The sequence below is a fragment of the Pseudomonas sp. ICMP 10191 genome (genome assembly GCF_001467335.1).
GTDB lineage: Bacteria > Pseudomonadota > Gammaproteobacteria > Pseudomonadales > Pseudomonadaceae > Aquipseudomonas > Aquipseudomonas cerasi.
This window is the reverse complement of sequence record NZ_LKGW01000135.1, coordinates 55,230-170,572: the sequence shown is the minus strand read 5'-3', so window position 1 is coordinate 170,572 and position 115,343 is coordinate 55,230. Positions and strand designations below refer to the sequence as shown.

Here is a 115,343-nt window from a genome sequence, read left to right as displayed (position 1 = left end):
CTGGCTGGAGCTGGTGATCAAGGAAGGGCGCAATCGGCAGGTGCGGCGTATGACCGCTGCCGTCGGCTTGCCGACCCTGCGGCTGGTGCGGGTCAGGATTGGCGACTGGACGCTGGAGGGCCTGGATCAGGGCCAGTACAGGGAAGTCGCCGCAAAACTGTGATACCGGTGCTGGCTCAGTTGCGCAGGTGAGTCAGCGGCATTTCGGTGCTGGCCAGCACTTGATTGAGGACAAAGCTCGACTTGACGCTGGTCACGCCTTCGATGCGGGTCAGATGGCCCAACAGCAGCTTCTGATAGTGATCCATGTCCGGCACCACCACCTTCAGTTGATAGTCCGCGTCCATGCCGGTCACCAGGCTGCATTCCAGTACCTGAGGCAGGTTGCGGATCTGCTGCTCGAAGTTCTCGAAGCGCTCGGGTGTGTGCCGGTCCATGCCGATCAGCACGTAGGCGGTCAGGTTCAGGCCCAGTTTCTTGCGGTCCAGCAGGGCAACCTGGCGCACGATGTAACCGTCGTCTTCCAGTTGCTTGACCCGGCGCGAGCAGGGCGACGGCGACAGACCAATGCGTTCGGCCAATTCCTGGTTGGATATCCGTGCGTCCCGTTGCAATTCAGCCAAAATGCTCAGGTCGTATCTGTCGAGCTTGCTCACGATGCACCCCATTATCAATTCAATTGCGCTGGATTATTCATCTGAAGTCAAAAATTGCGCAAGTAATGTTTTAATCCGCAATATTAGCAATCTTCTGCCTCAGCCTCAGGCCTATTCTTTTAAACAGAATCACTGCCCGGACATAGCGTCCAGCGCGACCCGCCGAATCAGGCCAGTCGCGGCCTCCCACCCAACAGGGTGTGTCAGGCCCCCGGGCTACATACTGTCCAGAAGACGGCATGAGGTGAGCCAGCGTCAAAAGCGCTGCGCCAGGACGAAGTATCTCAAGGGGGCCATTTGGTCCCCTTTTCTTTGTCTGCTGATAAAGTGCGCAGAACGGCGCTACGCTTAAACAGTCTTAATGACGTCAACCCGCGCTCTAGTGAGGAAAGCATGAAATCTGGCATCTGGCAGTTTGCGGGTGTAAGTCTGTTGTGTCTGAGCATTGGTGCTCAGGCGCTGGCCGACGAACGTGATGAACCGCCGCGCAATCCGCTTTACGGCAGCCCCGGTGAAAACGCGCAGCAGCGTCAGCAGCAGCAACAGCGTGCTCAAGAGCAGAACAATCAGCAGCGGCAGATCCAACAGCAGCAAAACCAGCAGCGCCAGGTCGAGCGTCAGCAGCAACAACTGATCAACCAGCAGCAGACCAATCAGCAACGCCAGATTCAGGAGCAGCAGAACCAGCAGCGTCAGGTCGAGCGTCAGCAACAGCAGCAGATCCAGCAACAGCAGCTTCAGCAGCGCAACGTCGAGCGCCAGCAGCAACAGCAGATCGAGCAGCAACAGCGCGATCAGCAGCGCCAGATTCAGCAGCAGCAAAACCAGCAGCGTCAGCAGTTGCGCCAGGCTCAGGACAACCTGCCGATTCAGAGCGGCCCGAAAGAGGCGTGGCAAACCCAGCCGCCGCGTCAGGGCTATTACCAGGACATTCCACGCGGCAACAACCGCAACTGGCAGGCCGGTAACGGTCGCCCTAATGATCACTGGGAAGGACGCCCCGATGGGCGTGGCAACGGCTGGGGCCCCGGCCCGCAATACCGGCCTGGCTATGCGATAGATCGCGTACCGGGCGGCTACTCGCGTATTCCCTATCGTGGGCAGGACTATTACTACTCGGGTGGCTACTGGTATCGCCCGCAAGGCCCGCGTTATGTCGTGGTGACACCGCCCTACGGCGTGCGTGTCAGCAGACTACCGTCCTACTCTCAGGAAGTATGGATCGGCAGCAGCCTGCTGTTTCTGGCTGCCGGCACCTATTACGCCTACCAGCCGGACAGTCAGGACTATGTGGTGGTCAATCCGCCGCAGAACGAAGCCGTGTATCAGGCTCCGCCGGCCGAACAACAGGGCAATGGCTATGATCCGGTGGCCTACCCTGCCAACGGGCAGAGCCCGCAGCAGGTCGAGCTGGATAAATACCAGTGCTACCGCTGGGCTGCGGAGCAAAGCGGTTTCGACCCGGCCAATGTCACCGGCCAGCCATCGCCTGACTTGGTCGATCTGTATCGTCGCTCGATGGGCGCGTGCCTGGCGGGGCGAGGTTACAGCGTCAACTGATGCCGGTCAGGCACTGGCCTGCTTGACGACTTCCTGAGGGTCGGCGTGCACCAGCACTTCGGCCTTCGGGAATTGCTTGTGAATGGCGTCGGCCACCTGATCACAAATGGCGTGGGCGACCGACAGCGTCAGGGTGCCCGGTAGCTCAAGGTGCAATTGCACAAACCAGTGATTACCGGAGATTCGTGTACGCAGATCATGCGCCCCGAGCACGCCCGGCACATCGCACGCCAGTGCCAGCATTTGAGTGCTGACATCGGCCGGCAACTCCGCATCCATCAACACCGATATCGTTTCGCGGGCGATTTGAAAGGCGCTCCACAAGATATACAGCGCGATGCCCAGCCCAAAATACGCGTCCAGCTGTTGCCAGCCGAAATACGCCAACGTCAGCGCCACCAAAATGCTGGCGTTAAGCAGCAGGTCTGAACGGTAGTGCAGCGAATCGGCGCGGATCGCTGCCGAGCCGGTCGCCTTGATCACCCGGTATTGCAGGGTGAGCAGTGCGATCGTCAGCGCGATGGAAACCACCATCACGACCATGCCCAGCAGCGGCGCGCCCAGCGGTTCGGGATTCTGGAGGCGCTCGACCGCCTGAACGGCAATCAGCACACCACTGACGGTGATGAACAACGCCTGCGCCATGCCCGACAGCGCTTCCGCCTTGCCGTGGCCATAGCGATGATCGTCATCTGCAGGCCTAAGTGCGTAATGCACCGCCAGCAGGTTGAGGAACGAGGCGGCGCCATCGAGCAGCGAGTCGGTAAGACCGGCCAGCAGACTCACCGAACCGCTCAGCCACCAGGCAACGCCCTTGGCCAGGATCAGCGTCGTGGCAACTGCCAGCGAAGCCCGTGTCGCGAGACGCAGCAGTCGGGAATGTTCGGCAGTGGTGCTCATGACGCTTCCTTGAACGGAATTGATATCAGGCAGCCGGGACCAGACCCAGTGCTGCCAGTTGTTCGACACTGCCTTTGTGCTGGATCAGGCGTGGATCGTTCAACGGCAGGGAACGGCCCAGCTCGGTTTCAATGATGGCTTGCAGCTTGGTGTTGTCGACACTGCCGTCAGCCTTGAGCGCTTTTTGCAGCTTTTGCGGATCGATCTGCGCATGCTCGCCAGGCCCGTAATAGATCGCACCAGTGGCGAAGTCCACCGCAAACGCAATCACCCCTGGAATGATATAGAACAGCAGCGCGAAAGCATCCAGTGCCGCAATGGCCGGGTCAACCTTGCCATCGATCTGACCACGACGATCAGGATAGAAAATACTGCCGCAGGCCGAAATCTGAGTCAGCAACGTGGCGACCAGAACGCCACCGATCAAGCGAGAAGGAATGCGCATGGAAAGCTCCTGAGATGAAGAGGGCAACTATACAAGGCAATGACTGCAAGGCTAAGACTATTGAGTGATGGCGTGGTTCTGCGGCCATTAAGTTAAACCACATGGGATGCGGAGCCATCGCAGTGGTGGGAGTGAGCTTGCTCACGAAGGCCCTGAGCAGGCGCTGAAGATTTGTCGAATATGAGATTGACCAGAGAAACAGCTCCCGCGCCGATGCCCCTTACCGACCACGATTAACATCTGGTTTACTGTGCCGCACGATAACTACAAAAACTCAGGAGTCATGTATGCAACCGATTCGTCTCGGTCTGGTGGGCTACGGCAAGATTGCGCAGGATCAACACGTCCCGGCGATCCACGCCAACCCCGCGTTTAAGCTGGTGGCCGTGGCCACGCAAGGCCAGCCGTGCGCCGGGGTAGAGAATTTCAAATCCTTGGGCGAACTGCTTGCGAGCGGGCTGCAGGTTGACGCGATTGCGTTCTGTACGCCCCCGCAAGGTCGCTTTGCCCTGGTGCAGGAAGCGTTGGCGGCCGGCAAACATGTGTTGGTCGAGAAACCGCCGTGCGCGACCCTGGGTGAGGCGATGGCGTTGGTGGCCCAGGTGCAAGAGCAGGGCGTCAGCGGTCTGTTTGCCTGGCATTCGCGTTACGCGCAGGGTATCGAAGCGGCGCGTGAGTGGTTGTCCACCCGCACCCTGCACAGCGTGCAGATCGACTGGAAAGAAGACGTGCGCAAATGGCACCCCGGTCAGGCGTGGATCTGGCAGCCCGGTGGCCTGGGCGTGTTCGATCCGGGCATCAATGCCCTATCGATCGTGACCCACCTGCTGCCACTGTCATTGTTCGTCGAGTCTGCCGAACTGCGCGTGCCGAGCAATTGCCAGTCGCCTATCGCTGCGTCCATCAAAATGTCCGACACGCGCCATCTCGATATCCGCGCCGAGTTCGATTTCGATCATGGTCACGACGAGCTTTGGAGCATCGAGGTTCGCTGCGCTGAGGGGACGTTGCGCCTGGACAACGGCGGTGCAGTGTTGAGTATCGATGGCGTGCGTCAGGCTGTTTCGGAAGAGGGCGAGTACGCAGCGGTGTATCGCCACTTCCAACAGTTGATCGGTGATAAAGCCAGTGATTTGGACCTGCAACCGTTGCGGCTGGTCGCGGACAGTTTTTTCGTGGGCAGTCGGGCATCCGTTGAACCGTTCTACGACTAAAAGCCTCTCAGGTACAGGTGGGGGCAAACCGCGTTGCGCGCCCCTGCATACGTCAGCCTGACAAGAGAGCAGAAAGTGGACACAAAACAGCCTTGGCCTTCCAGTGAGCAGGAATTGGTAGAAGTACGACGGTTTAATAAAACCCTCGCGCGGATGCCGCGTTTCCAGATTCGCAATCGCGTCACGCCCCGGCTGATTCAGGCGCTGTTGCGTGCAGCTCAGATCGGCAGCGCCCTGAAACCGGGAGGCCATGACCTGCGCATTGAGAAAAGAACGGTCAGTTCGGATAACGTACCGGTGCCCGTGCGCATCATCCGCCCCAAAGGTAAACCCAAGGGCGTGGTGTTCGACATCCACGGCGGCGGATGGGTGATCGGTAATGCCCAGATGAACGATGATCTCAACGTCGGCATGGTCAACGCCTGCGACGTAGCCATTGTTTCGGTTGATTACCGACTTGCTGTAACAACCCCCATCGAGGGCCTGATGGAGGATTGTTTTTCTGCCGCCTGCTGGCTGTTGGGCAAAGACTGCGAGGAGTTTGCCGGCCTGCCGGTTATCGTGGTCGGCGAATCCGCTGGCGGACATCTTGCCGCAGCCACGCTTCTGAAATTGAAAAGCCGACCTGATCTGCTCGAGCGGATAGTGGGGACGGTGCTGTACTACGGCGTTTACGACCTGACGGGCACCAAGAGCGTGCGTACCGCAGGGCCGGAGACGCTGGTGCTGGACGGTCCGGGCATGGTCGGCGCCATGCGCGCGCTTACCCCCGACCGAAGCGACGATAAACGCCGCGAGCCGCCACTGTCACCGCTGTATGGCGATTTGACCGGCCTTCCGCCCGCACTGATGTTCGTCGGAGAGATCGACCCGCTGCTGGATGACACACTGCAAATGGCCGAGCGCTGGGCCAACTCGGCAGACGTCGAAATGCACCTCATGCCCGAGTCGCCGCACGGCTTCATCCATTTCCCGACCACGTTGGCGCGCAAGGCGCTGGCGCGCAGCCGTGAATGGATCAATGAGCGGATCGGTGCGCTGGGTTGAGCCCGCCGCTCAACCCAATTCTGCGACCCACTTCGACACGGGGTCGCCACTGCTCAAGCCCGGCTGCACAAGACCGTCGATCATGAAGGTCGGCGAAACATGTATGCCGTTCTGGCGAGCGTATTTGGCGTGCCATTTCACGGCCTGTTCAAGCTCGGGATTGGCGAATGCCTCCGCCAGCGCCAAGCTGCTGTAACGCTCGATGCGCGCGATGATGTCGTTGGGCGTCGCGTCCATGTTCGGGCCGGTGGCGTGGTGTTCGAACTCGAATTCTTCACGGTGCGACGCAACCGCCGTCATGACCGCCTTGGCGCTTTGCTTGCCGCCTTCAAGGGTCGCAGCCGCCAGAATGCAGCGCACGATGACACCCGAAAACATGTGCCAGGGCTGCGATTGCAGGCGGATTTTGACCGTGATCCTGTCTTCTCCGGCCTGAGCCAGCAGCTCATCGAGCTTGAAGAAGGCCTTCACTGAAAAAGGGCAGGTTGGCTCAAGAAAGACTTCGAACAGACGAGGTCCGTGGCCCCAGGAAAGTACGTCTGAATACATGGTCGTGTTGCTCCCGTCGAGGGTTGTACAGAAAACGCGCCGGGCTGGTTGCCCGCGCCGGGCATGGTCACGAGAAGCATTCTCCCGGACACCTCTCGCTCCTCACGCAGAGCATTGGCGCGAGACAAACAGGCGCGCTGGGCTGATTGCCCTGCGCCGCGCATGGTCACGAGAAGTAATCTCCCGCACACCTCTCGTTCCTCACGCTCCGCGTGGGAATGCAGTTCGTGACGCTCCGCGTCACACATTGCAACTTTGACACCACCAGCTTGAGGCGCCATAAAAGCCTGAACTGCGGATCATGCGGGTTTGAGAGCAGGTTCGGGCATGAGTTCGATTTTCAGGCCAGCAATGCGCTAATCCAGCGAATCTGCTGCGCAACCTCCTGCCCTTTTTCTTCGCTCACGCCTTTCTGTGCTCTTTCGAAGTTGTTCAGCGTTTTCTGTTTTTTGCCCAATAAACGCTGCCACTTGAGCAGAAACGCCGGGCTGCGCGCCTGCATCTGCAGCGGGCCGAAATACAGTTCCTCAGCCGTGTACTTAACGGGGCCTGTGCGTTCGGCGACGATGATTTCGTAGTCGAAACGGTTTTCCCGCAGCACCTCTTCGCTGACGATGCGGTAGTCATGCTCCATCAGCCAGACACGCAACGGTTGCTCGCCGCCGTTGGGTTGCAGGATCAAGCGTTCCTGACCGCTCAGGCGCGCCTTGCCCGCTTCAAGGATGTCGCGAATCGTCTCGCCGCCCATGCCGCAGAGACTGATCGCCGTGATCGCGTCCTGCGCTTCGATCGCCGCCAGACCATCGGCCAGGCGCACGCTGACCTGATCCTCCAGATCGTTCTCACGCACGGTGCGCTCGGCTGCGCAGAACGGCGTCAATGCCACCTCGCCAGCCACCGCCGCCGAGATGGCGCCACGGTTCAGCAGCGCGACCGGCAGATAACCGTGATCCGAGCCGATATCAGCCAGCCGTGCACCGGCGGGTACGTGCGTCGCCACACGCTCAAGGCGCATGGACAATCTCTGTTCGTTCAACGGCAACCCCTTTCACCCCAAACGTCCGACAGCATGGCCGGGTCCGGGCGCGATTCTGTAGAGCAACGCGGCGCATTTCAACTTTCCGCGACAAAGCCCACGGCTCGACCCCCACCTGTCGCTCGCGTAGGCTTAGCGTTTTCCATCCTTTGCAAAGCAGAGATCCCATGGCAAACGCAGACATCACCTTTACCCCCGATCCAGATCCGGAGTCCATCTCGTCGGACGTCGCCGACTTCAACGGCGTGCTGGTCAGCACCCAGATCCCTACTCATCCCGACGGTAGCCTGGAACTGGGCGGCATCACCGAGCAAAGCGAATGCACCCTGCGTGCCCTGAAAGACGCCCTCGAACGCGCCGGCAGCTCGATGGACCGGGTCATGCACCTGACCATCTACCTGACCGACATGGCCGATCGCGCCGCCTTCAACGAAGTGTACAAACGCTTCTTCAAAAAACCGTGGCCCGTGCGCGCGGCAGTGGGTGTGGCTGCGTTGGCGGTTGAGGGCATGCGGGTTGAAGTGACGGCGATGGCGGCCAAAGCGGGCTGACCGTAACGCACACACCTGACTGATGCTCGCGTCAGTGTTCTGCGCCTGTGCAGAGTTGGACATCCCGTGGAACCGGATCTCGTTGCTTGCCACCAAGGCGGTATGAGTTTCCGGAGAAGCCGATGATCAACCTCACCAGCATTGCATCTTCGTTGGCGCGTGTGGCGCTCAGCGATTCGACAAAGCCAACGATAGACCGCGCGATGAACGTCGTTAGCCATATCGCTGGCAAAGTGGCGTTGCAGGTCAACAGCTCATTGTTGGAGCAGACAGGTCGGCTCAACGAGCGTCAGCAGAAAGGCCTCGCGGTGATCCTCGACGCATTGCGCGGCAAGGAACCGGTGACTCATATCGAGACCCACGAAGGGGGAGGCCGATTCAATCTGGCGCGAGCTGCCTTCGACGTGGCCAGCGTTGTCTGGGAGCGCGACAAGTCGATGCGCAACGTGATGAGCTTTTTGGGCGTCAGCGATAGCAAGGGCAACCTGCTGTTCTCTCTGGGCAAGACGCTGGCCGAGGCGATGGTCAAGCCCGAACCTGAGTATGGCAAGCACAACAGTGAGGCGAACTATGCGTTCTTCTCCAGCAACCTGAAGCTGAACAAACTGATGAACGACATCGCTGATCAACTGATCAACGAGATTCGTCAGTCGAACACCGATCGCGTGCGACGACCCACGCCGGGCCCGTCCTGGAGACCTGAAAGCACTCAACAGCAAGCACGCCCACAAACGCCTCCAAGCGCTCGCCCCCAGGCCAACAGCGCGCCGCCACCACCGCCGAAAGCCCAGCCCAATTCAGGCGCTCAGCGGCCGTCAACAGAGCGGCCCCACAAAACACCCGCTGCTGGCGCGTCCGCGAAGGTGGACAATTCCGCCCCCGCCAAGCCACCCGTCAAGCAGTTGTACGAGCACTTGGGCCTCTCGGACATGACGGCGGACCTCTCCGCAGTCAAAAAGGCTTACAAGAAAGCCTCGCTGAAGAATCATCCTGATAAGAACGTCGGTAACGAGGCTGAGGCGACTGAGCGTTTCAAAGTGATTTCAAATGCGTTCAGGATTTTGTCCGATCCAGAATTGCGCAAGAAATACGACAATGGCCTTATTGATGAGAACGGTAACGAGTTCAAGACCTGACTTTTCGGCGTGAGGCGTGCTGGCGGCAGTGTTTCTGGCGACTGCCGTTCAGCTAAAATACGCCGCCTGATTCCCCAACCCCACCCCGGTATGCTCCCTGCATCTCTCCGGGAGCCCCCATGATTTCGTTACCCATCGATGCCGTCCTGCCAGCCCTGCGCCAGGCCCTGACCACGCGCCATGAAGCCATACTCGAAGCCCCTCCCGGCGCGGGCAAGACCACGCGCGTGACGCTTGCGCTGCTTGAGGAAACCTGGCTGGCCGGGCAGACCATTCTGATGCTGGAACCTCGGCGCCTGGCCGCGAGATCGGCTGCCGAGCGGTTGGCCAGTGAACTGGGCGAGAAGGTCGGCGAAACGGTGGGGTAGGCGCCTATGCGCTGAACCTTCTGTTGGTGAACGAACTCAATCAGTCTAGGTAGTCGGAGGATGATTCCGTTTGCTTCCGAAGCAGTTGTCCAAAAAGGTAAGGCTATGATCGCTCGATGGCATTGGATGCTGGTGCAACTTACAAAGAAGCTTTGGCTCAGAGCTACCTTGTTTTCACTGCTGGGCGTAGCGACCGCCTTGATATCAATCTTGCTCAAGGACTCGATTCCATTTTCTCTGTCGGCACCGTATAGGTGCAGATGCCGTTGACAAGATTCTGAGCATCATTGCCTCCAGCATGCTTGCAGTGACCACCTTTTCGCTAAGCACTATGGTGACAGCGTACGGCGCGGCCAGCAGTGGCGTAACACCGCGTGCGACGACGTTGGTAATGGAGGACACGACAACACAAAACGCGCTCGCGACGTTCATCGGCTCATTTCTATTTAGCCTGGTAGGCATCATCGCCTTGAGCACTGGAGTCTATGGCGCCCAAGGACGCGTACTCCTGTTCGCAGCGACCATAGTGGTGGTCATCCTCATCGTTTACACGCTTCTGCGCTGGATTGATCATCTTTCAAAGTTGGGGCGAATGGGCGAGACGATTGATCTGGTGGAGAAAGCGGCCATTGATGCAATCGATCATAGAGTACGGTGGCCATACCTGGGCGGAGTCGCTTTCCCAAAGGGGTGGACTGTGCCTATCGGCTCTCAGATCGTTACCAGTGAATCGACTGGATATGTACAGCATATCGGTGTTCAGGCACTGAGCGAGGTAGCGGAGGCCGGAAACCTCAAAATATTCGTGGATATTCTCCCCGGTAGTTTCGTCCACCTGGGGAGGCCGCTGGCCTATCTCGTACCGCTGGCCAAAGAGTCTGTCGAGATCACTGGCGAGCCGTCGGAGAAGGTGCTCGCTACGCTGACAATAGGCACCCGGAGAACCTTCGAACACGATCCCCGCTTTGGACTTTCAGTGCTGTCGGAAATAGCATCCCGCGCGCTGTCTCCCGCAGTGAATGACCCCGGCACGGCCATTGATGTCATCGGGCGAGGCGTACGTAGCTTGACTACGTGGTGTAAGCCACAGCCAGTTGCCCCTGAGCATGAAAAAAGCTGCGGCCAGGTTTTTCTGCATGGTTTGACTGTGGACGACTTATTCGATGACTTCTTTGCGCCGATAGCCAGAGATGGCGCAGCAATCATCGAAGTGGATCTACGCCTGATGAAAGCCCTGATCAGCCTGGCTCAGATCGATCCCGCTTTGTTCAAAGCCGTTTGCGTGAGGCACGCGAATATCCTTTTGAGAAGATCAGACAGCGCCTTGGCTTTGAACGAGGAAAAGTGCCAACTAAGGGCACTGGCAGACAAGTTGCTGTTTAACTAACCAGCCTCACTACTAAGGTACGAAAGCTGCATAGAGCGCTCAAAAGCCAATTTGATGACGCCCTCTATGAAGCCTTTTTACCTTACCTCCACCAGACTCGCGCCTTCCATGCTCACCAAAGCACTGCTTGGCTTCATTGCTCTAGTGTGTCTCTCGTTGATTTTGGCTACAGCCTGGCAGATGAATCAGTCCAAGCGTGAGCGCGTAGCTACAGCCAAAATTGCGGTTTCAAACATCGTTCTTGCCGCCGAGCAGCAAGCTCGGGATACGGTACGACAAGCTGATAATACGCTGCGTGATCTCGTGGAGCGCGTGGAGCGCGACGGTTTAGAGGGGGCTCAGCAAGCTCGACTGGCGAAACTGATGGCCCAGGATGTGGTGAATGTGGACGGCATCCAGGGGCTTTTCATCTACGATGCCCAAGGCAACTGGGTCGCCAACTCCTTTTCCCAAGGTATACAGGTGAAAAACAACAGCGACCGCGCGTACTTCGCGTATCACCGCGATAACGCCGATGAGTCCATCCACGTCGGTTCCATTGTCGAGAGTCGCATTACGGGGGAGATGGTTATCCCTATCAGTCGACGCATCAATGCTGCCGACGGTACGTTTGCAGGTGTGGCATTAGCGACTGTGCCCGTTGCCTATTTCCAATCATTCTTCAAGCGCATGGATGTGGACGACAAGGGCGTTATTTTTCTCGCGCTGAACAATGGCGACTTGCTGGCTCGGCGACCGACAATGACGGCACTTATGACAACCAATGTGGCCAAAGGGGATCTTTTCACCAGTTACCTGCCATACAGTGATAGCGGTACCGCTATGATCAAGTCTGTAGTGGATGGCGTGGAAAGGATTTATGCCTATCGGCGGGTTTCCGGGTTGCCCATCGTCGCTGCTGCTGGCGTTTCCTGCCAGCATGTATTCGCCCCCTGGTGGGCCTATGCGTATCGATCCATGGCTCTGGTGGCTATGATCACTTTATCTTTGGCTTCGCTAGGTCTCTTGTTGTACAGGCAAATTCAGCACTTGATCACTGCGGAAAGTGAGCTGAGCAGCGCCCGAACCGAGCTTGAGGTCATCGCTCAGACCGACAGTCTGACGCATTTGGCCAATCGACGTTGCTTCGACGCTACGTTGCAAAAAGAGTGGGGACGAGCGTCTCGAAATAACTCGGTCATCGCGATCATTTTGTTGGATATCGACTGGTTCAAACAATACAACGACTGCTACGGCCATCTGCGGGGGGACGACTGCCTGCGCCAGGTAGCCGGGATCATCGGAAGCTGCATCAACCGGGCTGGCGATCTAGCGGCACGGTATGGCGGTGAGGAGTTCGTGATCCTGCTAGCTGAAACAGATTTAGCGGGTGCTTTGAGCGTTGCCGAAAAAGTCAGGTTATCCATTGAAAACTCATTTATAGAGCACTCCGGCAGTCCAGTGGGGAATGTAACAATCAGTTCAGGTGTGGTGGCGATCAACGCACCGGAGAAGGAGGGCTATATAGCCGCCCTGAGGGAAGCAGATCTACTTCTTTACTCTGCTAAAACCAAAGGTCGCAACTGCGTCGAGGGACGAGCAATGGCCGACACCACCAGAAAGCAGTTCATATGCCAGCCCGTTCTAGGCACAGGCCAATACTGATTATGGCCGACTTGCTGCCCGTCTCGCCTTCTGAACCCCATTGCCATGCACCCCAATTGCGATGGGTGTAGGCCTTTGGTGCCGCTGGCCTGATCATTCAACCTGCTTCGTTGCCTTTGAATATGCATGCCAGGTTTTGACAGCCGTCCAGCAGCCACATCGCCTCTTGACGAAAGGCTTAAAGTTTCCAATTTTGGGTCGATAGCCTGTTGAATATGTCAACCATCATTGGAGAGCAGGAATCTAACATGCGCCTTAGAAATCTCAATTTAGCGCCACGAGCTGCCCTGTTTTTCACTTCAATCATCATTCTAGTTTTTGTGCTGGGTATATTCGCAGTCCTCCAAATGGGCAAGCTACGGGATGCCGAAAAAGACGTCGAACTCAATTGGATGGCCAGCATCCGACAAACTGCGTTGATGGACAAAGCGACACTTCGCCTGAGGCTCGAGACCCAGCGAGGCCTCGCTGACCCTCAATCCATTCAAAAGAACATTGAAAACTTCGCTGGCTATCGCAAGGCTTTCGCCGATGCGGTGGCGGGCTATGAGCCACTGATAGCGAGCGATAAAGAGCGCTCGTTTTACACGCCAGTAAAAAACAGCGCCGATGCCTATTCCAAACAACTGGATATTCTCGAACCGTTGATGAGACAAGGTGACATAGCCTCAGCGGTCAACCTGGTGAGTACAGGTATCCGCCCGCTCACGAATGCGATGGAGCAGCAGATTAAAGACTTGACCAATTTTAACAACGAGGGTGCAGCTCGGGCTGGGCAAACCGCAACCGATCTCTATAACAACGGCCTGTGGCTTGTCGTTGGCCTCATAGCGGGTGTAGTCATTTTGACGATTGGCTTGGCATTACTGCTGACGAAAAGTATTACCTCTCCGATTAACGATGCGTTGTCCGTCGCGGAGCGTATCGCGGTCAGTGACCTCTCCAAGGAGGTATTGGTCAGCGGGACTGATGAAGCAGGGCGATTGTTGAAAGCACTTGCGCAGATGCAGACAAACCTGCGCAACACGATTATGCAGATATCCGACTCGTCCACCCAACTGGCCTCTGCGTCAGAAGAGATGACAGCGGTCACTGAGGAGTCGAGTCGTGGTCTTGTCGCCCAAAATGACGAGGTCAATCAAGCAGCCACAGCGGTCACAGAAATGAGCGCGGCAGTTGATGAGGTCGCACGTAACGCGGAGTCAGCTTCTGAAGAGTCTAAGCGTACCCAAGGGTATACAGAGGTCGGTTTGGCGCGGGTGGCTCAGACGTTAAAGTCAATTCAAACGCTGAACGGTAACGTTGAAAACACCAGCGAGCAGATTCAAGGGTTGTCAGATCGTGCCCAGAGCATCACTAAAGTGGTCGAGGTGATTCGGGCAATTGCCGAACAAACCAACCTGTTGGCTTTGAACGCAGCCATTGAGGCAGCACGCGCAGGCGAGCAAGGTCGTGGGTTTGCGGTGGTTGCGGACGAAGTAAGAGCTTTGGCCCATCGCACTCAAGTGTCGACCCAGGAAATCGAGCAGATGATCGCTGCCATCCAGAACGATTCTGATCTGGCCGTGAAGGCAATGAACACGAGCCGAGACCTGGCGACCGAATCGCTTGGCGTCGCCCAGGAAGCCAGTACCTCGCTGGATCAGATAGCCACGGCCATTGTTCAGATCAATGAACGTAACCTCATGATCGCGACGGCCTCTGAAGAACAATCGCATGTAGCCCGCGAGGTTGATCGCAATCTGGTCAGTATCCGCGAGTTAGCAGCGCAAAACGCTGCGGGTGCCAGCCAGACAGCAAGTGCATGCGGTGAAATGTCAAAACTGGCTGTTAACCTGAATCAGTTGGTTAACCGATTTGTGGTATGACAAAGGCTTCAGGGAAGCTGAGGGCTAACCTCGGACTAGCCAGGCACTGAAAGCAACGTGCCCGAAATGCTCAGGTTTTCTGATTACGCGGCAATTCCGATAAATCGGGATTGCCTCAAGCGTAATGGTTGTTCCCGGCATTAAACGTCCCAAATGACTGAATTGGCAAAGCGCACACGATTAGTCTCAATATTCAGCCTGACTCAGTGTGTTCAGAAAAGGGGGGGATGCCCGTACGCTTACAGCTCGAACACATCCTCAAGGGCACAATCCATCGTATGCCAACTTATCGATGGACCCTCCTGTAGGTTCCACTTGGAATTACTTGGCCAACCACCGATAACCCGTTCACGAGGCTCGGCGTTGGAGCGAACGGCAAACTGAGCCTTGAAGGTGGCAGGGGTGTGCCAGACACAAAACTTTTCCTTCCTTTGAGCCCCAGGCATCTTCTATTCGCTTGTGTTGGCTATCGACTCCCTCAACGAGGCACCACGCTGAGTCTTACCGAAGCAGCATTTATTTGGACGATGATCCTCAATGGTGCCAACCGCTACGTATTTGCAACGGATATACAGGATATCGATGAGATCAAGTCTCGCACTGTCTCTCGTGACCTATTTGATGCAGATGCGAAGCTTTGGGCGGGGCGGACTCTGTGCGAACATCTCACGGGGTTTTCATGGCACCGACAAGTTATGCGTTAGCGCGCTTGGAGTGAAAGGCGTCAGGCGAAGTTGGGATGGTTACCCGTTACAATAGCCAGCTTACCTGGGAGCCCCCATGACCTCGTTACCCATCGATGCCGTCCTGCCAGCCCTGCGCCAGGCCCTGATCACGCGCCATGAAGCCGTACTCGAAGCCCCTCCCGGTGCGGGTAAGACCACGCGCGTGCCGCTCGCGCTGCTTGAGGAAACCTGGCTGGCCGGGCAGACCATTCTGATGCTGGAGCCTCGGCGCCTGGCTGCGAGAGCGGCTGCCGAGCGGTTGGCCAGTGAGCTGGGCGAGAAGGTCGGCGAGACGGTGGGCTATCGGATTCGTCTGGAAAGCCGGGTCGGCCCGAAGACGCGTATCGAAGTGGTCACCGAGGGGATCCTCACGCGTCGTTTGCAGGACGATCCGGCGCTGGAAGGTGTGGGGCTGCTGATTTTCGATGAGTTTCACGAACGCAGTCTGGATGCCGATCTGGCCTTGGCCCTGAGCCTCAATGGTCGGGAACTGTTTCGGGACGATCAACCGCTGAAGATTCTGCTCATGTCGGCCACGCTGGAAGGCGAGCGGTTGGCGGCGTTGCTGGACGACGCGCCGGTGGTGCGCAGCGATGGGCGCATGTTTCCGGTGAGCCTGCAGTGGGGGCGTCCTTTTCAGCCCGGTGAGTTTGTCGAGCCGCGTGTCGTGCAGACGGTGCTGGATGCGCTGGGCAGCGAGTCCGGCAGCCTGCTTGTGTTTCTGCCGGGGCAGGCCGAGATTCGTCGGGTCAACCAGCAACTGGCGGAAGCACTGGGTGAGCGCGCCGACATTCTGCTGTGCCCTTTGCATGGCGAGCTTGATCTGAATGCGCAACGCGCGGCTATCGAACCGGCTCCCAAGGGCACGCGCAAGGTGGTGCTGGCGACCAACATTGCGGAAACCAGTCTGACCATCGACGGCGTGCGCGTGGTGATCGATGCCGGCTTGGCGCGGGTGCCGCGTTTCGATCCGGGCAGCGGTATGACGCGTCTGGAAACACAGCGTATCTCCCGTGCCAGCGCCACCCAGCGCGCTGGCCGGGCAGGGCGGCTGGAGCCGGGCGTGTGTTATCGGCTGTGGTCCGAAGCGCAGCACGATCAACTGGCCGCCTACGGGGCGGCAGAAATTCTTCAGGCGGACCTCGCCGGGCTCGCGCTGCAACTGGCTCGCTGGGGCGTCACGCCTGCGCAACTGGTCTGGCTGGATATACCGCCAGCCGCGGCTTATGCACAGGCGCAGGATTTGTTGGTGCGTCTGGAGGCGTTGAACAATCAGCCGGGTCAGCCGCCAGCCCTGACCCCACACGGTCAGGCGATGGCTGAGCTGCCTGCTCATCCGCGCATCGCGCATCTGCTGCTGCGCGGTCATGCATTGGGCTTGGGCGAACTGGCGTGTGACGTGGCCGCACTGTTGGGTGAGCGCGATATTCTGCGCGGCGGTGGGGCCGATCTGCACAGCCGTCTGACCTTGCTGGCGGGCACCGAGCGTGCTGCGCGTGGTGCACAGGGCGGTGTGCAGCGAGCTAAACAGCTGGCACGGCAATATCGCGGATACCTGCGCGGCACTGCGAAAAGCCCCGTCATCGATCCCGATCATTCACGCTGGCTGGGCGCTCTGCTGGCACTGGCCTACCCGGATCGCGTGGCACAACAACGTCGCCCCGGCGGTGCTGAATATCGATTGGCCAATGGTCGCGCGGCACTTTTTGCCGAGGCCGACGCACTGATGAAACAGCCTTGGCTGGTCATCGCAGATTTAGGCAGCCGTCAGGGGCAGCGTGAGGAACGCATCTACCTCGCTGCCGAATTCGATCCAGCGCTGTTCGACTCTGTGCTGGCCGAGCAAGTCATCACCGTGGACCAGATTGACTGGGATGAGCGCGAAGGCGTGTTCCGCGCAGAACGGCAGCGCAAGGCGGGCGAGCTTATTATCAGCCGCGAACCGCTGACCGGCCTCGATGACGCAGCCCGCAGCCAGGCATTGCTGGCGCTGGTGCGTCGCAAAGGCCTGGAACTGCTGCCGTGGACACCCGAACTGCGCCAGTGGCAGGCGCGTGTCGCGCTGCTACGCAACCTGGACATCGACAAAAGTGCAGCAAGCGAATGGCCCGACCTGAGTGACGCGCAACTGCTGGCGACACTCGAAAACTGGCTGATGCCCTACCTGGGCAAAGTCACCCGGCTCAGCCATTTCAGCCAGCTCGACCTGTCCTCCATCCTGCGCAACCTCCTGCCATGGCCACTGCCGCAACAGTTGGAGGCGCAGGCCCCGCAGACCATCCAAGTGCCGTCTGGCTCGAATATCCGTATCGACTACAGCGAACATCCGCCGATTCTGTCGGTGCGGCTGCAAGAGCTGTTTGGCTTGTCCGATACGCCGCGTATCGCCAATGGGCGGCAGGTGCTGAAACTGCACTTGCTGTCCCCGGCACGCCGCCCGGTGCAGGTGACGCAGGACCTGGCTAACTTTTGGCGGTCGACCTATATAGATGTGAAGAAGGACTTGAAGGGGCGTTATCCCAAGCATTACTGGCCAGATGATCCATTGGTGGCGGAGGCTACGGCTCGGGTCAAGCCTAGGGGCACTTGAGGTCTGTAAACCAATGCACTGATTTTGAGACCAATATGAGCATTCTGCGCTATAGCTGCGCAAACTTGCTGTGCAATGTATCTGGCTTGGAACACCTGATCAGATGTTGGATATCCAAAGAACCACAGAACACCAGGGCGCAAAGCCCTGGCAGGCAGCAGATGTCACTTTTTCTTTTTAGCCGGCTTTTCAGCCTTTTCTGATTTCTTGGCCTTTTCTGGCTTGCTATCCGCTTTTTTGGCAGCTTTCTTTGGCTCGGCGTCTTTTTTCTTGTCTTTCTTTTCGGAAGACTTGGAAAGCGTCGAGGCCGCTTCAGATTTCTTTGCCGGTGATGCTTTCTTGTCTTTCAGATCCTTGCTGGCTTTCGAGGCTTCGCCTTTGCTTTTCTTGTCGTCTTTAGCCACTTTGATCACCCTTTGGTGTATGCCGGTATTGGCACGACGTCCATGGAAGTATCCATGGGCTAATCATTAGGCGAACGCGCTGAGAAACGGTTCAAACTGTTTTGACACTGTCGGCTGTGAGGGCGCTATTCGAAAGTTTGGTGGCCAGCCAGAGTATTGAAACCTGAATGCTGCTCGCTCCCTCAAGGCAAAACCGGCAACAAAAACCGCCCGATCACCGGCAAGTGATCAGAGATCAACAACGTGTCATCCCTGCGCACCCTCGCACTCACTCGCTTCAAACTCGGGCTGTAAAACAGGTAATCCACCGTCCGGTCCGGCCCGTTGATGCGGCTGTCGTTGGGGAAGCGCGTCAGCCATTTGCTGCGGTCGATGCCGCTGGATTCGGCGTTGTCGGGGATCATCGGGTATTTTTCCCACAGCTCGTGCAGCTCGCTGTCGGCGGCGTAGCCGAGGCGTTGCTGCTCGGGGAGGCGCTGGTATTGGCCCAGCGGCAGCAGGTTGAAGTCGCCGCCGATCAGCCAGGGCGTGCCGCCGCTTTCCAGCTTGTCCAGCTGCGTTTCAGTGGCCGCGACCTGTTTTTGTGCGGTGTCGCCGGCGTGTCTGGCGGTGGTCAGGCTGGTGTTGATGACGGCCAGTTTGCCGCCGTCACGCAAGGGCAGGTAGCTGACCAGCAAGGCATCCTTTGGCTGGAACTGACGGCTGATGATGTTGGCGTCGGGCACCGGCAGTTGTATACGTTCGGCGCTGTCGATGTGGAAGCGGCTGAGGGTCGCGAGTTTTCTGCCGACGCTGCCCCAGATATGCGGGTTGGGTACGAACTCTGCCTTCCAGTAGAAGGCCTGCGTGCTGCACGGGTAGAGGTCCGCCACACGTTCCTTGATCAGCGCCAGCTGATCCTGATAGTCGGAGTTCTTGGCGCCATCGTCGACGCCTTGCAGCAGCACGATGTCGGGCTGTTCGTCACGGATGACCCGCGCCACTTCATCCAGATTGTAGGCAAGGTCTTCATGGGTCGGGCGTTCGTCCGGGCCGCTGCCGTCGGCCATGTCGTACCAGAACACATAGCGTTTACCCGCCAGGTACTGGATGTTCCAGGTCATGACTTTCAGCGCTTGCCCCGGCACCAGTTTCGGTGCTTCGACCGCTGGGTTGCAGCTCGCCGTGAGTAATTCACGGGCTGGAGGGCGCCAGGTCAGTTGGAAAACCAGTAACAGCAATACGGCGACCAGCAGCAAGCCGTACAGGGTCAGACGTAGCAGTAAACGGGGCATCGGCTCGACTTGGAGCGCCTGGCGCTCAGTGAGGGATTCGGCATTGAGCATACCGAATCGACGCACCTGACGTCAGCCTTTGCTTCAGGCGCGGTGTGCGGGTTCGCTGATCAGCATGAACAGGCGGAACGTCACGATGGTGGTGAACAGTTGCAGGAAGCTGCCGATGCTGTCGGTGATCACGGAAACCGCTGCGCTTTGCGGTTCCGGAAACAGGTACAGGCTGGCGCCCTCGAGCAGCCACAGGGGAATGTAGACGCTCAGTACGCACACCAGAATGCGCGTGAAGTGTCCGGTGGTCATCTGCATGCTTTCGCGCATGGCCATGAACGGCGTGAGTTTGCGCAGAACCAGCAGGTATTCGCTGAACGCCAGTTTGATCATTACCCAGATGCCGGGTACCACAAACAGTGAGAGGCCGAACATGATCAGCAGGGTGCTCATGGCCGACAGCACGGCGAAGGTCGGCCACAGGCGCACGGCCATGGCCAGTACATCGCGGGTGTGTACGTCCTCGCCACGGCTGCGTGCGTCGAGAAACAGGATCAGCGCGGCTGTATAGACAGGGTAGAAGAACAGCCCGATCACCAATGCATAGGCAGGCGAAGTGTCGGCGGACATGGCGCTGCCCAGCGCTTGTTTGGCCAGCACTTCAAGGATCACGACAGGCAGGCACAGCAGCGCGATGCTGCCCAGATTACGCCGAAAGAAATAAAGCGAATCCTGGATGATGTTCAACGGGTTCATGGAGATAGATCGCAGGCTAAAAGCAGGCGCACACTTTAGCCCATGCCCCCTGTCTAACCAAGCGCAGTGGTTTTCGGCGCACGGCTTGTTATCTTTTTCTTCATGTCATTGAAGCGCGTCGATGAGGCCCCATTTTCTGCACATGGTCCTGCTATTGCGGCAGGGAAGAATTCCAGTGGCAACTCAGTGAGGTGGTCATGAACAGCGAAGAGCAAACCCTGATTGATGGTCTTTTCTCGAAACTGAAAGACGCTGAAACGGCATCCGCCCCGCGAGATGCTGCGGCCGAGGCGCGTATCAAGGAGCATTTGACCCGCCAGCCCGCTGCGCCGTACTACATGACGCAGGCGATTCTGGTTCAGGAAGCAGCCGTCAATCAGCTCAATCAGCAGGTAAAACAGCGTGATGAGCAGATTCAGCAGTTGCAGGCCGAGCTTCAGCAGGCCAAGGGGCAGTCCTCGTCCGCGCCAGCGAGTGGCGGGTTTTTGTCGAGTATCTTTGGCAGCAGCGCACCGCGCGCCTCGCAGCCGCAACCGAGCCAGCCTTCCAGTGGCGGCTGGCGTGATGGTGGTGGTTTCAATCCTGCACCTGCGCCCGCAGCGCCACAGGGCGGTTATGCCGCGCCTGCTCCGGCTGCCGGCAGCGGCTTTCTTGGCGGGGCGCTGAAGACCGCGGCCGGTGTAGCGGGCGGTGTGCTGCTGGCAGAGGGCATCAGCAGCATGTTCAGCCACCACAGCCAGCCGCAGGAGATCGTCGAGGTCATTCACGACGCGCCACAGGCTCAGGACACCGGCTCGTTCAATGATCAGGGCGGTTGGGGACAGCCGGATCAGCAGTACACGGCTGACGACAGTTTCGACGATGGTGGTGACATGTTCTCGGACGATGATTCGTTCGTTTGAGGACGTGACGGTCGTTCGTCACGTTCCAGCGCGCATCGTTATGCACAAATCTCCAAGAGCCCGAAAAGCGTGACTTTCGGGCTTCTGCCCGCAGGTCGGGGGCGGCGATCCGCGTTGCTCACGAATACGATGGTACAGATGGTCCATTTTCAGGGGTTACCGGCCTCTTCGCGAGCAAGCTCGCTCCCACGGCCTGCGGCCAGAATCAAGAGCAGACTTGTGTATAACGATGAGCGCTGGAGCGTGGGAACGATAATCTGTGCCATGCCGCTCGGGCCTCGCAGCGGCCGATACTGATCCATCCCTCAATTCCTTCCTCAAACTGGCATACTGGGCGCCGATTCACGTTCCGGATCGCTGTAACCCGTGGGCATGTTGCCCGCCATGAGGAATTGCGGTGAAGAAGATCGCGGTGTTCGCCGACGTGCAGAACCTGTATTACACCGTGCGCCAGGCGCATGGCTGTCATTTCAATTACGCCGCCTTGTGGGCGGATATCAGCAAGCGCGGCGAGATCGTTCACGCGTTTGCGTATGCCATTGATCGTGGCGACAGCAAGCAACAGCAGTTCCAGCAGATCCTGCGCAATCTGGGGTTCACCGTCAGGCTCAAGCCGTACATCCAGCGCAGCGACGGTTCGGCCAAAGGGGACTGGGATGTCGGCATCACCATCGATATTATGGATTTCGCGCCGCAAGTGGACGAAATCGTGCTGGCGTCGGGTGATGGCGATTTCGACATGTTGCTCGAACGCGTGATCAGCAAGCATGGGGTCGAGGCGGTCGCCTACGGCGTACCGGGGCTGACCGCGAATTCGTTGATACGCGCCGCCAGCCGTTACGTGCCGATCGAAGGCGCGTTGTTGTTGAAATGAATTTACAGGGCCAGGCCAGTGTTGGAACGTATTGCAGTCATCGACTTTGAAACCACCGGTATCTCCCCAGGCCATAGCTGCCGGGCGACCGAGATTGCGGTGGTGATCATGGAGCAGGGGCGTATCGTCGAGCGTTTTCAGAGCTTGATGAATGCGGGCGTGCGTATTCCTGCGTTCATCGAAGGGTTGACCGGCATCAGCAACAACATGATTCGTACCGCCCCCAGCGCCGAGCGGGTGATGGGCGATGTGGCGGATTTCGTCGGCTCGACACCGCTGGTGGCGCACAACGCCTCGTTCGACCAGAAGTTCTGGGATTACGAGCTGTCACGTATCCAGCGCACGCGCGAACAGAGCTTTGCCTGTTCACTGCTGCTGGCCCGACGTCTGATGCCGGGCGCACCGAACCACAAGCTCGGCACGTTGACCCGCTATGCGCGCCTGCCCGACACCGGCAAGGCTCACCGGGCGATGGCCGATGCGGAAATGGCGGCCAACCTGACGGCGTACCTGACCAACGAATTGCGCCAGACCCACGGTATCTCAGCCATCTCCCACCAGATGCTGTGCTCCCTGCAGAAAGTCCCCGCCGCGAAGATCAACGAAACGCTGAAGCGTCAGCGCGGCGTCTGACCGGTCAGTGCTCTTGCTTGCCATTGCTGATCAAGTAATCGGCCGGCAGGCTGCGTTCCACTGCCGTTGACAGCACGATTGATGTCTTGCTGAAGCCAAACTTGGCGATCCGGTTGATCAGGTCTTCCAGGTGCGGCATCGAATCGACCGCCGCGCGCATGATCACACATGGGTCGCCCGTCACCCGGTAGCACTGGATCAGTTCGGGGACTTTCCACAGTTCCTTGTACGCCTGCTGATTGCCGTGACTGCCCATGCGCAACTCGATCAGGCACTGAATCGGCAAGCCGACTTTCGACAGGTCAACCTTCGCTTCGTAGCCGGTAATCACACCACTGGCCTCCAGCTTGGCGACCCGCTCGGCCACGGCGGGCGCGGACAGATTGACCAGCTTCGCCAACTGCGCAAAAGACGCCCGGCCATTTTTCAGCAGCTCATCAAGCAGAATCCGATCGTATTTATCCAGGGTCATGGCGTGCCTCGTACCGTGCGGTAGGCAATTTTAAAATAAAAGGAAAGCAGGTCTTACAAGCATTGAATCGTAAGTTTCAGCGCGGTTTAAACAGGTTTGTCTGCTTAATATCTGCCTTGGGCCTTCATACAATAGGTCAACCATAACAATGATCCCAGGGCCTTGCCATGCCTCAGTCCGTTCGTGTTTCACCTTTGCTCATCGGTGCCTTTCTGGCCTTGTACCTGATCTGGGGTTCTACCTATCTGGTGATCCGCATTGGTGTGGAGTCATGGCCACCGTTGATGATGGCGGGTGTGCGCTTTCTGATTGCCGGCTGCCTGATGTATGGCTTTCTGCGGTTTCGCGGCGTGCCTGCGCCGACCTGGCGCGAGTGGAAAGCCGCGTTCGTGATCGGCTTCCTGCTGCTGGCCTGCGGTAACGGCGGTGTGACCCTGGCTGAACACGCAGGCGTTGCATCTGGCGTTGCAGCACTGGCGGTGGCGACCATGCCGCTGTTTACCCTGCTGTTCGGCCTGTTCTGGGGCAATCGCACCACTAACCTTGAGTGGGCGGGCATCGTGCTGGGCCTGATCGGCATCGGCCTGCTGAACCTCGGCTCCAATTTGCAGGCCAGCCCTTATGGCGCCGCCGTGGTGATCTTTGCCGCCGCAGCCTGGGCGTTCGGTTCGGTGCTGAGCAAGCACTTGCCGTTGCCGAAAGGCCCGATGGCCAGTGCGGCGGAAATGATCACGGCGGGAGCGACGCTGCTGATCGGCAGTGCCTTGAGTGGCGAGCGTCTGGCGCATATGCCGACGGCGGCGGGCTGGGGTGCGCTGCTGTATCTGGTGGTGTTCGGCTCTATCGTCGCGTTCAGCGCTTATATGTACTTGCTCAAGAACGTGCGTCCGGCTGCGGCGACCAGCTACGCCTACGTCAACCCGGCCGTGGCAGTGATGCTCGGCGTGGTGTTCGCTGGCGAAACGATCGGTGTCGAAGAGTGCATGGCCATGGTGGTGATCATCAGCGCCGTCGTGCTGATTGGCCTGCCGCAATGGCGCAGGTCGCCGCCGCAAGAGGTTGTATCGACACGCACAAGCTAACCGAGGCGCGCCGGACAGGTTAAACTGCGCGCCTTGCGTTGAATCTTTCCTACGGTATTACCATGACATTCGCCTCTCTCGGCCTGATCGAACCCTTGCTGCGCGCCCTCGAAGCGCTCGGTTACCAGACTCCGACGCCTGTACAGACCCAGGCAATTCCTCCGGTACTGGCGGGCCGCGATCTGATGGCAGCTGCGCAGACCGGCACCGGCAAGACCGCAGGTTTTGCCCTGCCGCTGCTGCAACGGCTGACCATGGAAGGCCCGAAAGTCGCTCCCAACTCAATTCGCGCGCTGGTGCTGGCGCCGACCCGTGAGCTGGCCGATCAGGTTCACGAAAGTATTCGTCAGTACGCCGAGCACCTGCCGCTGACCACCTACGCGGCTTACGGCGGCGTGAGCATCAACCCGCAGATGATGAAGCTGCGCAGGGGCGTGGACGTGCTGGTCGCGACCCCCGGTCGCTTGCTCGATCTGCATCGTCAGAACGCGGTCAAGTTCTCCCAGTTGCAGACGCTGATCCTCGATGAAGCCGACCGTATGCTCGACCTGGGCTTTGCCGAGGAATTGCGCGGTATCTATGCCGTGCTGCCCAAGCAGCGCCAGACACTGCTGTTCTCTGCGACGTTCTCCGACGAGATTCGTCTGCTGGCCGCGCAGATGCTCAATGACCCGCTGACCATCGAAGTCAGCCCGCGCAACGTCGCGGCGTCTTCGGTCAAGCAATGGGTCGTGACCGTCGACAAGAAACGCAAGGCGGATCTGTTCATCCATCTGATGAAGAAACATCGCTGGGGTCAGGTGCTGGTGTTCGCCAAGACCCGGGTTGGCGTCGATCAACTGGTGGATCGCTTGCAGGCGCTGGGCATGAACGCCGACGGTATTCACGGCGACAAGCCGCAGGCCACCCGCCAGCGTGCGCTGGACCGCTTCAAGAGCAACGAAGTGAAGATTCTGGTGGCCACCGACGTGGCGGCGCGCGGTCTGGACATCGATGACCTGCAGACTGTGGTCAACCTGGACCTGCCGATCGTGGCCGAGGATTACATTCACCGTATTGGCCGCACCGGCCGTGCGGGGCTGACGGGCGAGGCGATTTCGCTGGTGTGTGCCGATGAGGTCGAGTTGCTGTCAGCCATCGAAGTGCTGACCCGCCAGACCCTGGAGCGCAAGGAAGAGCAGGACTTCGAACCGGAGCATCGCGTGCCGAGTACGGATGCCAGCGGCCAGATCCTGAAAAAGCCCAAGAAACCGAAAAAACCCAAAGTGTCGGGCAGCAAGCGCAACCTGGGCAAATGGGTCGACAGCGGCGAGTCCGAGCCTGCGCCGGTGGTCAAACCGGTACGCAAGGTCCCGGTTTTCAACACCGGCCCGCGCAAGAAGAAGCCTTGATATACACATCTCAGAGCGAGCCGGGCGACGCTTCGCTTGCTCCCTAAGAGGCCATGACAGACTTTGGAAGTAGGGCGGCAGGACCATTGTCTTCGTGAGCAAGCTCACTCCCACAGAAGGATTTATGTATAACGCTGAGCGCAGAGCATACGCACAGGAATCACTGTGAGTTCAGCCACTCCACCATCCCCAGCCCGGCAGCGCGGCCGCTGGCGAAGCAGGCGGTCAGCAGGTAGCCGCCGGTTGGCGCTTCCCAGTCGAGCATTTCACCGGCGCAGAATACGCCTGGCAATTGCCTGAGCATCAGACGTTCGTCCATGGCCTCGAAGGTGACGCCCCCTGCGGTGCTGATGGCCTCATCGATGGGGCGTGGTTTGATCAGGGGCAGTGGCAACGCCTTGATCGCCTCGCTCAGCAACAGCGGATCGGCAAACGCTTCACGAGGCGCAAGCTCGCGCAGCAGCGCTGCCTTCGCGCCGTCCAGCCCCAATTGGCTGTGCAAATGCTTGGACATCGAGCGCGAGCCGCGCGGTTTGCTCAGGGCTTTGTGAATGTCCGACAGCGTTTTGCCGGGCAGCAGATCGATATCCACAACCGCTGAGCCGTGCAGGTTGATTTGTTCACGAATCTGCGCCGACAGCGCATACACCAGGCTGCCTTCGACACCCGTCGCAGTCAGCACGCATTCGCCCAGGCGCAGAGCGTGGCCATGCAGGCCCATCGCAATATTCTTCAGCGGCGCACCGGCAAACTTGTCGCGCAGCAGGTCGCTCCAGGCGCTCACCTCGAAACCACAGTTGGCGGCCTGCAAAGGCGCAACCTCGACCTGCTGTGCTTGCAGCCATGGCAGCCAGGCCCCGTCAGACCCCAGCCGCGCCCAACTGGCACCGCCCAGCGCCAGCAACGTGGCTGCAGGTTTGATTGCCAGTTCATCGTCAGCATGAGTGATGCGCAGGCTGCCATCAGCCTTCCAGCCTAACCAGCGATGCCGCGTGTGAATCGTGACACCCGCATCACGCAACCGCTTGAGCCAGGCGCGTAGCAGGGGGGCGGCTTTCATGTCTGTGGGAAACACGCGCCCCGAGCTGCCGACAAAGGTCTCGATACCCAGCGCATGAATCCACTCGCACAGGGCATCAGCGTCAAAGCCGCGCAACAGCGGTGCGATCATTGGCGAACGTTCGGCATAGCGCGCCAGAAATGCCGGGTAGGGCTCGGAGTGGGTGATATTCATGCCGCCCACCCCGGCGAGCAGAAACTTGCGCCCAACCGACGGCATGGCGTCGTACAGATCGACCTTCAGCCCGGCCTGGCTCAATACTTCTGCTGCCATCAACCCTGCAGGGCCGCCTCCGATGATGGCGACGGTTCGGGCAGCGGAGGGGGCGAGGTCGGTCATGGTCAGCGAAATATCGATAGCAGAGGGGTGGGGCATTCTACCCGAGCGCTCTTTCAAGGTGTGGCGCACGTCATGGCCTGCGACTCAAGCGAAGTACCGAGCGGGGTCACAAGCCCATGTCGTTCCAGACCCGTTGTGCACTGTGGTGGAGAATCCCGTGGCGTCTTGCCAGTGCCCGGCGGTCCTTGCTGTAGCCACCGCCAATCACGCCCATGACCGGAATGTCGCGGCCCAGACAATGACGCAGCACCGCTTCGTCGCGATTGGCCAGCCCCTGGTCGGTGAGCTGCAGATAACCCAGCGCATCATCCTTGTGGACATCGACCCCTGCGTCATACAGCACCAGGTCCGGCTTGTAGAACGGCAGCAGGTAGTTGAGCAGGTCGTCGACCACGTTGAGGTAATCGGCGTCGCCCATGCCCATCGGCAGCGGGATGTCCCAGTCGCTCTGCGCCTTGCGTGCCGGAAAGTTCTTTTCGCAGTGCAGCGAGACGGTAATGGCGTCCTCGGTATCAGCCAGAATGCGCGCCGTGCCGTCACCCTGATGCACATCGCAGTCGAAGATCAGCACCTTGTCCACGCGGCCGCTTTGCAGCAGGAACTGACTGATCACCGCCAGGTCATTGAAAATGCAGAAACCCGCCGGGTAGTCATAGTGCGCATGGTGGGTGCCGCCCGCCAGATGGCAGGCCAGACCATGCTTGAGAGCCTGCTCGGCAGTCAGCAGTGAGCCGCCCACCGCACGGATGGTTCGGCGTGCCAGAGCCTCGCTCCACGGCAGCCCGAGACGTCGCTGGTCTTCGCGCGACAGATCGCCGTCAAGGTAGCGGTTAATGTAGGAAGGATCGTGAGCCAGCGCCAGAATGTCCGCCGGGCACAACTCGGGACGCATTAATTGAACGTCACTGGTCAGGCCGCTGTCGATCAAGTAATCGCGCAACAAACGAAACTTGTCCATCGGGAAGCGATGATCCGCCGGGAAATCCGGGCTGTAGTCTTCGTGGTAGATAAGCGGTAGGGACATTTTGCGTCCGTTGAAGGGCCGAAACCCGATAGTGCCAGTAAAGTATCCGCACGCCCAGTTGTGTGGCGCACTGGATACCCGCACTGACGCCCACTCATGTCTCGTTACACGGGGGAATCGATGGAACCGATACTCAAGCTTGATAGCGCCCGACTGCTGATGCGGCAGTGGCGTGACGATGACTTGCCAGCGTTCGCCGACATGTGTGCGGACCTTCGTGTCATGCGCTATTTTCCGCAACCCCTTAGCCGTCTTGAAAGTGCTGCCATGATCGGACGGTTGCGTGGTCATTTTGCCGAGCTGGGCTTCGGGTTCTGGGCGCTGGAGCGCAAGGATACCGGCGAATTCATCGGTTTTACCGGGCTGCATGTCGTGGGTTTCAAGGCACCTTTTACGCCCGCTGTGGAAATCGGTTGGCGGCTGGCTTATGACCACTGGGGCCTGGGCTTTGCCAGCGAGGCGGCCTGGACCGCGCTGGGCTGTGGTTTCGAACGCCTGGAGCTGAAGGAGATCGTGTCGTTTACCGCGGTCAATAATCAGCCGTCGCAAAAGGTCATGCAGGCAATCGGCATGCAGCAGGATGAGTCCGGCAACTTCGATCACCCCAATCTGGAGGACGGCCACCCGCTCAAGCCGCACGTGCTGTACCGGATCAGTCATGAGCAGTGGCTCAAGACGCTGAAGCCTTGATCAGGGTGTAGATTGAATTAAGCCAACCATTTTAAATCTGTATCATTCCATTCCAGTGGGATGGGCTTGAGGCCTGTCGGAAAATGCAGCGACTGCCGTTGCCGTACCAGTGCAAAGTCGATGTATGAGAGGAATGAGAATGAGCCAAGTGCTGGATGATCTGGTTGAGCTGCTGACGCTGGAAGCCATTGAAGAAAACCTGTTCCGCGGGCATAGCCAGGATCTGGGCTTTCGCCAGTTGTTTGGTGGTCAGGTGCTGGGTCAGTCGCTGTCTGCCGCCAGTCAGACGGTTGAAGAGGACCGTCATGTTCACTCGCTGCACGGCTACTTTCTGCGTCCCGGCGATGCCGGTTTGCCGGTGGTCTATCAGGTGGATCGCGTACGTGACGGCGGCAGTTTCAGCACGCGCCGCGTCACTGCCATCCAGAAGGGCAAGCCGATCTTCACTTGCAGCGCGTCGTTTCAGTACGATGAAGAGGGCTTCGAGCATCAGGCACCGATGCCGCAGATTGTCGGTCCGGAAAACCTGCCGTCCGAGCTCGAGTTGCTGACCCGCCGCGCACACCTGATCCCTGAAGCGATGCACGACAAGTTTCTGCGTCCCAAACCGATCCAGTTCCGTCCGGTGACCTCCGAGGATCCGTACGATCCCAAGCCCGGCGAGCCCGTGAAGTACGTGTGGTTCCGCGCCGATGGCAGCCTCCCGGACGTGCAGGCACTGCATCGTTACATGCTCGCCTATGCCTCCGACTTCAACTTGCTGACCACGTCGCTGTTGCCACATGGCAAGACGGTCTGGCAGCGCGATATGCAGGTTGCCAGCCTTGACCATTCGCTGTGGTTTCACAACGACCTGCGCACCGATGACTGGCTGCTCTACGCGATGGACAGCCCCTGGGCAGGCAACTCGCGCGGCTTCTCGCGCGGCAGTATCTTCAACCGCGCCGGGCAACTGGTCGCATCGGTCAGTCAGGAAGGGCTGATCCGCCATCGTAAGGATTGGGCATGACACTCGAAGGTATACGGCACTGGGTGTTCGACATGGACGGTACCTTGACCGTCCCTATCCACGACTTCCCGGCCATCAAACGTGAATTGGGCATCCCTCAGGACGATGACATTCTCGGGCATCTTGCTGCGTTGCCTGCTGAGGAATCGGCGGCCAAGCACGCTTGGCTGCTGGAGCATGAACGCGAGCTGGCGCTGGCTTCGCAGCCTGCCGAGGGCGCGGTCGAGCTGGTTCGCGAGTTATCGGCGCGCGGTTATCGACTGGGCATACTCACCCGTAACGCTCAGGAGCTGGCGTATATCACCTTGAAGGCTATCGGCCTGGATGACTGCTTTGCGGTCGAGGATGTCCTGGGCCGCGACGAGGCGACCCCCAAACCGGACCCTGCAGGTTTGCTGAAACTGGCCACTCGCTGGAGTGTCGAGCCGAAGCAGATGGTCATGATCGGCGACTACATGCATGACCTGAACTGCGGCCGTGCGGCGGGCGCCAAGACTGTTCTGGTCAACCTGAAGGACAACCCCTGGCCGGATCTGACTGACTGGCATGCGGAGGATTGCACAGTGCTGCGCGGGATGCTGAGGTGATCTGAGCTGCCTACCTTGCCAGTGCGGAGCGCTCACCGTTATCCACAAGTCTTTGTGGGAGCGACCGGGGCGGCGATCCGCATTGCTCGCGAAGAAGGTATTTCAGTCGATGCATTTTCGACGACTATGTTGACCCTTTCGCGAACAAGTTCGCTCCCACGGCCTCCGGCCAGAATCAAAAGCGGACTTGTATGTGGCGTTGAACGCGGAGCGTGGGGACGATAGTTATATCCCTATCACTCAAAACGGCTTGAACAGCACCGCCTGACCTTCCGGTGAAGTGAAGATCCCGTCGCCGTTGTGGCCGACTTTCGGCACGATCACCAGACGCTGGTTCAGCCCTTCCGGGTGACGCTTCTGCAGATAGTTGAAGTAGTTCTGTCCGCGAATCAGGCGGTAGGGACCTTGCGCTTCGGCGGCACAGGTCTTGTCCAGCGCCGGGTGGTTGCGGTCGGTGTCCAGCTCGCCCATCAGGTAAGTGATGTCGCGCTTCACGTAATTCTTCTCGATGTCAGCCGGCTTTTCCTTGCCCGAGTAGAACGGCATCTTGTTGAGACCGTATTTCCAGTCGTTGAAGTTCGGGCAGCTCTGCGCGGTTACCGGCTCAGGTCGTTCCGCGTCGAAATAAGCGTAGGACGACGGATTGGCGATCACGTAGCGCAGCTTCACGCCTTCGCGTTGCAGCAAGGCGTCTTCCTTGCCGCCGATCATCGCGTAGCGCTGCACCACCTGGGCACCACCGGAGTGCCCGGCAATGACGATTTCCTTCAGGTTGGGAAACAGCTTGCTGTCGCTCAGGCGCTTGAGGATGTGGTCCAGCACCAGAAACGAGCTGACCGGCTTGGGATCGGTGGAGGTTGCACCTTCCATCCAGCTGTTCTGGCGCCAGCGCAGGATAGAGTCCGGCAGGTGGTGCGCGACGATATCCTTTTCATCCAGAAATTGCGGGGCGATCAGCAGGGTCTTGCTGCGCTCTCTGGACTGGTTGGCCGCACGTTCGATGCTGCGCAGGTAGGTTTGCGCATTGCGCAGGCGACCGTGCAGGACGATCACTACGCGCTCGATCTTCGGTTTGGGGTGTACCCACTCCTGGCTCAACCCCAGAGTCGCCTCAGCGCCATTGATGGCGAGGCGATCCGGGCTGATGGAATTGACCGCTTGATCCTCGGCATGCGCCCCGAGGCTCACGAAGGCAGTGCTCAACAACAGGACCAGAAGCGGTTTAATCATGTGCTCAGAGACTCTTGGCGGCGAACGTATCGCATTGATTGATTTGACCTTGGGCAAAGCCTGCCTTGAACCAGCGTACACGCTGTGCAGACGTGCCGTGAGTGAAGGAGTCCGGAGCGACTCGACCACTGCTTTGCTGTTGCAAGCGATCATCGCCGATAGCGTTGGCCGCGTTCAATGCTTCTTCAATATCACCCGGCTCGAGCCAGTTCAAACGATTTTGTGCGTTGTACGCCCAAACACCGGCAAAGCAGTCCGCCTGCAGCTCTTGGCGGACCAGTAAACCGTTGGCACCTTCCATTTTCTGCCCGGCCTGGCGAGCCTTGTCGACCTTGGCGGAAATGCCCAGCAGCGTCTGCACATGGTGCCCGACTTCGTGAGCGATCACGTAAGCCTGAGCGAAGTCGCCAGCGGCGGAAAAGCGCTGGGCCATTTCACGGAAGAAGTCCATGTCCAGATAGACCTGCTGGTCTGCCGGGCAATAGAACGGACCGGTTGCCGAGGTCGCGCGACCGCAGGCCGAGTTCACCTGGCCGCTGAACAGCACCAGCGTAGGGTCCTTGTATTCGCGACCATTCTGGGCGAACACGGCACGCCAGGTGTCCTCGGTATCGCCAAGGATGCTGCGCACGAATTCGGCCTGCTGGTCGTTGGCCGGCGGCGCTTCACGCGTCTGCGCGCTGGGTGGAGCGCTTTGCTCGGTTACTTGCCCGGTCAGTTGCCCGAGAATCTGCATCGGGTCCTGACCGGTGAGCAGGCCGATGGCGACGATGATGACGATGCCGCCCAGCCCCAGGCCCTTGCCGCCGATGCGCATGCCACCGCCGCCGCCACCACTGCTGCCGCCATCGCGCGCATCGACTACGTTGTCGCTGCGTCGGCCTTTTTTCCAGAGCATGTCGGATCCCTCTTCTTTTCGTGCAATGAGTGTCGCTGCTGATACGCGAATACGCCAGTCCGGCGTGTTCCGGCCAGCGTCGTGTGCAGAATGCGAGGGTATAGAGGTGCGCCGGGGCTGATTGGTTCGCGCAAGCTGTACCGTGGCTGTGTTTTGCTGAAATCCGCCGCTGTCAGGCTTGTTTGACGGTCTGCGCGTTGAGCATGTCCGGCGGCGAGGCGTCGGCAAAACGGTCGACCTGGCGCAACGATTTGAAGCCCGTCATCCAGGCACCGACCACGCCCAGCGTGCAGACGCCACCCATGATTGCGGCAGGGATGGCGCCGACCAGCGAGGCACTGGTGCCTGCGCGGAACTCGCCCAGCTCGTTGGAGGAGCCAATAAACAGCATGTTCACGGCATTGACCCGGCCGCGCATGTTGTCCGGCGTCGAGAACTGCACCAGCGCCGAACGAATGAACACGCTGACCATGTCCGCCGCGCCCGCGATCAGCAGGGCCAGGCATGACAGCCAGAACAGCGTCGACAGTGCAAACACCAGATTCGCTACGCCGAACAGGCCGACGGCGAGAAACATGGTCATGCCGACGTTGCGCTGCAGCGGGCGCATGCTCAGGTAAATGCCCACGCCCAGTTCTCCCAGGCTCATCGACGCCCGCAGCATGCCCAGCCCTTGCGGTCCGAGGTGCAGCACTTCATGGGCGTAGATCGGCAGCAGCGCCACCACGCCGCCGAGCAGCACGGCGAACAGGTCCAGCGAAATGGTGCCAAGGATGATTGGCCGCGAGCGAATGAAGGCGATACCTGCGGTGAACCGGCCCCAGGCGCTGGAGCCCAGTTCCACCGGTTTACCGGCAAAGGGCGTTGCCACGGGGGACAGAAACAGGATGCCGGCAATGAAGGCTGCGACGCAGACCGAATACGTCAGCTCTGCGCCGCCCAGCCAGTACAGATAGCCACCGATCAGCGGGCCACCGACGGTCGAGCAGCGCATGATCACGCTGTTGGTGGCAATGGCCGAGGGCAGCTGGTCGCGCGGGACAATCTGCGGCAACAGGCTTTGCAGCGCCGGACCGGTAAAGGCGCGGGCGCAGCCATACAGCATCAGCGCGCCGTAGATCAGCCGCAGGTCTTGCAGCTTCAGCGCCGAGAACACCAGCAGAATGACGCCACAAATCGCCTGCACCCCCCAGCTGAGCATCAGGATGATCTTGCGGTTGTAGCGGTCGATCAGATCCCCGGCAGGCATCAACAGCAGCAACATGGGAATGAACTGAGCAAGGCCCACATACGCCAGCGCCATCGGCTCGCGGGTCATGTCATACACCTGCCAGGCAACGACCACCGCCTGAATCTGCATGGCAAACACCGCCATCAGACGCGAGAGGATAAAACTGACGAAACCGGGCTGGCTGGACAACTTGACCGGGGCAGAAGGCGCGGAAGACTCGGAGCTCAAGAAAAAGGATCCCATCGAAGCAGCTGATTCAGGTTTTTGGTTTATACCCCAGCGTATCGATAGGAAGCTAATAAATATTCTGACAGTTTCGCCGTGACGGGTATGAAAGAATCTGCGCCGCGCCGCCTGTTCAGGATAGGACGCGGAGCGTCCGGAACGGCATGCGACGCAGAGCGCCGCACGATAGTCGAGATTATCGTTCCTCACGCTACAGCGTGGGAATGCCGTGGGTGACGCTCTGCGTCACAGATCTACGCCGCGCCGCCTGTTCAGGATAGGACGCAGAGCGTCCAGAACGGCATGCGACGCGGAGCGTCGCACGATAGTGGCGTCCGGGGAGCTTCAACGGCGAACCAGCAGCACGCCCGATTCCATGTGGTGGGTGTACGGAAACTGATCGAACAGCGCGCAGCGCTCGACCCGGTGGGTGTCGTGCAGTTGGGCGATGTTGGCGGCCAGGGTTTCCGGGTTGCAGGAAATGTACAGAATGCGTTCGAAGCGCCGGGTCAGTTCGCAGGTGTCCGGGTCCATGCCGGCGCGGGGCGGGTCGACGAACACGCTGCCGAAATCGTAGCTCTTCAAGTCCACGCCGTGCAGACGACGGAACGGGCGCACTTCATTCAGGGCTTCGGTCAGTTCTTCGGCTGACAGGCGCACCAGCGTGACGTTGTCCACGCCGTTGTCATCCAGGTTGCTCAGCGCCGCGTTGACCGAGGTCTTGCTGATTTCGGTCGCCAGCACCTTGCGCACGCGGGTGGCCAGCGGCAGGGTGAAGTTGCCATTGCCGCAATACAGCTCCAGCAGGTCGTCCTGCCGCTCGCCCAGCGCGTCGAAGGCCCAGTTGAGCATCTTGCCGTTCACCGTGCCGTTGGGCTGAGTGAAAGCGCCTTCCGGTTGCCGGTAGCTGAACGTACGGCCAGCCACGTCGAGCTTCTCGGTCACGTAATCATGACCGATGACCAGCTTCTGACCTTTGGAGCGGCCAATCAGGCTGACGTCCAGTTCGGCAGCCAATTGCTCGGCTGCGGCCTGCCATTCGGCGTCCAGCGGGCGGTGATAACACAGGGTAATCATCGCGTCGCCTGCCAGCGTGGTCAGAAAGTCCACCTGAAACAGCTTGTGGTTCAACGTCGGGCTGGCTTCCCAGCGTTCGCGCAGCACCGGCATCAGCGCGTTGATGCGCTCGCTGGCGATCGGCAGGCCTTCGAGCAGGATCGGTGTCCTGTTGTCGCCCGGCGCGAACATCGCGTAGTAGCGCTTCTGGTCTTCGCGCCACAGGCGGAACTCGGCGCGCAGCCGATAGTGTTCGCGTGGCGAGTCGAACACCTGCGGCTCGGGTGCATCGAACGGCGCCAGCAACTCGCGCAGGCGGACGGTTTTTTCTTCGAGCTGACGGTCGTAGCTCGCAGGGTCGAAGGGAACACTCATGCGTTGAACCAGCCCAGCTTGATCACGAACAGGATCGACAGGATCACCAGCGCGGAATTCAGCTCGCGCCAGCGTCCCGACAGCAGTTTGATCGCGGTCCAGGAAATGAAGCCAAAGGCGATGCCGTTGGCAATGGAGTAGGTGAATGGCATGGCCAGGGCAGTGATGACTACTGGCGCTGCGACTGTGATGTCATCCCAGTCGATTTCCGCCATGCCGGACGCCATCAATACGGCGACGAACAGCAGCGCGGGTGCGGTCGCGAAGGCCGGCACGCTGCCGGCCAGCGGGGCGAAGAACAGCGCCAGCAGGAACAGCACGGCGACCACTACGGCGGTCAGACCTGTGCGGCCACCCGCACTTACGCCTGCAGCCGACTCGATGTAGCTGGTGGTGGTCGAGGTGCCCAGCAGGGAGCCGGCCATTGCGGCAGTACTGTCGGCGATCAGCGCACGGCCCATCTTCGGCATGTGCCCGTCCTTGCCCATCAGCCCGGCGCGTTTGGCCACGCCGATGAGGGTGCCGGAGTTGTCGAAGATATCGACGAACAGGAAGGCGAAGATGATGCTGACCAGACCGACGTCCAGCGCACCCATGATGTCCAGTTGCATGAACGTGGGTGCCAGCGAAGGCGGCATCGACACCACACCGCCAAACGGCGAGAAGCCCAGGGCGATGGACACCAGGGTGACCGCGAGGATGCCGATCAGCACGGCGCCGCGCACTTTGAGGTAATCCAGGGCCACGATCAAAAAGAAGCCCAGCGTCGCCAGTACCGGGGCTGGCTGTTTGAGATCGCCCATGCCGACCATGGTCGCCGGGTTGCTGACCACGATACCGGCGTTATGCAGGGCGATCAGCGCCAGAAACAGGCCGATACCGGCTGCAATCGCCGAGCGCAGGGGCAGGGGAATGCTGTTGATGATCCATTCACGGATCCGGAAGATCGACAGGATGAAGAACATCACCGCTGAAATGAACACCGCGCCCAGCGCCACCTGCCAGCTGTGACCCATGTGCAGGACCACGGTGTAGGTAAAGAATGCGTTCAAACCCATGCCCGGTGCCAGGGCGATCGGGTAGTTGGCGATCAGGCCCATGACCGTCGAGCCGATGGCCGCTGCCAGGCAGGTGGCGACGAACACGGCGCCCTTGTCCATGCCGGTTTCGCCGAGGATGCTCGGGTTGACGAACAGGATGTAAGCCATCGCCAGGAAAGTCGTGACGCCCGCAAGAATCTCGGTCCGCACGTTGGTGTTGTGTGCCTTGAGTTGAAACAGCCTTTCCAGCATGTCTGGCTCTCCGTGACGCGGCGCGCGTCGTGAATGATCGACTCCAGCAGCAAAGCACAGACTGCAGGGCAGCCCGTTTGATTTTTGCGGCTCGGAAAAAGCCGCGCATCATACCAGCAGCTTGGCGGGATGGCTGCCTGTGGATGACGGCCTTTCGATGACAAGTACGCTCATCAAGAAAGCCTGAACGTTGCAAACCTCGCGAAGTCCCACCCCTTAAGACGCATAAAAAGTGCGCTAAGCGACCGCCTACCGTGAGGTTTCCATGAGTGCAACGACCCCGAACCCCCAGGACTTCGCCACCCACGCGATTTCTCTGACCCTGAACGGACAGCTCCGCCAACTGGATGTGCTGCCCTGGACCACCTTGCTTGACCTGCTGCGCGATCAGCTCGATCTGGTCGGCACCAAGAAAGGCTGCGACCACGGCCAGTGCGGTGCATGTACCGTACTGCGCGACGGCACGCGCATCAATGCCTGCCTGACGCTGGCGATCATGTGTGACGGCGCCGAGCTGACCACCATTGAAGGCCTGGCCGATGGCGACCAGTTGCACCCCATGCAGCAGGCGTTCATCAAGAACGATGCGTTCCAGTGCGGCTACTGCACGCCCGGGCAGATCTGCTCGGCTGTCGGGCTGGCCAATGAAGGTCGCGCCAGCACGCGTGCCGAGATTCAGGAACTGATGAGCGGTAACCTGTGCCGCTGCGGTGCCTACAGCAATATTCTCGCCGCCGTCGAAGAGGCGTTGCCACAGTTCCACAATGCGGCGCCGAAGCCTGAGGTGAACGCATGAATCCGTTTACCTACAGCAAGCCGACCGACATCACCGCAGCGGTCAACCTGAGCGGCCCGGCCACGCGCTTCATTGCGGGCGGCACCAACCTGCTCGACTTGATGAAAGAAAACGTCGCCACGCCCGAGCACCTGATCGACATCACCGGCCTGCCTTTAAGGGATGTCACTGAAACCGCCTCGGGCGGTCTGATGATCGGTGCGTTGGTCAGCAACGCCGACCTGGCCTATCACCCGTTGATCGAAGCGCGTTACCCGCTGCTGAGCAAAGCGGTGCTGGCCGGCGCTTCGCCGCAGTTGCGCAACATGGCCAGCACTGGCGGCAACCTGCTGCAACGCACCCGCTGCTATTACTTCTATGACACCGGCGTGCCGTGCAACAAGCGCGAACCGGGCAGCGGCTGTCCTGCGCGCAGCGGCGTGAATCGCATTCACGCGATTCTCGGTGCCAGCGAAGATTGCGTTGCGACTCACCCTTCCGACATGTGCGTGGCCCTGGCTGCGCTGGAAGCGGTGGTGCATGTCCAGGGACGTGCTGGTCGTCGCACCATCGAGTTCGCGGATTTCCACCGCCTGCCGGGTGATGCGCCGCAGCGTGACAATCAGTTGGCCGACGATGAGTTGATCATCGCCGTCGAGCTGCCTGCAAACGGCTTTGTCAGCCACAACGCTTATCTGAAAATCCGCGACCGTGCGTCCTACGCGTTTGCCCTGATATCGGTGGCTGCCGCCATCGATCTGGACGGCGAGGTGATTCGCGACGTGCGTCTGGCATTGGGCGGTGTCGCGCACAAGCCATGGCGCGACAAGGCGGTCGAAGCGCTGCTGATCGGCAAGCCGGTCACCCGCGAGAACTTCGCCGCTGCCGCAGACGCCATGCTTGAAGATGCCCAGCCTCTGGAGCACAACGGTTTCAAGGTCAGACTGGCCCGCCGCGCGATCATTCGTGCCTTGAGCGATGCCGCAACAGGAGGGAGCGCCCAATGAACCAGCCATTTTCGCCAATGGGCAAGCCTGTGGACCGCGTCGACGGCCGATTGAAAGTGACCGGTGGCGCACGTTACGCCGGTGAATACCCTGAAGAAGGGTTGCTTTACGGCAGCGTGGTCTCCAGCACCATCGCCAACGGGCGCGTCGCCAGCATCGATACGAGCGAGGCAATGAAGGTGCCGGGTGTGGTCGCGGTCATCGACCACACCAATCGTCCTTCGCTGGCCAGCTACGACGAAAACTATGAAGACGCCGATTCGGCTGACGGGTCGCCGTTTCGTCCTTTCTACAACGACAACGTGATGTACAGCGGTCAACCGCTTGCGCTGGTCGTTGCCGATACGCTGGAGCTGGCGCGGCATGCTGGCTCGCTGGTGCGTATCGAGTACGAGCAGCAGGAGCACCAGACCGATCTGCAGGCCATGCTCGACACCGCTTATGACGCGCCTGCCGAATTGCCGCCGCCGCGTGGCAACTTTGAGGGTGAACTGGCCAGCTCTGCGCTGAGTGTGGACGTGACGTACAGCACGCCCAGCGAATACCACAACCCAATGGAGCCGCACGCGTCGACCGTCCTGTATCAGGCCGATGGCAGCTTGCAGATTCACGACAAGACGCAGGGTACGCAAAACTGTCAGGACTACCTGCACAAGGTCTTTGGCCTGGAAAAGGACAAGATCCGTGTGCTGGCCGCCTTTGTCGGTGGTGCCTTCGGCTCCGGCCTGCGCCCGCAATATCAGTTGCCGCTGGCGGTGATGGCTGCATTGCACCTCAAGCGCTCCGTGCGCCTGACGCTGACCCGGCAGCAAATGTTCACCTTCGGTTATCGCCCGCGCACCATTCAGCGTCTGCGTCTGGGTGCGGCTGCCAACGGCCGTTTGCTGGCCGTCGGTCATGAGGCCATCGGGCAGACTTCGCGCTTCGAAGATTTCAGCGAACACGTGGTGGAATGGAGCGGCATGCTCTATCACTGCGACAACGTGAAGTTGACCTATAAGCTGGTGCCGCTGGATGTGTTCACGCCGCTCGACATGCGTGCGCCAGGTGCTGCTCTGGGCATGATCGGCCTGGAATGCGCCATGGACGAGCTGGCTTACGCCTTGGCCATCGACCCGGTGCGCCTGCGTCTGACCAACTACGCCGAGCGCAACGGTAACGAAGACAAGCCGTATTCGAGCAAGGAATTGCGCGAATGCTACGCCCAGGGTGCCGAACGCTTTGGCTGGTCCAGCCGTAACCCTGAGCCACGCAGCATGCGCCAAGGCCGTCAACTGGTCGGCTGGGGCATGGCCGGCGGTGTCTGGGAGGCCATGCAGATGAAGGCCAGCGCCAAGGCGCGTCTGCAAGGTGACGGCAAGCTGGTGGTCAGTAGTGCTACCACCGACATCGGCACCGGCACTTATACCGTCATGACGCAGATCGCTGCAGAATCGTCGGGTATCGAAGTGGATAACGTCAGCTTCCTGCTGGGTGATTCTTCATTGCCGACTGCGCCGTTGCAGGGTGGCTCGTTCACGGTTTCTTCAGTCGGTACTGCGGTGCAACAGGCCTGTCAGGCTTTGCAGCGTCAGGTACTGGAAGTTGCCAAGGGGCAGCATCCACAATTCGCTTCCGTGACGCCGGATCAGGTTCGCTTCGAAGCGGGCAAGCTGCACATAGGCGATCAGGCGCTATCGATGGCTGAACTGGCAGCGTCTCAGGCTCACGGTGTCATTGAGGTGCAAGTCGACGCCGAACCGGACAAGAAGCGCGAAGCCTATGCGGCAGCGACGCACTCAGCGGTGTTCGTTGAGGTGCTGGTTGACGAGGATCTGGGCACTATCAAGGTCAATCGTGTGGTCAGTGCCGTCGCAGCGGGCAGGGTCGTGAACCCGAAAATGGCGCGCAGTCAGATTCTGGGTGGCGTTGTCTGGGGTATGGGCATGGCGCTTCAGGAAGAGGCGATGCTTGACCACGACCTGGGCCGTCCGATGAACCACAGCCTGGCCGAGTACCACATCCCGGTGAACGCTGACATCGGCGACATCGACGTGCTGTTTGTCGAAGAACACGACGATATCGTCAACGCGCTGGGCTCCAAGGGCGTCGGTGAAATCGGCATCGTGGGCGTCCCGGCAGCGATCGCCAACGCGATCTATCACGCCACCGGCAAGCGGATCCGCGAGTTTCCGATCACGCTGGATAAGCTGTTGTAACAGCGACCGCAAATCCAACGGCCTATCATGCCAATGCTCTGCATTGGCATGCGGTGCGTGACGCTCTACATCCTCCTGCGCAGGCAGTGCGGCGCAGGTGTGACGCGGAGTGTCACGAACGGCATTCCTACGCGGAGCGTGAGGAACGATAGGTGCCCGGAAGGACTCCGCATCTGCAAGCGCCGTGCAGGTGAGACAACCCGCCACGCGACAATAGACCACACGACTTTAATGGCTGAACAGGACTACTCTTTGATGGTCGATTGATCTGCATCATTGCGTTCAGGCAATGATCGGTGCATCGACCAGCGTTTCCGCCATTGGAAACGCCAGAATAAAGAAACATAAGCACTCATTACCGTGGGGGCAATCGCTGTTGGCTTGCGGCCGGCAGCAGGTTTCATCTGAGAGAGGAACATCCTATGTTCGGTTTAGAGGCTATAGATCTCGCCCGGATCCAGTTCGCATTCACGATTTCGTTTCACATCCTGTTTCCTGCCATCACTATTGGTCTGGCAAGTTACCTGGCTGTGCTCGAAGGCCTGTGGCTGAAGACCCGCGATGACGTCTACCGTGACCTGTACCACTTCTGGTCGAAGATTTTTGCTGTCAACTTCGGCATGGGCGTGGTTTCCGGGCTCGTCATGGCCTACCAGTTCGGCACCAACTGGAGCCGCTTCTCCGACTTCGCAGGTGCTGTGACCGGGCCGTTGCTGACCTACGAAGTGCTGACCGCGTTCTTCCTCGAGGCGGGCTTCCTCGGTGTCATGCTGTTCGGCTGGAATCGTGTCGGCCGCAACCTGCACTTCTTCTCCACGGTAATGGTCGCCATCGGCACGCTGATCTCCACCTTCTGGATTCTGTCGTCCAACAGCTGGATGCAGACGCCGCAAGGGTTCGAGATCATTGACGGTCGGGTCATTCCCACTGACTGGTTCGCCGTGGTCTTCAACCCGTCGTTCCCTTATCGCCTGACGCACATGGCGATTGCCGCATTCGTGGCGACGGCGTTCTTCGTCGGTTCGTCGGCTGCCTGGCACCTGTTGCGGGGCCGTGACACTCCTGCGGTACGCAAGATGCTCTCGATGGCCATGTGGATGGCCCTGCTGGTGGCGCCTGTCCAGGCTGTCGTCGGTGACTTCCACGGTCTGAATACGCTCAAGCATCAGCCTGCGAAGATCGCGGCCATCGAAGGTCACTGGGAGAACGTCGGTGACGAACCGACCCCGCTGATCCTGTTCGGCATTCCCGACATGAAGGAAGAGCGGACCAAGTTCGCGGTGGAAATTCCGTACCTGGGCAGCCTGATCCTGACTCACAGTCTCGACAAGCAGGTGCCGGCGCTCAAAGAGTTCAAGCCTGAGGATCGCCCTAACTCGACAATCGTGTTCTGGTCGTTCCGGGTCATGGTCGCCCTCGGCATGCTGATGATCTTCACCGGCCTGTGGAGCCTGTGGCTGCGCAAGCGCGGCACGCTGTATAACTCGCGTCCTTTCCTGTACCTGGCATTGTGGATGGGGCCGTCTGGCCTGATCGCGATTCTCGCAGGCTGGTTCACCACCGAAATTGGTCGTCAGCCTTGGGTCGTGTACGGCCTGATGCGTACCGCGGATGCGTCGTCCGGGCACAGCGTGGCGCAGATGAGCATCACCCTGGTGTTGTTCGTGGTCGTCTACTTCGTGCTCTTCGGTACAGGTCTTGGCTACATGATGCGTCTGGTTCGCAAAGGGCCGAAAGCCTACGTCGAACATGTGCCTCACGGTGGTCCCGGCCAGCAACGCACACCGGCCCGTCCGCTCTCCGCCGCTGTTGAAGGCGAAGAAGATGGCGGCAATCTTGACCCGCTCGGCAAGGGGATTTAAGCCATGGGTATCGATCTTCCGCTGATCTGGGCCGTCATCATCGTCTTCGGCATCATGATGTACGTGGTGATGGACGGCTTCGATCTGGGTATCGGGATTCTCTTCCCGTTCATGAAGGACAGCTCCGACCGCGACGTGATGATGAACACCGTCGCGCCGGTCTGGGACGGCAACGAAACCTGGCTGGTGCTGGGCGGTGCGGCATTGTTCGGTGCTTTCCCGCTGGCCTACTCGGTGGTCCTGTCTGCGCTGTACCTGCCGCTGATGTTCATGCTCATGGGCCTGATCTTCCGTGGCGTGGCATTCGAGTTCCGCTTCAAGGCGACCGAGCTGAAGCGCCACTGGTGGGACAAGGCGTTCATTGGCGGCTCGCTGGCTGCGACCTTCTTCCAAGGCGTGGCACTGGGCGCCTACATTGAAGGCATTCCGGTGGTCGATCGCCAGTTTGCCGGAGGCTCGCTGGACTGGCTCTCGCCGTTCCCGATGTTCTGCGGGCTGGCCTTGATCGTTGCCTATGCGCTGCTGGGCTGCACCTGGCTGATCATGAAAACCGAAGGCTCGCTGCAGAAGGCGATGCATGATCTGGCACGTCCGCTGGCCCTTGCAGTGCTCGCGGTCATGGCCGTGGTCAGCCTGTGGACGCCGCTGGCTCATGCTGATATCGCGCATCGCTGGTTCAGCACGCCCAACCTGTTCTGGTTCATGCCAGTACCGATTCTGGTGCTGGTGACCATGTACGGTCTGTTCAAGGCGGTGGCCCGCAATGCTCACTACACGCCGTTTCTGCTGACCCTGTTGCTGATTTTTCTGGGCTACAGCGGTCTGGGGATCAGCCTGTGGCCGAACATCATTCCGCCTTCGGTATCGATCTGGGCAGCCGCCGCACCGCCGCAGAGCCAAGGCTTCATGCTGGTGGGCACACTGTTCATCATTCCGTTCATCCTGGGCTACACCTTCTGGAGCTACTACGTGTTCCGCGGCAAGGTGACGGCTGCAGACGGTTATCACTAGTCCGAACCGAGGAGAATGACGATGTCTGGTAAGAATTCCATGCACGATCCTGATCCGGCGCTGAGCAAGCCGCTCTGGCAACGACTGGCCTGGCTGGTCGGAATCTGGGCGGGCAGCGTATTTGCGCTGTTCATCGTGGCCAGCCTGATGCGCATGTTCATGAGCGCAGCGGGCCTGACGACACACTGATACTGAATTCCCGTTCGTGTCCTCCGGACACGTTTTGCGACCCTCTTGCCACTCGCGTGGCAAGGGGGTCTTTTTTTTGTGCCGTGGGCCTGGGTTACTTGCGGGCTTTCAGAATCACGAATTTCGGCGTGGCGGCGACTTGCTCGACGCCGCGGAACAGGCGCGACAGCTTGGTGTGATAACCCAGGTGGCGATTGCCGACGATGTACAGCGCCCCGCCGGTCACCAGAGCGGCCCGGGCCTGAAGAAACATCCGCCAGGCAAGAAAGTCGCCAACCACTTGCTGCTGGTGGAAGGGCGGGTTGCACAGCACCACATCCAGCGAGTCAGGCTCCTGCATCTCCAGACCGTCGCCTGCGCGAAGCTGTACGTCGCGATCCCCCAGCGTCGCTTGCCAGTTCTCGGCTGCCGATTGCACGGCCATGAACGACTCGTCGACCAGCGTGTAGTGCGCCTGCGGGTTGTCCAGCGCGCTGGCAATGGCCAGCACGCCGTTACCGCAACCCAGGTCTGCGACCCTTGCCGTACCAAGGTTTTTCGGCAGATGCGGCAGGAAGGCGCGGGTGCCGATGTCCAGCCCGTCGCGGCAGAACACATTGGCATGGTTGAGCAGTTCGATGGCCGGATCATCCAGCCGGTAGCGCGTCGGGTAGGGCGAGGTGCGCACTTCCATGGGCTGTGGCGTGGCGAACAGCAATCTGGCTTTTTTTACTGCCAGCGAGGCCTGTACCGGTCCGACATATTCCTCCAGCAAGTCGCCCGCCGAGCGCGGCAAATGCTTGACCATTGCCGCAGCGATGACCCGAGCGCCGGGGGCCAGTTGACCTTGCAGGCGTATCAGTTGCTCTTCGAGAAGCGCCAGGGTCTTGGGCACCCGGATCAGCACCCAGTCGAATGGCCCCTGCAACGCTTCGCTGGCCGGTATGTGCGGTACTGCGTCGTAGCTCATGCCGTTGCGTGCCAGATTTTTTTCCAGCCCCTGCGCCGCCAGAAACGAGTCGGTGCTGCTGATCACCGTGGCATGTGGCGCGAGACTTGCCGCCAACGCGCCGAAACTGTCATTGAGCACCAGAACCCGGCTTTGCAGGCTCAGCCCTGCTTCTGCAACATGATTGAGCAGGTATTCGTCAGCGGCATCGAAGGCCTGCAGGGGCTCATCCTGTTGCTCGGGTTGGCGAATGAGATCAAGTTCAGCGAAGGGACTGATGAGCAGGGGCATTGGCGGGAGAACTCTGTGCAATCGAAGGTATGTCAGTGAGCCCGATGACAGGTGGGCTCGCTGAGACAGACGATTTTACGTATTTTTTCGTTCCGATACCTGTCTGATTGCGCGGTGATTGCCCGTTTTGTCAGAACATCCCGCTGAGCGCGGCTTGTACGGCGGCAGCCGTCTTGTTGCAAACGCCCATTTTTTGAATGGCGCTGGCAATGTGGAAGTGAATGGTGCGCTCCTTCAGGCAGAGGATCATTGCGATGTCGCCAGCTGTTTTGCCTTCAGCGGACCATTTGAGGACTTCGATTTCTCTCTGAGTCAGGTTTTTTGCTGGCGAGGGCTGTGAGAAATTTATGTCCATCGTGTTCATGTAGCCTCCTTGCAGTACGTGTACAGACCTTGCTGGGTGTTTATCCAGTTTAGGGACAAATACGTGGCAGTCCGTGGTGGCGCGGATCAGCCGGACGGATGGGCTGATGGCACTTGGCAGCGTGCTCTGGGGCTGTCGGCTGAAACCCCCGCGCGAGAAGGGTCGGGGTAATCGGCTCTGTGGATGTTCGACCCTGCAAGGGCTGATGCAAGAACCAAATACTCTAAGCTGCAGAGCCCGTTGCCGGTAATCCATCACAAACAGCCGGTGTTTATCGAGCCTGCTTTGCGGGACACTGGGCGCTGCTTTCCATATTCAGGAGTTCAAAGCGCACCATGACCGTCAGTGACGACAAATTCACCCGACAGACACTGCAGCGTGTCACGCCGCTGACCGCGAACCTGTTCACCCTGAGTACCACGCGTGATCCCGGTTTTCGCTTTCGTGCCGGACAGTTTGCGCGTCTCGGGGTGACCAAGGCCGACGGCACGGTGGTATGGCGTGCCTATTCGATGGTTTCTTCTCCGCACGATGAGTTTCTGGAGTTTTTTTCCATCGTGGTGCCGGATGGCGAATTCACCAGCGAGTTGAGCCGCTTGCGTGAGGGCGACAGTCTGTTGGTGGAAAAGCAGGCGTTTGGTTATCTGACTCTGGATCGTTTCATTGACGGTCGCGATCTCTGGCTGTTATCCACAGGCACTGGGGTCGCACCGTTTCTGTCGATCCTTCAGGATTTCGAGGTCTGGGAGAAGTTCGAGCGGGTGATTCTGGTGTACAGCGTGCGTGAGTCGCGCGAGCTGGCCTATCAGCAATTGATTGCCGAATTGATGCAGCGTGAGTACCTGGCTGAATACGCGGACAAGTTTCTGTTTTTGCCTACGGTGACCCGCGAGCAGCATCCGGGTGCATTGAATGGGCGTATCACGCAGTTGATCGAAAACGGAGAGCTGGAGCGCGCTGCCGGTATTGCCCTCACGCCGGAGCATTCGCGGGTGATGTTGTGTGGCAATCCGCAGATGATCGATGACACTCGGGCGATTCTCAAGCAGCGCGAGATGCGCTTGAGCCTGTCACGCAAGCCGGGGCAAGTGGCGGTGGAAACGTATTGGTGATGGCTGGCGGCTGGCTACGGCTATCGTGCCGAGCATTGGCACGATAGTCACATAACTATCGTTCCTCACGCTCCGCGTGGGAATGCAGTTCATGACGCTCCGCGTCACACCGCGGCTTTTCTTTGTCAGGCGGATCAGCGCCAGGACGCAGCCGTCACTTACGTCGCAATTTGCGTCATCAGTGACATCGCGGTTGAAAGGCGCTGCGTGGGGGCGATGGCCTGCAGGTGCAGGCCTTACTCAATCAAGGCGTACGCGCAGGATCCACGGTAATGGGCGCTGCCGGTTTGCTCTGCTCCTTGAGCAGGTCGCGGATTTCGCTCAGCAGGATTTCCTGCTTGGTGGGCGTTGGCGGCAGGGTAGGCGCTTTGGCTTCTTCGCGTTTCAGGCGGTTGATGGCCTTGACGCCCATGAAGATCGCGAACGCGACGATAATGAAGTCGATAACGGTCTGGATGAACTTGCCGTAAGCCAGCAGTACCGCAGGTGCGGTCCCTTGCGCGGGGCGCAGGGTGACCGCCAGGTCACTGAAGTCGACGCCGCCAATCAACAGGCCCAGCGGCGGCATGATGACATCGCCGACGAACGAAGAAACGATCTTGCCGAATGCCGCGCCGATGATAATACCGACGGCCATATCAACTACGTTGCCTTTGACCGCGAATGCCTTGAATTCCTTAAGCACGCTCATGGGGTAATTCCTTGTAGCAGATAAATTTGATCCGGATGAGTGTAGCCCAGACGTACTGCTGCCGCCCGTGCCACGTTCAATCGACCGGAGTCGTCCGCGTAAGTTTTATCCGGTTTTCAAAAGCAGTCGTCGCCCTGCGACTGGCAGGTGTTGCAACCTGCGTTATCATGGGCGTTTTCTAACGACTGGGGTTGTCATGGCCAAGGCCAAACGCTTGTACGGCTGCACCGAGTGCGGCGCGACATTTCCCAAGTGGGCGGGCCAGTGCAGCGAATGCGGTGCCTGGAACACACTGGTCGAAACCATGATTGAAAGCGGTGCCGCCGCGCCGCCTACCGGGCGTACCGGCTGGACCGGTTCCCAGGCGCAGATCAGGACCCTGGCGGAGGTCAGTGTCGAAGAGATTCCGCGCTTCTCCACCAACTCCACCGAGCTGGACAGGGTGCTCGGCGGCGGTCTGGTTGATGGTTCGGTGGTGCTGATCGGCGGTGACCCCGGCATCGGCAAGTCCACGATCCTCTTGCAGACGCTGTGCAACATTGCCCAGCGCATGCCCGCGTTGTACGTCACGGGTGAGGAATCCCAGCAGCAGGTCGCCATGCGTGCCCGTCGTCTGGGACTGCCGCAGGACAAGCTGCGGGTCATGACCGAAACCTGCATCGAGACCATCATTGCCACCGCCAAGGTCGAGAAGCCCAAGGTGATGGTGATCGATTCGATCCAGACGATTTTCACCGAACAGTTGCAGTCGGCCCCCGGCGGCGTGTCGCAGGTTCGCGAAAGCGCTGCCTTGCTGGTGCGTTACGCCAAGCAGAGCGGCACGGCGATCTTCCTGGTCGGTCACGTCACCAAGGAAGGCGCCTTGGCCGGTCCGCGCGTGCTTGAGCACATGGTCGACACCGTGTTGTATTTCGAGGGCGAGTCGGACGGGCGCCTGCGCCTGCTGCGGGCGGTGAAGAACCGCTTTGGCGCGGTCAACGAGCTGGGCGTGTTCGGCATGACCGACAAGGGCCTGAAAGAAGTCTCCAATCCGTCTGCGATCTTTCTTACCCGCGCGCAGGAAGAAGTGCCGGGCAGTGTGGTCATGGCGACCTGGGAAGGCACGCGGCCGATGCTGGTGGAGGTGCAGGCGCTGGTGGACGACAGTCACATGTCCAACCCGCGCCGCGTGACGCTGGGTCTGGATCAGAATCGTCTGGCCATGCTGCTGGCTGTTCTGCACCGCCACGGCGGCATTCCCACTCACGACCAGGACGTGTTTCTCAACGTGGTAGGTGGGGTGAAGGTGCTGGAAACCGCATCCGACCTGGCCTTGATGGCAGCCGTAATGTCCAGCCTGCGCAATCGTCCGCTGCCGCATGACTTGCTGGTGTTCGGTGAGGTGGGGCTGTCGGGTGAAGTCAGGCCGGTGCCCAGTGGACAGGAGCGCCTCAAGGAGGCCGCCAAGCACGGCTTCAAACGCGCCATCGTGCCCAAGGGCAATGCGCCTAAGGAGGCGCCGCCCGGTTTGCAGATCATTGCCGTTACGCGACTGGAACAGGCCCTGGATGCGCTGTTCGAGTAACCTCGCCCTGAGGATTATTCCTGCAGTTCGATCAAGGCTGCCAGTTCCCGATCCAGTTCCTCGGGATCTCCGAGGTTCAATTCGACCAGCCGCCTCAGGTGGCTGATCGAGTCCAGCCCTATGTGCCGGCAAACGCATCCCAGTTGCCGTTTGTTGTCATGAGTGATTTCGACATCCATTTTCACATGGGCATCGTTGCTTAGAATGATGTCAACTTCAAAGGGCTGCGTCTGATCACCGTTCCACGGATCAGGCCGTTCGATCAGCAGCCCTTTGAGGGACAGGTCGACCAGTTGCACTTTCCAGCTTTTGTCGCCTTGCTTCAGATCGGTCTTGGCATCAAAGGCAATGCGTTTGAAACGACGGCGATCTGCAGGTGAGTCGGTCATCGAATGAACTCTCTTGTTGACCGCCGCCGGAGTCAGCGTGCAGGTCGTTATCTGATCGATTCTGTTGTCCATGCACGATAGACCGTAAAGCAATTGCAGAACAGTTCCGCATCACGGTTTTGTGATCGGGACGCCATCTGTCGAGGCCATTCCAGCCCTCTATGCCGGGTATCTGCCGCAATTGATCAAATTTCGACCTAGACCTTGGTTGGGGGTGGTCTTTCGCTGATCCGGCGCTAAACTCGCATGGCTTGCCTTCTAGTCAACTCTGCTGGAATAAAAAAAATGAAAAATAATAATAGTCTGATGCGCCATGTTCCCTGGCTCATCATCGCCATTGTCGGGGCATGTGCCCTTGGGGTCGTGGCCTTGCGTCGCGGAGAGGCGATCAACGCCTTGTGGATAGTGGTCGCTGCGGTAGCTATCTACCTGGTTGCCTATCGTTACTACAGTCTTTTCATCGCCACTCACGTCATGCAGCTCGATCCGCTGCGTGCGACACCGGCAGTGGTCAACAACGACGGTCTGGACTATGTGCCGACCAACAAACACATCCTCTTCGGTCACCACTTTGCAGCCATCGCCGGCGCAGGCCCGCTGGTCGGCCCGGTACTGGCAGCGCAAATGGGCTATCTGCCCGGCACGCTCTGGCTGATTGCCGGCGTGGTGCTGGCCGGTGCGGTGCAGGACTTCATGATCCTGTTCCTTTCCACGCGCCGTAACGGTCGCTCGCTGGGCGACATGGTGCGCGAGGAAATGGGCCGTATTCCCGGCACCATCGCGCTGTTCGGCTGTTTCCTGATCATGATCATCATCCTTGCGGTGCTGGCGCTGATCGTGGTCAAGGCCCTGGCCGAGAGCCCGTGGGGCATGTTCACGGTAATGGCGACGATCCCGATCGCGATGTTCATGGGCATTTATATGCGCTACATCCGTCCGGGGCGCATTGGTGAGATCTCCATTGTCGGCGTCATTCTGTTGCTCGGTTCGATCTGGGTCGGCGGCATGGTCGCGGCGGATCCGACCTGGGGTCCGATGTTCACGTTCACCGGTGTGCAGATCACCTGGATGCTGGTCGGCTACGGTTTTGTCGCGGCCATGCTGCCGGTCTGGCTGCTGCTTGCGCCACGTGACTACCTGTCGACCTTCCTGAAAATCGGCACCATTCTGGCACTGGCAATCGGCATCCTGATTCTGGCGCCCGAGCTGAAAATGCCGGCCCTGACCCAGTTCACCAACGGCACAGGCCCGGTCTGGAAGGGCGCATTGTTCCCGTTCCTGTTCATCACCATTGCCTGCGGTGCGGTATCGGGTTTCCACGCACTGATCTCGTCGGGCACGACGCCCAAGCTGCTGGATAACGAAAAGAACGCCCGCTACATCGGTTACGGCGGCATGCTGATGGAATCCTTCGTGGCCATCATGGCAATGGTTGCCGCTTCGGTGATCGAGCCGGGTGTGTACTTCGCCATGAACAGCCCTGCTGCGGTGGTCGGCAGTGACGTGGTAACAGTGGCGCAGACCGTGTCCAGCTGGGGCTTTGCCATCACGCCGGAGCAACTGACCGCTGTGGCGAAAGACATCGGTGAAAACACCGTGCTGGCCCGTGCCGGCGGTGCTCCTACGCTGGCCGTCGGTATCGCGCAGATCCTCCATCAGGTGCTGCCGGGTGAAAACACCATGGCGTTCTGGTATCACTTTGCGATTCTGTTCGAGGCGCTGTTCATTCTGACCGCAGTCGACGCCGGTACACGTGCCGGACGCTTCATGCTGCAGGACCTGCTGGGCAGCTTCGTCCCGGCCTTGAAGCGCACCGAGTCGTGGACGGCCAACGCCATCGGCACCGGCGGTTGCGTGGCGCTGTGGGGCTATCTGCTGTATCAGGGTGTAATCGATCCGCTGGGTGGCATCAATACCTTGTGGCCACTGTTCGGTATCTCCAACCAGATGCTCGCCGGTATCGCCCTGATGCTCGCCAGCGTGGTGCTGATCAAGATGAAGCGCCAGCGCTATATCTGGGTGACCATGCTGCCTGCCACCTGGCTGCTGATCTGCACCGTGACGGCTGGCTTGATCAAGCTGTTCGATGCCAACCCTGCGGTAGGTTTTCTGGCCTTGGCCAAGAAATACAGCGCGGCGGCCGATGCCGGTCAGATTCTGGCCCCGGCCAAGACCATGGATCAGATGCAGCATGTGATCTTCAACGCTTACACCAACGCCGGGCTGACCGTGCTTTTCCTGTTCGTGGTGTTCAGCATCCTGTTCTACGCCATTAAAGTCGGCCGAGCGGCCTGGAGCACCAAGGAGCGCACCGACAAGGAAGCTCCGTTCCAGGCCATGCCGCCAGCGTCGCAGGTGTGACCATGCTTACCCATAGAGGATTTGCCCATGTTCAATGACCTGAGTCGCCTCGGCAAATACCTCGGTCAGGCCGCGCGCCTGATGGTGGGCATGCCGGACTACGACACTTACGTAGAGCACATGCAGAACACCCACCCGGACAAGCCGGTGATGACCTATGAGCAGTTCTTTCGGGAGCGGCAAGAGGCCCGTTACGGCGGCAAGGCCGGTCCGAAATGCTGTTGATCCGCTGATCTGCGTTATTGTTTGATCCGACGCGCCGCAGGCCATCACCTGTGGCGCGTTTTCATTTCAGCTGAATGCCTCACGCCAGGAGCCTTATGACTGAGTTGCAACCCATCCCCGTGACCGTGCTGACCGGCTTTCTGGGCGCCGGCAAGACCACCTTGCTGCGCCACCTGCTCAAGGCCGAACACGGCCTGAAAATCGCTGTGATCGAAAACGAATTCAGCGATGCAGGTATCGACAGCCAGTTGCTCGGCACGGACCCTGTGCAGATCATGACCCTGTCCAACGGTTGCGTGTGCTGCACCATCCACACTGACCTGACCAAGGCGCTCTACCTGCTGCTGGAGCGTCTGGACAGCGGCGAGATCGTGTTCGACCGGCTGGTGATCGAATGCACCGGGCTGGCCGATCCCGCGCCGGTCGCGCAGACCTTTTTCATCGATGAAGAGCTGCGCGAGCGTTACATCCTCGACGGCATCATCACCCTGGTCGACGCCGCGCACGCCGATACTCACCTGGCGCAAACCATCGCCCAGGCGCAGATCGGCTTTGCCGACCGGTTGCTGGTCAGCAAGCGCGATCTGGTCGACGATGCAGCCTTCGATGCCCTGAGCGCGCGCCTGACCCGCATCAACCGCCGCGCGCCGATCCGTATCGTCGAGCACGGCAGGATCGACCTCGCCGAACTGCTCGACGTACGCGGCTTCAACCTCAACGCCGACCTCGGCGGCGGCATGATCCTGCGCCCACTGGCCCCGACCGGTAATTCCGCTGACCGCATCAGCAGCCTGGTCCTGCGCAGTGAAAAACCGCTGAACCTGGACCGCCTCAGCGAGTTCATGAACGAACTGCTGGAAGACCATGGCAAGCAACTGCTGCGTTACAAGGGCGTGCTCAACATCGAAGACGAACCGCGCAAGATGGTGTTTCAGGGCGTGCTCAAGCTGTACGGCTTTGACTGGGACACCGAGTGGGCCGAAGGCGAAAAACGCGAGAGCGTGATCGTGTTCATTGCCGATGAATTGCCGGAGGAGAAGATCCGGGCGGGGTTCGAGAGGGTATGCGGCTGAGAGGTCAGGCAGCGGGTGAGCTTCTGCCCATAGCGTGATCTNGGCTCTCACGAGCCGGGGCTTTTTGTTACTGCGTTTAAACCAGGCTTATCAAGCGCCGTAAACCGGCAGTTTCGCGCAGATGGCCTTGACCTTCTCGCGAACGGCGTCGATCACGGCGTCGTTGTTCAGGTCAGCCAGGATGTCGCAGATCCAGCCCGCCAGTTCCTTGCACTCAGCTTCCTTGAAGCCGCGAGTGGTCACTGCCGGGGTGCCGAAGCGCAGGCCGGAGGTGACGAACGGCGAGCGTGGGTCGTTTGGAACGGAGTTCTTGTTGACGGTGATGAAGGCGCGACCCAGAGCGGCGTCGGCGTCTTTACCGGAGATGTCCTGCTTGATCAGCGACAGCAGGAACAGGTGGTTTTCGGTACCGCCGGAAACCACGTCGAAGCCACGCTCGATGAACACACCGGCCATGGCCTTGGCGTTCTTGACCACTTGCTGCTGGTAGGTCTTGAACTCAGGCTGCAGCGCTTCCTTGAAGCACACGGCCTTGGCTGCGATGACGTGCTCCAGCGGGCCGCCCTGGGAGCCAGGGAATACTGCGGAGTTCAGCTTCTTCTCGATTTCGGCGTTGGCGCGCGCCAGGATCAGGCCGCCACGTGGACCGCGCAGGGTCTTGTGCGTGGTGGTGGTCACGACGTCAGCGAATGGCACCGGGTTCGGGTAGACGCCTGCGGCGACCAGACCGGCTACGTGAGCCATGTCGACGAACAGGTAGGCACCGACCTTGTCAGCGATTGCACGGAAGCGCGGGAAGTCGAGGATCTGCGAGTAGGCAGAGAAACCGGCGACGATCATTTTTGGCTTGTGCTCGACAGCCAGGCGCTCGACTTCGTCGTAGTCGATCATGCCGTTGGCATCGATACCGTACTGAACGGCGTTGTACAGCTTGCCCGAGGACGAAACGCTGGCGCCGTGGGTCAGGTGACCACCGTGAGCCAGGCTCATGCCCAGAATGGTGTCGCCGCCTTGCAGCAGGGCCAGGTAGACCGCCGAGTTGGCTTGCGAACCCGCGTGTGGCTGGACGTTGGCATAATCAGCGCCGAACAGCTCCTTGGCGCGGTCGATGGCCAGTTGTTCGATAACGTCGACGTACTCGCAACCACCGTAGTAGCGCTTGCCTGGATAGCCTTCGGCGTACTTATTGGTCAGGGCCGAGCCCTGAGCTTCCATGACGGCCGGACTGGTGTAGTTTTCCGAGGCAATCAGCTCGATGTGTTCTTCCTGACGCAGAGCTTCTTGCTCCATGGCGGCAAACAGATCGGCGTCGTACTTGGCGATAGTCAAATCACGGCTGAACATGGCAGTCCTCAAGGGGGCATGGCGGAAAAGGCGGCTATTCTACCCCATCGGGTTTTATCTGGCATATGAAAGGCAGTCATCTTGACCAGTGACGCCGTTCACGCGGGTTTCGACAAGGCCTGAAATCATGGACGTGCCGCAGGCGCAAGGCTCGTTCTGTAGGGGGCTCGCCCACATGAGAGGGTCGAGATCGATTTAGTCATCGGCGGCGTGACCGGGCACATCCACTCGAATTTTCAGCGATCACGCATCTATTTACCTTCAACTGCCGGAACCGTTCCGGGCCGGACGACACTCAGTCGGTCTGTTGCCCATACCCACCGACAGTAGGTAAAAACGCCATGATGCCCTCTCAGATCACGCGCTCCTCTCATTCCTCATTGCCGGAGGTTGCTCCTGCGTCCGGCGATGCAACCGGCGTTAGTGAGCAAACTCCGCAGCAGGCTCGTACCGTAGCGTTTTTTGCCTCCGGCGAGCTGGCCGTGGCATTTGGTCGCACCTCTGCTGCGCCAGCGCAGGACTCTGTGCGTCTGTTGTCTGCTCTTCAGCGTGAGCTGGATAAACAGCATCCGTCCTGGCACACCGTTGCTCAACTCTGTCAGAGCCTCGCCGAGGTCGGCACGACGGAGCAGGGCTGGCATCAACTGGCAAGCGAGGATCAGGTGCCGGCGCTGAGAGAACTGCTTGACCGTTGTACTCACCGGCTGGCCGATATGCCGGCCTCTCACGCATCTCACGACTCGCTGTCGCTGGCCTGTGAAGGGCTCAGGACGGCACGGCTGCACCAATCCGTCGCTCGTTTGACCGCCCGACCGTCCGCCCTGGCCCGTGCGGTTCCGGATCTGCTGACGTTGACTCATCTGGATCCCGAGACGCTTGGCGCAGAGCCCCCCGTTGTTTCGTCTTACACGCTCTTCAGTCATTTCGTTCGCACGGCCAAGCAGCGTACGGCGGATTTGAATGACAGCCTCCAGCGTCAACCCGACGCGGTCGTCAGTCTGCTGCGCTCACATGCCGACACGCTCAATGATCTGGAGATGTTGCCGGGCGCATTGCAGGCATTGACCGAAAATTGCCAGGACGCGCCAGCCTGCAATGAATTGCGCGAGCTGGCGGAAGTGGCGGGGGCGCTGCTGCAGCTATTGCGCGAACACGATCTTTTGCCGAGGCTGGAAGAAATCTCCATTGAGCCAGGCGAGGCACCTGCACCTGGCCACGAGCCTGCCGAGCCCAGGCTGACCACACGCCAGGCATTGCTCAAGGCCGGCGGCAATCTGGTGCGCAAGTTTGATGCCTACGGGGCGCTCGCGCCGATGGATGACAAGGCGTTGCTGGCTTTGATGCGCACCCCGGCGCCACACCTGTCGCCCGATCAGATGCATGCCTTCCTGAACAAGCATGTGCTGCATCTCACGCAAGAACAACGCGATATCGTCAGCAATACCCCGCTGCCCTTCGCCCCTGAAGAAGACATCGAGGCCAGGTGCGGCATGGGTTTCGATGAAAAACTGCGGTTGGCGCTGGCCAACGGTTCGCTGGTGTTGAGCGAGGAACAACTGGCCCGTCTTGGTGATTTGCCAAGTGCCGCTACCACGACGTCCGACGTTGCGAAGACGCTGCTGGAAAAGCCATCGTCTGCGCTGAGCGAAGCCGAGCGTGACATGTTGGGCGCAATCGTTCAGGCCAATGCTCAGGGGCAACTCGACGCTTGGCGCGCTCACAACGAACAGTTGCCAGCAGTGTTGAGCCGCTCGGGGCTGCCCTCTGATGTGAAAGACGAGTTGCTCAGCCTCAACAAAAGCATGAATGCCGAACTGGGCACGCTCAAGAACGGCGCCTCGCTCAAGAGTCGCGTCCTTGCAAGCCCGGCGATGCTGCTCGCGCTGGCACCCTTGCCACTGGCCGTGGCGTTCGTCAGCAAGGACAACTCCTACAGCTCATCGCTGGTTGCCCACTTCACCAAGAACGCGGTGTTCATGGCTGGTCTGATGATGAACGAGCTGACCAACGCGCGGACCAATGTCGATCATGGCCTGAACCGCTACTTCGTCACCGTGCTGGCCAACGCCATCGTGGCGCAGCCCACCTTTGCCAGGAACGAACACCTGCTGGAGCAGGTCGGCTTCGGTATCGCAACGGCCGTGGCATCGGGCGCAGCCACGCTGGGCGTATTCAACCGTGAATCGATCGTCGCTGCCTTCAAGCTCGCCAAGAGCAAGCTTTCCAGGCAAGACACCGGGAACGCCCGCATCCCGGAGGAAGACCATCTGGCCGTGGTCAAGCATTTCGACGTCAGCGAGCATTTTGCCCAGCAGATGAAAGTGGCGACCGAATTGTACAAGCAAGACAAAAGCATCACCGACATCATGAACTCGAGCCTGACATACCTGGGCACCAAAAGCAGCGAGTTCCAGGCCAGGTTCGAAGTCGCCGATGCCCTGCGCGCAGGGCAGCAACTGGCCGAGGTGGAGCGCAAGGCGGACCCTGACTTCTACACCAAGCTGGGCCTGGTGGCCTTGACGGCGAGTATCGGTGCGGCGCTGGTGATGTTGATGAAAAGCATGGTCGGCAAAGCCGATTACGCGGCGGATGGCGTCTGGTGCGTATCGGAGATGCTCAAACTGGCCATGAACCCTGAAGTCGATATGCAAAAGGCGGTTCAGGTCTTCAAGGAAATCGTCGGTCTGAATCTGGTGATGACGGGGTTTCTGGGCGTCAACAAAGTCTGGAATTTTCTCGACAAGGGGATCAAAGGCTACGCCTCCGGTGCTGCGGTCCTGACCGCAGCCAACCTCACGCTTCCCGGTATGGTTGGAGAAGTGGCTGGCGCAGCAGCCGGCAAGGGGTTGAGCTACCTGACTGACAAAGGCAAGGCGGCGCATCAGGCCGGCAGGGCGGCAGCGTCCTGGGCCGGAGATTACGTCAGCACCTCGCGTTTGGGGAGCGCGGTCGGCACCCTGCAAACGGCAATTCCGGGCAGGATTGCAGGCGGGCAGGTCGTGGCGGGTCTCTACGACCGCTTCCGGTACCTGACCTGGTCGCACCCGGCGCCTGCACCGCAGGCGGCTGGCGAGCCATAAGCCTGTAGCCGGTAGACCGCCGCCAGCAACGCAGGCGGTGGTCTTGCCTGGCTTACCACCATCACCGCCAATAATCCCTTCGCATCAACCCGCGCAAGCGTTTAACGGCGGCCTGCGTGCGGCCCACGGCTGGGCGCGCTCCAGTTGCCCGGCAAGGCTCAGCAAGGTCAGTTCGTCGCCAAACCGCGCGGCAAAGTGAGAACCCAGCGGCAGCGAATCGGCTGTCCAATAGAGGGGCACGGACATGGCTGGCTGGCCAGTCGCGTTGAAGATCGCCGTGTAGGGCGAGTAGCTGTGCGAAAGCGCGATGAAGTCCTGCAGGGACCGGCTGTCGTCATCGAAGGCCAGTTCTCCCAGGCGGGGTGGCGCGCGGTTGAGCGTCGGGGTGAGAACAATATCGTACTCTTCGAAGAAACCGGCCATCGCCCGGCCCAGTGCATGCATCGACTCGACCGCGGAAATGTAGCGTGTCGCAGGCAGTTGCCCGCGTTCGCGCAGAATGACACGGGTGCGCGGCTCCAGTTCGTCCATGGCGACCGGGAAGCCGCGCATTTTGCCCAGCAGATCGAGGTAGCCTTGGGTGTGTGAACCGATGATGTCGAACGTCGCGTCGAGGAATTCAGACAGCCGGACCGGCAACGTCGCCGGGACCACGTAATGCCCGAGCGCCTCCAGCAAGGCCGCAGTGTGTTGCAGTGCAGCCAGGGCCTCCGGTTCTGCCGGCCACGGCGATATTGCCGAGATCAGGGCGATTTTCAGACGCTTGGGATCGCGTCCTGCGGCGTGTGCAAAGGGCGTCGCTGGCATGGGCGCGGCGTAGGGAGCCCCCAGGTCACTCCCGGCAGTGGCGTCGAGCAGGGCGGCGCTGTCGCCTACCGACAGGGTAATCGCGTGAGCGGTGCTCAGGCCTGCCCAGCCCTCGCCGACCATCGGGCCTGAAGGCAGCAGGCCGCGTGATGGCTTGAAGCCGAATACGCCACAGCAGGAGGCCGGTACGCGAAGCGAGCCGCCGCCATCGTTGCCATGCGCGAAAGGGATGGCGCGTGCCGCAACCAGAGCGGCTGCGCCCCCACTGGAACCGCCTGCGCTGTGTTGCGGATTCCAGGGGTTGCGGGTCGCGCCGAAGCGTTGCGATTCGGTGCTGTAGGACACGCCGAATTCTGGAGCGGTGGTCGTGCCGATCAGTTGGCAGCCTGCATGACGCAGCCGACTGACGATTTCGCAGTCGATGTCTGAGCGAAACTCGCCCAGCGCATGCGAGCCACTGGTCATCCGTGCCCCGGTCATCGGGGTGAACATGTCTTTCACCAGGGTCGGTACGCCTGCCATGACGCCCTGTCTGACGCTACTCCCGCTCGCCTGGCTGCGCGCCTGATCGTAAAGCCTTTCGCTGACGGCGTTCAGGCCGGGCTCGACCTGCTCGACCCGTGCGATGGCGGTTTCCAGCAGCTCGCCGGGGCTCACCTCGCCATTGCGTACCAGTGTTGCCAGGCCACGGCCGTCCAGCGTATTGAATAATTCGTGCAGGTCTTTCATCGATGGTCTCCAGGATTGAAAGCGTGTCGTCGCGTTACGCGCGCCACTTAAAAGCTGATGCCGGTACGCAGCGCCACGGTGTAGCCCTCGGCACGGTTGTGGGCGTCGAACTCCTTGTAGGCGTGCAACCAGATGGGGGGCAGCCCGGCGCCGGGTTTGAAGTAACTTACTGCAGGGCCTGCGGCGATTACCCGGGCGCGATTGCCGCGGGTCAGCCCCGGCGCGTCGTCGTCCGACAGCTGCCGGTAGTAGTAGCCGCCCACGCCGACGGTCCAGTCGCCGACATGCTGGCCAACTGCAAACTCATGTCGGTACTCAACGCCACTGCGGTAATCGGTGTCGGGGTTACGCGCATTTATATCGATCTGGAAACTCGAGGAAACCTCGAAGCCGCCGGGTGAAATGTAGGTCGCATTCAACAGCGGAGAAACCGTCCAGTGATGGGTGCCAGGGCTGACCAGACGGTTTTTGTCGTAGTCCCCCGTGGGCGCCTGAATCATCAGTTGGGTATTGATGCCCAGCCCAGGTGCGAGCTTCCAGTCCAGGATGATCGGCACCACTTGCAGGTCCGCCTGACGAAACAGCGATGCACTGTCGCTGAATACCCGCTGCCCCCCGACGTTCACGCCCAGGTCGGCATCCATCTTGAAAAAGACCGGCACCACCGCGAAACCATAGCGGGCACCCAAAAACTCCTGCTCGGTCATTCGCAAGTAGGCGAGGCCGATCGCCAGGACGTTGATCTGGAAGTCGTTGGGGCTGTCATTGCCGTGGCTGTCCTTGATGACATCCGCGTGGTAGTTGCTGATGCGCAGGCCGACGGTGCCATTGGGGGTGGTGGGCGGCATGAAGCCTGCGCCAAAGTCGAAAACGCCAGCAGCTGTCGTGGGCGCAGCATTTTCGGTGGCACAGGCCGTGGACGATAACCACAGGATCGCCATGGCGAGCCCTGAAGCGCTAAGGAAGTGGTTTTTTAATGACATCGGTAAGTGCCTTGTTATTTTTATGGGCGAGCACAGCCCTCCCTTGCGGGGTGGCAGTTATTGGAAAAACCGGAAATGGGGTAGAGCGCGTTGGCGTCAGCCGTCAGTCAAATGCAGTAACTGGGCGATCTGCGCTTTACGGGTGACACCGAGCTTGTTGTAGATCTTTCTCAAGTGGTGCCGGACGGTGCAGGGGGATACACCGATGTTGCGCGCGACTTCCTTGTACGTCTGTCCGACCGCAAAGCCTCGGGCAACCTGAAGCTCGCGCGTGCTCAACAGTTCCAGACTGCTGCGTCGCCGCGCCGTCAATAGAACGAGGTCGCCCACCGGCTGCGACGTGATGTGCAGGTTATGACTCGAATAGCCCTCTTGAGGGTTGCACTGTCGGGGTAGACGATTGGACGGTCTGTCGGGCCATTCCGAGCCCAGCATCGACGAGAACGCAGGCTCCATGGAAAGCAGCACGCCGTAACGGTCGCTCACCGCCATGGCGGTCTCATCGTAGGCGCCCTGAGTTTCCCGCAGAGTCGTGAGCGTACGCAGATAACTGGCCTGTTCAGCGGCGATCAGATGCGGCATCAGCCACTCGATCAGGCGTTTGTCCAGGGGCGAGAAGGGCGTGTGGCCAGCCGAGCGAAACAGTGTCAGATGCACGCCCTGCTGGGTGTGAGGGTCGGTCAGGACAATGCCCAGCGCGAAGCAAAGATCGTATTGGCGACCGAGGTCGGCAAGCGCAGGAGGTGCATCCGCTGCCGTGCAGTGAATGACCTGACAGACGCCCTGGGTCTGATGCATTCTGCCGACGCTGGCGTCCGAGGTCTTGAGTTGCTCCCACTCGGCGGCGTAACCGTTGGGCAGGCCCAGCAAAAAGGAACTGTGCTCGACGGGCCAGTTGTCACGCCAGGTAGATCTTCCCCACCAGGCCTTGTCGAACTGCACCAGTGCGCGCACCCGTTCAAGCGCCTGTTGATGGAATGTAGAGATCGACGCGCTGCTGACCTCGGTCTGAAGCTCGAGAATCACCTTGTTCAAGGCTTCGACGACCTGACAGGAAACACTGTCCAGGGACGTTGTATCGCTGATCATGCTACCCCCTTGTGTTCTTTGTTATGGGTAGAGCGCTCGCTGTCATTGACGCTGTGCGAGGCAGTGGCTCAAGTCTACTCATATTCAAGGGTTCGGCTATCGTTCAAATGGACGATGGCCGGGGAGCGAGGCTCGCCCTCAATCCAGCATGAACAGCGCATCATTGCTGAATTGCGCTTCGAACTGGGCGGGGGGCATCGGGCGGCCGAACAGGTAGCCCTGGACTTCGTCGCAGTCGTGTTCGCGAAGAAACTCCAGTTGCTCATGGGTCTCCACGCCTTCGGCGATCACCGAGAGGTTCAGGCTGTGCGCCATGGCGATGATGGCGCGGGCGATCTGGGCATCCTGCTCGCCGGATGGCAGGCCATCGACAAAGGTGCGGTCGATCTTCAGCACGTCGATCGGGAACTGTTTGAGGTAGTTCAGCGACGAGTAGCCGGTGCCGAAGTCATCGACAGCGATGCTCAGGCCGAGGTTCTTGAGGCCGTCGAGTATCTGCATGGCCTCGTTGACCTCACGCATCAGGATGCTTTCGGTCAGTTCCAGCTCCAGGCAGGCGGGTGACAGGCCGGTCTGTTCGAGTATGTGGGCGATGCGCTTGCCGAGCTGGCCGTCCGAGAACTGCCGCGCCGAGATGTTGACCGACACCTTGGGCACGCGAACCCTTGCCTGATGCCAGTGTTTGAGTTGGCGGCAGGCTTCGGCCAGGACCCAATCGCCGACCTCTACGACCAGCCCGAGCTCTTCGAGCACCGGGATGAAGTCGTTGGGCGGCACCAGCCCGCGGCGTGGATGGCGCCAGCGCAGCAGGGCTTCCGCGCCTGTCAGGCGTTTGCCGTCGCCGCTGAACTGCGGTTGGTAGAAGAGGGTGAACTCCTTCTGCTCCAGGGCGTGGCGCAAGTCGCTTTCCAGCTCCAGACGCTCCAGCGCGGTGGCGTTCATGTCCGCCTGATAGAACTGGAAGTTGTTCTTGCCACGCTCTTTGGCGTGATACATCGCCGTGTCGGCGTTCTTCATCAACTGGCTCAGTTCCTTGCCGTCCTGCGGGCTGAGGGCGATGCCGATACTGGCGGTCACAAAGAACTCGCGGCCTTCCAGCACGAACGGTGTGATCAGGCTGGTCAGAATACGTTCGGCAACGTGAATGGCGCGGCTCAGCGCGGCTTCACGGGTTTCATCCGGTTCCAGCAGCAGGGTGAATTCATCCCCGCCCATGCGGGCCACGGTGTCATCCACCGACACACAGGCAAGCAGCCGCGTGGCCATTTCCTGCAGCATCCGGTCGCCAGCGGCATGGCCCAGAGAATCGTTGATCGGTTTGAAACGGTCGAGGTCGAGGAACATCAGTACGACCCAGGCCTGCTGGCGCTCGGCGTGCTGCAGCGCCGAGTGCAGACGATCCTGAAACAGGGTGCGGTTGGGCAGATGAGTCAGCGCGTCGTAGTAGGCCAGGCGGTGGATACGGTCCTCGCTGGCCTTGCGCTCGCTGATATCGCTGAAGAAGCACACGTAGCTGGCCAGATCGCCTTCATCGTCGAGGACCGCGGTAATGCCGACCCAGGCCGGATAGTGTTCGCCGTTACGCCGCTTGAGCCGGATTTCACCTTCCCACGTGCCTTGTCCGTTCAGTTGCCTGAGGATATGGCGCAGACGGGTTTCCTGTTCGGCTTCCACGGTGAGCATGCCCGGCAACTGATCGAGCACCTGAGCTACTTCATAGCCACTGACGCGGGTAAAGGCCTCGTTGGCCTGCACGATATAGCCGGCGGGGTCGGTAATCAGGATGGCGGATGTGGAATGCTCGAATACCGTGGCAGCCATGCGCAGGTCTTTCTCGGCCCGACGCTGCTGACTGATGTCGCGGCCTACCCCGAAGATGCCTTCAAAGTTGCCGTTTTCGCCCCACACCAGGACCACGCGCAGCTCCACCGGAATCTTGCGACCGTCGGCACGCAGGCAGTCGAACAGAAACATTCTGGTGGTGACTTCTTCGCGCAGCCTGGCGAGTTCCTGAGGTTTGTCGAGGACCTTGTCGATGCGGCCCATGAGCGCATCAAAACCGACTGTTTGCTGGGGGTTGGCAATGGCGGCGGACCAGCCGTTCTGCAGGATCCACTCGGCGCTGTAGCCCAACGCACGTTCTACCGAAGGGCTGACGTAGTTGACTGCCAACCGGCCGTCGGTGGAGAAAATCACATCACTGATGCTTTCGGCCAGCATGCGGTAACGCTGTTCGCTGTCACGCAGCGACTGGCTGGACGCGACCTGTTCGGTAATGTCCTTGGCAATGCCGATGATACGCGTGACCCGGTCTTCTTCGTCCCAGGCCAGTGCCTGCTCGCGAATGTCGAAGGACCGCCAGTTGCTCTCGCGGTCCCGAAAGCGCAACACGCGTTGCAATAATTCATTGTGCCCGTGGTGACGCTGGCGCAGGCGCATGTCCTGATAGTTTCGGGCGTCGTCGGGGTGCAGCAGGACTTCCCAGAAGAACTCGCCCATGGCGTGCAGTTCTGACTTGCTGTAACCCAGCGTATAGCCAAAGTGGTGGTTGCTGTAGATCACCCGCTGGCTGAGCACATCCTGAACGTACAAATGGTCCGGTACGGTTCGTACCACGTCGGACCAGAAGCTCTCGCGGTCCAGCAACGACAGCTCGACCTGTTTGCGGCTGGTGATATCGCCAATACTGAGAATCACCGCATCGAAGTCACTGCGTGTCTCGGGCAGGCGCATGACCAGCCACAGGTGCTGGTCATGACCACCCGCACGGGTCAGGCAGATTTCCAGTTCCAGTCGTGGCTGCCCGGAAAGCACCGCCTGGATGATCGGAATGCCGAAGCCCGGACGCGAGCGCGACTCGCCCTCGATCAACGGTTGCCATGCCTGTTCGCGGTGCTCGATGTCCAGCAGGCTCAGGGCGACTTCATTGAGTTCGCTGATGCGCAATTGCTGCAAAAGGCGTTTCAGAGCGGCTGGCTGGCTTTTGAGCAAGCGCTCGAAGTCCTCGCCGGTGCTGACCTCGAGTGCTTCAAGTTGCTCCTGAAGGCCGGACATGTCCATGACACAGATAGCGACGCCCGCGCCCTCGAAGATATCCCGATAGCGGCGTCGGCTCTGCAGCATCTGGCGCTGGCGCCTGCGCAGGCTCATCAGCGCGATCAGCGGCAGGATCGACAGCAGCAGGCCGATCAGGCACTTGCCGATCAGTGGCGCGAGCAGTTCGCTGCGCGCCTTGTAGGTGTCGAACAGCCCCCGCAGTTGCCAGTCACTATTGCTCAGTGGTTGAAGCAGAATGGTATCGGACAGGCCACTCTCCGCTTCGTTGGCGGGCACCGGTTCATGGAGAATGACCCGCTGCGTCTTGCGCTGTTCAAGACGCCACAGGTGCTGAAAGTCCTGCGCCGGCTGGCTGGCAAGTTCCTTCAAGGCTTCGGGGGCCACGCGCAATGCCCAGTAATCGCCGCTCACGCCGTTGCCCAGGCGAATCAGTATATAAATCTGGTTGCCGTCTTCCGAGCCGGTATAGAAGTAGGGGCGACCTCGCGCCTGTTTCATGGCTTGTTCAAGAAACTCACTGTCGCGCGAGGCCTCGGCGCTGTCACTGACAATTTCACCCTCCCGGTTCAGGCGAGCGACGCTGCGCAGCGCGGGCAGGGCAGTGCGCAGGTTCACCAGCGTGGTCGACTGCTCCAGTCGCTCCCCGGCGGATAGCGCCTCGTCCAGCAGGTTCATGGCGATCTGCGCCTTGAGCGCCATGTTCAGACTCATCCGGTCGGACAGTTGGACGCTGTACTCCAGACTGCGCTGACGCTGACGTTCCTGGGTCTGGTGGAACTGCTCGATCAGTTGCCAGAGCAACAGGGCAAGCACCACCAGAACCAGGCCCGCCAGCATGCCTTTCACTGACCCACGCAAAGGCCTGGTCGCACTGTCTGGAGCGACACTGGATGACGACAGAGGCGTTAAAGTGGGCAAATCGCTGTTCCTGACTGCTGGACTGAAGCAGTGGTGCTTTATGTAAAATAGGCGGGTCGCTCAAAGAGGGCGGCTAGCATGCCTTTAGTTGTGGCAAAGTGCCAGCCCCATTGGGCCGTATCGTTTGCCCTGCACGACGCATTCGGGTAGCTTTGCGCAACGCGTGGTATCCACCGACTCCTGCATGAGTGACTCCACTTTTTGCAATATCGATCAGGCTTTATATTTGCCAGCACTGCCCCGACAGGTTTACCACTGAGTTTATTCAAGGCTCGGAACGGTCTCGCGGCAAGTCTCAAGGACAAATAAAAGCTTTTTTCCGGCCGGAGCTTTAAGCTCGTTACCCAAATCGGTCCTCATTACAGACGCTAGGTTTTCATTTCATGGCTCAATACGTCTACACCATGCATCGGCTGAGCAAAGTTGTGCCGCCGAAGCGTGAAATCCTGAAAAACATCTCTCTGTCATTCTTTCCCGGTGCCAAGATCGGTGTGCTGGGCCTCAACGGTTCGGGTAAATCCACGCTGTTGAAAATCATGGCGGGTGTCGACACCGAGTTTGATGGCGAAGCGCGTCCGATGCCGGAGCTCAATGTGGGTTATCTGCCGCAGGAGCCACAACTTGACCCGAACAAGACGGTCCGTGAGGTCGTGGAAGAGGCGGTCAGCGTGATCAAGGACGCACAGGCGCGTCTCGATCAGGTCTACGCCGAGTACGCCGAGCCGGACGCTGATTTCGACAAGCTGGCGGCCGAGCAGGCCAAGCTCGAAGCCATCCTGCAGGCCAGCGATGGCCATAACCTGGAGCGCCAGCTGGAAGTCGCCGCCGATGCGCTGCGCCTGCCGGCCTGGGATGCGAAGGTTTCGGTCCTTTCCGGTGGTGAGAAGCGCCGTGTCGCGCTGTGCCGCCTGCTGCTCTCCGCTCCGGACATGCTGCTCCTCGACGAACCGACCAACCACCTGGATGCCGACTCTGTCGCCTGGCTGGAGCACTTCCTCCACGACTTCCCGGGAACTGTGGTTGCGATCACGCACGACCGTTACTTCCTGGACAACGTGGCTGGCTGGATTCTGGAACTCGACCGCGGCGCGGGCATTCCTTACGAAGGCAACTATTCCGGCTGGCTTGAAGCCAAGTCCGACCGTCTGGCGCAGGAATCCAAGCAGCAGACCGCTCACGAAAAGGCCATGAAAGACGAGCTGGAGTGGGTTCGCAAGGGTGCCAAGGCGCGTCAGTCCAAATCCAAGGCGCGCCTGCAACGCTTCGAAGAAATGCAGTCCCAGGAGTTCCAGAAGCGCAGCGAGACCAACGAGATCTACATCCCGGCCGGTCCGCGCCTGGGCGACAAGGTTATCGAGTTCAAGAACGTCACCAAGGGCTATGGCGACCGCGTGCTGATCGACAACTTGTCGTTCTCCATGCCCAAAGGCGCCATCGTTGGCGTGATCGGCGGTAACGGTGCCGGTAAGTCGACCCTGTTCCGCATGCTGATGGGCAAGGAACAGCCGGATTCGGGCAGCATCGAAGTCGGTGAAACCGTACAACTGGCCTGCGTGGACCAGAGCCGTGATGACCTGGACGGCAGCAAGTCGGTATTCCAGGCGGTATCCGACGGTTCCGATGTGATCCGTATCGGTAACTATGAGATTCCGTCGCGCACCTACGTCGGTCGCTTCAACTTCAAGGGCGGCGATCAGCAGAAGTTCGTCAAGGACCTGTCAGGTGGTGAGCGTGGTCGTCTGCACCTGGCGCTGACCCTGAAAGAGGGCGGCAACGTGCTGCTGCTCGACGAACCGTCCAACGACCTCGACGTGGAAACCCTGCGTTCACTGGAAGAAGCGCTGCTGGACTTCCCGGGCGCTGCCATTGTGATCTCTCACGATCGGTGGTTCCTTGACCGTGTAGCCACGCACATCCTGGCGTACGAAGACGATTCGCAAGCGATCTTCTTCGAAGGTAACTACACCGAGTATGAAGCCGATCGCAAGAAGCGTCTGGGCGAAGCAGCTGCTCAGCCGCATCGTGTGCGTCACAAAAAGCTGGCCTGATCAGCGTTCAGGCACGCGCCGCTCCTTGCAAGGAGCGGCGCTGCCGTTGGCTGGCCGGGCTCACGCGTCAGGTTCGATCAGCAGCACTTCAATCGATTGATCGCCCGCCGGGCGCTGCCACAACACTTCATCGCCTTTCTGCGCGCCAATCAGGGCGCGGCCCAGTGGCGATCCCCAATTGATAAGCCCGTTGGCTGCATCGGCCTGATCCTCTCCGACCAAATGCACGCGCTGCTGGTTATCCTGTTCATCCGCGAACGTCACCCAGCTGCCGATCTGCACCTTCTCGGTCGACACAGCCGGGGCGACGACCTGCGCGCTTTGCAGGCGCTGATTGAAGTAACGCAGGTCGCGTTCCAGGTCGGCCAGTCGCTGCTTGTCCGCCGCTTCGCCCAATGCGGTTTGCGCGCTGTGCTGCGCCTGCAGGCTATTGACGTGTTTCTTCAACAAGGTCAGGCCTTCGGCCGTGACGTAGTTGATCTGTGTACTGACCAGCCGCTCGACCGGTTGCTCGGCCTCGGCGGCAGCGTTGTCTTCGTTTACGAATGCGCGGCTCATGAAGAGTCCTCCCTAATAGGCTTTGGGCCACAGCAGGACATCATTGGTTTCGTCGGATTGCACCGATGCCTGATCAGTTGGGACGATAGGCCTTGGCCGCGCTGCGGGTTTTTTCCTGCTCCCAGGCACGGTCACGCTCATTGAAGACCTGGCCGGGGTCGAGCCGGTCGCGATTGTCCTGCGAGGTTTCGCACTGACGAAAGCCATCGGTCCAGCCCTGGGCGTAGAGCTTGTCCTTCAGATAGCGGGGCACGTTTTTGCGAAATTGGCCGGTAGTGGCACCTGCTGCGTCCCTGCCGCTGCTGCAACCGTCCTGATAGCCGTCTGCAAAACCCGGCGGATAACCCTCGGCCAGCATCTGGTCACGGGTGGACTGACAACCCGCCAGCACGATGGCCAGCGACAACAACAGCCAATACCGCTTCATGGTGATTCCCTCTGCTTATGAGAGGAGTCTAGAAGGTAATTTGTGAGTTATTCGTAAAAGCGATGTAGGGAACGTGTAATAGCAGTGTGCCGGTTTTTTCCAGGCACACTGCCGGCAATTGACACTGATCCGGTCAGTAGTGATACCACTTCACCTCAAGCATCACCTCGTTCTGCGGCGAGCTCATCTGGCTGAATTCGCGCTGGGCGCTCAGGCGCAGACCAAGGTTGCGCGACAGCTCCCATTGCTGGTTGAGGCTGACGCTGCGGCGCACTTCGCCATTGGTGAAATAGTCGCCCTTGGCTTCCAGGCTCAGGTTGCCCAGCGGGTTGCGCCACAGCACGCCGGTGTTGAAGCCTGCGGCGGGAGAGATGAATTCGGCGAAATCGTTATTGTGCTCGACTCGCACGGTGCCCAGTGCAAAGCCGAGCATATCGTCGGCCAGCTGCCAGGTGCCGCCGCCACCACCGTTGACGTGGCTGACGAGGTTTTCGTCGCCGTGCTTGCCGAGAACCCGCTCCAGCCCCCCGGTGACTTGCCATGACCAGGGTTTCAGCAGTTCGGTGCGCGGGGTCAGTGAGCGAATGGTGGCCAGGTCCAGTTGTTGCACCTGCCAGTCATTGCCTTCGTATTGACGCACTTTGAGCTGAAGAATCTCGATCTGCGCACCCAGCGGGAAACCGTAGGCATTGTCGTTCAGGTCGTGATAGGCCATACGCAGACCATATTCAGCGAACGCCTTGTCACCGCGTGTGCCCGCCCCCAACTGCCAGGTACGTGATTCATGGCCTTCTTCCGGCAGGCCGGGGCGCGGGATGTCCAGCTGTGGCGGCGGGTTCTGATTGATCGCCTGCAACAGCTCGAAGCTGCGTTGTGAGCGTTGTGTATCGCGCTCAAGACCGTTGGCGCGATAGCGCTCCAGACGATAGGCAGCGTCCTGAATCAACGCGCGGCGTTCTGTGGGCTGCGCGAGGTACTCGCTGTTGTGCAGTTGTTTCTGATCGGCGCTGACCTTCAATACCCACTGTTGCTCGTCTGCATCGAGCGGTTCGGCGCGGCTCAGCAACTCGCGTTCGCGTGACGGGCGATAGTCGATCTTCTCCACCAGCCCGGCGGCCTTGATCGCCTTGACCGTATCGGTCGGGATCGCGGTCAGGCCAAACTGATCGGTAAGCTTCAGGCCCGGTCGGGCGACCTGCAGCAATTCCAGCAGCCGGTAGGAGCAGTTTTCGTCGAAGAAGAAATAACTGAAACGGATCTGTTTCAGCTCCCAGACATGCTCGACCATGCGCCCGGTTTCTTCCGCAGTCAGGTTCAGGCGGTATTCCCACAGGTCACGGTTTTCCAGGCTGCGGTATTCCGACAGTTTTTCCTGATACGGCACCAGCGCAAACAACCCCGGGTAGCCGCCTGCCAGACCTTTCCACGCGTACAGAATGCTGTTGTCCATGCCTTCGATATAGGCACCGAAGTTGATCGCGTAGCTCAGCAAGGTGGTGTTGTTGGTCTTCGCGCTGGCCGGATCGATGCGCAGCAGGGTATGGCCAAACATCGACGAGGGGCTGTTGAGGTAAGCGGCCGGGAAAATCAGCACCGTGCTGTCCGGGGCCACATCCTTGTACCAGTCCTTGAATTCCTTACAGTCCGGCGTCGGCAGGTCAGTCAGGTGCAACTGGTCACGCAGCCAGCGGGTGCGTGCCGGGTATACGCACTGGGCGTGAGTCTGTTCGTTGCTGACCGGTGCGTAAATAGCGTCGAGTGTCGCGCTCAGCTCTGCCTGCGGGTCGTGTGCACCGTTGGCGGCGAGAAAGAATTTCGGGTCTGTGACATAGCTGCGCCAGCCACCGAGCTTGCCGGCTTCGTAGTGACCCAAGGAAATCCAGAACGGCTCATTGGCCAATTGCTGCAAACGGTCAGCGCTGGCATGAGGTGCCGCAGACAAGGGGGCACAGACGAACAGCGCCAGCGATACAAGACGTTTGAGCATAGAGGGCAACTAGTCAGAAAAGGGGATCCCGCCCTTTGCGAAGAAAGGGCGGGCGAACGACTTTAAGCCTGGGTAGCGTACTTGGCCAGAGTCGGATCGTTTTTCAGAACATTGACGGTGTTGGTGTGAACGTCTTCGGCAGTGGCGTCGGCCTTGCTGAAGATTTGCGAGAAGTGCTCGTGCGTGACGGCGGCAAAGTGCTCGCGGTCTTCTGGTGCAACGCCCAGTACCACAGCGTAGGTAGTCAGTGCTTCGCCCTGACCCATGGCCATGTCTTTGGAGAGTTCATCCATCATGCCGTTCATGGCAAGCCAGGATTTACCGCCATAAGTCAGCGCGCCGTTGGTCGAGCAGCCGTTGGTGCCGGAGGTCATGCCGAAGGTGGCGTTACCCGATGTACCGTTGGTGGTCGAAGCGAGGAAGTGAGCTGGAGTACCGCGTTGGCCTTCAAACAGCATGTTGCCCCAACCGCAGTCAGGACCGCCTGGTGCTTGAGCCATAGCGTTGATCGATACAGCGGCGAAGAGCGTTCCAAGAAGAATCCGTTTCATAGCTTTTTCTCTTTTTAGTTCAGCCAAGGGTCGAGTTTCTTGAGTTGTCACATCAAGACAGATGGTTAGCCAGCAGCCACCTGTGCAGTTTGGAGTTTAGGCAGGTTCCAAGGGTTCCGTGAGGGATTACAGATTATTACTTGAAAACGGCTTTTTTCAGAACGCGGCGGGTGACGCTACACACGCAAATGCTTTTCGGCTCTTTCCTGCCTTGCAAGTCGTGCACAGCGAGCGCCAGAATGCCGACATCTGCCCCGCCTGATGTAAGGATTACTGATGCCCGATTCTGTCGCAGCCAACCTACGCCTGGCGCCCAACGCGCTGACCCGTCCGTTTTCCGCTGAGCAGTTCAGCTTTGCGACCACCCACGAGCTCGAACCCTTTCGCGGTGTCCTTGGCCAGGAGAGAGCCGTAGAGGCCCTGCAGTTCGGCGTTGCGATGCCGCGCCCCGGTTACAACGTGTTTGTCATGGGCGAGCCCGGCACCGGGCGCTTTTCGTTCGTAAAACGCTATCTCAAGGCCGAAGGCAAACGGATGCAGACGCCGTCGGACTGGGTCTACGTCAACAACTTCGACGAGCCCCGCGAGCCAAAGGCGCTGGAGCTGCCACCTGGCACTGCCCATGAGTTCACCGCCGACATCGGTGGCCTGATCGACAACCTGCTGGTGACCTTCCCGGCGGTTTTCGAGCACCCGTCGTATCAGCAGAAGAAAAGCTCGATCGACCGTGCGTTCAATCAGCGCTATGACCGCGCCCTGGACGTCATCGAGCGCCTGTCGCTGGAAAAGGACATCGCGCTGTATCGCGACAGCTCCAACATCGCGTTCACGCCGATGGCCGATGGCAAGGCGCTGGATGAGGCCGAGTTTTCCCAGTTGCCCGAAGCGGATCGCGAGCGCTTCCACGAAGATATCTCCGCGCTCGAGGAGCGTCTCAACGAAGAACTGGCCAGCCTGCCGCAGTGGAAGCGCGAGTCCAACAATCAGCTGCGTCAGTTGAATGAAGAGACCATCACCCTGACCCTGCAGCCCTTGCTGGCACCGCTTTCTGAAAAGTACGCCGAGAACGCTGCGGTCTGCGCCTACCTGCAGGCCATGCAGGTTTACCTGCTCAAGACTCTGGTCGAGCAGTTGGTCGATGACGCCAAGACCGACGCTCAGGCGCGCAAGCTGCTGGAAGAGCAATACAGCCCGAGTCTGGTGGTCGGGCATACTCGTGATGGCGGTGCGCCGGTGGTTTTCGAACAGCACCCCACCTACGACAACCTGTTCGGACGCATCGAATACAGCACCGATCAGGGCGCGCTGTACACCACGTACCGGCAACTGCGCCCCGGCGCGCTGCATCGTGCCAACGGCGGTTTCCTGATTCTGGAAGCCGAGAAGATGCTGGGCGAGCCGTTCGTCTGGGATGCGCTCAAGCGTACCCTGCAATCGCGCAAGCTGAAGATGGAGTCGCCGCTGGGCGAGCTCGGCCGCGTTGCAACCGTGAGCCTGACGCCGCAGGTGATCCCGTGGAACGTCAAAATCATCATCATCGGTTCCCGCTCGCTGTATTACACCCTGCAAGACCTCGATCCTGACTTCCAGGAGATGTTCCGGGTGCTGGTCGACTTTGACGAAGAGATTCCGATGGTCGACGAGACGCTCGAGCAATTCGCTCAGCTACTCAAGACCCGGACCTCGGAAGAGGGCATGGCGCCGCTGACCGCCGATGCGGTGGCACGACTGGCGACTTACAGCGCCCGTTTGGCCGAGCACCAAGGGCGTTTGTCGGCGCGTATCGGTGATCTGTTCCAATTGGTCAGCGAGGCCGATTTCATCCGCCAGCTGGCCAACGACGACAAGACCGACGCCGGGCATATCGAACGTGCGCTCAAGGCCAAGGCCACCCGTACCGGGCGGGTCTCGGCGCGGATTCTCGATGACATGATGGCTGGTGTGATTCTGATCGACACTGACGGCGCGGCAGTCGGCAAATGCAACGGCCTGACGGTGCTGGAGGTCGGCGACTCGGCCTTCGGCGTGCCCGCGCGCATTTCCGCCACGGTGTACCCGGGCGGCAGCGGGATTGTCGACATCGAGCGCGAGGTCAATCTTGGCCAGCCGATCCACTCCAAGGGCGTGATGATCCTCACCGGCTACCTTGGCAGCCGTTATGCCCAGGAATTTCCGCTGGCGATTTCCGCAAGTATCGCGCTCGAGCAGTCCTACGGTTACGTGGATGGCGACAGTGCGTCGCTTGGCGAGGTCTGCACGTTGATCTCGGCGCTGTCACGCACGCCACTCAAGCAGTGCTTCGCGATTACCGGTTCCATCAACCAGTTTGGTGAAGTTCAGGCGGTGGGCGGGGTCAATGAAAAGATCGAGGGCTTCTTCCGTCTCTGCGAAGCACGTGGGCTGACTGGCGAGCAGGGCGCGATCATCCCGCACGCCAACGTCACCACGCTGATGCTTGACGAGCGCGTGGTGCAGGCTGTTCGTGCCGGGCAATTCCACATCTATGCCGTACGTCAGGCCGATGAGGCGCTGAGCTTGCTGGTGGGCGAACCTGCCGGTGCGCCTGACGAGCATGGCGAATTCCCTGAGGGCAGCGTCAATGCACGCGTCGTGGAGCGTCTGCGCGATATCGCAGAGATGCTCAGTGATGAAGACCTCAAGGAAGAGCTGGAAAAGGAGCCTGCGCAGTTGCAGCCTGAACTCAAGGTCTGACAGCGCAGGAGCCGGGCGGTGAGGGCCGCCCGGTGCTCCGTTCATCAGGGATAGTTTCTCGCAGAGCGGTTTTCTTCTAGTCTTGAAGTGATCGCAGTGGCCAAAGAGATTGGCGTAAATCCTGTTTCACGAGAAGGATGAATAGTGTTGCTGATCAGGAGCGCATCATGCAGCGTAGCCTTTGCCTTACCCGAGAATGCATGGGGCTGATGACACGTATCGAGTGCGTCATCCGGCCCCTCCCTCATGACAGCGGACAATGGATGGTGCTCTTCGCGGCCGGAATGGCCGAGGAACAGCCTTCCGCAATCAAGACCCAAGGGCCTTTCAAGGGCCTGCCCGCAGCGCAATCGGTGCTGACCAGCATTCTCGAAAGCCTGTCGTTGCATGGTTATCAATGTGCCGATGACGTACCTATCTGGATGCTGCACATTCAGGCCGAACTGCGTCGTATCGATAGCGGCAGGACGGTCTGTCAAAGCTCGTCGCTGTTCTAGGCTCTGTACGAAAAGTGTCTGCGCTCGGTGATGCTTCGTTAAAAACAGGCTCGCTTGGCCTTCGCTCGCCGACTTTTCGTACAGAGCCTAGCCTTCAATCCGGTTCCTCAAGTGCGCTAACTGCCGCTGTGCGATATTTTGTCGCACGGCCAGAGCGGTGCATTACCGCTGATATACTCGCCCGCTCCTTCAAAACACCTTGCGAGTATCAATGGAACGTTTTTTTGAAAATGCCATGTACGCATCGCGCTGGCTGCTGGCGCCGATCTATTTCGGCCTCTCCCTTGGCCTGTTGGCGTTGTGTCTGAAGTTTTTCCAGGAAATCTTTCATGTCATTCCCAACATCTTCTCGCTGGCCGAAGCTGACCTGATTCTGGTGCTGCTGTCGTTGATCGACATGGCGCTGGTCGGTGGCTTGCTGGTGATGGTGATGATCTCCGGCTACGAGAATTTCGTGTCGCAGCTGGACATCGACGAGGACAAGGAAAAGCTCAACTGGCTGGGCACTATGGATTCGTCTTCGTTGAAGATGAAAGTTGCAGCATCCATTGTCGCGATTTCCTCCATCCACCTGTTGCGGGTGTTCATGGATGCCACCAACATCAAGCCCGAATACCTGATGTGGTACGTGATTATCCACATGACGTTCGTGATATCGGCGTTTGCGATGGGCTATCTGGACAAGGTCACCAAGCACTAAGGCGACGCGCGATGAAAGGGGCGGGCGTTATCGTTTCTGGCATGTCGGCGCTGTGTGTTGTAAAACGTCCGTTCCGATGCATCAGGCATTTGCGCAGGAGGTTCGATCATGAATTATCAGGAATTTATCGACCACTCCCAGGCCGGGCGGGTCGATGAGCTGAACCTGATCTCCATCGAAGGCGGCATCTATCTGCTGGATGTGCGCATGAATGGCACTTCGGTGATGCTCAAGGACCCAGCGGGCAAGACCCTGCATCTTCGCTCGGTGGAGCATGCGCGGGATTTGCTCAAGGACATACCGGTGGTGCCTTTTTACCTGGTCCATTGTGTGGTCCATGACGAGCTGTGCGGCATGCCGGTCAATGACCGCTCTGAAATGCGCCTGCCGATCTCGTTTCATTCCTCCTGGTCCTGATCGCCAGCCGCGTATTGCTGCTGCGGTAGGGGCTGTAGCGGCAATTGTGCTAGGCTGCTCGGCCTTTTGGTTCGGGGCGCATCAGCGTATAGCGTGATTGCCGTTCAGGTTTTGCGCGATACCGACTGCGTGCCCCTCTACGGAGCAGTGTCATGTCCGAAGTCAATCTGTCCACCGACGAAACCCGCGTCAGCTACGGCATTGGCCGTCAGTTGGGCGATCAGTTGCGCGACAACCCGCCACCGGGTGTCGATCTGGAAGCCATCGTGGCAGGCCTGCGCGATGCGTTCGGCGGTCAGCCAAGCCGTGTTGGTCAGGAAGAAATGTCCGCCAGCTTCAAGGTCATCCGCGAAATCATGCAGGCTGAAGCAGCCGCCAAAGCCGAGCAGGCTGCGGGCGCCGGCAAGGCCTACCTGGCTGAAAACGCCAAGCGCGAAGGCGTGACCACCCTGGCTTCGGGTCTGCAATTCGAAGTCGTGACCGCTGGCACTGGCCCTAAGCCAACCCGTGAAGATCAGGTACGCGTTCACTACCACGGCACGTTGATCGACGGTAACGTCTTCGACAGCTCCTACGATCGCGGCGAGCCGGCCGAATTTCCTGTCAGCGGCGTGATTGCCGGCTGGACCGAGGCGCTGCAACTGATGAACGCCGGCAGCAAATGGCGTCTGCACGTGCCGAGCGAGCTGGCTTACGGCGCTCAGGGCGTAGGCAGCATCGCACCGCACAGCGTGCTGGTGTTTGATGTGGAACTGCTGGACGTTCTGTAAGCGACCCGGTCGATGCAGATAGTCGCTGAACGAATCGCGCCGATTCGTTCAGCGACGCAGTTGTGCTGATGCTTCATGCTCAGTGCAACTCACTCATGGGGCGCAACGCCCGCGCGTAGCAGAACAGAAACAGGTTTCTCACCAGTTCCTTGAGCACCAATGGCTCGCTGGAACTCAAACTGCACACATCCAGATCGCCCTGATCGCGTAACTCTTCCAGCGCTTCCTCTTCCAGTACGGCACACACTTCCCCCGTCTCGCGGTGGAGAATTCTCAGGTAAGGGTGGGGTCTGTCCAGCCATGCATCGATCAAATAAGTCATGTCTCATCTCCTGTGCAAGTTAGATGAGAATAATTCTTATCGGGATAATAGCAAGGCTCTATTGAGATTAATTCTCATTTTGCGCTGAGTGGTTGATCCAGATCAGCGAATGCCGGTCGAGAGAGGACGCGGAGCGTCCAGAACGGCATGCCGACGCGGAGCATCGGCACGATAGGTGTTCTCTCGGACGCTTATCATTCCTCACGCTCGACGCAGAGCGTTGGCACGATAGTTAGAGAACTATCGTTCCTCACGCTCCAGCGTGGGAATGCCGTTCGTGACGCTCTGCGTCACACAGCGACACCGTCGGCCTGTCAGTGATGCTCGCGGGTAGCGCGGAATTTCACGTCGGGCCAGCGTTCTTCCATCAGCGCCAGGTTCACGCGGGTAGGGGCGAGGTAGGTCAGGTGACCGCCGCCGTCCATTGCCAGGTTTTCCACCGCCTTGTTCTCAAACTCTTCGAGCTTCTTCTTGTCGTCGCAGTCGATCCAGCGGGCAGACCACACAGTGATCGGCTCGTAAGCGCATTCAACCTTGTATTCTTCCTTCAGACGGCTGGCGACCACATCGAACTGCAGCACACCGACGGCGCCGAGGATGATGTCGTTGCTGCGCTGCGGGAAGAACACCTGCGTGGCGCCTTCTTCGGCCAGCTGTTGCAGACCCTGACGCAATTGCTTGGACTTGAGCGGGTCCTTCAGGCGTACGCGACGGAACAGCTCCGGTGCGAAGTGCGGAATACCGGTGAAGCCCAGCGCTTCGCCTTCGGTGAAGGTGTCGCCGATCTGGATGGTGCCGTGGTTGTGCAAACCGATGATGTCACCGGCATAGGCTTCTTCCAGTTGTTCGCGCTCCGACGAGAAGAACGTCAGCGCGTCGCCGATCCGTACGTCCTTGCCCAGACGCACATGGCGCATTTTCATGCCCTTGTCGTAACGGCCCGAGCAGATCCGCATGAAGGCGATGCGGTCGCGGTGCTTGGGGTCCATGTTTGCCTGGATCTTGAACACGAAACCGCTGAATTTCTCTTCCGCCGGCTCGACGGTGCGCTCGTTGGCCACACGTGCCAGCGGCTTGGGCGCCCAGTTCACCACGGCATCGAGTACATGATCGACGCCGAAGTTGCCCAGTGCGGTGCCGAAGAACACCGGGGTCAGCTGACCGTCGATGAATTCCTGCTGGTTGAATTCGTGGCAGGCACCCTGCACCAACTCCAGTTGCTCGACGAAGCGCTCGTATTCATCGCCCAGGTGAGCGCGGGCTTCGTCCGAATCGAGCTTCTCGATGATTTTGGTTTCGGTGCGCTCGTGGCCGTGACCTGCGGTGTAGACAATGATGTAGTCGTCGGCCAGGTGGTAGACACCCTTGAAGTCCCGGTAGCAACCGATCGGCCAGGTGATCGGTGCCGCCTTGATCTTGAGGACCGCTTCGATTTCATCGAGCAGCTCGATCGGGTCGCGGATATCGCGGTCGAGCTTGTTGATGAAGCTGACGATAGGCGTGTCGCGCAGACGGCAGACATCCATCAGCGCGATGGTGCGTGGCTCGACGCCTTTACCGCCGTCGAGGACCATCAAGGCCGAGTCGACTGCCGTCAGGGTGCGATAGGTGTCTTCGGAGAAGTCTTCGTGGCCCGGGGTGTCGAGCAGGTTGATCATGTGGTCGCGATACGGAAACTGCATCACGGACGTGGTAATGGAGATACCACGCTGTTTCTCCATTTCCATCCAGTCGGAGGTGGCGTGACGGTCGGATTTACGCGACTTGACCGTACCGGCGACGGAAATGGCCTTGCCCATCAGCAGGAGTTTTTCCGTGATGGTGGTTTTACCCGCATCCGGGTGGGAAATAATGGCGAAAGTGCGGCGTTTCGCGACTTCGGCGGCCTGTTGGGTCATGGGAAATCGCCTGGGATGGGATTGAAAAAGGGCGCAGATTATAGCTCAACTCGCGGCAATAACCGAACCGTTCAGACAATAAACGATGGCCAGATAATGTCTCGTGTGGGAACCTTTCAGGTCGTGGAGACGTCCACTCCCCCGTCAAGGCTCGCAACGAAGCCAACGCAAGGGGCTGATTCATCAGCATGTTGGTTTGACGAAGCTGCGCTTATGGCTTGTGTTTTCGCCGAGGTTAAACCCTTACCGGCGACCCACCCGCTGCTCTTCGCGAACGTTATTGCCGGCGTCCTTTCCGGACGTCCAGGTCAACGCGTTCGCCGACTGAAATAAGGAGTCCGCCTGTGGCAAATCGCTATGGCAAGGGGCTATTGGGAGGTGCGGTTGCGATCGCACTCCTGGCCCTGCTGATCCACTGGATCGGCATCAGTACTATCAAGCAATACCAGGATGACCTGCTGTTCTACCTTCAGGCTCACCTGATTCTGGTTCTGGTTTCAATGTTGGCGGCCCTGGTGGTCGGCATCCCTGCAGGCATTGCCCTCAGCCGACCGAGCATGGTTGGCCGCGCTGAACGCTTCATGCAGATCTTCAACATTGGCAACACCGTTCCTCCTCTCGCCGTTCTGGCCATTGCCCTCGGAATTCTCGGGATCGGCAGCGGGCCGGCGATCTTCGCGCTGTTCCTCGCCTCTCTGTTGCCTATCGTGCGTAATACCTACGAAGGCCTGAAAAACGTCCAGGGTTCACTCAAGGAAGCTGCCGTCGGTATTGGCATGACTCCGCGTCAGGTGCTGTGGCGTGTCGAGCTGCCCAACGCCGTGCCGATCATTGTCGGCGGTGTGCGTGTCGCGCTGGCGATCAATGTCGGGACCGCGCCACTGGCGTTTCTCATCGGCGCCAACAGCCTTGGCAGCCTGATTTTCCCGGGCATTGCGTTGAATAACCAGCCGCAACTGGTGCTGGGTGCAGCGTGTACCGCTCTGCTGGCGCTACTGCTCGATGGTCTGGTGACACTGGCCAGTCGTCTTTGGCTGGAACGCGGACTGGCTCGCTGAGCGAAGGAATTCTCATGAAAAGAATATGCTTGTTTTTAGGCTTTGCCTTGCTGTTTCCGGCACTTGCCCAGGCTGCGGAAAAGCCGCTGCTACGTATCGGCGCACGGGTGTTCACCGAACAGACCATGCTTGCCGAACTGACCGCGCAATACCTGCGGACCAAGAACTACGACGTCCAGATTACCGGCGGCCTTGGCAGCAACCTGGCGCGCAGCGCTCAGGAGAGCGGTCAGCTGGATCTGCTGTGGGAATACACCGGTGTATCGCTGGTGGCCTACAACCACATCGACGAAAAACTCGACAGCGCCCAGACCTATGCGCGGGTCAAGGAAGTGGATGCGAAGAAAGGCCTGGTCTGGCTTTCACCGTCGAAGTTCAACAACACCTACGCGCTGGCACTGCCGCAGAAAGTGGCTGACAAGTACCCGCAGATCAACACCATGACCGACCTGACCAAAGTGCTCAAGGACGAAGCCAAAGAGGGTCATGTCGTAGCGCTGGACACCGAGTTTGCCAACCGTTCCGACGGCCTTATCGGCATGGTCAAGCACTACGACATGAACCTCGGTCGTGAAAACACCCGGCAGATGGACGCCGGGCTGGTCTACACCGCGTTGCGCAACGGTCAGGTTTTCGCCGGTCTGGTGTACACAACCGACGGTCGTCTGAATGCGTTCAAGCTGAAAGTGCTGGAAGACGACAAGCACTATTTCCCTGACTACACCGCAGCGCCGGTGATCCGTCAGGAATATCTGGACAAGCATCCGGACATCGCCACGCTGCTCAAGCCGCTGGCTGACCTGCTGGACAACCAGACCATGATCGACCTCAACGCGCGCGTCGACGTCGGCCATGAAAGCCCCTCCACGGTTGCTGCAGACTTTCTGCGCCAGCACCCATTGAATTAAGGAAGGAGACGATATGAGTTTCTTGAGCGCCTTCTCCCATCTGGACTGGGCACAGGTTCTGCAACTGACCTGGCAGCACATTACGCTGGTGGGCATCGCCGTGACCCTGGCGATTGTCGTCGGCGTGCCACTGGGCGTGCTGATGACGCGTTTTCCAGCACTGGCGGGCCCGTTGCAGGCAAGCGCCACGGTATTGCTGACCGTGCCGTCGATTGCCCTGTTCGGCCTGTTGCTGCCGTTCTACTCCAAATTCGGCCAGGGCCTTGGCCCGATGCCGGCTATTACCGCAGTGTTTCTCTATTCGCTGCTGCCGATCATGCGTAACACCTACCTGGCGCTGACTGGCGTAGAACCGGGTATCCGCGAGGCCGCCAAAGGCATCGGCATGACCTTCGGCCAGCGTCTGCGGATGGTCGAGCTGCCCATCGCCGTGCCTGTGATCCTCGCCGGTGTGCGCACCGCCGTGGTGATGAATATCGGTGTCATGACCATTGCCGCGACCATCGGTGCCGGTGGTCTGGGTGTACTCATTCTTGCTTCTATCAGCCGCAGCGATATGTCGATGCTGATCGTCGGCGCGGTACTGGTCAGCATTCTGGCCATCATCGCCGACCTTCTCCTGCAATGGCTGCAACGCACGCTGACTCCAAAAGGATTACTGAAATGATCGAACTCCAGAACCTCTCCAAGACTTTCCAGAGCAACGGCAAAGAAGTGAAGGCTGTCGATTCGGTCAGCCTCACGGTCAACGAAGGCGAAATCTGCGTCTTCCTCGGCCCCTCGGGCTGCGGCAAAAGCACCACGCTGAAAATGATCAACCGCCTGATCATGCCGACCTCCGGCAAAGTGCTGATCAATGGCGAAGACACCACTGATCTGGACGAAGTGACCCTGCGTCGCAACATCGGCTACGTGATTCAGCAGATCGGTCTGTTCCCGAACATGACCATCGAAGAAAACATCGTGGTCGTGCCCAAGCTGCTCGGCTGGGACAAGCAGCGTTGCCATGACCGTGCTCGTGAATTGATGAGCATGATCAAGCTGGAGCCCAAACAGTACCTGCATCGCTACCCGCGTGAACTGTCCGGTGGTCAGCAACAGCGTATCGGCGTGATCCGTGCCCTGGCAGCCGACGCGCCCTTGCTGTTGATGGACGAACCGTTCGGTGCGGTCGACCCGATCAACCGCGAGATGATTCAGAACGAGTTCTTCGAGATGCAGCGCGCGCTGAACAAGACCGTGATCATGGTCAGCCACGACATTGATGAAGCCATCAAGCTGGGCGACAAGATCGCGATCTTCCGTGGTGGCAAACTGCTGCAGATCGATCACCCGGACACCTTGCTCGCGCATCCGGCCGACGACTTCGTCAGCAGCTTCGTCGGCCAGGACAGCACCCTCAAGCGTCTGCTGTTGGTCAAGGCCGAAGACGCCGCCGACAACGCGCCATCGGTCAGCCCGGAAACCCCGGTGGCCGATGCGCTGGAAGTGATGGACGAAAACGACCGTCGCTATATCGTGGTCACCGACAGCGAAAACAAGGCGATGGGCTATGTACGTCGTCGTGACCTGCACCGTCAGCAGGGCACGTGCGCGCAGTTCCTGCGTGAATTCAACGCCACCGCCGCTTACGACGAGCACTTGCGCATCCTGCTGTCGCGCATGTACGAGTTCAACCGCGCCTGGCTGCCGGTGCTGGACGCCGAGAACGTGTTCCTGGGTGAAGTGACGCAAGAGTCCATTGCGGCTTATCTGAGCTCCGGCCGTTCGCGTGGCATGAAGACCAGTATTGTCTCGCCAGCCGAGCAAGTGGCTTCCTGACCGGATGTATTGCCGCCAGCATCATGGCTGGCGGCAATGTTCACACTTGGAAATTCTCCATGCCACATTGAGTAACGTTGTTTTTCTGCAATGCAGACGCAGTCATTGCGTCTGCAGCGTCGCTCTCATACACCGTTGTCACGACCCCCTGATACTCGACGTTCACTTTACAGTGGTCATTACCCTCGAACTTCTTGCTGCTGGTCCAGACCTGGTTGGACACACTTGAATAGTAGGCTTTGCCTTGGGTGATCTCGGAGGCATAGAGGTCGTTGACCAAAAGCTTGTAGTTAAGCTTTTTAAACGTGTCTCCCTCGAAATAGACCTCCAGCAGGTCATCTGTTCTGACGACCTTTGCGACTGTCAGTCGCAACAACATACTCTGGGCAATGGCCAGATAAGAACGGTAAGACGCCCGGTTTGTCACGCTGATGAGAGGGTTGCCATTGACGGTCATGTACAGGGCATCAACGCTTGCCTGATCGACACCTGCTACCAGTTGGGTCATCGTTGAGTCGGTGAAGAGCTGGCGGATGGGCAGGGCGATTTTTGCCTGTTCGACGTTGCCGGAGAACAGGGTATAGGGTTTCCCTATGCCTGCAATTGCCGTGATGGTCACCTCTTGATGGCCTACGCCGCCGAGGCGTATCCAGGTGTTGTCAATAAGTCCTGAGCCGTTGGGGGAGCCCTTCTCAAGCGTTGCATAAGGAGGGGCTCCGAAGACGATCGTGTAATCATAATTCTTGAAAGCCTCACCCTCGAACGTCACTTGGACAAGTCCTGCGCTGACGATCACGCTTCTTATGGTTTTTTGCAGGAGCAACCGTTGTGCACGGTTCAATAGTCGGCCGTGCAGTTCATCGGTCTTTTCTTTCTCCAGATTGAAGAAAAGAACGTCAAGCCTTGGCTGGGTAATGCCGGGCCTCAGTTCAGCGCAACGGTCATCGGTAAACATGGCCTTGATATTGAACAGCAGGATGGGTCGTGATGCGGTGCTGGCCACAGTGTATGGCTTGCCTCCAGCAAACACCTTGACTGACGCCTCATCCCCTTCGGAGAGGGGAGTGCTGGCTTCAACGTAGGCGATGCCTTCCTCGATACGGGCTTCACAACCCACGTGTTCGCCGTTGTCTGCCCACGCCACTAACGTGCCGTTGAGCGTTATTTCGTAACGGTATGGCGTGTACCATTGCTTGGCAACGGTAAACTTTATCCGGTCTTGAAAGGTACCGTGCACGCTGGACAGGATATGGGCAAGCGGCGGGGTATAAGTGAGCAACGGCAGATCGATTGGGATCGTCGTCTCAGCGTCATTTTCCCAAATGGCCCGCGTCAATGCGGGCAGGTCGGCGATCTGGTTGAGGGTTTCAGGGGTTGGGTACAACCCCCAGCGATCAAAGAATTCCGCCAGGTTGAGGTGGCTCAGCAGCGAGGTTTCGACGATGAAGCGCTGCGCTTTATCGTCGCTGACGGTGGGCGGGTTGTGCATGAGCCGATAGCGCTGGTGCAATTGCGGGTAGAACGAAGTACCGAAGCTAAGACGCAATTGCCAGAGCATGACAAGCTTGTGTCCGGCCTCCTTGATGTTGTCGTACGCTCGCAGGCTACTGGCCAGGTACTCTTTCACGGGGGGGTAACTGGAGTCGGCGCCTGTAGCACGGCCAAGGAAAAACTCTTGGGCGGCCATCGAGTAGAGATTGACCGTGACCTCTGTCATTCCGGTGCCGGTGCCCCATGTCATAGGGCTGAGTTGTCGTTGATGGCCGCTTTCGTGCCAAGGGCCCCAACCATCTTCAGGGGCGGTCGACAATAAACGCGCCAGCGCAGCCGATCCGTTAAACCCCATATGACCGTTTGTGGCAAACATGTAAAGCCGGTCCGCTTCCACGTAGAAATGTTTACTGGGATCAAGCGCCCATTCCATCGTGCCGTAGTCGATCAAGCCTGAAATACCATCCTGCGCGCTAATGGCACCATCGAAATTGCCCATCAGCTTTACGGGATCGGTCAGGTAGAGCTGTGCGCTCTGATAGCGCACCACGACAATAGCCCTCGGGCTGGTAAGCAGCACGACAGGCGCTTCGCTGTAGTGCGCCATTTGCTGTTCCCATTCCAGATTGGTCATATCCATTCTGAAAAACGGCACATGGTTGTACTGTCCTGTTATGTCCAGAACCACGTGGCCAAGGGGGTCCAGGTTGGTGAAGCCCAGCAGGCCTGTGTTGGTAGCGACAAGAACGTTCATGCCACGGTTCAGCGGGTACGAGGTGGGGGTATCCAGTTCTGGCACCCCGATCACTGCAGACACCAGATTCATGTACAGACTGGTTGCTGTGATTTCCAGCCGATCGCCTTTCGTTACATAAATATTAGTCGGCTGAAAGTCGGTGTGTGTCCTGGTACGGGCGTGACGTTGGCGATGACTTTCGGCAGATCCGAAGCCGAAGACTTGCCACCGGGCTTGAACTGCACTGGGCGCAACGGAGCTTGCGGCGTGAAGGTGTCGGTCATCCATGATCGTTACCTGAAAAGGCGGTCTGAGCTGTTTATTGAGCGCGCAACCCCTGCATCCGTCTACTGACAGAACTGACAGGCTGATTTGCTTTGCGTGCCGGTGAATAAGGTGATGCCCAGCGTGCTGCGAAAAGGCATTGGCGACGGAGGTGGGGAACATCTGCCTGTCATGCAGGTCGGTTAAACAGGTCCTTGGGAAGGCAACTCAAGAGCCCTGTGCAAAAACGCGACATTTTTTGTTGATATCCGGCCCCTCAGGTCCTAAAGTTCGCGCCGAACGTCCATGCTGGAAACGATCCATCCGGCTCAAGTACTGACGACGAGACAGCAAGGCCAGGAAGGCAGCCCTTCAGGGCCTTTTTGCTTTCGGCGACATGCCTTGGGAAGTAGGCGAACCAAAGTGGGGATACGGAGGGCGTTCATTTGTACCCATTGACCAATACCGTTTGCCAATAGGAGTTCCAGCAGCATGCCGATCAATGTCGAAGACTACTACTCAGCCGAAACCTTCAAGAAAATGAAGGCGTTCGCTGACAAGCAAGAAACCCCGTTCGTGGTCATTGATACTGACATCATCAGCAAGGCATATGACGACCTGCGTGCGGGCTTCGAATTCGCCAAGGTTTATTATGCGGTCAAGGCCAACCCTGCCGTTGAAGTCATCAATCTGCTCAAGGAAAAGGGTTCGAGCTTCGACATTGCGTCGATCTACGAGCTGGACAAGGTCCTGAGCTGTGGTGTCGGTCCGGAGCGCATGAGCTACGGCAACACCATCAAGAAATCCAAGGACATTCGCTACTTCTACGAGAAGGGCGTGCGTTTGTTTGCGACCGACTCCGAAGCCGACCTGCGTAACATTGCCAAGGCTGCACCGGGCGCGAAAGTCTATGTGCGTATTCTGACCGAAGGTTCGACCACTGCCGACTGGCCTCTGTCGCGCAAATTCGGCTGCCAGACCGACATGGCCATGGACCTGCTGATTCTTGCCCGCGACCTGGGTCTGGTGCCTTACGGCATCTCCTTCCACGTCGGCTCGCAGCAGCGCGACATCAGCGTCTGGGATGCTGCCATTGCCAAGGTCAAAGTGATCTTCGAGCGTCTGAAAGAAGAAGACGGCATCGTTCTCAAGCTGATCAACATGGGTGGCGGCTTCCCGGCTAACTACATCACCCGCACCAACAGCCTCGAAACCTACGCTGAAGAGATCATCCGCTTCCTGAAGGAAGACTTCGGTGATGACCTGCCGGAAATCATTCTGGAGCCAGGCCGTTCGCTGATCTCCAACGCCGGTATTCTGGTCAGCGAAGTGGTATTGGTCGCCCGTAAGTCGCGTACTGCGGTCGAGCGTTGGGTATACACCGACGTGGGCAAGTTCTCCGGTCTGATCGAAACCATGGACGAAGCCATCAAGTTTCCGATCTGGACCGAGAAAAAAGGCGAAATGGAAGAAGTGGTCATCGCCGGCCCTACCTGCGACAGCGCCGACATCATGTACGAAAACTACAAGTACGGTCTGCCACTCAACCTGGCCATCGGTGACCGTATGTACTGGTTGTCCACCGGTGCCTACACCACCAGCTACAGCGCAGTGGAATTCAATGGCTTCCCGCCATTGAAGTCGTTCTACCTGTAAATTACCTGCGTCAGAAAAAGCCCATGAAAGTGGGCTTTTTTTTGCCCGTAAAAAAATAGTTATACAAGCCTTTAGGCGCTGATCCGTACGATAAGTGCAGCGTTTTTTTTGCCGAAACCCGATACGTTCCAGGATCAGTTGGTAGGCTTGAGGGAAAAGCAGCGAACGCAGTTGACCGAACTGCAGGCAGCGGTTGACGAAAAGCATGCAGCGCTGGACGTCGAAGTGGGCAAGCGTGACCAGCTCTCGGCCCTTGCCTCGGTCGAGTTTTGCAAGACCGATTACGTTCGCGAGATGAGCAAATTGCTCGAAGCGTTGAAACATGCAAAAGACACGTTACAGATAGACAGGCCATGGCCGTCAGTGCATTAATTGCGCCGCGAAATATGAGTGAGAGTGGCGAGCGTGCTGAAGAAAGTCCTGTTTCAGTTGCACTGGTTCTTCGGGATCACGGCAGGTCTGGTGTTGACCCTAATGGGGATGACCGGTGCGCTGTATTCGTTCGAGGACGAAATTCTCGACGCGCTGAACCCGAATGTGCTGTTGGTCGAGTCGCGTGGTGCCACGCTGCCACCCGTTGAACTGGTGCGCAGGCTGGAGGCCGCGACCGGCCTGACGGTCGCTATTCTGCGTGTCGAAACCACTGGCAACCGTGTCGCTCAGGTGTTTTTCACGCCCAAAGCAGGTGAGCGTCGAGGCCCCAAACGCAATTTCGACCCCTACACCGGCGAGCTTAAAGGCAATGCAGTAGGGGAGGGTTTTTTCGACTTTGTCCTGAAGCTGCACCGTTATCTGGCCATGGGCGAGGCGGGCAAGCAGGTTACGGCGGCGTGTACGCTGATTCTGGTGTTCTTTTGCCTGTCCGGGCTTTACCTGCGCTGGCCTCGCGCAGTGCGGAACTGGCGGGTCTGGCTGACGGTTGACTGGGCAAAGAAAGGCCGAAGTTTCAATTGGGACCTGCATTCGGTCTTCGGCACTTGGTGCCTGTTGTTCTACCTGTTGTTCGCCCTCACGGGACTCACTTGGTCGTATGACTGGGTGAGCAACGGTCTGAATAAACTGATCGGGGATTCGCCGCTCAACGAAGACGTAGCTGCGCCAGCCAAGGCTGCTGGAAGATCGCCCTTGGTGGTCGATTACGTGGCGGTCTGGGACAGTATCCAGAAGGCTGCCGGGCCGGACTTGCGCGCTTACAACCTGCGCCTGCCTGCTGCCGGCGGTCAGCCTGCCACGGTGTTTTACCTGCTCAAGGATTCACCGCACCCGCGCGCGCTGAACACCATCACCCTTGATCCGGCCAATGGTCAGGTCAGCTCGGTTGTACGCTATGCCGAGCGCAGTTTCGGTGCGCAATTGCTGGCCAGCAATTATGCGCTGCACGTCGGCAGCTACTTCGGGCTCGTCGGTCGAATCATCATGACCGGCGCATCGTTGCTGATGCCGCTGTTCTTCATTACTGGCTGGTTGCTGTACCTGGATCGACGTCGCAAGAAGCGTGATATCGAGCGTGCACGCGGCGAGGTTCAGGGTGATGACCACGACGATGACGCATCCTGGCTCGTCTGTTTCGCCAGTCAAAGCGGTTTCTCCGAGCAATTGGCCTGGCAGACCGCTGGCCAGTTGCAGGCTTCAGGATTGTCGGTGCGCGTGAAGCAACTGGGCGATCTGAGCGAAGAAGAGCTATGCCGAAGCCGCAATGCCTTGTTCGTTGTCAGTACCTTTGGTGACGGAGAGGCACCGGACAGTGCCCGACGTTTTGAGCGCAATCTGCTGGGTAGTCCGCTTTCACTGAACCAGCTCGATTACGCCGTTCTGGCGCTCGGCGACCGGCAGTATCCGCATTTTTGCGGCTTTGCCCATCGTTTGCATGACTGGTTGACCGAGCAGGGCGGGCGCAGCGTGTTTCCGCCTGTTGAAGTGGACAGCGCCGATCCTGTGGCCCTGCAACACTGGCAGCAGCAATTGGGGCAGTTGACTGGCTCCGTGCCGGCAGCGCACTGGCAGACACCGGTTTTCGAGAACTGGACGCTGGCCCGGCGCGTGCTTTTAAACGCTGGCAGCAGTGGTTCGGAGGTCTATCTGCTGGACCTGACGCCGCCAGCCCTTGCGCATTGGCAGGCGGGGGATCTGGTCGAGGTGATGCCGCGCCACACACTGCAGGTCATCGAGCCGTTTCTCGCCGGGCTGGGTGTCGATCCGGGCGCATCGGTCAGCGTGGATGGCTTGCAGGAACCGCTCGCGCAGGCGCTGGAAAGCCGCCAGTTACCGCAGAACCGTTCACATCTGGTGGGGCTGCATGCGCAAGCGTTAATCGATGCGCTGGTGCCGGTCTCCGTACGTGAATACTCGATTGCCTCGATTGCGCAGGACGGCATTCTGCAACTCATCGTGCGTCAGGAAGTGCATGCCGACGGTAGCCTGGGGCTGGGTTCGGGGTGGCTTACCGAACATTGTGCCGTGGGCGGTGCCGTCAGCCTGCGTTTGCGCCGTAACAGCAGCTTTCATCTGCCTGTCGAACCTGTCCCGCTGATCCTGTTGGGCAATGGTACGGGGCTGGCCGGTTTACGCAGCCTGCTCAAGGCGCGTATCGCTCAAGGGCAGGTGCGCAACTGGTTGTTGTTTGGCGAACGTAACCGGGCGCATGACTTTCATTGCGGCGCTGAACTGCAGGGCTGGCTGGAGGCTGGTCTTCTGACGCGCCTGGACCTGGCTTTTTCCCGCGATCAGGCAGAGAAAATCTACGTGCAGGATCGCTTGCGCGAGGCGGCCGATGAACTGCGTCTATGGCTCGACGAAGGGGCTGCGATTTACATCTGTGGCAGCTTGCGGGGTATGGCGGCGGGCGTGGATCAGGTGTTGAACGAGGTGCTGGGCGAGCAGGCGATCAGCGAATTGATCGAGGAAGGGCGTTATCGGCGGGATGTGTATTAAGCATCGCACGATAGTTGAGAGTATCGTCCTCACGCTCCAGCGTGGGAATGCCTTCAGTGACGCTTTGCGTCACAAATCTGCGCCGCACTGCACACTCAAAACCGGACGCGGAGCGTCCAAGAGCCCTGTGGGAGTGAGCTTGCTCACGAATACGATGGCCCAGACGCCCCATTTTCAGGGGATTTACTGGCCTCTTCGCGAGCAAGCTCGCTCCCACGGCCGCTGGCCAGAATCAAAAGCGTACTTGTGTATAACGCTGAGCGCTGGAGCGTGGGCACGATAGTCTTTTGGCTTTTAGCTACGCCGCTACAAATTGCTCGGCATAGTGGCAAGCCACCTGGCGGTTATCCACCAGGCGCAGCTCTGGCACTTCGGCTGCGCAACGCTCGGTCGCATAGGGGCAGCGCTTGTGGAAGGCGCAGCCGCTTGGCGGGTTGAGCGGGTTGGGCAGCTCGCCGACGATCTTGATCTTCGGCTTGAGCGGGTCCGGATGGATGGTCGGAGTCGCCGACAGCAGCGCCTGGGTGTACGGGTGCAGCGGACGGTTGTAGATCTCTTCCTTGGGACCCATTTCCGCAGGCCGGCCCAGGTACATCACCAATACCGTATCGGCGACATGGCGCACCACCGACAGGTTGTGGGAGATGAACACGTAGGCGGTGTTGAATTCCTGCTGCAGGTCCATGAACAGGTTCAGTACCTGCGCCTGAATCGACACGTCCAGCGCTGAAGTCGGCTCGTCCGCTACCAGCACCTTGGGCTGCAGCATCATCGCCCGAGCCAGCGCGATACGCTGACGCTGACCGCCGGAGAACATGTGCGGGTAGCGCTGATAGTGCTCAGGGCGTAAACCGACCTGGGCCATCATCGCCTGGACTTTCTCGCGGCGTTCGGCGGCTGACAGGCTGGTGTTGATCAGCAGCGGCTCGCCGAGCTGATCCCCGACTTTCTGCCTCGGGTTGAGCGAGGCATAAGGACTCTGGAAGACCATCTGCACGTCCTTGCGCAACTGCTTGCGCTCGGCCTTGCTGGCCCCGGCAACTTCCTGACCGGCGATTTTCAGCGAGCCGGATGAAGGCTCTTCGATCAGCGTCAGCGCGCGCGCCAGTGTCGATTTGCCACAGCCGGACTCGCCGACCACAGCCAGGGTCTTGCCGGCTTCCAGTTCGAAGGACACGCCGTTAAGCGCACGCACCAGCGCTGTGCCCTTGAACAGGCCGCGGGAGACTTCGTAGTGACGGGTAAGGTCGCGGGCGGTAAGTACGACGCTCATTACGCCACCTCCTGATTCAAGGGATAGAAGCAGCGCGCCAGACTGTGCGCCTTGGGATCAAGGGCAGGGCGTTCGATTCGGCAGTTGTCGCGCACGTAAGGGCAGCGCGGTGACAGCAGGCAACCCTGTGGACGGTCATAGCGGCCCGGGACCATGCCCGGCAGCGTGGCGAGGCGCTCGGCGCCCATGCTGTGCTCGGGAATGGCGGCCAGCAAGGCTTCGCTGTACGGGTGGGCAGGGACATCGAACAGCCCCGGCACCTGCCCGACTTCGACGGCCTGACCGGCGTACATCACGCAGACACGCTGGGCGGTTTCGGCCACGACAGCCAGGTCGTGAGTAATCAGCACCAGTGCCATGTCCTGCTCTTTCTGCAGGCTCAGCAGCAGCTCCATGATCTGCGCCTGAATGGTCACGTCCAGCGCGGTGGTCGGTTCGTCGGCGATCAGCAGTTTCGGTTCGCCGGCAATCGCCATGGCAATCGCCACACGCTGGCTCATGCCGCCGGACAATTGATGCGGGTAGGCATTCAGGCGCGCGGCGGCGCCAGGGATCTCGACCTTTTCCAGCAGTTCCAGTGCACGCTGGCGTGCAGCCTTGCCCGACATGTTCAGGTGCTGGCGCAGCACTTCCTCGATCTGGAAGCCCACGGTGTAACTGGGGTTCAGAGCGGTCATCGGGTCCTGAAAGACCATCGCCAGGTCTTTGCCGATAATGCGTCGACGCTGCCGTGCGTTGAGCTTGAGCAGGTCGTTGCCGTCGAAATTGAGCGCGTCGGCGGTGATGATGCCGGGGGAGTCGATCAGCCCCATCAGCGCCATCATGGTCACCGATTTACCGGAACCCGATTCGCCGACGATGGCCAGTACTTCACCCTTTTCGACGCTCAGGGACAGGCCGTCCACAACAGGTACGGCCTTGGCGTCGCCGAAGCGGACGTTGAGATTCTTGATTTCAAGAAGTGACATGCGAATCTCCTCAGGCGGCGTTCTTGAGTTTCGGGTCCAGCGCATCGCGCAGACCGTCGCCCATCAGGTTGATTGCCAGCACGCTGAGCAAAATGGTCAGACCGGGCAGGCTCACGACCCACCAGGCACGTTCGATGTAGTCGCGCGCCGAGGCGAGCATGGTGCCCCACTCAGGCGTCGGTGGCTGTACGCCCAGACCCAGGAAGCCCAGCGCTGCGGCATCGAGAATCGCCGACGAGAAGCTCAGGGTGGCCTGAACGATCAGCGGTGCCATGCAGTTGGGCAGCACAGTGATGAACATCAGGCGCGGCAGGGTGGCGCCGGCCAGACGGGCGGCCGTCACGTAGTCGCGGTTCAGTTCGCCCATCACCGCAGCGCGGGTGAGACGAACATAGGAAGGCAGCGACACGATGGCGATGGCGATCACGGTGTTGATCAGGCCAGGGCCGAGGATCGCCACGATGGCCACAGCCAGCAGCAGCGAGGGCAAGGCCAGCATGATGTCCATCAGGCGCATCACCGAAGGGCCCAGAATGCGCGGGAAAAAGCCCGCCAGCAGGCCCAGCAGAATGCCTGGGATCAGCGACATGACCACCGATGCCAGACCGATCAGCAGCGACAGGCGCGAACCCTGGATCAGGCGTGACAGCAGGTCGCGGCCCAGTTCGTCGGTGCCGAGGATGAATTGCCATTGACCGCCTTCAAGCCATACCGGCGGCGTGAGCAGGAAGTCGCGGTATTGCTCGCTCGGGTCATGGGGGGCAACCCAGGGCGCGAACAGGGCGCAGAACACGATCAGGGTCATGAACAGCAGGCCGGCAACCGCGCCTTTGTTTTTCGAGAAGGCTTGCCAGAATTCTTTGTACGGGGATGGGTAAAGCAGGCTTTGATCGACTGCTACCGCAGGAGTAGGGGTGCTCATATCGATGATCTCAGCGCTGGTGACGAATGCGTGGGTTGGCAAAGCCGTAGAGGATATCCACCACGAAATTGACCAGGATCACCAGACAGGCGATCAGCAGAATGCCGTTTTGCACGACCGGGTAGTCCCGGGCGCCAATGGCTTCGATCAACCACTTGCCGATACCCGGCCAGGAGAAGATCGTTTCGGTGAGTACCGCACCGGCCAACAACGTACCGATTTGCAGGCCGAACACGGTCAGTACCGGAATCAGCGCGTTGCGCAGGCCGTGAACGAAGACCACACGGGCAGGCGACAGGCCTTTGGCGCGGGCGGTTCGCACGTAGTCTTCCCGCAATACTTCGAGCATCGACGAGCGGGTCATCCGGGCGATCACCGCCAGCGGGATGGTACCCAGCACGATGGCCGGCAGAATCATGTGGTGCAGGGCATCGAGAAACGCACCCTGTTCGTCACTCAGCAGCGTGTCGATCAGCATGAAGCCGGTGACCGGCGGAATGTCGTACAGCAGGTCGATCCGCCCGGAAACAGGGGTCCATCCCAGTGTTACCGAGAAGAACATGATGAGGATCAGGCCCCACCAGAAGATCGGCATGGAATAGCCAGCGAGGGAAATCCCCATGACCCCATGGTCGAACAGGGACCCTCGCTTGAGTGCGGCGATCACCCCGGCCAGCAGGCCGAGAATACCCGCGAAAATCAGCGCCGCCAGCGACAACTCCAGGGTTGCCGGGAACAGCGAAGTGAATTCGGACCAGACACTGGTGCGTGTACGCAACGATTCACCGAGGTCGCCCTGGGCTAGCTTGCCGATGTAATCGATGTACTGGGCGTAGAGGGGTTTGTTCAGACCCAGACGTTCCATGGCCTGAGCGTGCATTTCCGGATCGACACGGCGCTCACCCATCATGACTTCGACCGGGTCGCCCGGAATCAGACGAATCAGGGCGAAGGTCAATAAGGTGATGCCGAAGAAAGTGGGTATCAGCAACCCCACTCGGCGGGCGATAAAACTAAACATCTTGGTGTGTACCTCATCAGCCGGTTAGGCATGCTCCGGCGAGTCTCGGGTTATGAGCTCGCCGGATTGTTTTTCTACTTCACCTGGGTAGTGGCGAAGTTGTTGGTTGTGAGCGGGCTGATTTGGTAGCCCTCCACATTTTTACGCATGGCGGTGAACATTCTGGTGTGAGCCATGCTGATCCATGGCTGATCCTTGTTGAATATGGCCTGGGCCTGTTCATAGAGCCCAGCGCGCTCCTCGGGGTTCACTGTTTCACGCGCCTTATCGATCAGCTTCTGGAAATCGGCGTTGCACCAGCGGGCGTAGTTCTCGCCGTTTTTCGCCGCTTCACAGCTCAGCATCGGAGTCAGGAAGTTATCAGGGTCGCCATTGTCGCCTGCCCAGCCAGCAGACACCATGTCATGTTCGCCATTCTTGGCACGTTTGAGCATTTCACCCCATTCCATGACGCGGATGTCGATCTTGATGCCGATCTTCGCCAGGTCGGATTGCATCATTTGCGCGCCGAGCATCGGGTTGGGGTTGGTTGGTCCGCCGCCGTTGCGGGTGAACAGGGTAAACGTGGTGCCTTCCGGAACGCCAGCTTCCTTCAGCAAGGCGCGTGCCTTGTCGAGGTCAATCGGTGGGTTTTTCAGGTCTTTGTTATAACCCAGCAGGGTCGGCGGATACGGGTTGACCGCTACCAGCGCGTTGCCCTTGCCGAACACCGCGTTGACATAAGCGTTCTTGTCGAACGTCATGTCAATGGCTTTGCGGACGCGCACGTCGCTCAGGTACTTGTGCGTGGTGTTGATAGCGATGTAGCCGGTGGTCATTGCCTCCAGCTCATCGATTTTCAGATTCGGGTCTTTCTTGATGCTCGGTACGTCGTCCGGCTTCGGATACAGCGCGATCTGACATTCGTTGGCCTTGAGCTTCTGCAGGCGCACGTTGTTGTCGGTGGCGATTGCCAGAATCAAGGCATCGGCAGGCGGCTTGCCGCGGAAGTAGTCCGGGTTTGCCTTGAAGCGTACCTGCGCATCCTTGGCATAGCGCTGGAAGATGAACGGGCCGGTGCCGATCGGCTTGCTGTTGAGGTCGCCGGTCTTGTTGGCTTTCAACAGTTGGTCAGCGTATTCAGCCGGGTAGATCGACGCGAAGGCCATCGCGAGGTCGGCCAGGAATGGTGCTTCGCGGCGGGTCAGGGTGAACTTGACGGTGTAGTCGTCAGTTTTCTCGACGCTTTTCAGCAGCTCTTTGAAGCCCATGCTTTCAAAGTAGGGGAAGCCGACGCTCGACTTGTCATGCCACGGGTGCTTCGGGTCCAGCTGACGCTGAAAACTCCAGAGCACATCGTCGGCGTTCATGTCGCGGGTCGGTTTGAAGTAATCGGTGGTGTGGAACTTGACGCCTTTACGCAGGTGGAAGGTGTACGTCAGGCCGTCGTCGCTGATCTCCCAGGAGTCAGCCAGCGCAGGAATCACTTCCGTGGTACCGGGTTTGAAATCCGCGAGGCGGTTGAACACGGTTTCAGCCACGGCATCGGCCGTCACTGCTGTTGTGTATTGCACCATGTCGAAGCCTTCGGGGCTGGCTTCGGTGCAGACCACCAGGGGTTTTGCCGAAACACTGACGGCGACGCTGAGCAGGGCCAGGGCGATCGAGTTTCGTAGCGATAACAGTTTCATTGTGAACCCTCCATAGAGTTGACGCCGATGGTGATGATGGGACGCAAGGCCATTGCCTTGCGCCCCAACGGTTTTCAGCGAATCAAAGAATGTTGAACGGAACGGTGGTCACCAGACGGAATTCGTTGATGTTGCCATCAGCCTGATTCTCGCTGGCGCGGTGCGTGGTGTAGGTGGCGCGGATGGCAGTGGCCTTGAGCGGGCCGGACTGCACGGAGTACGACGAACCAATGCCGTATTCGTAGTGAGTCTCGCCGTCCATTGCCAGTACGTCGGTGTAGCCGGTGCCCTTGTAGTGCGTACCGTCGATGTCCCAGCCACGTGCCTGGTAGATGTTGAATTTCAGGCCCGGCACGCCATATTCGGCCATGTTCAGTACGTAAGCGACCTGCAGGGACTTCTCGTTCGGGCCGTTGAAGTCCGAGAGCAGGGAGTTGGCCAGGAAAATCGCGTTGGTGTCGTGGGCGTAGTCGAAATACTCGTTACCGTTAACTTCCTGGTACGCAACGCTGATGCTGTGCGCGTTATGTGTACCGGTGAAGGACAGGCTGTAGGTATCGTTGTCGATCGCGCCCAGCTTGCTCTGACCTGCATCCTTGGTCTTGTAGTAGTTCAGGTTGGTGCTGAGGGCGAACACCTTGCTGTCACCCAGTTCGTGGGTGAAGCCGAAGTAGTACTGGTGCCAGAAGTCTTCGAGGTTGGACGCATAGAAGCTGGCGGTCAGGCTGTCGGTCGGCTTGTAGTCACCACCAAACATGTCCAGACGGTCGGCCGTCTTGCTGCGATCACCGTACTCGGAGCGGAACTTGTCCAGGCTCTGTTCCATACGTGGCGATACGCGGTCGAAGCTGCCGCCCTGCAGGGACAGGTTGTTGAATTCGTCGCTCTGGACTGCAAAACCCTGGAAACTGGACGGCAGTGCGCGGTTGCCGATGAAGGCGATGACCGGGGTGTTCACCGATTGGCGACCCATGGTCAGGACGGTGTTGGAAACCCGCGCCTTCACGTTGCCCAGGCCCATCTTGCTCCACTGACCCACTGCATCACCGTCACTGTGTGCCAGGGTACGGTTGGAGTTGCCGGCAAAGTCGTCGGTGTCACGGTCCAGCGCAATGGCGTTGTACAGCGCCAGTTCGGTGGAGAAACCTACAACGCCCTGCGTATAGCCGGAGGTGTAGTTGACGATCGTGCCCTGCTGCCAGTTGATGCGACGCGAGGTCTGCTCGGCAACGCCGTTGTCGTTGTAGCGGAACACTTCGCCGCGACGCTTGAGTTCATTGGCGTACCAGTTACGGGTCGTGCCGGTCAGGTGTTGGTCTTCGATAAAGCCGTTGGCGTCGGCCTGTGCATTCTTTGAACTCAGCTCGGTCGGTACGAACGTCTGGCTTGCCGGTTCAGCCTGAACCAGTGCGCCAAACGACGAGAGAGACAATGCCAATAATGCAGTGCTAGTTGTTTTCACGATGTGCAGCTCCCTTTATCACTTTTTTATATGCCAGTTCTTTAAGCCTGGCTTTTGGTGGTGCAGGACTTTGGGTCCTGCGTTGTTATAGGTATCGACGCGCAAGTGCCCGCTCTCGCCGTGACACAAGACGGCGAGGGCGTGCGGAGTTTTCGATCAATCGACGATGCTGACGCCTGAAAAATTGTTGCGACCGAACGGGCTGACGTGGAAGTCCCTGACCTCGGCGCGCAATGGCTGATTGACGGTCGAGTGGGCAACCGGTGTGATCGGCACCTGCTCCTTGAGGTAGCGCTGCGCCTGTTGGTACAGGTCGGTACGCTTCGCGCGGTCAGTGGTCGCAACCGCGGCCTTGACCAGTTGGTCGTATTTTTCGTCGCACCACATCGAGTAGTTGTTGCCGCCAATCGCGGCGCAGCTGTAAAGCGTGCCCAGCCAGTTGTCCGGGTCACCGTTGTCGCCGGTCCAGCCGATCAGCGAGATATCGTGCTCGCCGTTTTTGGTGCGTTTGAGGTATTCACCCCATTCGTAACTGACGATCTTGACCTTGATGCCGACCTTGGCCCAGTCGGCCTGAAGCATTTCGGCCATCAGTTTGGCGTTAGGGTTGTAAGGGCGCTGAACCGGCATGGCCCACAGGGTCAGCTCGGTGCCTTCCTTGATGCCCGCGGCACGCAACAGGGTCCTGGCTTTTTCCGGGTCGTAGGGGGCGTCCTTGATAGTGTCGTCATAGGACCACTGGGTCGGTGGCATGGCGTTGACTGCCAGTTGCCCTGCGCCCTGGTAAACCGCGTTGATGATCGCCTTCTTGTTGACGGCCATGTCCAGCGCCTGGCGCACTTCCAGCTTGCCCAACGGTTCGTGGCGCACGTTGTAGGCGATGTAGCCCAGGTTGAAGCCAGGCTTCTCGATGATCTGCAGGCTTTTGTCTGCCTTGAGGCTGGCGAGGTCCGCCGGGCGCGGGTTGACCGAGACCTGGCATTCATTGGCCTTGAGCTTTTGCATGCGCGCAGAGGCGTCGGTCACGATGGCGAAGATCAACTGATCGATTTTCACCCGGCTCGGGTCCCAGAACTCCTTGTTGCCCTTGTAGCGAATCTGCGAATCCTTCTGATAACGCTGAAACACGAACGGGCCTGTGCCGATAGGCTGCTGGTTGATGTCGCGTACGTCACCCTTGGCCATCAGCTGTTCGGCGTACTCGGCGGAGAGGATGCCGGCGAAGTTCATCGCGATGTTCTGAATGAAGGCCGCGTCGACCGTATTGAGGGTGAACACGACGGTCAGCGGGTCGGTCTTCTCGACGGACTTGATCTTCTTGTTCAGGCCCATGCTGGTGAAGTAGGGGAACTCGGTCGGGTAAGCGACACGGAACGGATGATCGGGCTTGAGCATGCGATTGAAGGTGAACAGCACATCGTCGGCGTTGAAGTCACGGCTGGGTTTGAAGTTCTTGTTGCTGTGGAACTTCACGCCCTCGCGCAGATGAAACGTGTAGACCAGGCCGTCTTCCGAGATGTCCCAGGAAGTCGCCAGCGCTGGAACCACGGTGGTGTCGCCTTGCTTGAATTCGGTGAGTCGATTGTAGATCGGCTCGGATGCATCGTTATCGGTGGAGGAGGTGTATTGCGCACCGTCGAAGCCAGCCGGACTCGCTTCGGAGCAAAACACCAGATTGCTTGCCGCCTGGGCAAACGGGGCCAGTGCCAACAGTCCCAGGCACGACGTCATCGCAAGAGTTTTACGCATGATGATCCCTATCCTCGAAGGATGAGCCGAGGCTCGAATGTCTAACTGGCCCAAAGGCGTCGCCCCACGCAACTTCGCACGACATGCCCGGCGCACCTGGACACGAAGCGACGGGCTTCCTGCCATTGCCGCTGCCCTTCGACGGTAAGTCGTCAGAGGTCCGCGGTATATAGGCTCGAAGGCTGCAAAGCTCGTAGGAAATATCTTAGTGATAGTAGAAGAATGCCGTTATCGGCACTTTTTCAACCCATCGCTCGGGGCTTGCTATTCAAGTAGAGCGGTTTGCTGCGCCGGATGAGCGGCGCAGCAAGCTGTCACTTTTATTTGCCGCTCACGCTCACACCGTAAAAGGAGTTCAAGCCAAACGGGCTGATCTTGAAGTCCTGCACGCTGGTGCGCATGGGTTGATAGACCGTCGAGTGCGCAATAGGCGTCATTGGCACGGCGTCTTTCAGGAGGTGTTGCGCCTGTTTGTACAGCTCGGTGCGCTTGGCCTGATCGGACGTTTCCTTGGCCTGATGGATCAGCGTGTCGAACGGCTTGTCACACCATTTGGCAAAGTTGTTGCCATTCAGTGCGTCGCAGCCGAACAGGGTGCCGAGCCAGTTGTCCGGGTCACCATTGTCACCGCTCCAGCCAATCAGCATGGCGCCGTTCTCGCCATTCTTGGCGCGCTTGATGTACTCGCCCCATTCATAGCTGACGATCTTGGCGTTGATACCGATCTTCTTCCAGTCGGACTGGAGCATCTCGGCCATCAGTTTGGCGTTGGGGTTGTAAGGACGCTGAACCGGCATCGCCCACAGGGTGATTTCGGTGCCTTCCTTGATACCGGCTTCCTTGAGCAGCTCGCGAGCTTTCTCGGGATCGTACTTGGCGTCCTTGATGGTGGTGTCATAGGACCACTGGGTCGGCGGCATGGCGTTGACCGCCAATTGACCTGCACCCTGGTAAACCGAGTCGATGATCTGCTGCTTGTTGACCGCCATGTCCAGCGCCTGACGCACTTTCAACTGAGCCAGGGGATTTGGATGGTCTTCGCCCTTGATCTCAGGCATCACGTTGTAGGCGATGTACCCCAGGTTGAAGCCTGCCTGATCGGGCATCTTCAGGTTCTTGTCGGCCTTGAGCGGTTCGAGGTCGGCAGGACGCGGGTAGGCAGTGATCTGGCATTCGTTTTTCTTGAGCTTCTGCATGCGCACCGAAGCATCGGTGGTGATGGCGAAGATCAGGTTGTCGACCTTGACGTCCTCAGGCTTCCAGTAATCCTTGTTGCCGGTGTAACGGATGTTGGAGTCTTTCTGGTAGCTCTTGAACACGAACGGACCAGTGCCGATCGGCTGCTGGTTGATCAGCTCCGGCTTACCTTCCTTCAGCAGCTGGGCGGCATATTCTGCGGACTGGATGGACGCGAAGCTCATCGCCATGTTCTGGATGAACGCGGCGTCGACCTTGCCCAGAACGAACTTGACGGTGTGGTCGTCGATCTTCTCGATTTTGGTGATGTTGGTGTCCATCGCCATATCGGTGAAGTACGGGAACTCGGTCGGATACGCTTTGCGGTAAGGCATGTCCTTGTCGATCATGCGATTGAACGTGAACAGCACGTCATCGGCATTGAATTCACGGGTCGGCTTGAAGTAGGACGTGGTGTGGAACTTGACGCCTTCACGAAGGTGGAAGGTGTACGTCAGGCCATCGTCGGAGATGTCCCATTTGGTTGCCAGACCTGGCACCACGGCGGTGCCGCCGCGTTCAAACTGGCTCAAGCGATTGAAAATGGTCTCGGCTGAGGCGTCGAAGTCAGTACCTGTGGTGTATTGACCTGGATCGAAGCCCGCAGGGCTGCCCTCGGAACAGAACACCAGATTCGATGCAGCGTGAGCGAAAGGTGCGCTGGCGAGCAAGCTGGCGCCGACCAGAAACGGAATGACCGCGTGTTTGAGCATGGTTGCCTCAGTTGTTGTCATTTTTGATTAGAGGGAACGACCTCGTGAGCCGATCCGTCCGATACTTATGCAGGGGCCATACCCAAAGCAAGACAGTGAGGCGAAAGAAGCGACAAAGAGTGGCACGATCGTACAGGAATGTCGCGAAAGTGTAACTTTCTTGGTAGTTGATCGTTTGCGCGACGCTTTTTCAATTGTTTCGTGCACCAATAAAGCGCAACCGGGTGAGAAAAATGCACCCGGTTGGCGCTGTGTTGTTACTTCACTGTTCCCAGGCTGACACCATAAAAGGGTGTCAGGCCGAAGGGGCTGATCTTGAAGTCCTGCACTTCCTGGCGCATTGGCTGAAACACCTTGGAGTTGGCAATCGGGGTGATCGGCACCTGCTGCTTGAGAATGTGCTGAGCCTGCTGATAGAGCTTGATGCGCTCATCGCGGTTGCTGGTCAGCTTGGCCTTCTGCACCAGCTTGTCGTAAGCCGGGTCGCACCACTTGGCGTAGTTGCTGCCTTTGACGGCTGCGCAGCTGTAAAGCACGCCGAGCCAGTTGTCGGGGTCGCCGTTGTCACCGGTCCAGCCATAGATCATTGCGTCATGTTCGCCGGCCTTGGCGCGCTTGATGTATTCGCCCCATTCATAGCTGACGATGTTGGCCTTGATACCGATCTTCTCCCAGTCGGACTGAATCATCTGAGCCGACATGCGTGCATTGGGGTTCGACGCGCGCTGGACGGTCATGGCCCACAGATCGATTTTGGTACCCGGTGCCACACCTGCTTCCTTGAGCAGTTGTTTGGCTTTGGTCAGGTCGTGCGGGGCGTCCTTGATGGTCGGATCGAAGCTCCACTGACCCGGCGGCAGGGCATTTTCAGCCAGCTGGCCTGCACTCTGATAAACCGCCTTGATGATTGCTGGCTTGTCGATGGCCATGTCCAGCGCCTGACGCACCTTGAGCTGGTCCAGCGGCGGATGCGTAACGTTGTAGGCCAGGAAGCCCAGGTTGAAGCCCGGCTGACTGAGGACCTTGAGTTTCGGGTCCTTTTTCATCTCCTCGATGTCCTGCGGACGCGGATAGCCGCTGACCTGGCATTCGTTGGCCTTGAGCTTCTGCAGGCGCACGGCGGCATCGCTGCTGATCGAGAAGATCAGGTTGTCGATCTTCACATCCTCCGGCTTCCAGTACTCGGTATTGCCGACGTAACGGATCTGTGAATCCTTCTGATAGCGCTTGAAGACGAACGGACCCGTGCCGATGGGCTTCTGGTTCAAGTCCTCGGCCTTGCCTTCCTTGAGCAGTTTGTCTGCGTACTCGGCAGACTGGATCGAGGCGAAGCTCATCGCCAGGTTCTGCACAAAGGCGGCATCGATGTTGTTCAGGGTGAACTTGACGGTCAGCGGGTCGACTTTCTCGACGCTCTTGATCGTCGTATTCAGCCCCATATCGGTGAAATAGGGCGACTCGGACGGATACGCCTTGCGGAACGGGTGGTTGGCATCAAGCAGGCGATTGAACGTGAACAGCACGTCATCGGCGTTGAACGTACGAGTCGGGGTGAAATAATCCGTGGTATGGAATTTCACGCCGTCGCGCAGGTGAAACGTGTAGGTCAGACCATCCGGCGAAACGTCCCATCGCGTGGCCAGACCCGGCTCCACTTCCGTACCGCCACGCTTGAACTGGGTCAGACGGTTGAAAACGGTTTCGGCCGAGGCATCGAAGTCGGTGCCGCTGGTGTACTGGCTGGGGTCGAAACCGGCCGGGCTTGCTTCCGAGCAATACACCAGCGTGCTTGCCGCTTGGGCCAAAGGTGCGCAGGCCAGCAGCGCGGTGGTCAACAGCAGCGGTTTGAAAAGTGTGTGTCCCATGGATCCCTCGCGTGGTACTGCGTTCTCAAGATCGGACGCAGAGCGTCCGGAACTGCGTTCCCACGCCGAGCATGGGAACGATGGTTGTGCTGATTGGAGCTCGCTTTTCCGGGCTCGGGCTCAATGATCAACCCTGCTCAGGGTATCGCGACTTCGATCACGCCATCCGCGGCGACGCTGACCTGGCTGGTGCCAGCCTCGACATCAGGCGTCGGAGCTGCGTCTTCGCGCGAGGACTTGGCCATCATCATGACCGGCGCGCGCAGATACGGCTGCGGGTAGCCCGAGGTATTCAGATTCAGGTTGACCAGCTTGTAGCCTGTACCGCCTAGCGCCTCGGTGACCAGTTGCGCGCGAGCCTTGAACGCAGTCACCGCGTCCTTGAGCAGGGCGTCTTCACTGGTCTTGCGCGTCGATGGCGAGATCGAGAAGTCCATGCCGCCCATTTTCAGGTCGGTCAGCAGCTCGCCGGTCAGCTTGGACAGCACAGCAAAGTCTGCGCTTTCCAGGCGCAGTTCGGCGCGTTCACGCCAGCCGGTAATCTTCTGGCCTTTATCGTCGTAGACCGGGTAGCTGTTGCGGCTGCCCTGGCGAATCTTCACGTCCTTGACCTGGCGCGCCTGCCCCAGCGCCTTGTTCAGCGTTTCGGTGATCTGCGCGGCCAGTTTGGCCGGATCGCTGTCCTGCGCTTCGGTGTACAGCGTGACGAGCATCAGGTCGCGCTGCACCTCCTGATTGACCTCGGCGCGCAATGAAATCTGGTTGTAACGGGCTTCTTCAGCCATGGCGGGCAGGCTGGACAAAGCCGCAGCCAGCGCGACGAGGGTGGCGGCAGGGCGAAGGTTGAACATGAGAGCTCCTTGTTATCAAACGGCCTCCGACGATGGTCGGGCGGCGCAAAGTGTTCTGACTGTAGCGCTTTGGTCCGGTTCCTGCGATGACCGAGTGCTCTGGCGTGCGGTGCGTTGACGCACTTTTTCAGTTTTATCTCCCGCTTGGTTATACTCGCTGCGATCCGCCTGGAGCACTCATCAGGAGAGCTCATGCTCGCCCCCGTTCAAATGCTTTCAGCCACACGGCAAAACCTGTGGCGCCTGACATTCATCCGTATTCTGGTGCTGGCCGCGCAGGCCGGCTCGGTCGGTATGGCCTGGCTGTTCGACTTTCTGCCGTTGCCGTGGCTGCAGTTGTCGATCACCCTGGGCTGTTCGCTGGTGCTCTGCGGGCTGACAGTCATTCGTCTGCGCACCTCGCTGCCGCTCACCGAGCTTGAATATGCGCTACAACTGGCGCTGGACCTGCTGATTCACAGCGCGCTGCTGTATTACTCGGGCGGCTCGGCCAACCCGTTCGTTTCCTATTATCTGGTGCCGCTGACCATTGCCGCCGCCACGCTGCCATGGCGTTACTCGCTGATTCTGTCCGGCTTTGCGCTGAGCATGTACACCTTGCTGATGGTGCGCTCCTACCCGCTGGAAACCGACTCCATTGCCCGGGAAAACATGCAGATCTACGGCATGTGGCTGAGTTTTGCGTTGGCCGCTGCGGTGATTACCTTCTTTGCTGCGAAGATGGCCGAAGAGCTGCGCCGCCAGGAGCAACTGCGTGCCGAGCGTCGCGAAGAAGGCCTGCGTGATCAGCAATTGCTCGCCGTCGCGACCCAGGCTGCAGGGGCCGCCCATGAATTGGGAACGCCGCTGGCAACCATGAGCGTGCTGCTCAAGGAAATGCGCCAGGATCACAGCGACCCAGCGTTGCAGGATGATCTGTCCGTGCTGCAGGAGCAGGTCAAACAGTGCAAGCAGACCCTGCAGCAACTGGTGCGTGCCGCCGAAGCCAATCGGCGCATGGCCGTCGAATATCAGACCGCCACCCGCTGGCTGGACGAGTCCCTCAACCGCTGGCATCTGATGCGCCCGGAGGTGAGTTACCGTTTCTATCAGTTGGGCAAGGGCGAGGCGCCGATGCTGGCACCGCCGCCGGACCTGACCCAGGCGCTGCTCAACCTGCTCAACAACGCTGCCGATGCCTGCCCCGATGGCCTTGAAGTCAATCTGGACTGGGACAGTGCGGAAGTCTGCATCAGCATTCGCGACCATGGCGCGGGTGTGCCGCTGGCGATTGCCGAACAGATCGGCAAGCCGTTCTTTACTACCAAGGGCAAAGGTTTCGGCCTGGGGCTGTTCCTGAGCAAGGCCAGCGTCACCCGTGCGGGTGGCTCGGTGAAGCTCTACAGTCATGAAGAAGGCGGTACGCTCACCGAGCTGCGCCTGCCCCGAGATACGCGAGGAGAAGAAGCATGAGTGACGATGACATCCAGGTCGAAGGCGAAGAGCTGCCGCACCTGTTGCTGGTCGATGACGACGCGACGTTCACCCGTGTGATGGCGAGGGCCATGAGCCGTCGTGGTTTTCGCGTGAGCACCGCCGGCTCGGCCGAAGAAGGTCTGGCCCTGGCGCAACAGGACATTCCCGAATATGCCGCGCTGGACCTGAAGATGGACGGCGATTCCGGTCTGGTGCTGCTGCCCAAGCTGCTGGAAATGGACCCGGACATGCGCGTGGTGATTCTCACCGGTTATTCGAGCATCGCCACGGCGGTCGAAGCGATCAAGCGCGGCGCGTGCAACTACCTGTGCAAACCGGCTGACGCGGATGACGTACTGGCGGCCCTGCTATCCGAGCACGCCAACCTCGACACGCTGGTTCCCGAGAATCCGATGTCGGTGGATCGCTTGCAGTGGGAGCATATCCAGCGCGTGCTGACCGAGCACGAGGGCAATATTTCCGCAACTGCGCGGGCGCTGGGCATGCACCGCCGCACCTTGCAGCGCAAGTTGCAGAAGCGTCCCGTGCGGCGTTGATGAAGGTTTTTTCATAGTGATCGTTTAGGCGTTTTTTTGCTTCATTGTGCTCAGGCATCGTACTTTCGAAGAGAGCGAGCCTGAACCACATGAATCGCAATGCTGAATATTCTGCCGTCAACGATACTGTGCAAGGAACCTTTCTACCCCGCGTCTGGAAGCTGATAACGCCGTACTGGCGCAGTGAGGAAAAGGCCACTGCCTGGCTGCTGCTGGTCTCGGTGATCGCGCTGTCGCTGTTCAGCGTGCAGGTCTCGGTGTTTTTCAACAGCTGGTACCGAGACTTCTACAACGCTCTGCAGAACAAGGATCTTGCCGCGTTCACCCACCTGATCCTGTACTTCAGCGGCATCGCCGCGATCGCCATTCTGGCGGCGGTCTATCGCTTGTACCTGACCCAGTTGCTGACCATCCGCTGGCGCCGCTGGCTGACGGAGAAACACTTCGCGCGCTGGCTCGCGGACAAGAACTACTACCACCTGGAGCAGGGCGGTTACACCGATAACCCTGACCAGCGTCTGTCCGAAGACCTCAACGAGTTCACCACCAGCACGCTCAGCCTGGGCCTGGGTTTGATGAGCGCGGTGGTCAGTCTGGTGTCGTTTTCAGTGATCCTCTGGGGCGTGTCGGGCAGTATCGAGGTGTTCGGCGTCACCATTCCTGGTTACATGTTCTGGGCGGCCATGCTCTATGCGCTGGTGGGCAGCCTGCTGACCCACTGGATCGGCAAGCGGCTGATCCCGTTGAACAACCAGCAGGAGCGATTCGAGGCAGACCTGCGTTTTGCGCTGGTGCGTGTGCGCGAAAACGCTGAAAGCATTGCCTTGTCCGAGGGCGAACGCAATGAAAACCAGCGCCTGAGCGCGCGCTTCATGATGATCTGGAATAACTTCCGGGCGTCGATGAAGGTCCAGAAGCGGCTGACGTTCTTCACCTCGGGCTATTCGCAGATTGCGTTGATCTTTCCGTTCATTGTGGCCGCGCCACGGTATTTCGCCGGCAAGATCGAGCTGGGTGATCTGATGCAGATCAACTCGGCATTCGGCAATGTGCAGGAGAACTTCAGCTGGTTCATCAGCGCCTATGGCACGCTGGCGTCATGGCGCGCCACCAGCGACCGTCTGCTGAGCTTCCGTCAGGCGATGAGTGACAATGAAGATCGGCAGCCTGCTATCGAAAGAATTCACGCCAACGACACGCTTGACCTGCGCAATCTGGGCTTGAGCATCGCCGGTGGGCGGCAATTGCTGAGCGACGCGAGTCTGCAGGTCGGCGCGGGAGAGCGGGTGATGCTCAGCGGTCGTTCGGGCAGTGGTAAAAGCTCGTTGCTGAGGGCGTTGGGCGGTCTCTGGCCTGAGGGGGCGGGGCAGATTCGCTTGCCCACCGGTACGGCGCTGTTCCTGCCGCAGCGGCCTTACCTGCCTATCGGCACACTGCGTGAGGCGATGAGTTATCCACAACCCGCGGAACATTACCCGGCTCAGCGATTTGCCGAGGTACTGGAGCAGTGCCGTCTGGAGCACCTGATACCGCGTCTGGACGAAAGTAATCACTGGCAGCGTTTTCTCTCACCGGGCGAGCAGCAGCGGGTGGCGTTCGCTCGTGCCCTGCTGGTCGCGCCGAACTGGCTGTATGTGGATGAAGCCACCTCGGCCATGGACGAAGATGACGAGACGGCCATGCACCGTGCAGTCATCGACGGGCTGCCGGGCCTGACGCTGATCAGCGTCGGGCACCGCAGCAGCCTCAAACGCTTTCATGACCGGCATGTGCGTGTCGAGGGCGGCAAATTGATCGAGCAACCGTGATTCGCAACGTTTTGAGGTCGATGCTATAGGGGACACGGCGCTTTTGAGGGTGTGATCATACAACCGCTGAGCTATGATTAGCCCCATGTTTAGCAGTCCAGAGATCGATGTTGGATGGAAAATCAAAGCGCTCTGCCCCGCGCCCGCAGAAAACACCGCAGCCTCGCGCAGGAGCTGGTGACAGAGCTGTCCGAGCGTATTCGCAGCGGTCAGCTCAAGCGCGGCGACAAACTGCCCACCGAATCCGCAATCATGGAAGAGCAGGGCGTCAGCAGGACTGTCGTGCGTGAGGCGATTTCGCGTCTGCAGGCCTCCGGTCTGGTCGAGACCCGTCACGGCATCGGCACCTTCGTGCTCGACACGCCGAGCCCCAGTGGCTTCCGGATTGACCCTGCGACCATCGTCACCCTGCGTGATGTACTGGCGATTCTCGAGTTGCGCATCAGTCTGGAAGTCGAGTCGGCAGGCCTTGCAGCCCAGCGGCGCAGTGATGAACAACTGGCAGCCATGCGTTCGGCGCTGGACGCGCTCAATGAAAGTGCGGCACACGCCACCGATGCCGTGGCGTCGGACTTCCAGTTCCATCTGCAGATTGCCTTGTCGACCGGCAATCGCTACTTCACGGACATCATGACCCACTTGGGCACCAGCATCATCCCGCGTACCCGGCTCAATTCCGCGCGTCTGGCGCATGATGACCAGCAGCACTACATGGATCGGCTGAGCCGTGAGCACGAAGAAATCTTCGACGCCATCGCCCGCCAGGATTCCGATGCGGCCCGCGCGGCCATGCGCCTGCACCTCACCAACAGCCGCGAACGCCTGCGCCATGCGCATGAAGAGGCTGAATCGCAGCGGGCTTGAGGATTAAAAGAGGACACGGAGCGTCCGGAACGGCATACCCACGCTGGAGCTTGGGTACGATAGATGGCTGGGGGAACACCTATCGTTCCTCACGCGCCAGACGCTCTGCGTCACACATCGATGCGGCAGCGCAAAAGTCAAAACCGGGCTCTGTCCGCTCCCCCTGAAAAAACCCGAAAATCCCTGTTGAGTGATTTTATTATCAGTTGTACGATGACTTACGACATCGGCACTGACCCGGTGATCCTCTAACAATTAAGTCCTCCAGGGTGTTCGAATAATGAATCCACAAGAACTGAAGTCCATCCTCTCGTCCGGTCTGCTGTCTTTCCCGGTTACCGATTTCAATGCCCAGGGCGACTTCCACCGCGCCGGCTACATTAAACGTCTCGAGTGGCTGGCCCCGTACGGCGCGAGCGCTCTGTTCGCTGCGGGCGGCACAGGTGAGTTTTTCTCCCTGGCTGCCAGCGAATATTCCGAAATCATCAAGACTGCCGTCGACACCTGCGCCACCAGTGTGCCAATCCTCGCCGGTGTAGGCGGGCCGACTCGTCAGGCCATCGAGTACGCGCAGGAAGCCGAGCGTCTGGGCGCCAAGGGTCTGCTGCTACTGCCGCACTACCTGACCGAAGCCAGCCAGGACGGCGTTGCCGCGCACGTCGAAGCCGTGTGCAAATCGGTGAAGATCGGTGTGGTGGTCTACAACCGTAATGTCTGCCGCCTGACGCCGGCCCTGCTCGAGCAACTGGCCGAGCGTTGCCCGAACCTGATCGGTTACAAGGATGGCCTGGGTGATATCGAGCTGATGGTTTCGATCCGCCGCCGTCTTGGTGACCGCTTCTCGTACCTGGGCGGGCTGCCGACCGCTGAAGTCTACGCCGCTGCCTATAAGGCGCTGGGCGTGCCGGTCTACTCGTCTGCCGTGTTCAACTTCGTACCGAAACTGGCGATGGACTTCTACCACGCCATCGCCCGCGACGATCATCAGGCGGTCGGTAAATACATCGACGATTTCTTCCTGCCTTACCTGGAAATCCGCAACCGCAAGGCTGGCTATGCCGTGAGTATCGTCAAGGCCGGCGCGAAGATCGCCGGTTACGACGCAGGTCCGGTGCGCGCGCCGTTGACCGATCTGACGCCAGACGAGTGCGACATGCTCGCCGCTCTGATGGACAAGCAAGGCAAGCAATAACACCTGCCACGACAAAGCCGCTGAGCGATCAGCGGTTTTTTCATTGCACTGCATGACCCTTACAGGTGGCAGATGTCGTCGCCGTGATACTGCCAAGGGGCCTGTAACGCTACACCCAAAAAACAGATTTACCCGCGTAAAAAAATAATCAGTGGGAGCTCTACCATGCAAAAGTCCAAGCCGACGCACGTCCGCTATTTGATCCTGTTGATGCTGTTTCTGGTCACTACGATCAACTACGCCGACCGCGCCACCATCGCTATCGCTGGTTCCAGCATTCAGAAAGACCTGGGCATCAGTGCCGTTACTCTGGGCTATATTTTCTCCGCATTCGGCTGGGCCTACGTGGCCGGTCAGATTCCCGGTGGCTGGCTGCTCGACCGTTTCGGGTCGAAGAAAGTCTATGCCATGAGCATTTTCACCTGGTCGCTGTTCACCCTGCTGCAAGGCTATGTGGGCGAGTTCGGCGTCTCCACGGCAATCGTTGCGCTGTTCATGCTGCGCTTTCTGGTCGGTCTGGCCGAAGCGCCGTCCTTCCCGGGCAACGCGCGCATCGTCGCCGCCTGGTTCCCGACTGCCGAGCGCGGCACCGCCTCGGCGATCTTCAACTCGGCGCAGTACTTCGCCACCGTGCTGTTCGCTCCGCTGATGGGCTGGATCGTTTACACCTACGGCTGGCAGCACGTGTTCGTCGTGATGGGCGCGTTCGGTATCGTGTTCTCCATGATCTGGATGAAGGTCATCTACGGCCCGCGCAACCACCCGATGATCAACGAGGCCGAACTGGAGCACATTTCCAGCAATGGCGCGCTGGTCGATCTGGATCAGGACAAGGGTAAAGGCGCGCAAAAAACAGCCAGCAGCGGCCCCAAGTGGGATTACATCCGCCAGTTGCTGACCAACCGCATGATGCTGGGTATCTACCTCAGCCAATACTGCATCAACGGCATCACCTACTTCTTCCTGACCTGGTTCCCGGTGTACCTGGTTCAGGAGCGCGGCATGACCATCCTCAAGGCTGGCATCATCGCCTCTCTGCCGGCTATCTGCGGCTTCATCGGCGGGGTATTGGGCGGCATCATTTCCGACTACCTGCTGCGCAAGGGCCATTCGCTGACCTTCGCCCGCAAGGCGCCGATCATCGGTGGCCTGCTGCTGTCGACCTCGATCGTGACCTGCAACTACGTCGACATCGAATGGGTGGTCGTGGGCTTCATGGCCCTGGCATTCTTCGGCAAGGGCGTGGGTGCGCTGGGCTGGGCTGTGATGTCCGACGTGTCGCCCAAGCAGATCGCCGGTTTGAGCGGCGGCCTGTTCAACACCTTCGGTAACATTGCATCGATCACCACTCCGATCGTGATTGGCTACATCATCAGCAGCACCGGCTCGTTCAAATGGGCGCTGGTGTTCGTGGGCGCCAACGCGCTGCTGGCGGTGATCAGTTACATTTTCATCGTGGGTGAAATCAAGCGTGTGGAATTGAAAGAGCCGCCTGCCAAGGGGCCATTGCTGAACGACTCGGTCAGCGACCTTTCCGAAGCAAAATCCTGAGGAAACCGTGATGAACCTGATTCAACATGCCGATTCGCCACGCTATATCCGGCTGCATCCGCTGGATAACGTCGTGGTCGTGGTCAACGACCAGGGTGTGCCGGCCGGAACCGAATTCGACAACGGCCTGGTCACTGTCGATAACGTACCGCAGAGCCACAAGGTCAGCACCGTTGACCTGGCCGTGGGCGAAGCCGTGATTCGTTACGGCCACACCATTGGCTATGCATTGCAACCAATACCGCGCGGCAGTTGGGTCAGGGAAGACCAGTTGCGCATGCCTTCCGCGCCTGCGCTCGACAGCCTGCCGATGTCCGATGCCGTGCCGGAAAAGCAGGCGCCGCTCGAGGGTTACACCTTCGAAGGCTATCGCAACGCCGACGGCACCGTGGGCACTCGCAACATTCTCGGCATCACCACTACCGTGCAGTGCGTGACCGGTGTGCTCGACCACGCGGTCAAGCGCATCCGTGACGAGTTGTTGCCCAAGTACCCGAACGTCGATGACGTCGTGGCGCTGACCCATAGCTATGGTTGCGGCGTGGCAATCACGGCCACCGATGCCTACATCCCGATTCGTACAGTACGCAACCTGGCGCGCAACCCGAACCTGGGCGGCGAAGCGCTGGTGATCAGCCTGGGCTGCGAGAAGTTGCAGGCCGGACAGGTCATGCATGAGGGCGACAGCTCGGTGGACCTCAGCGAGCCTTGGCTGTATCGCTTGCAGGATTCCAGTCATGGCTTCAATGAAATGATCGAACAGATCATGGAACTGGCCGAAACACGTTTGAAAAAGCTGAATCTGCGGCGTCGCGAAACGGTTCCGGCGTCGGAGTTGATTCTGGGCATGCAGTGCGGCGGCAGTGATGCGTTTTCCGGCATTACCGCCAACCCGGCGCTGGGTTACGCATCGGATCTGCTGTTGCGCGCTGGGGCGACAGTGATGTTTTCCGAAGTGACCGAAGTGCGGGATGCCATCTATTTGCTGACTTCCCGCGCACAGGATCAGGACGTCGCACAGGCGCTGGTGCGGGAAATGGACTGGTACGACCGCTATCTGGCCAAAGGCGAGGCTGATCGCAGCGCCAACACCACGCCGGGCAACAAGAAGGGCGGGTTGTCGAACATCGTTGAGAAGTCTCTAGGGTCGATCGTCAAGTCAGGCAGCAGCGCCATCAACGGCGTACTCGGCCCGGGCGAGCGGGTCAGCGGCAAGGGCTTGATCTTCTGCGCGACACCGGCCAGTGACTTTGTCTGCGGCACCTTGCAACTGGCTGCCGGCATGAACCTGCACGTGTTCACCACCGGCCGCGGTACTCCGTACGGCCTGGCGATGGCGCCGGTGGTTAAGGTCTCGACCCGCACCGAACTGGCCCAGCGCTGGCCTGACCTGATCGACATAGACGCCGGACGCATTGCGACCGGACGCGCGAGCATCGAGGACCTGGGTTGGGAGCTTTTCCACTTCTACCTGGACGTGGCCAGCGGCAAGAAGAAGACCTGGACCGAGCATTACCGGCTGCACAACGACATCACGCTCTTCAACCCGGCACCGATTACCTGACGGGGATGTGACGCGCAGCGTCACGAACGGCATTCCCACGCTGGAGTGTGAGGCGCGATGTGCAGAGGAATACGCCTATCGTGCCCATGCTCTGCTTGGGCGCGCCGTTCTGGACGCTCTTGCCTCTGCGCTGAGCACCCGGTCACAATCCGAAATATTCTCTGAACTTTAAGGCTCTTTTTGACCTCTTCTACAGTAGGGCAGCCGATCTGGTTGCCTTCGTTGATGGTGCAGGAGATTTCAAATGGGTTGGATATCGGAAAATCATTTGTGGTTGTTCGCAGCGCTGACCGCCCTGATCGTGATTTCGGACATCTGGGCAGTACTGCGTATTCGCAAGAGCAAGACACAATCCAGCAACAAGCTGATGTGGATCATTGTCGTTGTTGCCGTGCCAATCGTTGGCGTGCTGGCTCTGCTGATTGCGGGTCCGAGTCATGTGGACACACCGGCCAGACCTGAGCAGCAAAGCACCAAGTACTGACCCCGCTTTTCAAAAATACCCCGCCTGCGGGCGTGGGTATTTCCTCTTGTAGATCGCTCCCTTCTGTTTTTCGACACCTTTGCTCACAAAGGTGGAATGTCGGCTGGCAAAAATAAAAATCTCTGCAATTCTTCTGCAATGGTGAGGTGTTTACATGCTTGCCATCCAGACCTGAACAAGGAGAAAGCGTATGTCGATCATGACCAAGTGGGCGTTACAGGCAGCTGCGTTGTTTGTGCTGGGTTGGATGGCAGTTTCGGTGGCGAGCTGGAGCAATCACGTTGCCAATGGCACCGGCAGTGATCGGCTGGCAGAGCTGAATGCTGGCGTATTGGGCAGCCAAGTGCTGGCTGTATCATCGTCGCCCGCAGCGCAAGACGAGTAATCCCGCCGCATCAGCGCGGGAGCGCCGGCACTTTTCTGCAGGCAAAAAAATGGCCCACAACGGGGTGGGCCAAATGGGATTCATCAAAGGAGTAGGGCCAATTTACGCAGCCGGACGTGAAGGGGATGTGAAACGGATGTCATGGAAACGAGAAGTGGTTCGATAATTCAAGCGGCGTTATGACAGGGCGAAGATGACAGGGTGAAGCAGCGTCGCCCATTGCCTGGCAACGCTGTAGGGATTAATTCGCGGGGAGGGGGCGGTCTAGCGGGCGGCCGCCTGAACGCTTATTTCGGCCGCTGCGCGGCGTGCCATATGCGGCAGCGAATGAGGCGCGTCGATTCTGGATTTCATGCGGTCGGCAAATTCTCTGGCTTCCTGCCAGCTCCGGCATTTGACCGGGTAGTCGTCCAGTATTACAACCCAAGCGTCGCCATATACACCTTCTTCAATTCGGATGAGCATTGTTGGCATCTCCTTTCAGTGAGGGTAAGTCTGTGCCGGGTCATCGGCGCTGAAGCTGACGCACGAAATCCTGCGCCGAAAATCGGTGTCTCGCTACAAAAAATTACAATTCCCGATGAATGCGCACAGCCTGCAAGCAAACCGGCTCTGCGGCTTTCGAGGCTATGTTCGTGGGCAAGCCTGACTCAGAAATGTGACAGGCTGATGGATAGGCGCCGATCAGAACGCCAGCTTGAAGCCGATCGTGCCCAGCATGATGGCCAGGAAGGGCCGTAGCAGGTCATCGGAGACGCGGCCAGCCATGTGGCTGCCCAGGTAGATGCCGGGCAGTGAGCCCATCAGCAGCCAGCCCAGCAACTCCCAGTTCATGTTGCCCATGCTCGCATGACCCAGGCCTGCGACCAGCGTGAGCGGGACCGCATGGGCGATCTCCGTACCCACCAGACGTCGGGTCGGCAGCAATGGATAGAGGATGAACAGGGCCACCGTGCCCAGCGCGCCTGCACCGATGGAGGTGAGTGCAACCATGGTGCCGAGGATCAGACCGGTGATGACGGTCAGTACCGTCAGGCTGGTGCCGCTGAAAAACGAGTACCCGTCTCCGCGCCGATGAGCGAAGGCCAGCAGTTTTTTCTTGAACAGAACGGCGAGTGCGGTAAGCAGCAGCACATAGCCCAAGGCCTGCTTGATGATCGCGTTAAGTGCTTCGGGGGCGGTGTGCAGGGTGCTCAGAAACCACAGCGTCATGAGCACCGCCGGGACGCTGCCCAGAGTCAGCAGCCCGGTAACTTTCCAGTCGATGTTGTCGTTCCTGCGATGAACCAGAACCCCGCCGGATTTGGTAATCGCCGCGTACAGCAAGTCCGTGCCGACCGCCGTGGCCGGATTGATCCCGAACCACAGCAGTATCGGAGTCATCAGCGAGCCGCCGCCGACTCCGGTCATGCCCACGATGAAACCGACTACCAGCCCTGCAACTACGAAACCCAGACCACCCGCTTCCATATCCAACCTTTTTCAAGCAAACGCATCAGGCAAAAAGTGGCGGGCAGCATAACGGCTTGCGTTGTAATCGGTTATGAAGATGTGTTCTAAGGTTATAACCGTTTGTCGCGGATGATGGCGGCTTCTGCGGCTTCGGAGGCACTCTGCAGGCGCTGATTGGGGCCCAGCCAGTTCAGCAACGCCTCGGCTTCCATGGGTTTGGCGATCAGATAACCCTGACCTTCATCGCAGCCCCACTGCTTGACCAGGCGACGAATCTCGTCGGTTTCGATGCCCTCGGCCACGACGCAGTAGCCAAGTTTCTTGGCCAGACCGATCAATGCCTTGACCAGACGCTGATCGGTTTTGTCGGATGCCAGATTGCGGATCAGCGACTGGTCGAGCTTGACCGTCGTCGCAGGCAGCTGCCGCAGGTAATTCCAGTTGCTGTAGCCCGTACCGAAGTCATCGATCGCCACATCCATGCCCTCCTGGCGCATGCGCTCCAGCTGGTGGCGCACTTCTGCCGGGTTGTGCATCAACGCGCCTTCGGTGAACTCCAGCTCAAAGCGGGTGGGGTCAATCTTGTGCTTGCCCAGCAGGCGTATCATCCGGTCGGTGAACGCCGGGCCGGTGAGGTCTTCGGGCGTCACGTTGATCGCAATACGGAAATCGAAACCCTGCTGCTGCCAACGAGCGGCCTGTTCGATTGCACTGGTCAGCACCCAGAGGCTCAGCGGGCGCATCAGAGCGGTCTTCTCGGCCAGCGGCACGAACTCGGCAGGCCCGATGGCGCCGAGCGTCGGGTGATTCCAGCGCAGCAAGGCCTCTACCGAGGTGCACAGGCCAGAGTCGAGGTCGATGCGCGGTTGGTAGACCAGACGCAGTTGATCGTCAGCATGCACCGCCCCGGTCAACGAACTGAGCAATTTGAAAGCACGCTGCTGGGCGGCGTCAAAGTGCGGTTCATACATCGCCCAGCCGAGGTCGCGGTCGCGGGCATCGTCGGCAGCGCTGATCACCATGCGCATCCAGTCCTGTTCTTCGACCGGATTACGGTTAAGGGTCACGACGCCCAGGCCGACCTGCATCTGCACCGGAATTCCCCGGCACTCAACGGGCGTCTCGAAATCCTTGAGGATGGTGCGGAACAGGTGTTCGGGCGTACGGTCGCCTGCCAACAGAAAGCCGAAGCGCGTAGGACTGACCTTGTATAAAGAACAGGTCGGCGGCAACAGGCGCTCCAAGCGGCTCTTGATACCTGTCACCAGGTCCTGGGAGAAGCTGTAACCCAGGGCCTTGACGATATCGTTGAGGAACGCGGAGGTAATCATATCCACCACGACCAACTGATAATCGACACTGGATGCCACGGCCTGATGAATATCTTCCTGCAGGCGCGAGCGGTTGTACAAGCCGGTGGGCTGGTCGATAAAGCAACTGAGCCTGAGGCCGACAATGCGTTTCATGACCAGCGACGCAAAGCGCTTGAGCATCTGCGTCTGGTACTCGCTCATCGGCTCGCGCGGCTTGGTGTCGATCACGCATAGGCTGCCCAGGGCAATGCCGTCATCGGTGATCAGTGGCGCGCCTGCGTAGTAGCGAATGTCAGGGTGTCCGGTCACCAGGCTGTTGTTGACGAAGCGCTCGTCGAGCGTGGCGTCGGGAATCTCGAACAGTGTTTCGGAAAGGATGGTGTAGGCGCAGAAGGACACGTTGCGTGGTGTTTCGCGGGCATTCAGGCCTACCCTTGCGCGGAACCACTGACGGTGCTCATCGACGATCGAGATCAAGGCAATCGGCGTCTCGAAAAAGGCAGCGGTCATCGCGACGATTTCATCGAATACGTCATCGGACGTATCTTCAAGCACGCACAGCTCCCGTATGCGCAACAGACGTTGCGTTTCATTCAAGGGAATAGGGGCACTGGCGTTCATGACAATTCTCAATGGGTGCTCGATGATGACTATATGACATCACGAAACTCACTTTAACAGACGAAAATATTCCGACCACAGCGGCGAGATACCGATT

97 protein-coding genes and 2 pseudogenes (1 of these 99 only partly in view) are annotated in these 115,343 nt (G+C 59.5%); 53 read left to right on the top strand and 46 right to left on the bottom strand.

Annotation, left to right across the window (positions count from 1 at the left end):
* A protein-coding gene (locus tag AO388_RS21285; RefSeq protein ID WP_003368776.1) for a pseudouridine synthase crosses the window boundary here: on the top strand, positions 1 to 163 show its final stretch. It extends 470 nt beyond the left edge of the window; 163 of the gene's 633 nt are visible here — the last part of the coding sequence; its start codon lies beyond the left edge, outside the window; its stop codon occupies positions 161 to 163.
* A gap of 13 nt (positions 164 to 176) precedes the next feature.
* On the opposite strand, the gene AO388_RS21280 is transcribed toward AO388_RS21285, so the two are convergent.
* Both AO388_RS21280 and AO388_RS30095 read right to left on the bottom strand, forming a co-directional pair.
* Entirely contained in the window at positions 177 to 656 is a 480-nt protein-coding gene (locus tag AO388_RS21280) for an Lrp/AsnC family transcriptional regulator (protein ID WP_002555305.1), read from the bottom strand.
* A 348-nt stretch (positions 657 to 1,004) separates the two neighbouring features.
* Positions 1,005 to 1,553: a hypothetical protein gene (locus tag AO388_RS30095; protein ID WP_063613817.1), complete on the bottom strand. Its 549-nt coding sequence runs from the start codon at positions 1,551 to 1,553 to the stop codon at positions 1,005 to 1,007.
* Between AO388_RS30095 and AO388_RS30090 the strand changes: the two genes are divergently transcribed.
* Positions 1,497 to 2,216, top strand: coding sequence for a DUF6515 family protein (locus AO388_RS30090; protein ID WP_058417093.1), 720 nt, complete (start codon positions 1,497 to 1,499; stop codon positions 2,214 to 2,216). The two genes, AO388_RS30095 and AO388_RS30090, sit on opposite strands and share 57 nt — an antisense overlap.
* A gap of 6 nt (positions 2,217 to 2,222) precedes the next feature.
* Here the strand turns inward: AO388_RS30090 and AO388_RS21265 are convergent, their stop codons facing one another.
* Both AO388_RS21265 and AO388_RS21260 read right to left on the bottom strand, forming a co-directional pair.
* Positions 2,223 to 3,116, bottom strand: a complete 894-nt coding sequence (locus AO388_RS21265; protein ID WP_003368771.1) for a cation diffusion facilitator family transporter — start codon at positions 3,114 to 3,116, stop codon at positions 2,223 to 2,225.
* Between the two features lie 25 nt (positions 3,117 to 3,141).
* A complete protein-coding gene (locus tag AO388_RS21260; RefSeq protein WP_003368770.1) occupies positions 3,142 to 3,561 on the bottom strand; it encodes a hypothetical protein in 420 nt (139 codons plus the stop codon).
* Positions 3,562 to 3,848: 287 nt separating this feature from the next.
* On the opposite strand from AO388_RS21260, the gene AO388_RS21255 reads away from it, so the two are divergent.
* Both AO388_RS21255 and AO388_RS21250 read left to right on the top strand, forming a co-directional pair.
* A complete protein-coding gene (locus AO388_RS21255; RefSeq protein WP_058417070.1) occupies positions 3,849 to 4,775 on the top strand; it encodes a Gfo/Idh/MocA family protein in 927 nt (308 codons plus the stop codon).
* A gap of 75 nt (positions 4,776 to 4,850) precedes the next feature.
* Complete coding sequence (locus AO388_RS21250; RefSeq protein ID WP_058417069.1) at positions 4,851 to 5,822, top strand: alpha/beta hydrolase; 972 nt, start codon at positions 4,851 to 4,853, stop codon at positions 5,820 to 5,822.
* A 9-nt stretch (positions 5,823 to 5,831) separates the two neighbouring features.
* Here the strand turns inward: AO388_RS21250 and AO388_RS21245 are convergent, their stop codons facing one another.
* Positions 5,832 to 6,371 (bottom strand): DsbA family protein, encoded by a 540-nt coding sequence (locus AO388_RS21245; protein ID WP_058417068.1) that lies wholly within the window; start codon positions 6,369 to 6,371, stop codon positions 5,832 to 5,834.
* A 340-nt stretch (positions 6,372 to 6,711) separates the two neighbouring features.
* On the bottom strand, positions 6,712 to 7,407 hold the full coding sequence (locus tag AO388_RS21240; RefSeq protein WP_003368765.1) for a tRNA (adenine(22)-N(1))-methyltransferase: 696 nt from the start codon (positions 7,405 to 7,407) through the stop codon (positions 6,712 to 6,714).
* Positions 7,408 to 7,574: 167 nt separating this feature from the next.
* Between AO388_RS21240 and AO388_RS21235 the strand changes: the two genes are divergently transcribed.
* From AO388_RS21235 to hrpB, 7 genes and pseudogenes are all read left to right on the top strand, one after another.
* Positions 7,575 to 7,958, top strand: coding sequence for a RidA family protein (locus AO388_RS21235; protein WP_003340858.1), 384 nt, complete (start codon positions 7,575 to 7,577; stop codon positions 7,956 to 7,958).
* 122 nt (positions 7,959 to 8,080) lie between these two features.
* Positions 8,081 to 9,094, top strand: a complete 1,014-nt coding sequence (gene hopI1 / locus AO388_RS21230; protein ID WP_058417067.1) for a type III secretion system effector HopI1 — start codon at positions 8,081 to 8,083, stop codon at positions 9,092 to 9,094.
* Positions 9,095 to 9,213: 119 nt separating this feature from the next.
* Positions 9,214 to 9,459 (top strand): annotated as a pseudogene (locus AO388_RS21225) (DEAD/DEAH box helicase); the annotation flags it as partial.
* Positions 9,460 to 9,760: 301 nt separating this feature from the next.
* Positions 9,761 to 10,849: a DUF2254 domain-containing protein gene (locus tag AO388_RS21220; RefSeq protein ID WP_442963826.1), complete on the top strand. Its 1,089-nt coding sequence runs from the start codon at positions 9,761 to 9,763 to the stop codon at positions 10,847 to 10,849.
* A gap of 66 nt (positions 10,850 to 10,915) precedes the next feature.
* Positions 10,916 to 12,493, top strand: coding sequence for a sensor domain-containing diguanylate cyclase (locus AO388_RS21215; protein ID WP_058417065.1), 1,578 nt, complete (start codon positions 10,916 to 10,918; stop codon positions 12,491 to 12,493).
* Positions 12,494 to 12,741: 248 nt separating this feature from the next.
* Positions 12,742 to 14,361, top strand: a complete 1,620-nt coding sequence (locus AO388_RS21210) for a methyl-accepting chemotaxis protein (RefSeq protein ID WP_003368762.1) — start codon at positions 12,742 to 12,744, stop codon at positions 14,359 to 14,361.
* 780 nt (positions 14,362 to 15,141) lie between these two features.
* The gene (gene hrpB / locus AO388_RS21205) at positions 15,142 to 17,676 is read left to right on the top strand and encodes an ATP-dependent helicase HrpB (RefSeq protein WP_058417064.1); all 2,535 of its coding nucleotides are present in this window, start codon (positions 15,142 to 15,144) and stop codon (positions 17,674 to 17,676) included.
* Between the two features lie 164 nt (positions 17,677 to 17,840).
* On the opposite strand, the gene AO388_RS21200 is transcribed toward hrpB, so the two are convergent.
* From AO388_RS21200 to AO388_RS21190, 3 genes are all read right to left on the bottom strand, one after another.
* Positions 17,841 to 18,089 (bottom strand): hypothetical protein, encoded by a 249-nt coding sequence (locus AO388_RS21200; protein ID WP_058417063.1) that lies wholly within the window; start codon positions 18,087 to 18,089, stop codon positions 17,841 to 17,843.
* Positions 18,090 to 18,262: 173 nt separating this feature from the next.
* Complete coding sequence (locus tag AO388_RS21195; protein WP_058398052.1) at positions 18,263 to 19,405, bottom strand: endonuclease/exonuclease/phosphatase family protein; 1,143 nt, start codon at positions 19,403 to 19,405, stop codon at positions 18,263 to 18,265.
* Positions 19,406 to 19,438: 33 nt separating this feature from the next.
* Complete coding sequence (locus AO388_RS21190) at positions 19,439 to 20,101, bottom strand: YciC family protein (protein WP_003368738.1); 663 nt, start codon at positions 20,099 to 20,101, stop codon at positions 19,439 to 19,441.
* Between the two features lie 197 nt (positions 20,102 to 20,298).
* Here AO388_RS21190 and AO388_RS21185 point away from each other — a divergent pair, with 197 nt between their 5' ends.
* The 3 genes from AO388_RS21185 to AO388_RS21175 all read left to right on the top strand — a co-directional run bounded on the left by AO388_RS21185 (position 20,299) and on the right by AO388_RS21175 (position 22,510).
* Positions 20,299 to 21,003, top strand: coding sequence for a DUF2076 domain-containing protein (locus tag AO388_RS21185; RefSeq protein WP_058417062.1), 705 nt, complete (start codon positions 20,299 to 20,301; stop codon positions 21,001 to 21,003).
* Positions 21,004 to 21,400: 397 nt separating this feature from the next.
* The gene (locus tag AO388_RS21180; RefSeq protein ID WP_003313837.1) at positions 21,401 to 21,877 is read left to right on the top strand and encodes an NYN domain-containing protein; all 477 of its coding nucleotides are present in this window, start codon (positions 21,401 to 21,403) and stop codon (positions 21,875 to 21,877) included.
* 21 nt (positions 21,878 to 21,898) lie between these two features.
* On the top strand, positions 21,899 to 22,510 hold the full coding sequence (locus tag AO388_RS21175; RefSeq protein WP_003368734.1) for a 3'-5' exonuclease: 612 nt from the start codon (positions 21,899 to 21,901) through the stop codon (positions 22,508 to 22,510).
* A gap of 4 nt (positions 22,511 to 22,514) precedes the next feature.
* Here AO388_RS21175 and AO388_RS21170 read toward each other — a convergent pair whose 3' ends face one another.
* Entirely contained in the window at positions 22,515 to 22,982 is a 468-nt protein-coding gene (locus tag AO388_RS21170; RefSeq protein ID WP_003368733.1) for an Lrp/AsnC family transcriptional regulator, read from the bottom strand.
* A gap of 167 nt (positions 22,983 to 23,149) precedes the next feature.
* Between AO388_RS21170 and yedA the strand changes: the two genes are divergently transcribed.
* Both yedA and AO388_RS21160 read left to right on the top strand, forming a co-directional pair.
* Positions 23,150 to 24,064 (top strand): drug/metabolite exporter YedA, encoded by a 915-nt coding sequence (gene yedA / locus AO388_RS21165; RefSeq protein WP_044309420.1) that lies wholly within the window; start codon positions 23,150 to 23,152, stop codon positions 24,062 to 24,064.
* A gap of 62 nt (positions 24,065 to 24,126) precedes the next feature.
* Complete coding sequence (locus tag AO388_RS21160) at positions 24,127 to 25,455, top strand: DEAD/DEAH box helicase (protein WP_058417061.1); 1,329 nt, start codon at positions 24,127 to 24,129, stop codon at positions 25,453 to 25,455.
* A 160-nt stretch (positions 25,456 to 25,615) separates the two neighbouring features.
* Here the strand turns inward: AO388_RS21160 and AO388_RS21155 are convergent, their stop codons facing one another.
* Together AO388_RS21155 and AO388_RS21150 are read right to left on the bottom strand one after the other, a co-directional pair.
* Positions 25,616 to 26,854 carry a TIGR03862 family flavoprotein gene (locus AO388_RS21155; RefSeq protein ID WP_177343135.1) on the bottom strand — a complete coding sequence of 413 codons (1,239 nt, stop codon included), beginning with the start codon at positions 26,852 to 26,854 and terminating at the stop codon, positions 25,616 to 25,618.
* Between the two features lie 106 nt (positions 26,855 to 26,960).
* Positions 26,961 to 27,878 (bottom strand): histone deacetylase family protein, encoded by a 918-nt coding sequence (locus AO388_RS21150; protein WP_054081982.1) that lies wholly within the window; start codon positions 27,876 to 27,878, stop codon positions 26,961 to 26,963.
* A 120-nt stretch (positions 27,879 to 27,998) separates the two neighbouring features.
* Between AO388_RS21150 and AO388_RS21145 the strand changes: the two genes are divergently transcribed.
* The 3 genes from AO388_RS21145 (at position 27,999) to AO388_RS21135 (ending at position 30,164) form a co-directional block, all read left to right on the top strand.
* Positions 27,999 to 28,568 carry a GNAT family N-acetyltransferase gene (locus AO388_RS21145; protein WP_003368726.1) on the top strand — a complete coding sequence of 190 codons (570 nt, stop codon included), beginning with the start codon at positions 27,999 to 28,001 and terminating at the stop codon, positions 28,566 to 28,568.
* 139 nt (positions 28,569 to 28,707) lie between these two features.
* Positions 28,708 to 29,577, top strand: coding sequence for an acyl-CoA thioesterase II (gene tesB, locus AO388_RS21140; protein WP_003368725.1), 870 nt, complete (start codon positions 28,708 to 28,710; stop codon positions 29,575 to 29,577).
* Positions 29,574 to 30,164: an HAD family hydrolase gene (locus tag AO388_RS21135; RefSeq protein ID WP_058417059.1), complete on the top strand. Its 591-nt coding sequence runs from the start codon at positions 29,574 to 29,576 to the stop codon at positions 30,162 to 30,164. The genes tesB and AO388_RS21135 overlap by 4 nt, the downstream gene beginning before the upstream one ends.
* 240 nt (positions 30,165 to 30,404) lie before the next feature.
* Here the strand turns inward: AO388_RS21135 and AO388_RS21130 are convergent, their stop codons facing one another.
* The 5 genes from AO388_RS21130 to AO388_RS21110 form a co-directional block, all read right to left on the bottom strand.
* Positions 30,405 to 31,394, bottom strand: coding sequence for a hypothetical protein (locus tag AO388_RS21130; protein ID WP_003368723.1), 990 nt, complete (start codon positions 31,392 to 31,394; stop codon positions 30,405 to 30,407).
* Between the two features lie 4 nt (positions 31,395 to 31,398).
* Positions 31,399 to 32,292 carry a KPN_02809 family neutral zinc metallopeptidase gene (ypfJ, locus tag AO388_RS21125; protein ID WP_003431644.1) on the bottom strand — a complete coding sequence of 298 codons (894 nt, stop codon included), beginning with the start codon at positions 32,290 to 32,292 and terminating at the stop codon, positions 31,399 to 31,401.
* Between the two features lie 172 nt (positions 32,293 to 32,464).
* Positions 32,465 to 33,751 carry an MFS transporter gene (locus tag AO388_RS21120; protein WP_042930656.1) on the bottom strand — a complete coding sequence of 429 codons (1,287 nt, stop codon included), beginning with the start codon at positions 33,749 to 33,751 and terminating at the stop codon, positions 32,465 to 32,467.
* Between the two features lie 342 nt (positions 33,752 to 34,093).
* A complete protein-coding gene (trmA, locus tag AO388_RS21115) occupies positions 34,094 to 35,179 on the bottom strand; it encodes a tRNA (uridine(54)-C5)-methyltransferase TrmA (RefSeq protein ID WP_003399943.1) in 1,086 nt (361 codons plus the stop codon).
* Positions 35,176 to 36,471, bottom strand: coding sequence for an NCS2 family permease (locus AO388_RS21110; RefSeq protein WP_003396212.1), 1,296 nt, complete (start codon positions 36,469 to 36,471; stop codon positions 35,176 to 35,178). Before AO388_RS21110 ends, trmA begins: the two co-directional genes overlap by 4 nt.
* Before the next feature lie 265 nt (positions 36,472 to 36,736).
* On the opposite strand from AO388_RS21110, the gene AO388_RS21105 reads away from it, so the two are divergent.
* The 6 genes from AO388_RS21105 to AO388_RS26810 all read left to right on the top strand — a co-directional run bounded on the left by AO388_RS21105 (position 36,737) and on the right by AO388_RS26810 (position 43,513).
* Positions 36,737 to 37,267, top strand: a complete 531-nt coding sequence (locus AO388_RS21105) for a (2Fe-2S)-binding protein (protein WP_003368718.1) — start codon at positions 36,737 to 36,739, stop codon at positions 37,265 to 37,267.
* Entirely contained in the window at positions 37,264 to 38,253 is a 990-nt protein-coding gene (locus AO388_RS21100) for an FAD binding domain-containing protein (RefSeq protein ID WP_058417058.1), read from the top strand. The genes AO388_RS21105 and AO388_RS21100 overlap by 4 nt, the downstream gene beginning before the upstream one ends.
* Positions 38,250 to 40,451, top strand: coding sequence for a xanthine dehydrogenase family protein molybdopterin-binding subunit (locus AO388_RS21095; protein WP_003431640.1), 2,202 nt, complete (start codon positions 38,250 to 38,252; stop codon positions 40,449 to 40,451). Before AO388_RS21100 ends, AO388_RS21095 begins: the two co-directional genes overlap by 4 nt.
* A 422-nt stretch (positions 40,452 to 40,873) precedes the next feature.
* Positions 40,874 to 42,313: a cytochrome ubiquinol oxidase subunit I gene (locus AO388_RS21090; RefSeq protein ID WP_003431639.1), complete on the top strand. Its 1,440-nt coding sequence runs from the start codon at positions 40,874 to 40,876 to the stop codon at positions 42,311 to 42,313.
* 3 nt (positions 42,314 to 42,316) lie between these two features.
* Complete coding sequence (gene cydB, locus AO388_RS21085; protein ID WP_003368713.1) at positions 42,317 to 43,324, top strand: cytochrome d ubiquinol oxidase subunit II; 1,008 nt, start codon at positions 42,317 to 42,319, stop codon at positions 43,322 to 43,324.
* Positions 43,325 to 43,345: 21 nt separating this feature from the next.
* Positions 43,346 to 43,513: a DUF2474 domain-containing protein gene (locus tag AO388_RS26810; protein ID WP_002555239.1), complete on the top strand. Its 168-nt coding sequence runs from the start codon at positions 43,346 to 43,348 to the stop codon at positions 43,511 to 43,513.
* A gap of 94 nt (positions 43,514 to 43,607) precedes the next feature.
* Here AO388_RS26810 and AO388_RS21080 read toward each other — a convergent pair whose 3' ends face one another.
* A complete protein-coding gene (locus AO388_RS21080; RefSeq protein ID WP_003431638.1) occupies positions 43,608 to 44,732 on the bottom strand; it encodes a methyltransferase in 1,125 nt (374 codons plus the stop codon).
* 130 nt (positions 44,733 to 44,862) lie between these two features.
* A complete protein-coding gene (locus tag AO388_RS27945) occupies positions 44,863 to 45,096 on the bottom strand; it encodes a helix-turn-helix domain-containing protein (RefSeq protein WP_003340758.1) in 234 nt (77 codons plus the stop codon).
* Between the two features lie 335 nt (positions 45,097 to 45,431).
* Between AO388_RS27945 and AO388_RS21070 the strand changes: the two genes are divergently transcribed.
* A complete protein-coding gene (locus tag AO388_RS21070) occupies positions 45,432 to 46,208 on the top strand; it encodes a ferredoxin--NADP reductase (protein ID WP_058417057.1) in 777 nt (258 codons plus the stop codon).
* 244 nt (positions 46,209 to 46,452) lie between these two features.
* Here AO388_RS21070 and mscL read toward each other — a convergent pair whose 3' ends face one another.
* Entirely contained in the window at positions 46,453 to 46,899 is a 447-nt protein-coding gene (gene mscL, locus AO388_RS21065; RefSeq protein ID WP_003368707.1) for a large-conductance mechanosensitive channel protein MscL, read from the bottom strand.
* A gap of 196 nt (positions 46,900 to 47,095) precedes the next feature.
* Between mscL and radA the strand changes: the two genes are divergently transcribed.
* On the top strand, positions 47,096 to 48,463 hold the full coding sequence (gene radA, locus AO388_RS21060; protein ID WP_002555235.1) for a DNA repair protein RadA: 1,368 nt from the start codon (positions 47,096 to 47,098) through the stop codon (positions 48,461 to 48,463).
* A gap of 14 nt (positions 48,464 to 48,477) precedes the next feature.
* On the opposite strand, the gene AO388_RS21055 is transcribed toward radA, so the two are convergent.
* A complete protein-coding gene (locus AO388_RS21055; RefSeq protein ID WP_003368702.1) occupies positions 48,478 to 48,852 on the bottom strand; it encodes a PilZ domain-containing protein in 375 nt (124 codons plus the stop codon).
* Between the two features lie 285 nt (positions 48,853 to 49,137).
* On the opposite strand from AO388_RS21055, the gene AO388_RS21050 reads away from it, so the two are divergent.
* The 3 genes from AO388_RS21050 (at position 49,138) to yjiA (ending at position 52,511) form a co-directional block, all read left to right on the top strand.
* The gene (locus AO388_RS21050) at positions 49,138 to 51,213 is read left to right on the top strand and encodes a carbon starvation CstA family protein (protein WP_058417056.1); all 2,076 of its coding nucleotides are present in this window, start codon (positions 49,138 to 49,140) and stop codon (positions 51,211 to 51,213) included.
* A gap of 27 nt (positions 51,214 to 51,240) precedes the next feature.
* Positions 51,241 to 51,438, top strand: coding sequence for a YbdD/YjiX family protein (locus tag AO388_RS21045; protein WP_003313802.1), 198 nt, complete (start codon positions 51,241 to 51,243; stop codon positions 51,436 to 51,438).
* 95 nt (positions 51,439 to 51,533) lie between these two features.
* Positions 51,534 to 52,511 carry a GTPase gene (gene yjiA / locus AO388_RS21040; protein ID WP_044309428.1) on the top strand — a complete coding sequence of 326 codons (978 nt, stop codon included), beginning with the start codon at positions 51,534 to 51,536 and terminating at the stop codon, positions 52,509 to 52,511.
* 90 nt (positions 52,512 to 52,601) lie between these two features.
* On the opposite strand, the gene glyA is transcribed toward yjiA, so the two are convergent.
* Positions 52,602 to 53,855: a serine hydroxymethyltransferase gene (gene glyA, locus AO388_RS21035; RefSeq protein ID WP_003431624.1), complete on the bottom strand. Its 1,254-nt coding sequence runs from the start codon at positions 53,853 to 53,855 to the stop codon at positions 52,602 to 52,604.
* Positions 53,856 to 54,196: 341 nt separating this feature from the next.
* Between glyA and AO388_RS21030 the strand changes: the two genes are divergently transcribed.
* The gene (locus AO388_RS21030; RefSeq protein ID WP_058417055.1) at positions 54,197 to 56,935 is read left to right on the top strand and encodes a HopW family type III effector protein; all 2,739 of its coding nucleotides are present in this window, start codon (positions 54,197 to 54,199) and stop codon (positions 56,933 to 56,935) included.
* An 84-nt stretch (positions 56,936 to 57,019) separates the two neighbouring features.
* Here AO388_RS21030 and AO388_RS21025 read toward each other — a convergent pair whose 3' ends face one another.
* The 4 genes and pseudogenes from AO388_RS21025 to AO388_RS21010 all read right to left on the bottom strand — a co-directional run.
* Positions 57,020 to 58,471, bottom strand: coding sequence for an amidase (locus AO388_RS21025; protein ID WP_058417054.1), 1,452 nt, complete (start codon positions 58,469 to 58,471; stop codon positions 57,020 to 57,022).
* A 47-nt stretch (positions 58,472 to 58,518) separates the two neighbouring features.
* Positions 58,519 to 59,454: a SphA family protein gene (locus tag AO388_RS21020; protein WP_032609173.1), complete on the bottom strand. Its 936-nt coding sequence runs from the start codon at positions 59,452 to 59,454 to the stop codon at positions 58,519 to 58,521.
* A gap of 96 nt (positions 59,455 to 59,550) precedes the next feature.
* The gene (locus AO388_RS21015; RefSeq protein WP_044309431.1) at positions 59,551 to 60,543 is read right to left on the bottom strand and encodes a helix-turn-helix transcriptional regulator; all 993 of its coding nucleotides are present in this window, start codon (positions 60,541 to 60,543) and stop codon (positions 59,551 to 59,553) included.
* A 138-nt stretch (positions 60,544 to 60,681) separates the two neighbouring features.
* Positions 60,682 to 63,660: pseudogene (locus tag AO388_RS21010) on the bottom strand (EAL domain-containing protein); the annotation flags it as partial.
* 1,241 nt (positions 63,661 to 64,901) lie between these two features.
* Between AO388_RS21010 and ettA the strand changes: the two are divergent.
* On the top strand, positions 64,902 to 66,566 hold the full coding sequence (gene ettA, locus AO388_RS21005) for an energy-dependent translational throttle protein EttA (RefSeq protein ID WP_003368689.1): 1,665 nt from the start codon (positions 64,902 to 64,904) through the stop codon (positions 66,564 to 66,566).
* Positions 66,567 to 66,626: 60 nt separating this feature from the next.
* On the opposite strand, the gene AO388_RS21000 is transcribed toward ettA, so the two are convergent.
* The 4 genes from AO388_RS21000 to AO388_RS20985 all read right to left on the bottom strand — a co-directional run bounded on the left by AO388_RS21000 (position 66,627) and on the right by AO388_RS20985 (position 70,089).
* Complete coding sequence (locus AO388_RS21000) at positions 66,627 to 67,124, bottom strand: GreA/GreB family elongation factor (RefSeq protein WP_003368688.1); 498 nt, start codon at positions 67,122 to 67,124, stop codon at positions 66,627 to 66,629.
* 73 nt (positions 67,125 to 67,197) lie between these two features.
* Complete coding sequence (locus tag AO388_RS20995; RefSeq protein ID WP_003368687.1) at positions 67,198 to 67,551, bottom strand: lipoprotein; 354 nt, start codon at positions 67,549 to 67,551, stop codon at positions 67,198 to 67,200.
* A gap of 133 nt (positions 67,552 to 67,684) precedes the next feature.
* Positions 67,685 to 69,538 carry an Lnb N-terminal periplasmic domain-containing protein gene (locus AO388_RS20990; protein WP_058417052.1) on the bottom strand — a complete coding sequence of 618 codons (1,854 nt, stop codon included), beginning with the start codon at positions 69,536 to 69,538 and terminating at the stop codon, positions 67,685 to 67,687.
* A gap of 62 nt (positions 69,539 to 69,600) precedes the next feature.
* A complete protein-coding gene (locus AO388_RS20985) occupies positions 69,601 to 70,089 on the bottom strand; it encodes a DUF3015 domain-containing protein (RefSeq protein WP_002555221.1) in 489 nt (162 codons plus the stop codon).
* A gap of 276 nt (positions 70,090 to 70,365) precedes the next feature.
* On the opposite strand from AO388_RS20985, the gene AO388_RS20980 reads away from it, so the two are divergent.
* From AO388_RS20980 to AO388_RS20960, 5 genes are all read left to right on the top strand, one after another.
* The gene (locus AO388_RS20980) at positions 70,366 to 72,801 is read left to right on the top strand and encodes a Lon protease family protein (protein ID WP_003368685.1); all 2,436 of its coding nucleotides are present in this window, start codon (positions 70,366 to 70,368) and stop codon (positions 72,799 to 72,801) included.
* Positions 72,802 to 72,968: 167 nt separating this feature from the next.
* Entirely contained in the window at positions 72,969 to 73,298 is a 330-nt protein-coding gene (locus tag AO388_RS20975) for a PA4575 family protein (RefSeq protein WP_032609169.1), read from the top strand.
* Positions 73,299 to 73,509: 211 nt separating this feature from the next.
* A complete protein-coding gene (locus AO388_RS20970; RefSeq protein WP_003313787.1) occupies positions 73,510 to 73,998 on the top strand; it encodes a TIGR00645 family protein in 489 nt (162 codons plus the stop codon).
* A gap of 108 nt (positions 73,999 to 74,106) precedes the next feature.
* The gene (locus AO388_RS20965; protein WP_058417051.1) at positions 74,107 to 74,415 is read left to right on the top strand and encodes a DUF6482 family protein; all 309 of its coding nucleotides are present in this window, start codon (positions 74,107 to 74,109) and stop codon (positions 74,413 to 74,415) included.
* Positions 74,416 to 74,567: 152 nt separating this feature from the next.
* Entirely contained in the window at positions 74,568 to 75,185 is a 618-nt protein-coding gene (locus AO388_RS20960) for an FKBP-type peptidyl-prolyl cis-trans isomerase (protein WP_003340445.1), read from the top strand.
* 79 nt (positions 75,186 to 75,264) lie between these two features.
* Here the strand turns inward: AO388_RS20960 and AO388_RS20955 are convergent, their stop codons facing one another.
* Positions 75,265 to 75,507: a PA4570 family protein gene (locus AO388_RS20955; RefSeq protein ID WP_003368682.1), complete on the bottom strand. Its 243-nt coding sequence runs from the start codon at positions 75,505 to 75,507 to the stop codon at positions 75,265 to 75,267.
* A gap of 314 nt (positions 75,508 to 75,821) precedes the next feature.
* Complete coding sequence (locus AO388_RS20950; RefSeq protein ID WP_003368681.1) at positions 75,822 to 77,405, bottom strand: peptide chain release factor 3; 1,584 nt, start codon at positions 77,403 to 77,405, stop codon at positions 75,822 to 75,824.
* A gap of 344 nt (positions 77,406 to 77,749) precedes the next feature.
* Between AO388_RS20950 and AO388_RS20945 the strand changes: the two genes are divergently transcribed.
* From AO388_RS20945 to AO388_RS20930, 4 genes are read left to right on the top strand one after another with little or no spacing between them, the layout of a single operon-like run.
* Positions 77,750 to 78,463, top strand: a complete 714-nt coding sequence (locus tag AO388_RS20945) for an ABC transporter permease (protein WP_003368680.1) — start codon at positions 77,750 to 77,752, stop codon at positions 78,461 to 78,463.
* A gap of 14 nt (positions 78,464 to 78,477) precedes the next feature.
* Positions 78,478 to 79,371, top strand: a complete 894-nt coding sequence (locus tag AO388_RS20940) for a glycine betaine ABC transporter substrate-binding protein (RefSeq protein WP_003431617.1) — start codon at positions 78,478 to 78,480, stop codon at positions 79,369 to 79,371.
* Between the two features lie 13 nt (positions 79,372 to 79,384).
* On the top strand, positions 79,385 to 80,038 hold the full coding sequence (locus tag AO388_RS20935) for an ABC transporter permease (protein ID WP_003400010.1): 654 nt from the start codon (positions 79,385 to 79,387) through the stop codon (positions 80,036 to 80,038).
* The gene (locus AO388_RS20930) at positions 80,035 to 81,192 is read left to right on the top strand and encodes an osmoprotectant ABC transporter ATP-binding protein OsmV (RefSeq protein WP_003368676.1); all 1,158 of its coding nucleotides are present in this window, start codon (positions 80,035 to 80,037) and stop codon (positions 81,190 to 81,192) included. The genes AO388_RS20935 and AO388_RS20930 overlap by 4 nt, the downstream gene beginning before the upstream one ends.
* A gap of 40 nt (positions 81,193 to 81,232) precedes the next feature.
* Here the strand turns inward: AO388_RS20930 and AO388_RS20925 are convergent, their stop codons facing one another.
* Positions 81,233 to 83,707 carry a M60 family metallopeptidase gene (locus tag AO388_RS20925; RefSeq protein WP_058417092.1) on the bottom strand — a complete coding sequence of 825 codons (2,475 nt, stop codon included), beginning with the start codon at positions 83,705 to 83,707 and terminating at the stop codon, positions 81,233 to 81,235.
* Between the two features lie 468 nt (positions 83,708 to 84,175).
* Here AO388_RS20925 and AO388_RS20920 point away from each other — a divergent pair, with 468 nt between their 5' ends.
* From AO388_RS20920 to AO388_RS20910, 3 genes are all read left to right on the top strand, one after another.
* Positions 84,176 to 85,339, top strand: coding sequence for a type III PLP-dependent enzyme (locus AO388_RS20920; RefSeq protein WP_003368674.1), 1,164 nt, complete (start codon positions 84,176 to 84,178; stop codon positions 85,337 to 85,339).
* Between the two features lie 108 nt (positions 85,340 to 85,447).
* Complete coding sequence (locus AO388_RS20915; RefSeq protein WP_046718983.1) at positions 85,448 to 85,711, top strand: hypothetical protein; 264 nt, start codon at positions 85,448 to 85,450, stop codon at positions 85,709 to 85,711.
* 36 nt (positions 85,712 to 85,747) lie between these two features.
* Positions 85,748 to 88,270: a PepSY domain-containing protein gene (locus AO388_RS20910; protein ID WP_058417091.1), complete on the top strand. Its 2,523-nt coding sequence runs from the start codon at positions 85,748 to 85,750 to the stop codon at positions 88,268 to 88,270.
* 298 nt (positions 88,271 to 88,568) lie between these two features.
* Here the strand turns inward: AO388_RS20910 and AO388_RS20905 are convergent, their stop codons facing one another.
* From AO388_RS20905 to AO388_RS20860, 10 genes are all read right to left on the bottom strand, one after another.
* Complete coding sequence (locus tag AO388_RS20905) at positions 88,569 to 89,543, bottom strand: peptide ABC transporter ATP-binding protein (protein ID WP_003313770.1); 975 nt, start codon at positions 89,541 to 89,543, stop codon at positions 88,569 to 88,571.
* Positions 89,543 to 90,511 carry an ABC transporter ATP-binding protein gene (locus tag AO388_RS20900; protein WP_054081996.1) on the bottom strand — a complete coding sequence of 323 codons (969 nt, stop codon included), beginning with the start codon at positions 90,509 to 90,511 and terminating at the stop codon, positions 89,543 to 89,545. Before AO388_RS20900 ends, AO388_RS20905 begins: the two co-directional genes overlap by 1 nt.
* Positions 90,512 to 90,521: 10 nt before the next feature.
* Complete coding sequence (locus AO388_RS20895; RefSeq protein WP_003431612.1) at positions 90,522 to 91,433, bottom strand: ABC transporter permease subunit; 912 nt, start codon at positions 91,431 to 91,433, stop codon at positions 90,522 to 90,524.
* Between the two features lie 10 nt (positions 91,434 to 91,443).
* On the bottom strand, positions 91,444 to 92,454 hold the full coding sequence (locus AO388_RS20890) for an ABC transporter permease subunit (protein ID WP_003313766.1): 1,011 nt from the start codon (positions 92,452 to 92,454) through the stop codon (positions 91,444 to 91,446).
* Positions 92,455 to 92,528: 74 nt separating this feature from the next.
* Complete coding sequence (locus AO388_RS20885) at positions 92,529 to 94,124, bottom strand: ABC transporter substrate-binding protein (protein WP_003431611.1); 1,596 nt, start codon at positions 94,122 to 94,124, stop codon at positions 92,529 to 92,531.
* 82 nt (positions 94,125 to 94,206) lie between these two features.
* Positions 94,207 to 95,586: an OprD family porin gene (locus AO388_RS20880; protein ID WP_003368668.1), complete on the bottom strand. Its 1,380-nt coding sequence runs from the start codon at positions 95,584 to 95,586 to the stop codon at positions 94,207 to 94,209.
* Between the two features lie 156 nt (positions 95,587 to 95,742).
* The gene (locus tag AO388_RS20875; RefSeq protein ID WP_058398043.1) at positions 95,743 to 97,335 is read right to left on the bottom strand and encodes an ABC transporter substrate-binding protein; all 1,593 of its coding nucleotides are present in this window, start codon (positions 97,333 to 97,335) and stop codon (positions 95,743 to 95,745) included.
* Between the two features lie 320 nt (positions 97,336 to 97,655).
* The gene (locus AO388_RS20870) at positions 97,656 to 99,284 is read right to left on the bottom strand and encodes an ABC transporter substrate-binding protein (RefSeq protein ID WP_044309441.1); all 1,629 of its coding nucleotides are present in this window, start codon (positions 99,282 to 99,284) and stop codon (positions 97,656 to 97,658) included.
* Between the two features lie 257 nt (positions 99,285 to 99,541).
* A complete protein-coding gene (locus AO388_RS20865; protein WP_003431608.1) occupies positions 99,542 to 101,149 on the bottom strand; it encodes an ABC transporter substrate-binding protein in 1,608 nt (535 codons plus the stop codon).
* A 137-nt stretch (positions 101,150 to 101,286) separates the two neighbouring features.
* Positions 101,287 to 102,000: an SIMPL domain-containing protein gene (locus AO388_RS20860; RefSeq protein ID WP_003419020.1), complete on the bottom strand. Its 714-nt coding sequence runs from the start codon at positions 101,998 to 102,000 to the stop codon at positions 101,287 to 101,289.
* A gap of 192 nt (positions 102,001 to 102,192) precedes the next feature.
* Here AO388_RS20860 and AO388_RS20855 point away from each other — a divergent pair, with 192 nt between their 5' ends.
* The 9 genes from AO388_RS20855 to AO388_RS20815 all read left to right on the top strand — a co-directional run bounded on the left by AO388_RS20855 (position 102,193) and on the right by AO388_RS20815 (position 111,860).
* Complete coding sequence (locus AO388_RS20855; protein ID WP_003431607.1) at positions 102,193 to 103,452, top strand: ATP-binding protein; 1,260 nt, start codon at positions 102,193 to 102,195, stop codon at positions 103,450 to 103,452.
* Positions 103,449 to 104,012 carry a response regulator transcription factor gene (locus tag AO388_RS20850; RefSeq protein WP_003395104.1) on the top strand — a complete coding sequence of 188 codons (564 nt, stop codon included), beginning with the start codon at positions 103,449 to 103,451 and terminating at the stop codon, positions 104,010 to 104,012. The genes AO388_RS20855 and AO388_RS20850 overlap by 4 nt, the downstream gene beginning before the upstream one ends.
* An 89-nt stretch (positions 104,013 to 104,101) precedes the next feature.
* A complete protein-coding gene (locus AO388_RS20845; RefSeq protein ID WP_058417050.1) occupies positions 104,102 to 105,820 on the top strand; it encodes an ABC transporter ATP-binding protein/permease in 1,719 nt (572 codons plus the stop codon).
* Positions 105,821 to 105,934: 114 nt separating this feature from the next.
* A complete protein-coding gene (locus AO388_RS20840; protein WP_003313750.1) occupies positions 105,935 to 106,684 on the top strand; it encodes a FadR/GntR family transcriptional regulator in 750 nt (249 codons plus the stop codon).
* 280 nt (positions 106,685 to 106,964) lie between these two features.
* The gene (kdgD, locus tag AO388_RS20835; protein ID WP_003431605.1) at positions 106,965 to 107,876 is read left to right on the top strand and encodes a 5-dehydro-4-deoxyglucarate dehydratase; all 912 of its coding nucleotides are present in this window, start codon (positions 106,965 to 106,967) and stop codon (positions 107,874 to 107,876) included.
* 165 nt (positions 107,877 to 108,041) lie between these two features.
* Complete coding sequence (locus tag AO388_RS20830) at positions 108,042 to 109,427, top strand: MFS transporter (RefSeq protein WP_003431603.1); 1,386 nt, start codon at positions 108,042 to 108,044, stop codon at positions 109,425 to 109,427.
* Between the two features lie 10 nt (positions 109,428 to 109,437).
* The gene (gene garD, locus AO388_RS20825; protein WP_058417049.1) at positions 109,438 to 110,991 is read left to right on the top strand and encodes a galactarate dehydratase; all 1,554 of its coding nucleotides are present in this window, start codon (positions 109,438 to 109,440) and stop codon (positions 110,989 to 110,991) included.
* 244 nt (positions 110,992 to 111,235) lie between these two features.
* Positions 111,236 to 111,475, top strand: coding sequence for a PLDc N-terminal domain-containing protein (locus AO388_RS20820; RefSeq protein ID WP_003368647.1), 240 nt, complete (start codon positions 111,236 to 111,238; stop codon positions 111,473 to 111,475).
* A 190-nt stretch (positions 111,476 to 111,665) separates the two neighbouring features.
* The gene (locus AO388_RS20815) at positions 111,666 to 111,860 is read left to right on the top strand and encodes a hypothetical protein (protein WP_003431599.1); all 195 of its coding nucleotides are present in this window, start codon (positions 111,666 to 111,668) and stop codon (positions 111,858 to 111,860) included.
* 264 nt (positions 111,861 to 112,124) lie between these two features.
* Here AO388_RS20815 and AO388_RS20810 read toward each other — a convergent pair whose 3' ends face one another.
* The 3 genes from AO388_RS20810 to AO388_RS20800 form a co-directional block, all read right to left on the bottom strand.
* Entirely contained in the window at positions 112,125 to 112,325 is a 201-nt protein-coding gene (locus AO388_RS20810) for a hypothetical protein (protein ID WP_003313743.1), read from the bottom strand.
* Between the two features lie 219 nt (positions 112,326 to 112,544).
* Entirely contained in the window at positions 112,545 to 113,330 is a 786-nt protein-coding gene (locus AO388_RS20805) for a sulfite exporter TauE/SafE family protein (protein WP_003368645.1), read from the bottom strand.
* A gap of 92 nt (positions 113,331 to 113,422) precedes the next feature.
* The gene (locus AO388_RS20800; protein ID WP_003431597.1) at positions 113,423 to 115,246 is read right to left on the bottom strand and encodes a sensor domain-containing phosphodiesterase; all 1,824 of its coding nucleotides are present in this window, start codon (positions 115,244 to 115,246) and stop codon (positions 113,423 to 113,425) included.
* Positions 115,247 to 115,343: the final 97 nt, after the last annotated feature.

Bases quoted from the DNA above. Each gene is read 5' to 3' on its own strand.
- AO388_RS21110 (WP_003396212.1), bottom strand. From the start codon at position 36,471: ATGCTGGAAAGGCTGTTTCAACTCAAGGCACACAACACCAACGTGCGG.
- hopI1 (WP_058417067.1), top strand. From the start codon at position 8,081: ATGATCAACCTCACCAGCATTGCATCTTCGTTGGCGCGTGTGGCGCTC.
- radA (WP_002555235.1), top strand. From the start codon at position 47,096: ATGGCCAAGGCCAAACGCTTGTACGGCTGCACCGAGTGCGGCGCGACA.
- AO388_RS20970 (WP_003313787.1), top strand. From the start codon at position 73,510: ATGGAACGTTTTTTTGAAAATGCCATGTACGCATCGCGCTGGCTGCTG.
- AO388_RS20840 (WP_003313750.1), top strand. From the start codon at position 105,935: ATGGAAAATCAAAGCGCTCTGCCCCGCGCCCGCAGAAAACACCGCAGC.
- AO388_RS21015 (WP_044309431.1), bottom strand. From the start codon at position 60,543: ATGATCAGCGATACAACGTCCCTGGACAGTGTTTCCTGTCAGGTCGTC.
- AO388_RS21000 (WP_003368688.1), bottom strand. From the start codon at position 67,124: ATGAGCCGCGCATTCGTAAACGAAGACAACGCTGCCGCCGAGGCCGAG.
- AO388_RS20905 (WP_003313770.1), bottom strand. From the start codon at position 89,543: ATGAGCGTCGTACTTACCGCCCGCGACCTTACCCGTCACTACGAAGTC.
- AO388_RS20920 (WP_003368674.1), top strand. From the start codon at position 84,176: ATGCCGATCAATGTCGAAGACTACTACTCAGCCGAAACCTTCAAGAAA.
- AO388_RS20830 (WP_003431603.1), top strand. From the start codon at position 108,042: ATGCAAAAGTCCAAGCCGACGCACGTCCGCTATTTGATCCTGTTGATG.
- AO388_RS20985 (WP_002555221.1), bottom strand. From the start codon at position 70,089: ATGAAACGGATTCTTCTTGGAACGCTCTTCGCCGCTGTATCGATCAAC.
- AO388_RS27945 (WP_003340758.1), bottom strand. From the start codon at position 45,096: ATGAACACGATGGACATAAATTTCTCACAGCCCTCGCCAGCAAAAAAC.
- hrpB (WP_058417064.1), top strand. From the start codon at position 15,142: ATGACCTCGTTACCCATCGATGCCGTCCTGCCAGCCCTGCGCCAGGCC.
- AO388_RS20960 (WP_003340445.1), top strand. From the start codon at position 74,568: ATGTCCGAAGTCAATCTGTCCACCGACGAAACCCGCGTCAGCTACGGC.
- AO388_RS20965 (WP_058417051.1), top strand. From the start codon at position 74,107: ATGAATTATCAGGAATTTATCGACCACTCCCAGGCCGGGCGGGTCGAT.
- cydB (WP_003368713.1), top strand. From the start codon at position 42,317: ATGGGTATCGATCTTCCGCTGATCTGGGCCGTCATCATCGTCTTCGGC.
- AO388_RS21155 (WP_177343135.1), bottom strand. From the start codon at position 26,854: ATGACCGACCTCGCCCCCTCCGCTGCCCGAACCGTCGCCATCATCGGA.
- AO388_RS21195 (WP_058398052.1), bottom strand. From the start codon at position 19,405: ATGCTCAATGCCGAATCCCTCACTGAGCGCCAGGCGCTCCAAGTCGAG.
- AO388_RS20865 (WP_003431608.1), bottom strand. From the start codon at position 101,149: ATGGGACACACACTTTTCAAACCGCTGCTGTTGACCACCGCGCTGCTG.
- AO388_RS20940 (WP_003431617.1), top strand. From the start codon at position 78,478: ATGAAAAGAATATGCTTGTTTTTAGGCTTTGCCTTGCTGTTTCCGGCA.
- garD (WP_058417049.1), top strand. From the start codon at position 109,438: ATGAACCTGATTCAACATGCCGATTCGCCACGCTATATCCGGCTGCAT.
- AO388_RS21185 (WP_058417062.1), top strand. From the start codon at position 20,299: ATGAACAGCGAAGAGCAAACCCTGATTGATGGTCTTTTCTCGAAACTG.
- glyA (WP_003431624.1), bottom strand. From the start codon at position 53,855: ATGTTCAGCCGTGATTTGACTATCGCCAAGTACGACGCCGATCTGTTT.
- AO388_RS20810 (WP_003313743.1), bottom strand. From the start codon at position 112,325: ATGCTCATCCGAATTGAAGAAGGTGTATATGGCGACGCTTGGGTTGTA.
- AO388_RS20950 (WP_003368681.1), bottom strand. From the start codon at position 77,405: ATGACCCAACAGGCCGCCGAAGTCGCGAAACGCCGCACTTTCGCCATT.
- tesB (WP_003368725.1), top strand. From the start codon at position 28,708: ATGAGCCAAGTGCTGGATGATCTGGTTGAGCTGCTGACGCTGGAAGCC.
- AO388_RS20885 (WP_003431611.1), bottom strand. From the start codon at position 94,124: ATGAAACTGTTATCGCTACGAAACTCGATCGCCCTGGCCCTGCTCAGC.
- AO388_RS21080 (WP_003431638.1), bottom strand. From the start codon at position 44,732: ATGCCCCTGCTCATCAGTCCCTTCGCTGAACTTGATCTCATTCGCCAA.
- AO388_RS21220 (WP_442963826.1), top strand. From the start codon at position 9,761: ATGCTTGCAGTGACCACCTTTTCGCTAAGCACTATGGTGACAGCGTAC.
- AO388_RS21070 (WP_058417057.1), top strand. From the start codon at position 45,432: ATGACCGTCAGTGACGACAAATTCACCCGACAGACACTGCAGCGTGTC.
- kdgD (WP_003431605.1), top strand. From the start codon at position 106,965: ATGAATCCACAAGAACTGAAGTCCATCCTCTCGTCCGGTCTGCTGTCT.
- AO388_RS21160 (WP_058417061.1), top strand. From the start codon at position 24,127: ATGACATTCGCCTCTCTCGGCCTGATCGAACCCTTGCTGCGCGCCCTC.
- AO388_RS20800 (WP_003431597.1), bottom strand. From the start codon at position 115,246: ATGAACGCCAGTGCCCCTATTCCCTTGAATGAAACGCAACGTCTGTTG.
- ettA (WP_003368689.1), top strand. From the start codon at position 64,902: ATGGCTCAATACGTCTACACCATGCATCGGCTGAGCAAAGTTGTGCCG.
- AO388_RS20900 (WP_054081996.1), bottom strand. From the start codon at position 90,511: ATGTCACTTCTTGAAATCAAGAATCTCAACGTCCGCTTCGGCGACGCC.
- AO388_RS20935 (WP_003400010.1), top strand. From the start codon at position 79,385: ATGAGTTTCTTGAGCGCCTTCTCCCATCTGGACTGGGCACAGGTTCTG.
- AO388_RS20930 (WP_003368676.1), top strand. From the start codon at position 80,035: ATGATCGAACTCCAGAACCTCTCCAAGACTTTCCAGAGCAACGGCAAA.
- AO388_RS20975 (WP_032609169.1), top strand. From the start codon at position 72,969: ATGCAGCGTAGCCTTTGCCTTACCCGAGAATGCATGGGGCTGATGACA.
- AO388_RS20995 (WP_003368687.1), bottom strand. From the start codon at position 67,551: ATGAAGCGGTATTGGCTGTTGTTGTCGCTGGCCATCGTGCTGGCGGGT.
- AO388_RS20860 (WP_003419020.1), bottom strand. From the start codon at position 102,000: ATGTTCAACCTTCGCCCTGCCGCCACCCTCGTCGCGCTGGCTGCGGCT.
- AO388_RS20805 (WP_003368645.1), bottom strand. From the start codon at position 113,330: ATGGAAGCGGGTGGTCTGGGTTTCGTAGTTGCAGGGCTGGTAGTCGGT.
- AO388_RS21135 (WP_058417059.1), top strand. From the start codon at position 29,574: ATGACACTCGAAGGTATACGGCACTGGGTGTTCGACATGGACGGTACC.
- AO388_RS21045 (WP_003313802.1), top strand. From the start codon at position 51,241: ATGTTCAATGACCTGAGTCGCCTCGGCAAATACCTCGGTCAGGCCGCG.
- AO388_RS20990 (WP_058417052.1), bottom strand. From the start codon at position 69,538: ATGCTCAAACGTCTTGTATCGCTGGCGCTGTTCGTCTGTGCCCCCTTG.
- AO388_RS21170 (WP_003368733.1), bottom strand. From the start codon at position 22,982: ATGACCCTGGATAAATACGATCGGATTCTGCTTGATGAGCTGCTGAAA.
- AO388_RS21145 (WP_003368726.1), top strand. From the start codon at position 27,999: ATGGAACCGATACTCAAGCTTGATAGCGCCCGACTGCTGATGCGGCAG.
- AO388_RS20815 (WP_003431599.1), top strand. From the start codon at position 111,666: ATGTCGATCATGACCAAGTGGGCGTTACAGGCAGCTGCGTTGTTTGTG.
- AO388_RS21025 (WP_058417054.1), bottom strand. From the start codon at position 58,471: ATGAAAGACCTGCACGAATTATTCAATACGCTGGACGGCCGTGGCCTG.
- AO388_RS21095 (WP_003431640.1), top strand. From the start codon at position 38,250: ATGAACCAGCCATTTTCGCCAATGGGCAAGCCTGTGGACCGCGTCGAC.
- AO388_RS21100 (WP_058417058.1), top strand. From the start codon at position 37,264: ATGAATCCGTTTACCTACAGCAAGCCGACCGACATCACCGCAGCGGTC.
- AO388_RS20925 (WP_058417092.1), bottom strand. From the start codon at position 83,707: ATGGATGACCGACACCTTCACGCCGCAAGCTCCGTTGCGCCCAGTGCA.
- AO388_RS20875 (WP_058398043.1), bottom strand. From the start codon at position 97,335: ATGCGTAAAACTCTTGCGATGACGTCGTGCCTGGGACTGTTGGCACTG.
- AO388_RS21105 (WP_003368718.1), top strand. From the start codon at position 36,737: ATGAGTGCAACGACCCCGAACCCCCAGGACTTCGCCACCCACGCGATT.
- AO388_RS20850 (WP_003395104.1), top strand. From the start codon at position 103,449: ATGAGTGACGATGACATCCAGGTCGAAGGCGAAGAGCTGCCGCACCTG.
- AO388_RS20980 (WP_003368685.1), top strand. From the start codon at position 70,366: ATGCCCGATTCTGTCGCAGCCAACCTACGCCTGGCGCCCAACGCGCTG.
- AO388_RS21090 (WP_003431639.1), top strand. From the start codon at position 40,874: ATGTTCGGTTTAGAGGCTATAGATCTCGCCCGGATCCAGTTCGCATTC.
- AO388_RS20870 (WP_044309441.1), bottom strand. From the start codon at position 99,284: ATGCTCAAACACGCGGTCATTCCGTTTCTGGTCGGCGCCAGCTTGCTC.
- AO388_RS21055 (WP_003368702.1), bottom strand. From the start codon at position 48,852: ATGACCGACTCACCTGCAGATCGCCGTCGTTTCAAACGCATTGCCTTT.
- yjiA (WP_044309428.1), top strand. From the start codon at position 51,534: ATGACTGAGTTGCAACCCATCCCCGTGACCGTGCTGACCGGCTTTCTG.
- AO388_RS21245 (WP_058417068.1), bottom strand. From the start codon at position 6,371: ATGTATTCAGACGTACTTTCCTGGGGCCACGGACCTCGTCTGTTCGAA.
- AO388_RS21050 (WP_058417056.1), top strand. From the start codon at position 49,138: ATGAAAAATAATAATAGTCTGATGCGCCATGTTCCCTGGCTCATCATC.
- AO388_RS21260 (WP_003368770.1), bottom strand. From the start codon at position 3,561: ATGCGCATTCCTTCTCGCTTGATCGGTGGCGTTCTGGTCGCCACGTTG.
- AO388_RS20855 (WP_003431607.1), top strand. From the start codon at position 102,193: ATGCTCGCCCCCGTTCAAATGCTTTCAGCCACACGGCAAAACCTGTGG.
- AO388_RS26810 (WP_002555239.1), top strand. From the start codon at position 43,346: ATGTCTGGTAAGAATTCCATGCACGATCCTGATCCGGCGCTGAGCAAG.
- AO388_RS20895 (WP_003431612.1), bottom strand. From the start codon at position 91,433: ATGAGCACCCCTACTCCTGCGGTAGCAGTCGATCAAAGCCTGCTTTAC.
- AO388_RS20845 (WP_058417050.1), top strand. From the start codon at position 104,102: ATGAATCGCAATGCTGAATATTCTGCCGTCAACGATACTGTGCAAGGA.
- AO388_RS21215 (WP_058417065.1), top strand. From the start codon at position 10,916: ATGAAGCCTTTTTACCTTACCTCCACCAGACTCGCGCCTTCCATGCTC.
- AO388_RS20890 (WP_003313766.1), bottom strand. From the start codon at position 92,454: ATGTTTAGTTTTATCGCCCGCCGAGTGGGGTTGCTGATACCCACTTTC.
- mscL (WP_003368707.1), bottom strand. From the start codon at position 46,899: ATGAGCGTGCTTAAGGAATTCAAGGCATTCGCGGTCAAAGGCAACGTA.
- AO388_RS21255 (WP_058417070.1), top strand. From the start codon at position 3,849: ATGCAACCGATTCGTCTCGGTCTGGTGGGCTACGGCAAGATTGCGCAG.
- AO388_RS21210 (WP_003368762.1), top strand. From the start codon at position 12,742: ATGCGCCTTAGAAATCTCAATTTAGCGCCACGAGCTGCCCTGTTTTTC.
- AO388_RS21265 (WP_003368771.1), bottom strand. From the start codon at position 3,116: ATGAGCACCACTGCCGAACATTCCCGACTGCTGCGTCTCGCGACACGG.
- AO388_RS21150 (WP_054081982.1), bottom strand. From the start codon at position 27,878: ATGTCCCTACCGCTTATCTACCACGAAGACTACAGCCCGGATTTCCCG.
- AO388_RS20955 (WP_003368682.1), bottom strand. From the start codon at position 75,507: ATGACTTATTTGATCGATGCATGGCTGGACAGACCCCACCCTTACCTG.
- yedA (WP_044309420.1), top strand. From the start codon at position 23,150: ATGCCTCAGTCCGTTCGTGTTTCACCTTTGCTCATCGGTGCCTTTCTG.
- AO388_RS21235 (WP_003340858.1), top strand. From the start codon at position 7,575: ATGGCAAACGCAGACATCACCTTTACCCCCGATCCAGATCCGGAGTCC.
- AO388_RS21130 (WP_003368723.1), bottom strand. From the start codon at position 31,394: ATGATTAAACCGCTTCTGGTCCTGTTGTTGAGCACTGCCTTCGTGAGC.
- trmA (WP_003399943.1), bottom strand. From the start codon at position 35,179: ATGAGTGTTCCCTTCGACCCTGCGAGCTACGACCGTCAGCTCGAAGAA.
- AO388_RS21020 (WP_032609173.1), bottom strand. From the start codon at position 59,454: ATGTCATTAAAAAACCACTTCCTTAGCGCTTCAGGGCTCGCCATGGCG.
- AO388_RS21190 (WP_003368738.1), bottom strand. From the start codon at position 20,101: ATGAACCCGTTGAACATCATCCAGGATTCGCTTTATTTCTTTCGGCGT.
- ypfJ (WP_003431644.1), bottom strand. From the start codon at position 32,292: ATGCTCTGGAAAAAAGGCCGACGCAGCGACAACGTAGTCGATGCGCGC.
- AO388_RS21030 (WP_058417055.1), top strand. From the start codon at position 54,197: ATGATGCCCTCTCAGATCACGCGCTCCTCTCATTCCTCATTGCCGGAG.
- AO388_RS20820 (WP_003368647.1), top strand. From the start codon at position 111,236: ATGGGTTGGATATCGGAAAATCATTTGTGGTTGTTCGCAGCGCTGACC.